At 61.2% G+C, this 115343-nt stretch carries 104 protein-coding genes and 2 pseudogenes (1 of these 106 only partly in view); 49 read left to right on the top strand and 57 right to left on the bottom strand.

Annotation, left to right across the window (positions count from 1 at the left end; translation table 11 throughout):
- On the bottom strand, positions 1–681 hold the 5' portion of the coding sequence (locus VCJ09_RS10655) for an alpha/beta fold hydrolase (protein ID WP_324734286.1). Its footprint begins 318 nt before the window's first position; 681 of the gene's 999 nt are visible here — the first part of the coding sequence; it begins with the start codon at positions 679–681; its stop codon lies beyond the left edge, outside the window.
- Positions 682–744: 63 nt separating this feature from the next.
- Entirely contained in the window at positions 745–3117 is a 2373-nt protein-coding gene (gene ppsA, locus VCJ09_RS10650; RefSeq protein WP_324734285.1) for a phosphoenolpyruvate synthase, read from the bottom strand.
- A gap of 177 nt (positions 3118–3294) precedes the next feature.
- Here ppsA and ppsR point away from each other — a divergent pair, with 177 nt between their 5' ends.
- Positions 3295–4113, top strand: a complete 819-nt coding sequence (gene ppsR / locus VCJ09_RS10645; protein ID WP_324734284.1) for a posphoenolpyruvate synthetase regulatory kinase/phosphorylase PpsR — start codon at positions 3295–3297, stop codon at positions 4111–4113.
- Between the two features lie 14 nt (positions 4114–4127).
- Here the strand turns inward: ppsR and prpD are convergent, their stop codons facing one another.
- The 6 genes from prpD to VCJ09_RS10615 form a co-directional block, all read right to left on the bottom strand.
- The gene (gene prpD, locus VCJ09_RS10640; protein WP_324734283.1) at positions 4128–5612 is read right to left on the bottom strand and encodes a 2-methylcitrate dehydratase; all 1485 of its coding nucleotides are present in this window, start codon (positions 5610–5612) and stop codon (positions 4128–4130) included.
- A gap of 269 nt (positions 5613–5881) precedes the next feature.
- Positions 5882–7069 carry a 2-methylaconitate cis-trans isomerase PrpF gene (prpF, locus tag VCJ09_RS10635; RefSeq protein ID WP_324734282.1) on the bottom strand — a complete coding sequence of 396 codons (1188 nt, stop codon included), beginning with the start codon at positions 7067–7069 and terminating at the stop codon, positions 5882–5884.
- Positions 7070–7118: 49 nt separating this feature from the next.
- Complete coding sequence (gene acnD, locus VCJ09_RS10630) at positions 7119–9728, bottom strand: Fe/S-dependent 2-methylisocitrate dehydratase AcnD (RefSeq protein ID WP_324734645.1); 2610 nt, start codon at positions 9726–9728, stop codon at positions 7119–7121.
- Between the two features lie 5 nt (positions 9729–9733).
- Positions 9734–10897: a bifunctional 2-methylcitrate synthase/citrate synthase gene (prpC, locus tag VCJ09_RS10625; RefSeq protein ID WP_324734281.1), complete on the bottom strand. Its 1164-nt coding sequence runs from the start codon at positions 10895–10897 to the stop codon at positions 9734–9736.
- 72 nt (positions 10898–10969) lie between these two features.
- Entirely contained in the window at positions 10970–11866 is an 897-nt protein-coding gene (gene prpB / locus VCJ09_RS10620; RefSeq protein ID WP_324734280.1) for a methylisocitrate lyase, read from the bottom strand.
- On the bottom strand, positions 11863–12600 hold the full coding sequence (locus VCJ09_RS10615) for a GntR family transcriptional regulator (RefSeq protein WP_324734279.1): 738 nt from the start codon (positions 12598–12600) through the stop codon (positions 11863–11865). The genes prpB and VCJ09_RS10615 overlap by 4 nt, the downstream gene beginning before the upstream one ends.
- 304 nt (positions 12601–12904) lie before the next feature.
- Here VCJ09_RS10615 and rloA point away from each other — a divergent pair, with 304 nt between their 5' ends.
- The 4 genes from rloA to pabB all read left to right on the top strand — a co-directional run bounded on the left by rloA (position 12905) and on the right by pabB (position 17554).
- Positions 12905–13456 carry a retropepsin-like aspartic peptidase RloA gene (gene rloA, locus VCJ09_RS10610; protein WP_079201780.1) on the top strand — a complete coding sequence of 184 codons (552 nt, stop codon included), beginning with the start codon at positions 12905–12907 and terminating at the stop codon, positions 13454–13456.
- A gap of 5 nt (positions 13457–13461) precedes the next feature.
- Complete coding sequence (gene rloB, locus VCJ09_RS10605) at positions 13462–14988, top strand: osmotic stress tolerance membrane protein RloB (RefSeq protein ID WP_079201779.1); 1527 nt, start codon at positions 13462–13464, stop codon at positions 14986–14988.
- Positions 14989–14991: 3 nt separating this feature from the next.
- Positions 14992–15978, top strand: coding sequence for an alpha-L-glutamate ligase-like protein (locus tag VCJ09_RS10600; RefSeq protein ID WP_079201778.1), 987 nt, complete (start codon positions 14992–14994; stop codon positions 15976–15978).
- Between the two features lie 232 nt (positions 15979–16210).
- Positions 16211–17554, top strand: coding sequence for an aminodeoxychorismate synthase component I (pabB, locus tag VCJ09_RS10595; RefSeq protein WP_324734278.1), 1344 nt, complete (start codon positions 16211–16213; stop codon positions 17552–17554).
- Positions 17555–17641: 87 nt separating this feature from the next.
- Here pabB and thrH read toward each other — a convergent pair whose 3' ends face one another.
- Positions 17642–18259 carry a bifunctional phosphoserine phosphatase/homoserine phosphotransferase ThrH gene (gene thrH, locus VCJ09_RS10590; RefSeq protein WP_324734277.1) on the bottom strand — a complete coding sequence of 206 codons (618 nt, stop codon included), beginning with the start codon at positions 18257–18259 and terminating at the stop codon, positions 17642–17644.
- A 232-nt stretch (positions 18260–18491) separates the two neighbouring features.
- On the opposite strand from thrH, the gene VCJ09_RS10585 reads away from it, so the two are divergent.
- Positions 18492–19226, top strand: a complete 735-nt coding sequence (locus VCJ09_RS10585) for a phosphoadenylyl-sulfate reductase (RefSeq protein ID WP_324734276.1) — start codon at positions 18492–18494, stop codon at positions 19224–19226.
- Positions 19227–19285: 59 nt separating this feature from the next.
- Here the strand turns inward: VCJ09_RS10585 and cysB are convergent, their stop codons facing one another.
- The 3 genes from cysB to VCJ09_RS10570 form a co-directional block, all read right to left on the bottom strand.
- The gene (cysB, locus tag VCJ09_RS10580) at positions 19286–20260 is read right to left on the bottom strand and encodes an HTH-type transcriptional regulator CysB (protein ID WP_324734275.1); all 975 of its coding nucleotides are present in this window, start codon (positions 20258–20260) and stop codon (positions 19286–19288) included.
- Positions 20261–20393: 133 nt separating this feature from the next.
- Positions 20394–20894: a universal stress protein gene (locus tag VCJ09_RS10575; protein WP_324734274.1), complete on the bottom strand. Its 501-nt coding sequence runs from the start codon at positions 20892–20894 to the stop codon at positions 20394–20396.
- 180 nt (positions 20895–21074) lie between these two features.
- A complete protein-coding gene (locus tag VCJ09_RS10570) occupies positions 21075–21980 on the bottom strand; it encodes a 5'-nucleotidase (RefSeq protein ID WP_324734644.1) in 906 nt (301 codons plus the stop codon).
- Positions 21981–22320: 340 nt separating this feature from the next.
- Here VCJ09_RS10570 and VCJ09_RS10565 point away from each other — a divergent pair, with 340 nt between their 5' ends.
- Positions 22321–22737, top strand: a complete 417-nt coding sequence (locus VCJ09_RS10565; RefSeq protein ID WP_079201770.1) for a PilZ domain-containing protein — start codon at positions 22321–22323, stop codon at positions 22735–22737.
- 166 nt (positions 22738–22903) lie between these two features.
- Positions 22904–23980 carry a 3-deoxy-7-phosphoheptulonate synthase gene (locus VCJ09_RS10560; protein ID WP_079201769.1) on the top strand — a complete coding sequence of 359 codons (1077 nt, stop codon included), beginning with the start codon at positions 22904–22906 and terminating at the stop codon, positions 23978–23980.
- Positions 23981–24036: 56 nt separating this feature from the next.
- Here VCJ09_RS10560 and VCJ09_RS10555 read toward each other — a convergent pair whose 3' ends face one another.
- Both VCJ09_RS10555 and VCJ09_RS10550 read right to left on the bottom strand, forming a co-directional pair.
- Positions 24037–24318 (bottom strand): GNAT family N-acetyltransferase, encoded by a 282-nt coding sequence (locus VCJ09_RS10555; RefSeq protein WP_324734273.1) that lies wholly within the window; start codon positions 24316–24318, stop codon positions 24037–24039.
- Positions 24319–24526: 208 nt separating this feature from the next.
- Positions 24527–25903 carry a GntP family permease gene (locus VCJ09_RS10550; RefSeq protein ID WP_324734272.1) on the bottom strand — a complete coding sequence of 459 codons (1377 nt, stop codon included), beginning with the start codon at positions 25901–25903 and terminating at the stop codon, positions 24527–24529.
- A gap of 420 nt (positions 25904–26323) precedes the next feature.
- Between VCJ09_RS10550 and oprI the strand changes: the two genes are divergently transcribed.
- Together oprI and VCJ09_RS10540 are read left to right on the top strand one after the other, a co-directional pair.
- Positions 26324–26575, top strand: a complete 252-nt coding sequence (oprI, locus tag VCJ09_RS10545; protein WP_090242095.1) for an outer membrane lipoprotei OprI — start codon at positions 26324–26326, stop codon at positions 26573–26575.
- Between the two features lie 329 nt (positions 26576–26904).
- Positions 26905–27933 carry an IS30 family transposase gene (locus VCJ09_RS10540; protein WP_324734271.1) on the top strand — a complete coding sequence of 343 codons (1029 nt, stop codon included), beginning with the start codon at positions 26905–26907 and terminating at the stop codon, positions 27931–27933.
- A 322-nt stretch (positions 27934–28255) separates the two neighbouring features.
- Here the strand turns inward: VCJ09_RS10540 and VCJ09_RS10535 are convergent, their stop codons facing one another.
- The 3 genes from VCJ09_RS10535 to VCJ09_RS10525 all read right to left on the bottom strand — a co-directional run bounded on the left by VCJ09_RS10535 (position 28256) and on the right by VCJ09_RS10525 (position 30869).
- A complete protein-coding gene (locus tag VCJ09_RS10535; protein ID WP_324734270.1) occupies positions 28256–28894 on the bottom strand; it encodes a DUF2238 domain-containing protein in 639 nt (212 codons plus the stop codon).
- Positions 28895–29027: 133 nt separating this feature from the next.
- Positions 29028–29630, bottom strand: a complete 603-nt coding sequence (locus VCJ09_RS10530) for a glutathione S-transferase family protein (RefSeq protein WP_324734269.1) — start codon at positions 29628–29630, stop codon at positions 29028–29030.
- Positions 29631–29702: 72 nt separating this feature from the next.
- Positions 29703–30869, bottom strand: coding sequence for an aminotransferase-like domain-containing protein (locus VCJ09_RS10525; protein WP_324734268.1), 1167 nt, complete (start codon positions 30867–30869; stop codon positions 29703–29705).
- A 94-nt stretch (positions 30870–30963) separates the two neighbouring features.
- Here VCJ09_RS10525 and VCJ09_RS10520 point away from each other — a divergent pair, with 94 nt between their 5' ends.
- From VCJ09_RS10520 to VCJ09_RS10510, 3 genes are all read left to right on the top strand, one after another.
- Positions 30964–31419 carry a MarR family winged helix-turn-helix transcriptional regulator gene (locus VCJ09_RS10520; protein ID WP_324734267.1) on the top strand — a complete coding sequence of 152 codons (456 nt, stop codon included), beginning with the start codon at positions 30964–30966 and terminating at the stop codon, positions 31417–31419.
- A 139-nt stretch (positions 31420–31558) separates the two neighbouring features.
- Positions 31559–32173 carry a LysE family translocator gene (locus tag VCJ09_RS10515; RefSeq protein ID WP_324734266.1) on the top strand — a complete coding sequence of 205 codons (615 nt, stop codon included), beginning with the start codon at positions 31559–31561 and terminating at the stop codon, positions 32171–32173.
- On the top strand, positions 32174–33364 hold the full coding sequence (locus VCJ09_RS10510; protein ID WP_324734265.1) for a benzoate/H(+) symporter BenE family transporter: 1191 nt from the start codon (positions 32174–32176) through the stop codon (positions 33362–33364). It abuts the gene before it with no gap.
- A gap of 246 nt (positions 33365–33610) precedes the next feature.
- Here the strand turns inward: VCJ09_RS10510 and VCJ09_RS10505 are convergent, their stop codons facing one another.
- Complete coding sequence (locus VCJ09_RS10505) at positions 33611–34372, bottom strand: SDR family oxidoreductase (RefSeq protein WP_324734264.1); 762 nt, start codon at positions 34370–34372, stop codon at positions 33611–33613.
- Positions 34373–34598: 226 nt separating this feature from the next.
- Here VCJ09_RS10505 and VCJ09_RS10500 point away from each other — a divergent pair, with 226 nt between their 5' ends.
- Complete coding sequence (locus VCJ09_RS10500; protein WP_324734263.1) at positions 34599–35606, top strand: NADP-dependent oxidoreductase; 1008 nt, start codon at positions 34599–34601, stop codon at positions 35604–35606.
- Between the two features lie 211 nt (positions 35607–35817).
- Here VCJ09_RS10500 and VCJ09_RS10495 read toward each other — a convergent pair whose 3' ends face one another.
- From VCJ09_RS10495 to VCJ09_RS10480, 4 genes are all read right to left on the bottom strand, one after another.
- Complete coding sequence (locus VCJ09_RS10495) at positions 35818–38883, bottom strand: efflux RND transporter permease subunit (RefSeq protein ID WP_324734262.1); 3066 nt, start codon at positions 38881–38883, stop codon at positions 35818–35820.
- Positions 38880–39911 carry an efflux RND transporter periplasmic adaptor subunit gene (locus VCJ09_RS10490; protein ID WP_324734261.1) on the bottom strand — a complete coding sequence of 344 codons (1032 nt, stop codon included), beginning with the start codon at positions 39909–39911 and terminating at the stop codon, positions 38880–38882. Before VCJ09_RS10490 ends, VCJ09_RS10495 begins: the two co-directional genes overlap by 4 nt.
- Before the next feature lie 99 nt (positions 39912–40010).
- Positions 40011–40805, bottom strand: a complete 795-nt coding sequence (locus VCJ09_RS10485) for an ABC transporter permease (RefSeq protein ID WP_407693024.1) — start codon at positions 40803–40805, stop codon at positions 40011–40013.
- Entirely contained in the window at positions 40802–41734 is a 933-nt protein-coding gene (locus VCJ09_RS10480) for an ABC transporter ATP-binding protein (RefSeq protein WP_079201756.1), read from the bottom strand. Before VCJ09_RS10480 ends, VCJ09_RS10485 begins: the two co-directional genes overlap by 4 nt.
- 274 nt (positions 41735–42008) lie before the next feature.
- On the opposite strand from VCJ09_RS10480, the gene VCJ09_RS10475 reads away from it, so the two are divergent.
- Together VCJ09_RS10475 and VCJ09_RS10470 are read left to right on the top strand one after the other, a co-directional pair.
- The gene (locus VCJ09_RS10475) at positions 42009–42899 is read left to right on the top strand and encodes a DNA-3-methyladenine glycosylase family protein (protein WP_324734260.1); all 891 of its coding nucleotides are present in this window, start codon (positions 42009–42011) and stop codon (positions 42897–42899) included.
- A 2-nt stretch (positions 42900–42901) separates the two neighbouring features.
- On the top strand, positions 42902–43399 hold the full coding sequence (locus VCJ09_RS10470; RefSeq protein ID WP_324734259.1) for a methylated-DNA--[protein]-cysteine S-methyltransferase: 498 nt from the start codon (positions 42902–42904) through the stop codon (positions 43397–43399).
- Between the two features lie 9 nt (positions 43400–43408).
- On the opposite strand, the pseudogene VCJ09_RS10465 reads toward VCJ09_RS10470, so the two are convergent.
- The 5 genes and pseudogenes from VCJ09_RS10465 to aroC all read right to left on the bottom strand — a co-directional run.
- A pseudogene (locus VCJ09_RS10465) lies at positions 43409–43543 on the bottom strand (histidine phosphatase family protein); the annotation flags it as partial.
- Positions 43544–43631: 88 nt separating this feature from the next.
- On the bottom strand, positions 43632–43823 hold the full coding sequence (locus VCJ09_RS10460; protein ID WP_324734258.1) for a PLD nuclease N-terminal domain-containing protein: 192 nt from the start codon (positions 43821–43823) through the stop codon (positions 43632–43634).
- Positions 43824–43943: 120 nt separating this feature from the next.
- Positions 43944–44489, bottom strand: a complete 546-nt coding sequence (locus VCJ09_RS10455; RefSeq protein WP_324734257.1) for a 1,2-dihydroxy-3-keto-5-methylthiopentene dioxygenase — start codon at positions 44487–44489, stop codon at positions 43944–43946.
- 82 nt (positions 44490–44571) lie between these two features.
- Entirely contained in the window at positions 44572–45720 is a 1149-nt protein-coding gene (locus VCJ09_RS10450; RefSeq protein WP_324734256.1) for an MFS transporter, read from the bottom strand.
- A 102-nt stretch (positions 45721–45822) separates the two neighbouring features.
- Complete coding sequence (gene aroC, locus VCJ09_RS10445; protein WP_324734255.1) at positions 45823–46914, bottom strand: chorismate synthase; 1092 nt, start codon at positions 46912–46914, stop codon at positions 45823–45825.
- Positions 46915–47253: 339 nt separating this feature from the next.
- Here aroC and VCJ09_RS10440 point away from each other — a divergent pair, with 339 nt between their 5' ends.
- Together VCJ09_RS10440 and VCJ09_RS10435 are read left to right on the top strand one after the other, a co-directional pair.
- Positions 47254–48243 carry an alpha/beta hydrolase gene (locus VCJ09_RS10440; protein WP_324734254.1) on the top strand — a complete coding sequence of 330 codons (990 nt, stop codon included), beginning with the start codon at positions 47254–47256 and terminating at the stop codon, positions 48241–48243.
- Positions 48244–48295: 52 nt separating this feature from the next.
- Entirely contained in the window at positions 48296–49093 is a 798-nt protein-coding gene (locus VCJ09_RS10435; protein WP_407693023.1) for a hypothetical protein, read from the top strand.
- Positions 49094–49241: 148 nt separating this feature from the next.
- Here VCJ09_RS10435 and VCJ09_RS10430 read toward each other — a convergent pair whose 3' ends face one another.
- Complete coding sequence (locus VCJ09_RS10430; protein WP_324733576.1) at positions 49242–50615, bottom strand: IS1182 family transposase; 1374 nt, start codon at positions 50613–50615, stop codon at positions 49242–49244.
- Positions 50616–51087: 472 nt separating this feature from the next.
- Between VCJ09_RS10430 and VCJ09_RS10425 the strand changes: the two genes are divergently transcribed.
- The 3 genes and pseudogenes from VCJ09_RS10425 to VCJ09_RS24765 all read left to right on the top strand — a co-directional run bounded on the left by VCJ09_RS10425 (position 51088) and on the right by VCJ09_RS24765 (position 54599).
- Positions 51088–52461 (top strand): IS1182 family transposase, encoded by a 1374-nt coding sequence (locus VCJ09_RS10425; RefSeq protein WP_324733199.1) that lies wholly within the window; start codon positions 51088–51090, stop codon positions 52459–52461.
- Positions 52462–52652: 191 nt separating this feature from the next.
- Positions 52653–53744 (top strand): annotated as a pseudogene (locus tag VCJ09_RS24770) (cache domain-containing protein); the annotation flags it as partial.
- A gap of 87 nt (positions 53745–53831) precedes the next feature.
- The gene (locus VCJ09_RS24765) at positions 53832–54599 is read left to right on the top strand and encodes a methyl-accepting chemotaxis protein (RefSeq protein WP_371915442.1); all 768 of its coding nucleotides are present in this window, start codon (positions 53832–53834) and stop codon (positions 54597–54599) included.
- A gap of 108 nt (positions 54600–54707) precedes the next feature.
- Here the strand turns inward: VCJ09_RS24765 and uraH are convergent, their stop codons facing one another.
- The gene (uraH, locus tag VCJ09_RS10415) at positions 54708–55061 is read right to left on the bottom strand and encodes a hydroxyisourate hydrolase (protein WP_079201746.1); all 354 of its coding nucleotides are present in this window, start codon (positions 55059–55061) and stop codon (positions 54708–54710) included.
- A gap of 422 nt (positions 55062–55483) precedes the next feature.
- Between uraH and puuE the strand changes: the two genes are divergently transcribed.
- The 9 genes from puuE to VCJ09_RS10370 all read left to right on the top strand — a co-directional run bounded on the left by puuE (position 55484) and on the right by VCJ09_RS10370 (position 64859).
- Complete coding sequence (gene puuE / locus VCJ09_RS10410) at positions 55484–56413, top strand: allantoinase PuuE (RefSeq protein WP_324734252.1); 930 nt, start codon at positions 55484–55486, stop codon at positions 56411–56413.
- Positions 56410–56925, top strand: a complete 516-nt coding sequence (gene uraD / locus VCJ09_RS10405) for a 2-oxo-4-hydroxy-4-carboxy-5-ureidoimidazoline decarboxylase (RefSeq protein ID WP_324734251.1) — start codon at positions 56410–56412, stop codon at positions 56923–56925. The genes puuE and uraD overlap by 4 nt, the downstream gene beginning before the upstream one ends.
- 39 nt (positions 56926–56964) lie before the next feature.
- Positions 56965–57960, top strand: coding sequence for an allantoicase (alc, locus tag VCJ09_RS10400; RefSeq protein WP_324734250.1), 996 nt, complete (start codon positions 56965–56967; stop codon positions 57958–57960).
- A 157-nt stretch (positions 57961–58117) separates the two neighbouring features.
- Positions 58118–58621 (top strand): ureidoglycolate lyase, encoded by a 504-nt coding sequence (locus VCJ09_RS10395; protein ID WP_324734249.1) that lies wholly within the window; start codon positions 58118–58120, stop codon positions 58619–58621.
- Positions 58622–58668: 47 nt separating this feature from the next.
- Positions 58669–59937, top strand: a complete 1269-nt coding sequence (locus VCJ09_RS10390; protein WP_324734248.1) for a urate hydroxylase PuuD — start codon at positions 58669–58671, stop codon at positions 59935–59937.
- 194 nt (positions 59938–60131) lie between these two features.
- Positions 60132–61682 carry a cation:proton antiporter domain-containing protein gene (locus tag VCJ09_RS10385; protein ID WP_324734247.1) on the top strand — a complete coding sequence of 517 codons (1551 nt, stop codon included), beginning with the start codon at positions 60132–60134 and terminating at the stop codon, positions 61680–61682.
- A gap of 429 nt (positions 61683–62111) precedes the next feature.
- On the top strand, positions 62112–63608 hold the full coding sequence (locus VCJ09_RS10380) for a uracil-xanthine permease family protein (RefSeq protein WP_324734246.1): 1497 nt from the start codon (positions 62112–62114) through the stop codon (positions 63606–63608).
- 81 nt (positions 63609–63689) lie between these two features.
- Positions 63690–64562, top strand: a complete 873-nt coding sequence (locus VCJ09_RS10375; protein WP_324734245.1) for an outer membrane protein OmpK — start codon at positions 63690–63692, stop codon at positions 64560–64562.
- Between the two features lie 96 nt (positions 64563–64658).
- Complete coding sequence (locus tag VCJ09_RS10370; protein ID WP_324734244.1) at positions 64659–64859, top strand: hypothetical protein; 201 nt, start codon at positions 64659–64661, stop codon at positions 64857–64859.
- Positions 64860–65007: 148 nt separating this feature from the next.
- On the opposite strand, the gene VCJ09_RS10365 is transcribed toward VCJ09_RS10370, so the two are convergent.
- Together VCJ09_RS10365 and moaA are read right to left on the bottom strand one after the other, a co-directional pair.
- A complete protein-coding gene (locus VCJ09_RS10365; protein WP_407693022.1) occupies positions 65008–65841 on the bottom strand; it encodes a substrate-binding periplasmic protein in 834 nt (277 codons plus the stop codon).
- A 73-nt stretch (positions 65842–65914) separates the two neighbouring features.
- Positions 65915–66943, bottom strand: a complete 1029-nt coding sequence (gene moaA / locus VCJ09_RS10360) for a GTP 3',8-cyclase MoaA (protein ID WP_407693021.1) — start codon at positions 66941–66943, stop codon at positions 65915–65917.
- 156 nt (positions 66944–67099) lie between these two features.
- Here moaA and VCJ09_RS10355 point away from each other — a divergent pair, with 156 nt between their 5' ends.
- On the top strand, positions 67100–67744 hold the full coding sequence (locus VCJ09_RS10355; protein WP_324734242.1) for a TetR/AcrR family transcriptional regulator: 645 nt from the start codon (positions 67100–67102) through the stop codon (positions 67742–67744).
- A 170-nt stretch (positions 67745–67914) separates the two neighbouring features.
- Here the strand turns inward: VCJ09_RS10355 and VCJ09_RS10350 are convergent, their stop codons facing one another.
- Both VCJ09_RS10350 and VCJ09_RS10345 read right to left on the bottom strand, forming a co-directional pair.
- On the bottom strand, positions 67915–68355 hold the full coding sequence (locus VCJ09_RS10350) for a GlcG/HbpS family heme-binding protein (protein ID WP_324734241.1): 441 nt from the start codon (positions 68353–68355) through the stop codon (positions 67915–67917).
- A gap of 160 nt (positions 68356–68515) precedes the next feature.
- Entirely contained in the window at positions 68516–69421 is a 906-nt protein-coding gene (locus tag VCJ09_RS10345; RefSeq protein ID WP_079201732.1) for a LysR family transcriptional regulator, read from the bottom strand.
- A gap of 115 nt (positions 69422–69536) precedes the next feature.
- Here VCJ09_RS10345 and gcl point away from each other — a divergent pair, with 115 nt between their 5' ends.
- The 7 genes from gcl to VCJ09_RS10310 all read left to right on the top strand — a co-directional run bounded on the left by gcl (position 69537) and on the right by VCJ09_RS10310 (position 78393).
- Positions 69537–71312, top strand: a complete 1776-nt coding sequence (gcl, locus tag VCJ09_RS10340) for a glyoxylate carboligase (RefSeq protein WP_324734240.1) — start codon at positions 69537–69539, stop codon at positions 71310–71312.
- Between the two features lie 112 nt (positions 71313–71424).
- Entirely contained in the window at positions 71425–72207 is a 783-nt protein-coding gene (hyi, locus tag VCJ09_RS10335; RefSeq protein WP_324734239.1) for a hydroxypyruvate isomerase, read from the top strand.
- 13 nt (positions 72208–72220) lie between these two features.
- Entirely contained in the window at positions 72221–73111 is an 891-nt protein-coding gene (locus VCJ09_RS10330; protein WP_324734238.1) for a 2-hydroxy-3-oxopropionate reductase, read from the top strand.
- 293 nt (positions 73112–73404) lie between these two features.
- The gene (locus VCJ09_RS10325; RefSeq protein ID WP_324734237.1) at positions 73405–74679 is read left to right on the top strand and encodes a glycerate kinase type-2 family protein; all 1275 of its coding nucleotides are present in this window, start codon (positions 73405–73407) and stop codon (positions 74677–74679) included.
- Positions 74676–76091, top strand: coding sequence for a pyruvate kinase (gene pyk, locus VCJ09_RS10320; protein ID WP_324734236.1), 1416 nt, complete (start codon positions 74676–74678; stop codon positions 76089–76091). Before VCJ09_RS10325 ends, pyk begins: the two co-directional genes overlap by 4 nt.
- A 281-nt stretch (positions 76092–76372) precedes the next feature.
- Positions 76373–77293, top strand: a complete 921-nt coding sequence (locus VCJ09_RS10315; RefSeq protein WP_324734235.1) for an urea transporter — start codon at positions 76373–76375, stop codon at positions 77291–77293.
- 263 nt (positions 77294–77556) lie between these two features.
- Entirely contained in the window at positions 77557–78393 is an 837-nt protein-coding gene (locus tag VCJ09_RS10310) for an ion transporter (RefSeq protein WP_324734233.1), read from the top strand.
- Positions 78394–78509: 116 nt separating this feature from the next.
- Here VCJ09_RS10310 and VCJ09_RS10305 read toward each other — a convergent pair whose 3' ends face one another.
- From VCJ09_RS10305 to VCJ09_RS10265, 9 genes are all read right to left on the bottom strand, one after another.
- A complete protein-coding gene (locus VCJ09_RS10305) occupies positions 78510–79490 on the bottom strand; it encodes a GlxA family transcriptional regulator (RefSeq protein WP_324734232.1) in 981 nt (326 codons plus the stop codon).
- A 42-nt stretch (positions 79491–79532) separates the two neighbouring features.
- Complete coding sequence (locus tag VCJ09_RS10300; RefSeq protein ID WP_079201723.1) at positions 79533–80297, bottom strand: ABC transporter ATP-binding protein; 765 nt, start codon at positions 80295–80297, stop codon at positions 79533–79535.
- A gap of 18 nt (positions 80298–80315) precedes the next feature.
- Positions 80316–81428 carry a succinylglutamate desuccinylase/aspartoacylase family protein gene (locus VCJ09_RS10295; RefSeq protein WP_324734231.1) on the bottom strand — a complete coding sequence of 371 codons (1113 nt, stop codon included), beginning with the start codon at positions 81426–81428 and terminating at the stop codon, positions 80316–80318.
- Positions 81429–81438: 10 nt separating this feature from the next.
- Positions 81439–82137, bottom strand: coding sequence for an ABC transporter permease (locus tag VCJ09_RS10290; RefSeq protein ID WP_324734230.1), 699 nt, complete (start codon positions 82135–82137; stop codon positions 81439–81441).
- A 16-nt stretch (positions 82138–82153) separates the two neighbouring features.
- The gene (locus VCJ09_RS10285) at positions 82154–82843 is read right to left on the bottom strand and encodes an ABC transporter permease (protein WP_324734229.1); all 690 of its coding nucleotides are present in this window, start codon (positions 82841–82843) and stop codon (positions 82154–82156) included.
- 116 nt (positions 82844–82959) lie between these two features.
- Entirely contained in the window at positions 82960–83739 is a 780-nt protein-coding gene (locus VCJ09_RS10280; protein WP_324734227.1) for an ABC transporter substrate-binding protein, read from the bottom strand.
- A 596-nt stretch (positions 83740–84335) separates the two neighbouring features.
- Complete coding sequence (gene acs / locus VCJ09_RS10275) at positions 84336–86291, bottom strand: acetate--CoA ligase (RefSeq protein ID WP_079201718.1); 1956 nt, start codon at positions 86289–86291, stop codon at positions 84336–84338.
- 420 nt (positions 86292–86711) lie between these two features.
- Positions 86712–87302: a hypothetical protein gene (locus VCJ09_RS10270; RefSeq protein ID WP_324734226.1), complete on the bottom strand. Its 591-nt coding sequence runs from the start codon at positions 87300–87302 to the stop codon at positions 86712–86714.
- A gap of 103 nt (positions 87303–87405) precedes the next feature.
- A complete protein-coding gene (locus VCJ09_RS10265; protein ID WP_324734225.1) occupies positions 87406–88959 on the bottom strand; it encodes a sigma-54-dependent transcriptional regulator in 1554 nt (517 codons plus the stop codon).
- A 253-nt stretch (positions 88960–89212) separates the two neighbouring features.
- Between VCJ09_RS10265 and phhA the strand changes: the two genes are divergently transcribed.
- The 6 genes from phhA (at position 89213) to ggpS (ending at position 97012) form a co-directional block, all read left to right on the top strand.
- Positions 89213–89998, top strand: a complete 786-nt coding sequence (phhA, locus tag VCJ09_RS10260) for a phenylalanine 4-monooxygenase (protein ID WP_324734224.1) — start codon at positions 89213–89215, stop codon at positions 89996–89998.
- 122 nt (positions 89999–90120) lie between these two features.
- Positions 90121–90474, top strand: a complete 354-nt coding sequence (locus tag VCJ09_RS10255; protein ID WP_324734222.1) for a 4a-hydroxytetrahydrobiopterin dehydratase — start codon at positions 90121–90123, stop codon at positions 90472–90474.
- Positions 90471–91670, top strand: coding sequence for an amino acid aminotransferase (locus tag VCJ09_RS10250; RefSeq protein WP_324734221.1), 1200 nt, complete (start codon positions 90471–90473; stop codon positions 91668–91670). Before VCJ09_RS10255 ends, VCJ09_RS10250 begins: the two co-directional genes overlap by 4 nt.
- Positions 91671–91875: 205 nt before the next feature.
- The gene (locus VCJ09_RS10245; RefSeq protein ID WP_324734220.1) at positions 91876–93213 is read left to right on the top strand and encodes a DUF2254 domain-containing protein; all 1338 of its coding nucleotides are present in this window, start codon (positions 91876–91878) and stop codon (positions 93211–93213) included.
- A gap of 164 nt (positions 93214–93377) precedes the next feature.
- A complete protein-coding gene (locus VCJ09_RS10240) occupies positions 93378–94652 on the top strand; it encodes an MFS transporter (RefSeq protein WP_324734219.1) in 1275 nt (424 codons plus the stop codon).
- A 98-nt stretch (positions 94653–94750) separates the two neighbouring features.
- Entirely contained in the window at positions 94751–97012 is a 2262-nt protein-coding gene (ggpS, locus tag VCJ09_RS10235) for a glucosylglycerol-phosphate synthase (RefSeq protein WP_324734218.1), read from the top strand.
- Between the two features lie 112 nt (positions 97013–97124).
- Here the strand turns inward: ggpS and VCJ09_RS10230 are convergent, their stop codons facing one another.
- The 7 genes from VCJ09_RS10230 to VCJ09_RS10200 all read right to left on the bottom strand — a co-directional run bounded on the left by VCJ09_RS10230 (position 97125) and on the right by VCJ09_RS10200 (position 102282).
- Complete coding sequence (locus VCJ09_RS10230; RefSeq protein WP_324734217.1) at positions 97125–97541, bottom strand: VOC family protein; 417 nt, start codon at positions 97539–97541, stop codon at positions 97125–97127.
- An 11-nt stretch (positions 97542–97552) separates the two neighbouring features.
- On the bottom strand, positions 97553–97978 hold the full coding sequence (locus tag VCJ09_RS10225; RefSeq protein WP_324734216.1) for a YciI family protein: 426 nt from the start codon (positions 97976–97978) through the stop codon (positions 97553–97555).
- A 135-nt stretch (positions 97979–98113) separates the two neighbouring features.
- The gene (gene fusA, locus VCJ09_RS10220) at positions 98114–100216 is read right to left on the bottom strand and encodes an elongation factor G (RefSeq protein WP_324734215.1); all 2103 of its coding nucleotides are present in this window, start codon (positions 100214–100216) and stop codon (positions 98114–98116) included.
- 176 nt (positions 100217–100392) lie between these two features.
- Positions 100393–100734 (bottom strand): hypothetical protein, encoded by a 342-nt coding sequence (locus VCJ09_RS10215; RefSeq protein WP_324734214.1) that lies wholly within the window; start codon positions 100732–100734, stop codon positions 100393–100395.
- Positions 100735–101160: 426 nt separating this feature from the next.
- Positions 101161–101346 (bottom strand): hypothetical protein, encoded by a 186-nt coding sequence (locus VCJ09_RS10210; RefSeq protein WP_324734213.1) that lies wholly within the window; start codon positions 101344–101346, stop codon positions 101161–101163.
- A gap of 95 nt (positions 101347–101441) precedes the next feature.
- On the bottom strand, positions 101442–101630 hold the full coding sequence (locus tag VCJ09_RS10205; RefSeq protein WP_324734212.1) for a hypothetical protein: 189 nt from the start codon (positions 101628–101630) through the stop codon (positions 101442–101444).
- Positions 101631–101919: 289 nt separating this feature from the next.
- Complete coding sequence (locus VCJ09_RS10200; protein WP_324734211.1) at positions 101920–102282, bottom strand: winged helix-turn-helix domain-containing protein; 363 nt, start codon at positions 102280–102282, stop codon at positions 101920–101922.
- 327 nt (positions 102283–102609) lie between these two features.
- Here VCJ09_RS10200 and VCJ09_RS10195 point away from each other — a divergent pair, with 327 nt between their 5' ends.
- The 4 genes from VCJ09_RS10195 (at position 102610) to arsJ (ending at position 105542) form a co-directional block, all read left to right on the top strand.
- Positions 102610–102966 carry a metalloregulator ArsR/SmtB family transcription factor gene (locus VCJ09_RS10195; RefSeq protein WP_324734210.1) on the top strand — a complete coding sequence of 119 codons (357 nt, stop codon included), beginning with the start codon at positions 102610–102612 and terminating at the stop codon, positions 102964–102966.
- A gap of 31 nt (positions 102967–102997) precedes the next feature.
- On the top strand, positions 102998–103135 hold the full coding sequence (locus tag VCJ09_RS10190) for a hypothetical protein (protein ID WP_324734209.1): 138 nt from the start codon (positions 102998–103000) through the stop codon (positions 103133–103135).
- A gap of 31 nt (positions 103136–103166) precedes the next feature.
- The gene (locus tag VCJ09_RS10185; RefSeq protein WP_324734208.1) at positions 103167–104171 is read left to right on the top strand and encodes an ArsJ-associated glyceraldehyde-3-phosphate dehydrogenase; all 1005 of its coding nucleotides are present in this window, start codon (positions 103167–103169) and stop codon (positions 104169–104171) included.
- A gap of 141 nt (positions 104172–104312) precedes the next feature.
- Complete coding sequence (gene arsJ / locus VCJ09_RS10180; RefSeq protein WP_324734207.1) at positions 104313–105542, top strand: organoarsenical effux MFS transporter ArsJ; 1230 nt, start codon at positions 104313–104315, stop codon at positions 105540–105542.
- Here arsJ and VCJ09_RS10175 read toward each other — a convergent pair whose 3' ends face one another.
- From VCJ09_RS10175 to VCJ09_RS10160, 4 genes are all read right to left on the bottom strand, one after another.
- On the bottom strand, positions 105543–106904 hold the full coding sequence (locus VCJ09_RS10175) for a hypothetical protein (protein WP_324734206.1): 1362 nt from the start codon (positions 106902–106904) through the stop codon (positions 105543–105545).
- A 131-nt stretch (positions 106905–107035) separates the two neighbouring features.
- Entirely contained in the window at positions 107036–107338 is a 303-nt protein-coding gene (locus tag VCJ09_RS10170; RefSeq protein WP_324734205.1) for a chaperone modulator CbpM, read from the bottom strand.
- Between the two features lie 3 nt (positions 107339–107341).
- The gene (locus VCJ09_RS10165; RefSeq protein WP_324734204.1) at positions 107342–108289 is read right to left on the bottom strand and encodes a DnaJ C-terminal domain-containing protein; all 948 of its coding nucleotides are present in this window, start codon (positions 108287–108289) and stop codon (positions 107342–107344) included.
- 66 nt (positions 108290–108355) lie between these two features.
- Positions 108356–108592, bottom strand: coding sequence for a thioredoxin family protein (locus tag VCJ09_RS10160; protein WP_324734203.1), 237 nt, complete (start codon positions 108590–108592; stop codon positions 108356–108358).
- A gap of 1122 nt (positions 108593–109714) precedes the next feature.
- Between VCJ09_RS10160 and VCJ09_RS10155 the strand changes: the two genes are divergently transcribed.
- Entirely contained in the window at positions 109715–109927 is a 213-nt protein-coding gene (locus VCJ09_RS10155; protein WP_069516724.1) for a cold-shock protein, read from the top strand.
- A 176-nt stretch (positions 109928–110103) separates the two neighbouring features.
- On the opposite strand, the gene VCJ09_RS10150 is transcribed toward VCJ09_RS10155, so the two are convergent.
- From VCJ09_RS10150 to dnaX, 4 genes are all read right to left on the bottom strand, one after another.
- Positions 110104–111252, bottom strand: coding sequence for an acyl-CoA dehydrogenase family protein (locus tag VCJ09_RS10150; RefSeq protein ID WP_324734202.1), 1149 nt, complete (start codon positions 111250–111252; stop codon positions 110104–110106).
- Positions 111253–111687: 435 nt separating this feature from the next.
- Positions 111688–112287, bottom strand: coding sequence for a recombination mediator RecR (gene recR / locus VCJ09_RS10145; RefSeq protein ID WP_324734201.1), 600 nt, complete (start codon positions 112285–112287; stop codon positions 111688–111690).
- Between the two features lie 188 nt (positions 112288–112475).
- A complete protein-coding gene (locus VCJ09_RS10140; RefSeq protein ID WP_079201701.1) occupies positions 112476–112802 on the bottom strand; it encodes a YbaB/EbfC family nucleoid-associated protein in 327 nt (108 codons plus the stop codon).
- Positions 112803–112806: 4 nt separating this feature from the next.
- Positions 112807–114873: a DNA polymerase III subunit gamma/tau gene (gene dnaX / locus VCJ09_RS10135; protein ID WP_324734200.1), complete on the bottom strand. Its 2067-nt coding sequence runs from the start codon at positions 114871–114873 to the stop codon at positions 112807–112809.
- Positions 114874–115343 lie beyond the last annotated feature (470 nt).

Genomic DNA, 115343 nt, shown 5'->3' with positions numbered 1-115343 from the left:
AAAGCGGCCAAACAGACCATGCCAGCGCAAACTCTCCAAAGCCAGGCCAATCGGCTCATCTTCCGGCCCGCGCTTGAGCCGGCTGCCGGACAATACGGAAAAACGCTTGAGCAGCAAGCGCCCGCCCCACTCCACCGGCGGTACTTTCAGCGGCCAGTAGGTGCGACTGATCTGACTGCCGAATAACGCCGCCGACGCCACTCGGTCCTGGTCAAGATGCTGCCCGCCCAGCGCACCGGCCAAGGTGATGCCGCCCAGCGAGTGGCCCAGCCAATGGGCCGGCTGTGGATTCTGCTCATGGACGAAGTCTGCAATCGCCGGCAAGTCGTAGCGCACGTAGTCGCTGACGCGGTTGTGCCTGTAGCCCTTGTTGCGCGGCGACAGCCCATGCCCGCGCATTTCGGCGATCCATACATCGAAGCCGGCACGCGCCAGGTGAGGACCGAGACCAAGCCCCTTGGGCGAATACCAGAAGCGTCGATTGGAAAAACTGCCAGGCAACAGGATCACCGGCACGCCGCGCTCGGTCGCGTGGCCGGCCACGCCCAAACGGGTGAGGGCCAGCTCGACGCTGGCGTCGGGGCTGTTGCCGGGCTTGAGGCGATAGACATCCTCACTCAAGTCGAAACGAAATTCCGCGCTGATCAAGGCGACGGGGAAAAGCTGACTGCTACTTTGCATCTTCGCTCTGGCACAAAAAAGGGCAGGATTAACCTGCCCTTGAATCAAAAGGTTAACGGTAAATCAGGATGGCTGGGCTTCCGCCAGGAAGAACCAGGTATCCAATACCGAGTCTGGGTTAAGCGACACACTTTCGATGCCCTGCTCCATCAGCCATTTGGCCAGATCCGGGTGATCGGATGGACCCTGACCACAGATGCCGACGTACTTGCCGGCCTTGTTGCAGGCCTGAATGGCATTGGACAGCAGCTTCTTGACCGCCGGATTACGCTCATCGAACAGGTGCGCAACGATGCCCGAATCGCGGTCCAGGCCCAGGGTCAGCTGGGTCAGGTCGTTGGAACCAATCGAGAAGCCGTCGAAGAACTCGAGGAACTCTTCAGCCAGAATCGCGTTGGACGGCAGTTCGCACATCATGATGATGCGCAGCCCGTTCTCGCCGCGCTTCAGGCCATTGCTGGCCAGCAGGTCGATCACCTGACTGGCTTCGCCCAGGGTGCGCACGAAAGGCACCATGATCTCGACGTTAGTCAGGCCCATCTCGTTGCGCACCTTCTTCATCGCCCGGCATTCCAGCTCGAAGCAATCGCGGAAGGACTCGCTGATATACCGCGAGGCGCCACGGAAACCGAGCATCGGATTTTCTTCTTCCGGCTCGTAGAGCTTGCCGCCGATCAGGTTGGCGTATTCGTTGGACTTGAAGTCGGACAGACGCACGATGACCTTCTTCGGCCAGAACGCAGCAGCCAGGGTGCTGATCCCTTCGACCAGCTTCTCGACATAGAAATTGACTGGATCGTCGTAACCGGCAATGCGCTTCTCGACGCTGTCCTTGATTTCCGGCGGCAGGCCGGCGAAGTTCAGCAGCGCTTTCGGGTGTACACCGATCATCCGGTTGATGATGAATTCCAGACGCGCCAGGCCCACGCCGGCGTTCGGCAGCTGGGCGAAATCGAAGGCGCGATCAGGGTTGCCGACGTTCATCATGATCTTGAACGGCAGGTCGGGCATGGCATCTACGGAGTTTGTGCGGATATCGAAGCCCAGCTCGCCCTCGAAGATGAATCCGGTGTCGCCCTCGGCGCAGGAAACCGTCACACCCATGCCGTCTTTCAGCACCTGGGTGGCATTGCCACAGCCAACCACCGCCGGAACACCCAGCTCACGGGCGATGATCGCCGCGTGGCAGGTACGCCCGCCACGGTTGGTGACGATGGCACTGGCACGCTTCATCACCGGTTCCCAATCCGGATCGGTCATGTCGGAAACCAGCACGTCGCCTGGCTGGACCTTGTCCATTTCGGAGATGTCATTGATTACCCGCACCTTGCCTGCGCCGATCTTCTGGCCGATCGCCCGGCCCTCGACCAACACGGTGCCGGTTTCCTTGAGCAGGTAGCGCTCCATCACATTGATATTGGTGCGGCTTCTCACCGTTTCCGGACGGGCCTGGACGACGTATAGCTTGCCGTCATCGCCGTCCTTGGCCCACTCGATGTCCATCGGCCGGCCGTAGTGCTTCTCGATGATCAAGGCTTGCTTGGCCAGCTCGCTGACCTCGGCATCGCTCAGACAGAACCGTGCACGATCAGCACAGTCGACATCGACCACCTTGACCGACTTGCCGGCCTTGGCTTCATCGCCGTAAATCATCTTGATCGCCTTGCTGCCCAGGTTGCGGCGCAGGATCGCCGGACGCCCGGCCTCAAGAGTCTGCTTGTGCACATAGAATTCGTCGGGATTGACCGCCCCCTGCACCACTGTCTCGCCGAGACCGTAAGCGCCGGTGATGAACACCACATCGCGAAAACCCGACTCGGTGTCGAGGGTGAACATGACCCCCGCGGTGCCGGTTTCCGAGCGCACCATGCGCTGCACGCCGGCAGACAGGGCCACCAGCTTGTGGTCGAAGCCCTGATGCACACGGTAGGAAATGGCGCGGTCATTGAACAGCGAAGCGAACACTTCCTTGGCCGCACGAATCACGTTGTCCACGCCGCGAATATTCAAGAAGGTCTCTTGCTGGCCGGCGAAGGAAGCATCCGGCAGGTCTTCCGCGGTGGCCGAAGAACGCACAGCTACGGCCATATGCTCGTTGCCTTCGGACATAGTGGCGAAGGCCTTGCGGATCTCAGAATTGAGCTTCTCCGGGAAGGGTGCATCCATCACCCACTGGCGAATTTGCGCACCGGTCTTGGCCAGAGCATTGACATCGTCAACATCCAAGGCATCCAGCGCCGCATGGATCTGCGCATTCAGGCCGCTCTGCTCGAGAAAGTCGCGGTAGGCCTGAGCGGTAGTAGCGAAACCACCGGGAACCGATACACCGGCGCCAGCAAGGTTGCTGATCATCTCGCCCAGGGAGGCGTTCTTGCCCCCTACGTGCTCAACATCGTGATTGCCGAGCTTATCGAGGGAAACTACGTACTCTACCAAGGTGATCTCTCCACTAATGGTGTTGGAAAAGCTCAAGGGGCTGGAAAATTCGGCGGAGCATGTCCGCACGATTGTGGCCGGGCCCTGGAAAATAAGTAACAATGCAGCCACTTTCGGCCTGCAAAAGCGGGCCTATGATAGCCAAGAATTGTCCTCAGCTTAAGGCCCACGGTGCAAATGAAACGAACCGCTTTCTTCATCTCCGACGGCACCGGCATTACGGCCGAAACCCTGGGTCAGAGCTTATTGGCGCAGTTCGAAACCATCACCTTCACCAAACTCACGCGACCGTACATTGATAGCGTGGAAAAAGCGCGCGCAATGGTACAACAAATCAATAGTGCTGCCGAGAATGACGATGCGCGACCAATCATCTTCGACACCATCGTCAACCAGGAAATCCGCGAGGTTCTAGCCGAATCCGAAGGCTTCATGATTGACATCTTCTCGAGCTTTCTTGCACCACTCGAGCAAGAATTGAGTTCGCACTCGTCCTACTCGGTCGGCAAGTCCCATTCCATCGGGCACAACTCCAATTACATGGAACGTATCGAGGCGGTGAACTTCGCCCTGGACAACGACGACGGCGCTCGTACGCACTATTACGACAAGGCTGACCTGATCCTGGTCGGCGTTTCCCGTTGCGGCAAAACGCCCACGTGCCTGTATATGGCAATGCAATACGGAATTCGTGCCGCAAATTACCCGCTAACCGAAGATGACATGGAACACCTGCAGCTTCCTGCCGTGCTGAAGAAGTACCGAGACAAGCTGTTCGGCCTGACCATCGACCCGGATCGATTGACCGCCATTCGCCATGAACGCAAGCCCAACAGTCGCTACGCCAGCTTCGCCCAGGCCGAGTTCGAGGTGCGCGAGGTGGAGAGCCTGTTCCGCCGCGAAAACATCAACTTCATCAATTCCACGTATTTTTCCGTGGAAGAGATTTCCGCCAAGATTCTGGTGGAAAAAGGCGTCGAGCGCCGCCTGAAGTAGAATAGATCGGGGATTTACACCACCCACATGTCCATGAACCGCTGCACTGGCGTGGCTTCAAGCGCTGCCTGATCCTGGCACAGGTGGAAAATCTGCGCGCTGCGCTGGGCACTGAAACGGGTTGCCAGATTGGCCTTGAACTTGTCCTCCAGCAACGCAATGCCCTCGGCGCGGCGGCGCCGGTGACCGACAGGGTACTCAACCGCGACTTGCGTGGTCGATGAGCCATCCTTGAAGAACACCTGAACCGCATTGGCAATCGAACGTTTGTCGGCTTCCAGGTACTCGCGGGTGTAGCGCGGGTCCTCGACTATCTCCATCTTCTCGCGCAACTCGTCGATGATCGGGTTGGCGGCATGAAAGTCATCTTCGTACTGCTCGGCCACCAGATTGCCAAAAGCCAGTGGTACGGCGGTCATGTACTGGATGCAGTGATCGCGATCGGCCGGATTGGCCAAGGTGCCAACCTTGGAGATGATGCGAATCGCCGATTCGTGGGTGGTGATGACGATTCTATCGATTTCGTGCAAACGATCCCTGACCTGCGGATGCAGGGTGACAGCCGCTTCACAGGCGGTCTGCGCGTGAAACTCGGCAGGGAAACTGACCTTGAACAGCACGTTTTCCATCACATAGCTGGCGAACCCCTGCGGGAAACTGAATTGGCGCGCCTCGCTTGGTTTCAGCGCCAGGTCGTTGTTGGTGTGACTGAACAGTACGTCGTAGAAACCCCACTGCGCTGCGCTTAGCGCGCCAGGAATGCCCATCTCGCCACGCATGGCGATATCGGCCAGGCGCACACCACGGCTGGTAGCATCGCCCGCCGCCCAGGATTTGCGCGACCCGGCGTTCGGCGCGTGGCGGTAGCTACGTAGCGCCTGGCCGTCGACGAAGACATGCGAGATAGCCGACAGCAGTTGCTCACGGTTGGCTCCCATCAGCCTGGCGCAGACGGCGGTAGAGGCCAGCTTGACCAGCAGCACATGGTCGAGACCGACCCGGTTGAAGGAGTTTTCCAGGGCGAACACGCCCTGGATCTCATGGGCCATGATCATCGCGTCCAGCACCACACGCATGCTCAGCGGCGTTTCGCCCCGGGATACGCGCAGTTGCGACAGGTGGTCGGCCACCGCGAGAATACCGCCGAGGTTGTCCGATGGATGGCCCCACTCGGCCGCCAGCCAGGTGTCGTTGTAGTCCAGCCAACGCACGATGCAGCCGATATCCCAGGCGGCCTTAAGCGGATCCAGACGGAAACTGGTGCCCGGCACGCGCGCACCGTTTGGCACCACGGTACCCTCGACGAACGGACCGAGGTGCTTGGTGCACTCGGGAAAGCGCAGCGCCAGCAAACCGCAGCCGAGGGTGTCCATCAGGCAGTTGCGCGCGGTATTCAGGGCCTCAGCGGACTCGATCTTGTAGGTCAGGACATAGTCGGCGACGTCCTGGATCACCTGGTCATAGTCGGGGCGGATATTCAGGTCGACATTGGCGCTCATGTGTTCACTCCTCCTTCGGCTTCTTGTGGACCGGCCCCTCGGGGAAACGCGAAACCACTGCGGGTATACGGCGTTGGCGCAATTTGTAGCCGTCTGACGTCATAGAGCAGGCGCCAACACAATCCCAGAACACTCCAAGGGTGCATGGCTTAACGCGGGGCTAGATCAGGGGCGATCCGAACCACCTACATGACTGCAGCCACGACATGCCAACCCAGAAGGCGAAAAACCCGCTTGTGCGGGCTCTTCTTCAGCTTAGGCCATACGCCTCAGAACGCATCGCCGGGTACGCGCACCCAGCCTTCCATCAGCACGCGGGCGCTGCGACTCATGATCGCCTTGACCACCGTCCACTCGCCGTCGACCTGGTTGGCTTCGGCGCCAACCCGCAGGGTGCCCGAGGGATGGCCGAAGCGCACGGCGCTACGCGCCCCGCCGCCCGCCGCCAGGCTCACCAAGGTGCCCGGAATCGCCGCGGCGGTGCCGATGGCCACCGCGCAAGTGCCCATCATGGCGTGGTGCAGCTTGCCCATGGACAGTGCGCGCACCAGCAGGTCGACATCACCAGCCTTGATGGTTTTGCCGCTGGAAGCCACATAGTCCGTCGCAGGTGCAACGAAGGCGATCTTCGGCGTGTGTTGGCGGGTGAGTGCCTCATCCGCCGTTTTGATCAGCCCCATACGCAATGCCCCGGCCACGCGGATTTTCTCGAAGCGCGCCAGTTGCGCGGGGTCACCGTTGATCTGCTCGCGCAGTTCGGTGCCGCTATAGCCGATGTCTTCGGCATTGACGAATATGGTCGGAATGCCGGCGGTGATCATGGTCGCCTTGAAAGTGCCAACGCCTGGTACTTCCAACTCATCGACCAGATTGCCGGTGGGGAACATCGAGCCACCCTCCTCGCCATCATCGGACGGATCGAGGAACTCCAGCACGATCTCCGCAGCGGGAAAGGTCACCCCGTCGAGTTCGAAGTCACCGGTTTCCTGCACCTGGCTATTAGTCACCGGCACGTGGGCGATGATGGTCTTGCTGATATTGGCCTGCCAGATGCGCACCACGCAGGTGCCGCTCTGCGGGATACGCGACGGATCGACCAAGCCAGCATGGATCGCAAAAGCGCCAGCAGCGGTCGACAGGTTGCCGCAGTTGCCGGACCAATCAACGAAGGCCTTGTCGATGGAAACCTGACCGTAGAGGTAGTCCACGTCATGATCGGGCTGGCTGCTTTTCGACAGGATCACGCACTTGCTGGTGCTGGAAGTGGCGCCGCCCATGCCGTCGATCTGGGCGGAATAGGGATCGGGGCTGCCGATCACGCGCATAAACAGCTGGTCGCGTGAAGCACCTGGCACCTGGCAGCTCTGCGGTAGGTCTTGCAGGCGGAAGAACACGCCTTTGCTGGTACCGCCACGAATATAGGTGGCGGGAACTTTGATCTGGGCTGCATGAGCCATGAAGCATTCTCCTAAAAGAACACCGGGGCGTTGCCGCCCCGGTGGTACATCAGCCCTTGGTGGACTCAAGGAAGTCCTGAGCAAAGCGCTGCAGCACGCCACCGGCTTCGTAGATCAGTACTTCTTCGTTGCTGTCCAAGCGGCAAGTCATCGGCACTTCAACACGCTCGCCGTTACGGCGATTGATCACCAGCGTCATTGTGGCGCGCGGTGTGCGCTCACCGATCACGTCATAGCTCTCGGTGCCGTCGATGCCCAGAGTCAGTCGAGTGGTGCCCGGCTTGAACTCCAGCGGCAGCACGCCCATGCCAACCAGGTTGGTACGGTGGATACGCTCGAAGCCTTCCGCAGCAATCACCTCGACACCGGCCAGGCGTGGGCCCTTGGCGGCCCAGTCACGTGAGCTGCCCTGACCGTAGTCGGCACCGGCAACGATGATCAACGGCTGCTTGCGCTGCATGTAGGTTTCAATCGCTTCCCACATGCGCATCACCTTGCCTTCCGGCTCGACGCGGGCCAGCGAACCCTTCTGCACCTTCCCATCAACCACGGCCATTTCGTTGACCAGTTGCGGGTTGGCGAAGGTGGCGCGCTGTGCGGTCAGGTGGTCACCGCGGTGGGTGGCGTATGAGTTGAAGTCCTCCTCCGGCAAGCCCATTTTGTGCAAGTACGCACCGGCGGCCGAATCCAGCAGGATGGCGTTGGACGGCGACAGGTGGTCGGTGGTGATGTTGTCCGGCAGCACCGCCAGCGGCAGCATGCCCTTGAGCGTACGCTCACCAGCCAATGCACCTTCCCAGTACGGCGGACGGCGAATGTAGGTGGATGTCGGGCGCCAGTCGTACAGCGGGCTCTCGGCTTCCGTCACGGTGCCCAGGTCGAACATCGGAATGTAGACCTGACGGAACTGCTCCGGCTTGACGCAGGAAGCGACAATGGCGTCGATTTCCTCATCAGACGGCCACAGGTCTTTCAGGGTTACCGGGTTGCCCTGCTGGTCATGACCCAGCACGTCCTGCTCGATATCGAAGCGCATGGTACCGGCGATGGCGTAAGCGACCACCAGCGGCGGCGAAGCGAGGAAGGCTTGCTTGGCGTACGGGTGAATACGCCCGTCGAAGTTGCGGTTGCCGGACAGTACGGCGGTGGAATACAGGTCACGGTCGATGATTTCTTGCTGAATCACCGGGTCCAGTGCGCCAGACATACCGTTGCAGGTGGTACAGGCGTAGCCGACGATACCGAAGCCGAGCTGCTCCAGTTCGGACAGCAGGCCCGCCTCCTCCAGATACAACTTGGCGACCTTGGAACCCGGCGCGAACGAGGTCTTCACCCAAGGTTTGCGCAGCAGGCCGAGTGCGTTGGCCTTCTTCGCCACCAGACCGGCAGCCACCACATTGCGCGGGTTGGAGGTGTTGGTGCAGCTGGTGATGGCAGCGATGATCACCGCGCCATCAGGCATCAGGCCTTCGGCCTCCTCAACCTTGCCGGCTGCCAGCTTGGCTTCGTCGGCAATGCTGCGCTCATTTAGCGCCGAAGTTGGCAGGCGGCGATGCGGGTTGCTCGGGCCGGCCATGTTACGCACCACGGTGGACAGGTCGAAGCTCAGTACGCGCTCGTATTCGGCGGTAACCAATGCATCAGCCCACAAACCGGTAGTCTTGGCGTAGTGCTCGACCAGCGCAACCTGCTCCGGCTCGCGGCCGGTCAGCTTGAGGTAGTCGATGGTTTGCTGGTCGATGTAGAACATCGAGGCCGTGGCGCCGTATTCCGGACACATGTTGGAAATGGTCGCGCGGTCGCCGATGGTCAGGCTGTTGGCGCCTGCACCGAAGAACTCAACCCAAGCCCCGACCACGCGTTCAGCACGCAGAAACTCGGTTATCGCCAGGACGATGTCAGTGGCGGTAATGCCAGGCTGGCGCTTGCCAGTCAGCTCGACGCCGACGATATCCGGCAGGCGCATCATCGAGGCGCGGCCGAGCATCACGGTTTCCGCTTCCAGGCCGCCGACGCCAATGGCGATCACGCCCAGAGCATCCACGTGCGGGGTGTGGCTGTCGGTGCCGACACAGGTGTCGGGGAAGGCCACGCCGCCGCGCGACTGAATCACCGGGCTCATTTTCTCCAGGTTGATCTGGTGCATGATGCCGTTGCCGGCCGGGATCACGTCGACGTTCTTGAACGCAGTCTTGGTCCATTCAATAAAGTGGAAGCGATCCTCGTTGCGGCGATCTTCAATAGCGCGGTTCTTATCGAACGCATCCGGATCGAAACCTGCTGCCTCGACGGCCAGCGAGTGGTCGACGATCAGCTGGGTCGGCACCACCGGATTAACCTTGGACGGGTCACCGCCTTGGTCGGCGATTGCATCGCGCAGACCGGCCAAGTCGACCAGTGCAGTCTGACCAAGAATGTCGTGACAGACCACGCGGGCTGGATACCAAGGGAAGTCCAGATCGCGCTTGCGCTCGATCAACTGCTTGAGCGCATCGGTCAACAGCGCCGGGTCGCAGCGACGTACCAACTGCTCGGCCAGCACGCGGGAGACGTAAGGCAGCGTGGCGTAGGCTCCGGGCGCGATGGCATCAATTGCCTCGCGGGTGTCGAAGTAATCCAGGGCAGTGCCGGGCAGACTCTTACGGTATTGAGCGTTCAGGCTGATCATGGGCGATCCTTGAGCGGCACGAACGTGAGGTCTTCGGGACCGACGTAGTTGGCGCTCGGGCGAATGATCTTGCCGTCGATACGTTGCTCGATGACGTGGCTGGACCAGCCCGAGGTGCGGGCAATCACGAACAGTGGGGTGAACATGGCGGTCGGCACACCCATCATGTGGTAGCTGACCGCGCTGAACCAATCGAGGTTGGGGAACATCTTCTTGATTTCCCACATGGTCGATTCCAGGCGCTCGGCGATGTCGTACATCTTAGTGCTGCCCTGCTCGGTGGAGAGCTCGCGGGCCACGTCCTTGATCACCTTGTTGCGCGGATCACTCACGGTATAGACCGGATGACCGAAACCGATGACCACTTCCTTCTTCTCGACCCGCGCGCGAATGTCGGCCTCGGCCTCGTCCGGGTTGTCGTAGCGCTTCTGAATCTCGAAGGCGACCTCGTTGGCACCACCATGCTTGGGGCCGCGCAGCGCGCCGATGCCACCGGCAATGGCGGAGAACATGTCCGAACCAGTGCCGGCGATCACCCGCGAGGCAAAGGTAGAGGCATTGAATTCGTGCTCGGCGTAGAGGATCAGCGAGCAGTGCATGGCACGCACCCAGGACTCGCGCGGCGTCTCGCCATGCAGCAGATGGAGGAAGTGACCACCGATGGAGTCGTCGTCGGTTTCCACCTCGATGCGCTTGCCGTTATGGCTGAAGTGGTACCAGTACAACAGCATGGAGCCTTGCGAGGCCATCAGCTTGTCGGCGATATCGCGGGCGCCGGGATGGTTGTGGTCGTCCTTCTCCGGCGCCAGGCAGCCGAGCACGGACACGCCGGTACGCATCACATCCATCGGATGAGCGGACGGAGGCAGCTGCTCCAGGGCGGCTTTCAGCGCCGCCGGCAGGCCACGCAGGGCCTTGAGCTTGGCCTTGTAACCCGCCAGCTCGGCGGCATTGGGCAGCTTGCCGTGTACCAGCAGGTGAGCAATTTCCTCGAACTCGCAGGTAGTGGCGACATCGAGGATGTCATAGCCACGGTAGTGCAGGTCGTTACCGCTGCGACCGACGGTACACAGCGCGGTGTTGCCGGCGGTGGTGCCGCTCAGGGCTACGGATTTCTTCGGCTTGAAGCCTGGGGTGGTGGTTTCTGGGGTCGAGCTCATCGCTTGTCTCTCCTCGTCCGATCCGGTCGGGTATTTCTTGTTATGCGCAGGCCGCGGCGGCTCGCGCGCCAGTTATTTCTTGGCGGCAAACAGCGCGTCGAGATGCGCTTCGAACGCGTGGTAGTTGATGCGCTCGTAGAGCTCCATGCGGGTCTGCATGGTGTCGATCACATTCTTCTGGGTGCCGTCACGGCGCAGCGCGGTGTAGACGTTCTCGGCCGCCTTGTTCATGGCGCGGAAGGCCGACAACGGATAGAGCACCAGGGACACGTCGACACTGGCCAGCTCGTCGGTGGTGTACAGCGGGGTGGCGCCAAACTCGGTGATGTTGGCCAGGATCGGTGCCTTGATGCGGTCGGCGAAGGTCTTGTACATCGCCAGCTCGGTGATCGCCTCGGGGAAGATCATGTCGGCGCCGGCCTCAATGCACGCCTCTGCGCGATCCAGCGCCGAGTTCAGGCCCTCGACGGCTAGCGCATCGGTGCGCGCCATGATCACGAAACTGTCGTCGGTGCGCGCATCCACGGCTGCCTTGATCCGGTCGATCATCTCCTGCAGGGTGACGATTTCCTTGTTCGGCCGATGACCGCAGCGCTTGGCGCCCACCTGGTCCTCGATGTGAATCGCCGCGGCGCCGAACTTGATCATCGACTTGACGGTACGCGCCACGTTGAACGCCGAGGAACCGAAGCCGGTGTCGACATCCACCAGCAGCGGCAGGTCGCAGACGTCAGTGATCCGCCGTACATCGGTCAACACATCATCCAGCCCGGTGATACCCAAATCCGGCAAGCCCAGTGAGCCGGCTGCCACGCCACCACCGGACAGGTAGATCGCCTTGAAACCGGCGCGTTTGGCCAACAGCGCATGGTTGGCATTGATCGCACCTACGACCTGCAGCGGATGTTCTGCGGCAACCGCATCGCGGAAACGCTGGCCGGGACTGCTCTGACTGGAAGGCTGACTCATGACTCACCTCGGGGTTTGGCTGTCTTGGTTGGCGCGCCCTGCCCCATGTTCATGGCGAAGTGGCGCTCGATATTGCGTTTGGACGCACCGATGTGACGGCGCATCAGCAACTCTGCGAGTTCGCCATCGCGTTCGGCGATGGCGTCGAGAATGCGGTGGTGTTCGGCGAACGCCTGACGCGGGCGGTTCGGTGTAGCGGAGAACTGCAGGCGGTACATGCGCACCAGCTGATACAGCTCACCGCAGAGCATCTGCACAAGGGTGCGGTTGCCGCTGCCTTGAATGATCCGGTAGTGGAAATCGAAATCGCCTTCCTGCTGGTAGTAGCCGACGCCCGCCTTGAAGGCCGCGTCCTGCTCATGCAGATCGAGCACCCGGCGCAGGTCATCGATCTCCGTCTGGCTCATCCGCTCGGCGGCCAGGCGGCAGGCCATGCCCTCCAGCGACTCGCGGATCTCATAGAGCTCGATTAGCTCGGCGTGATCGAGCGACACCACCCGTGCGCCCACATGGGGAATGCGCACTAACAGACGCTGACCTTCCAGGCGGTGAATCGCCTCACGCAGCGGCCCGCGACTGATGCCATAGGTGCGCGCAAGCTCCGGTTCGGAAATCTTGCTGCCTGGTGCAATCTCGCCTTTGACGATGGCAGCCTGAATCCGGCGAAAAACATGCTCGGACAGCGTTTCCGAGTCATCTTGAACGATACGGGGCAACTCAATGGCATCGGGCATATTGTCGACACTACTTGCTAGATTTGCCAAAAAATTACCCCATACAAGCATTGATGTCAAACATTCAACCTGGACTGTCGACAATAACTCGGATAACAAAAAGTTCTGACCCGCCCTATCTTCTTGCATAAACGCCTATAAGCGTCTGTCGCAGCAGCAAAACCCCCGTGATAGAATGCCACCCACTTGCGCCTGGCCTAGCGTTGTTGCCATGCCCGCTAGAGTTCAAACCAGGCGCAGCGGCTATGCCGTCTCGCCCGCTGGTCTTGTTATCCGATGACCGCGCTATACCTAAATAGGACTTATGAGACTCAAGCCCTTCGCCCTGCCGTTCTGCCTGTTATTACTGCCTGGCCTGGGTCTCGCCGCCGCAGAGAAGGCCGTATACGGCCTGAATGAACACGCAATGCTGTTCAACCTCGGTCTGCAAGTGCCGGCCAAGTTGGATACTGGCGCCAAGACAGCGTCCTTGAGCGCGCGGGATATCAAACGTTTCAAGCGTGAAGGCGAACCCTGGGTGCGCTTTTACCTGGCAATCGACGATGCCCATGCCCATCCTATCGAGCGCCCGCTGGCGCGGATCAGCAAAATCAAACGCCGCGCCGGCGACTATGATCCAGAGGAAGAAAAAACCTATACCGCACGCCCGGTCATCGAGCTGGATATCTGCATGGGCCAAGCCCTGCGCACTATCGAAGTGAACTTGACCGACCGTAGTGCATTCCAATACCCGTTATTGATCGGCTCCGATGCACTCAAGCGTTTCAGTGCACTGGTCGATCCAAGCCTTAAATACGCAGCAGGAAAACCTGGCTGTCCTCCTGACGCAAACATTGGCGCCACCCCTAATGAGTAATGCCTATGCGCTCTCTTAACCTGCATCTGAAAATCCTGATCACACTATTGGTGGGTCTGGGGATTCTGATTACGGCCTATCAAATTTTCATTCTCGGCATACCACTGACCGAAGATGAAACCGATGACCTGTGGAACATCGACGCCAGAGTCGAATTCCAGGCCAGCCCGCGTGAGCCAGTCAAGCTACAGATGTTCGTGCCGCCACTGAATCAGGATTACGTCAGCCTCAACGAGAGCTTCATCTCCAACAATTATGGCGTGAGCATCAATCGCGCCAACGGCAATCGCAAGGTCACCTGGTCTGCCCGGCGCGCCGGCGGCAAGCAAACCCTGTACTACCGCCTGGTATTGACCAAGCGCTACAGCGGCGAGCAAGCCAAGAGCGAAGGCCCGATCTTCCGCGACAGCATTCCCGTGGAAGGCGCCGAGAAGATTGCGGCCGAGGCCCTGCTCGCACCGATCCGACAGCACTCGGCAGACGTCGAAACCTTTATCAGCGAAACCATCAAACGGGTCAACAACGTCAACGACGACAACGTCAAACTGCTGCTGGGCGGCGATGCCTCGACCGCAAATAAAGCCGATGCCATCGAGCTGCTGCTGTCCATTGCCCATGTGCCTATGGAGCGCGTACACACCATTCGCCTGGCTGCCGAGATTCAGCAAAGCCCCGAGTTATGGTTGCGCAGCTTCAACGGCGAAAAATGGCTGTACTTCAACCCTGATACTGGCCAACAAGGTATGCCGAGCGACCGCCTGATCTGGTGGATCGGCGACGATAATCTGGTCAACCTCGAAGGCGGCAAGCAAGCGAACGTCAGCTTCACCCTGAGCAACAGCGAGATGAATGCCATCCGCCTGGCCAAGTTGACTGACGAAAACACTGACGCCGACTTCCTCGAATACTCGATGTACAGCCTGCCGCTTTCTACCCAGCAGACTTTCCAGATCATGATGGTGATCCCGGTCGGCGTGCTGGTGATTCTGATCCTGCGCAACCTCGGTGGCTTGCAGACCCTGGGCACCTTCACGCCGGTGCTGATCGCCTTGGCCTTCCGTGAAACCCAGCTGGGCTTCGGCATCATGCTGTTCACCGTCATTACGGCTTTGGGCCTGTCACTGCGCTCCTACCTCGAGCACCTGAAACTGCAGATGCTGCCCAGACTCTCGGTGGTCCTGACCTTCGTGGTGGTACTGATCGCGGCAATCAGCCTGTTCAGCCATAAACTTGGCCTCGAACGCGGCCTCTCGGTGGCGCTGTTCCCGATGGTGATTCTGACCATGACCATCGAGCGCCTGTCCATCACTTGGGAAGAACGTGGTGGCGGTCATGCCTTCAAGGTCGCCATCGGCACCCTGGTTGCCGCGACCCTGGCTCACTTGTTGATGAGCGTGCCGGAGCTGACCTACTTCGTCTTTACCTTCCCGGCTGTGCTGATGATCCTGGTGGGCTTCATGCTGGCGATGGGCCGCTACCGCGGCTACCGCCTGACCGAACTTTTCCGCTTCAAAGCCTTCCTGAAGGATTGAGCCATGCTAGGTCTCTGGAAAACATGGAAGGCCCTTGAAGCCAAAGGCATCATGGGCATCAACCGCCGTAATGCGGACTACGTACTGAAGTACAACAAGCGCAACCTGTATCCGATCGTCGATGACAAGATCATCACCAAGGAACGCGCCATCGCAGCCGGCATCGATGTGCCGGAAATGTATGGCGTGATCGAGACCGAAAAAGGCATCGACAAGCTGCGCGAGATCATTGGCGATCGCCCGGACTTCGTGGTCAAGCCAGCGCAAGGTGCTGGCGGCGATGGCATTCTGGTTATCGCTGACCGCTTCGAGGATCGCTATCGAACGGTTTCCGGCAAGATCATCAGCCATGAGGAAATCGAACATCAGATATCCAGCATCCTCACCGGCCTGTACTCGCTGGGCGGTCACCGTGACCGCGCACTGATCGAATACCGCGTCATTCCCGACCCCATCTTCAAGAGCATCAGCTACGAAGGTGTACCGGACATCCGCATCATCGTGCTGAAGGGCTACCCGGTGATGGCCATGGTGCGCTTGCCGACCCGCCAGTCTGGCGGCAAGGCCAACCTGCACCAAGGCGCGATCGGTGTGGGCGTGGATCTGGCAACCGGGGTGACCCTGCGCGGCACCTGGCTGAATACCAAGATCAGCAAGCACCCGGACACCACCAATTCGGTAGACGGCGTACAGCTACCCAACTGGAACGGTTTCATGACGCTGGCCGCCGGCTGCTATGAACTGTGTGGCCTTGGCTATATCGGCGTGGACATGGTCCTCGACCAGGAGAAAGGCCCGCTGATTCTCGAGCTCAACGCGCGCCCCGGCCTGAACATCCAGATCGCCAACGACTGCGGCCTCACTCACCGCGCCCATGCAGTGGAAGCACGCCTGGTCGAACTGGCGAAAAAAGGCATAACCGAGACGCCAGAGGAACGCATGCGCTTCGCCCAGGAGCTGTTTGGTCACGCAGCCAAAGCAGAGATCTGAACCAGGGTTTTCACGCTAAGGACGCTAAGCCAGGCAGGCTGCCCGTAACAAAAATCGGAAACGACCCAAAGTGCCGCTCACTCAAGCAAAGTGATCGGCACTTTTTGTGACCTGGATGCACGCCTGAAGATCGAGACCCAGCGCCCTTATCCGCACAGTACCCAGACAGAGCTCTAGGATGAATGTGGCAGGCGTTCTACAATCGTCTGCCGCGCGCCTCTGAAAGCCTCGCATGTCTACTTGCCTTGTACACGCCCTACCCTATCGTGCCGACCCGGCCACCTACTTCGACGTCGTCTGTCACGCGCCAGGGGCGGTGCTGTTGGATGCCGGCCGCCCGGCCGCCCAGCGTGGACGCTATGATCTGATCAGCGCCTGGCCAACGGCCGAGCTGATCCCAACGCCTGACGAACCGGCCACTGACTTCCTGCAACGCCTGCGCGCCAGCCTGGCAGCGCTGGGTGAGGCCAAAGCACCTGACGACTGCCCACTGCCCTTCGTCGGCGGCTTGATTGGCTACCTGGGCTACGACTTCGGCCGACGCCTGGAAACCATGCCCGAACAGGCAAGCGACGACCTGGGCTTGGCCGATGCGCAACTGGGCTTGTATGCCTGGGCCCTGATTACCGACCATCACCTGGGCACCAGCCAGCTGATGTTTCATCCAACGCTGACCACTGCACAACGGCAGCACTTGATCGAGCTGTTCGATGCGCCACAAGCGCAGGCGCAGGCGCCTTTTGCGCTGACCGGGGCATTCAAGGCAGATATTGATGCAAGCGAGTATCGCCATGCCATCGAACGCATCCAGGCCTATATTCAGTCCGGCGACTGTTACCAGGTGAACTTTGCCCAACGCTTTCGCAGCCACTATCAAGGCGATCCCTGGACGGCTTATCGCACCTTGCGCGCGGCCTGCCCGACGCCCTTCGCCGGCTACCTGGCCCTGGCGGATAACGGCGCGATCATCAGCCTGTCGCCTGAACGCTTCCTGCGCGTCAGCGAAGGTCACGTGGAAACCCGCCCGATCAAGGGCACCCGCCCACGCCACAGCGACCCCGAGCAGGATGCCGCACATGCCGAAACACTATTGGGCAGCCCCAAGGATCGCGCCGAAAACCTGATGATCGTCGATCTGCTGCGCAACGACCTGGGCCGCAACTGCACGATCGGTTCGGTACGTGTGCCGGAGCTGTTTGCCCTGGAGAGCTATCCCAACGTGCACCACTTGGTCAGCGCGGTGACGGGCGAACTGGCGCCAGGCAAAGACGCCCTGGACCTGCTCGCCGGCAGCTTCCCCGGCGGCTCGATCACCGGCGCGCCGAAAATCCGTGCCATGCAGATCATCGACGAACTGGAACCCACCCGCCGGGCACTCTATTGCGGCTCGTTGCTTTATCTGGACGTGCGTGGAGAGCTGGACAGCTCGATTGCCATCCGCAGCCTACTGGCCAAAGACGGGCAGATCAGTTGCTGGGGCGGCGGCGGGATAGTCGCCGACTCCGACTGGCAGGCGGAATACCAGGAGTCCATCACCAAGGTGAAGATCTTGCTGGAAACGCTGGAGGGGATGTAGCTGCAAGCTGCAAGCGAGGCTCGAAACGAAGTGACAACCGCCTAACGCCTTCGCCCTACTCTGCAAGCTTGCAACTTGCCGCTGCGGTTACACGCTCAGGTCGCGATTGGACGCCTTGATGAACTCGCGCTTGAGATCATCAAAGGTGTGCACCGCCGGGAACTGCGGAAACTCGCGAATCACGTTTTCCGGCGCATGAAACAGAATGCCCGCATGAGCCTCGCTGAGCATGGTGGTGTCGTTGTACGAGTCGCCTGCGGCGAGTACCCGGTAGTAGAGACTCTTGAGCGCGACCACCGACTGCCGCTTGGGATCCTTCTGGCGCAACTGGTAGCTCACCACGCGATCATTCTCGTCGGTGACCAGCTTGTGGCACAGCAGCGTCGGGAAACCCAGCTGGCGCATCAGCGGCTGGGAGAATTCATAGAAGGTGTCCGAGAGAATCACCACCTGAAAGCGCTCACGCAGCCAGTCGATGAACTCCACCGCGCCGTCCAGCGGCTTGAGGGTGGCGATGACTTGCTGGATGTCGTTCAGCTTCAGGCCATGCTCATCGAGAATGCGCAGGCGCTGCTGCATCAGCACGTCGTAATCCGGAATATCCCGGGTGGTCGCTTTCAGCGATTCGATGCCGGTTTTTTCCGCGAAGGCGATCCAGATCTCCGGGACCAAAACACCTTCCAGGTCGAGACAAGCGATTTCCACGGGACACTCCTAGATTGGGCTTGAAAGAAGGCGGCACTCTAGCGGCTCGCCGGAGGCTGCGCAACGCAAGGCTTATACCCAAACTAGACGGACACCCTCGAACTTGGTTATTTAGCGGTATAACGCCTTTTTGCTACCATCGGCGCACAGAGCGTCCCGAGGGCGCAAATACGCCAGGCGCAGTAGCCTGGTGGCTTCCTCTTAGCGCCACCCCAACCAGGAATCCAGCCCGATGAGCCACCCATTCGATGTAGCCGAACTGGCCGCAACCTACGCCAACAAGTCGCCCCAGGACATTCTCAAACTTGCCTTTGAGCACTTTGGCGATGAACTGTGGCTGTCCTTCAGCGGCGCCGAGGACGTGGTGCTGGTGGACATGGCCTGGAAGCTGAACAAAAACGTCAAGGTCTTCAGCCTCGACACCGGCCGCCTGCACCCGGAGACCTACCGCTTCATCGAGCAGGTGCGTGATCACTACGGCATCGCCATCGACGTACTTTCCCCCGACGCGACGGCACTAGAGGCACTGGTCAAGGAAAAAGGCTTATTCAGCTTCTACAAGGACGGCCACAGCGAATGCTGCGGTATTCGCAAGACCGCCCCGCTGCGGCGCAAGCTCGCCACGGCCAAGGCCTGGGCTACCGGCCAGCGCCGCGATCAGAGCCCCGGCACCCGCAGCGAGGTCGCGGTGGTGGAAATCGACACGGGCTTCTCCACCCCGGAAAACACCCTGTACAAGTTCAACCCGCTGGCGCAGATGAGCAGCGAAGACATCTGGGCCTATATTCGCATGCTGGAAATCCCCTACAACAGCCTGCATGAGCGCGGTTTCATCAGCATCGGCTGCGAGCCGTGCACCCGCCCTGTACTGCCCAATCAGCACGAGCGCGAAGGCCGTTGGTGGTGGGAGGAAGCCACGCAGAAGGAATGCGGCCTGCACGCCGGTAACCTGATCGCCAAGAACTGATGCACTGATTAGCAAGAAAAACCCGGCACTTGGCCGGGTTTTTCTTGCTCGAAAGCCACTCAGTAAGTCGGCAACTCGACATCGCGGAATAACTCTTCCAGCTCGGCCTTGTTATGACACTGCACCGCACTGGCCAGCACATCGCGGGTCAGGTGCGGGGCAAATTTCTCGATGAAATCGCACATGAATCCGCGCAGGAAGGTGCCGCGGCGAAAACCTATCTTGGTCACACTGGACTCGAACAGATCGCTGGCATCGAGCACCACCAGATCGGGATCGAGTGTGGCGTCCACCGCCATTTTGGCCACGATGCCCACGCCGAGCCCAAGCCGCACATAGGTTTTGATCACGTCGGCATCGGCAGCAGTAAAGACCACTTTGGGCGTCAGGCCGCGGTGACTGAAGGCCTCGTCCAGCTTGGAGCGGCCGGTGAAGCCGAATACATATGTGACGATAGAGTGCTCGGCGAGGGCTTCCAGGGTCAGCTTCGGCAGCTTGCTCAACGGATGCCCCTGAGGCACTACCACGCAGCGATTCCAGCGGTAGCACGGCATCATCACCAGATCATTGAACAGTTCCAGCCCCTCGGTGGCGATGGCGAAATCCACGGTGCCATCGGCGGCCATTTCGGCGATCTGCATCGGCGTGCCCTGGTGCATGTGCAGAGCGACATCCGGGTATTGCTTGATGAATGCGCTGATCACTGCAGGCAAGGCATAGCGCGCCTGGGTATGGGTCGTGGCGATGGACAAGGTGCCTTTCTTCTCGTTGGAGAATTCCTGGGCGATCTGCTTGATGCTTTCGACCTTGCGCAGGATTTCTCCGGCAGTGGTGATGATCCGCTCGCCCGCCGGGGTAACCCGGGTCAGGTGCTTGCCGCTGCGCGCGAAGACCTCCACGCCCAATTCGTCTTCGAGTAAACGGATCTGCTTACTGATGCCCGGCTGCGAGGTATAGAGGCTTTGCGCTGTGGCCGACACATTGAGGTCGTGATGCGCGACTTCCCAGATGTAGCGCAGTTGCTGAAGCTTCATAAAAATCCCTCAAAGCAGAATAAGCAGCCGTTCAGTGACCGGCGGCGTCATATAACCATATATATGGTTTAACTATTAAATCTAGATGATTTTATTTGGTTTTGCCGATTATTCTTTGAAATATAAAACGACCTCAAGCCTCCCCCCGGGCTCGGTGCTGCAGCATCGGCACCAGATACACAGGAACTTCAGACAATTGCACCAGCCGCGCAGCGGTTCGCCCCAAGGGGATATCCAGACCGGCACCATGACTGTGACTGCCTACGACCAGCAAATCCACCCCACGTTTCTGCGCCTCCTCGAGAATCACCTGAGGCGGATCGCCCTGCACCACCTGCACCGCACGGATCACTTCGAGCTCATGCTGGGACTCGCCGAGCTCGTCACGAAAGCCTTCCAATACCCTCTGTTCGATACTCGCCATGACCGTACTCAGGCCATTAGAGCGCAGCTCCTTGATCTGCTCTTCATCCAGGAAGGTTTGCAGCACCGATTCGGCAAACAACCCCATTGGCTCCACTGCATGCACGACATATAGGTTGGCATTGAACGCGCGAGTCAGCGCCAAGGCATGCTGCAAGACATAGGGGGCATAAAGACCAAGATCGGTAGCATAGAGAATCGAGCGAATCATGCGGCCTCCTAGACTGCCTACGTCTGGCAGGCCTCACTTGAGCTTAGCAGTGCCATCCGCATGTCAACAAAACTACAGTTATTCAGGACGAATGGTTATATGCACAAGGCCTGAGTGCCGCTGGGTGCGGCATCCGTATTCAGGCTGGTACAGTAGAACTACGCGAGAACCGACAGGCTGCTAGCGCTGCGGCTCGTTACTCACGCCATGCGGTACATGCCCGGTAGCAACGACTTCACGGGCTTTCTCGCAGTGCCCCGCCTGGTCGTCGAAGAATACGTCGGCACCGAAGGTCTCGAGGATCGCAGCCTTCTCCAGCCCGCCCAGAAAGAACGACTCATCCAGGCGAATATTCCACTCGCGCAACGTGCGAATGACTCGTTCGTGTGCCGGTGCCGAGCGAGCCGTGACCAAGGCCGTGCGGATCGGACAGGCCTCCTCGGGAAACTCCTGCTGCAGGAGGTGCAGCGCCGCCAGGAAGGGCTTGAAGGGTCCCCCACCGAGCAACTCGCGGGCCGACTCGCGCTCGTGGCTCTGGAAGGCTTCCAGGCCGCCCTGCTGATAGACCCGCTCGGACTCGTCGGAAAACAGCACGGCATCGCCGTCGAAAGCGATGCGCAGCTCATTGCTCGCGGCCCGCCGCGCCCCCCCAGAAAGAATGGTGGCCGCGCCAAAACCCGAGCGCAGCGCGCTACGCACATCCTCGGCGTGAGTCGAGAGAAACAGATGGCAGCCGAACGCCGCCAAATAGGGGTCAGGGCTACGACCACCGACAAAAGCCGCACGCGAGATGCCAAGGCCGTAGTGCTGGATCGAGTTAAACGCGCGCAACCCAGTATCGGCACTGTTGCGCGACACCAGAATCACTTCCACCCGCGCCTGACCCAACGTCGTGTTTAATCCCAGCAGCTTCTCGACCAAGGGAAACGCGTCGCCAGGCATGAGAATTTCGTCCTCATGCTCGATCTGGTAGCGACGATAGGCTTCGACCCCTTCGCCCTCATACACGCGATGACTCTCGCGCAGGTCGAACAGCGCCCGTGAGGAAATCGCCAGCACCAGCTTGTCACTCATCCCCTTGCTCATACTTACCTCGGTGTCTGTGAAAAACTCGGCCACCGTCGCGAGGCCACTATCCGTGGGGCTGGAGGCAGCGGCAACCGGCGGATGGAACACCTCATAGCGTGCGACCAGGCCAGCATTATCGGCCGCGTCGATCCAGGCCAGGCGCGTGATCGGCAGCAGCAATGTCGGCAGCTCTCGGTGCGCACAATGACAATTGCTACAGCCTGTGCCGGTGAAAATCAGCAGAGAAGTGCCGGGTAGATCCAGCAAGCGGCGATCCGCATCAAAGTCGGTCAGTTGCAATTCAGACACTATACTATTTAGAACGATGTCAAATTGATGGCATAGGGAGTCGGTTGCCATGCGACGGTTTCTGCGTCACCCCAGCGATATGCCCGTGGAGTTGGTGCTCCGCAAATCAACCTTTATACCCAAACAACGGCTGAACAATATCAGCCTCGGCGGAGTGGCGTGCAATTCCAGATGCGGTTTTCGCCCTGGTACTGCGATAGAGCTACGCATCCCACTGCTTGGCGAGCAAGCACGCTACCCCGGGGTGGTGGCCTGGTGCCGCAAACAGCCCGACGATTACCTGGTTGGCATAGCCTTTATCGACGAGGACACGTTATTTCGTGCACGCATGATCGAACAGATCTGTCAGATCGAACATTACCGCCAGCAACGCGAACAAGAGCTGGGCGAACACCTAGCCATTGAGAGTATCGCCGAGGAGTGGGTTGCACAGCACGCGGCTGAATTCGCCAGCGCCAACCTGTAATCCTGGTTTCGTTCCGCTTAACGACCTTAGACCCATTGTCTAGCCAACCTGTAACGCGCTAAGGTTCTGCATCCCCGCTGTGCTCATAAATGCTGCGCTCCGCCACACGGGGAGCGCTGGCGGCCGGCACCCGTGACCTGACGACCCTGACCTGATGAAAAGCACGATGGCTGATTTACCAATCAATGACCTTAACGTTGCCTCCAACGAAACCCTGATCACACCCGATCAGCTAAAGCGCGAAATTCCGCTGACCGATACCGCGCTGCACACTGTCGCCACTGGTCGCCAGGTGATTCGCGACATCCTCGATGGTAAAGACCATCGCTTGTTTGTCGTAGTTGGTCCCTGCTCGATTCACGACATCAAAGCGGCCCACGAATACGCCGAACGCCTCAAGGCGCTTGCGGCGGAAGTGTCGGACAGCCTGTACCTGGTGATGCGCGTGTACTTTGAAAAGCCGCGCACCACGGTGGGTTGGAAAGGCTTGATCAACGACCCCTATATGGACGACTCGTTCAAGATTCAGGACGGTTTGCACATCGGTCGCCAGTTGCTGCTCGACTTGGCTGAAATGGGCCTGCCTACTGCTACCGAGGCGCTCGACCCGATCTCCCCGCAGTATTTGCAGGATTTGATCAGCTGGTCGGCCATCGGCGCACGCACCACCGAGTCGCAAACCCACCGCGAAATGGCCTCTGGCTTGTCCTCAGCGGTTGGCTTCAAGAACGGCACCGACGGCGGCCTGACCGTAGCGATCAACGCGCTGCAATCGGTTTCCAGCCCGCATCGCTTCCTCGGCATCAACCAGGAAGGTGGAGTGTCCATCGTCACCACCAAGGGTAATGCCTACGGTCATGTGGTGTTGCGCGGCGGTAACGGCAAGCCGAACTACGACTCGGTCAGCGTGGCCGTTTGCGAGCAGGAACTGACCAAGGCCGGTATTCGCCCGAATGTCATGGTCGATTGCAGCCATGCCAACTCGAACAAGGATCCGGCGCTGCAACCGTTGGTGATGGACAACGTTGCCAACCAGATCCTCGAAGGCAATCAATCGATCATTGGTCTGATGGTCGAGAGTCATCTGGGCTGGGGTAGTCAATCGATACCGAAAGACCTCAACCAGCTGAAATACGGCGTGTCCGTCACCGATGCCTGCATCGACTGGGATAGCACCGAAAAAACGCTGCGCAGCATGCACGCCAAACTCAAGGATGTACTGCCCCAGCGTCATCGCGGCTAAACGCCGCAGTTACAAAAACGCCGGGCTAAGCCCGGCGTTTTTGTTAAGCGTCTTCGTCAGCCTTTGACACTATGCCGCTGGCGGCGCTCCATATAACGTTCGACGTAGGAACACGAAGGAATCACCGTGTAATCCATGCGCTCGGCGTACTGCAAGGCATGCTCGGTCAATGCGGCGGCAATGCCACGACCACGCAGCGAATTCGGAACGAAGGTGCGGTAAATATCCAAGGTCTGCTTGCCCAGATCCATATAGGCCAGGTACGCACGATTACCATCCACTGTGGTCTCGAACTGGTGACCCTTAAGGTCATGGTGAATGGACAACGCCTCGCTCATCCCAACTCCTCTGAAAATAACCTGCAAACCATACCCGCACCTTAGCGATATTTTCCGGGCGAAGCGACCTTGGCATTCCACCAGCATCGAACTTACATTCGCAATCGCCCGCATTCATCAGCGCTGCCGCCCCGAATTGTATATTCAGGCAAAGGCGCAGACGTACACAGGCATACCAACAACCTAGGCAATCTTCGCCTCGGCTTGCCTAGAACACACTCAAGTAAGCGATGCTGCACAGCACCGCAATCACCGGAATCAATACCGTCACGACGAAAATGTCCTTGTAAGCCTGCTTGTGGGTCAAGCCCATGATCATCAGCATGGCAATCACTGCTCCGCAGTGTGGCAACGAGTCAAACCCGCCGGAGGCAATGTTGGCTATACGGTGAAGGACTTCGGGCTCGACACCCATTTCCAGATATTTTGGCGCCAGGGTCTGCATGAATATCTGCAAGCCGCCCGAGGAGGAGCCGACGATCCCGGAAACCACGCTGACCGAGACAAAAATCGACAACAGCGGCGGCAAATCAACCGTCAGAATCCACTGGGAAAACTGGGCAAAGCCAGGCGTCTGGGTGACCACGCCACCAAAGCCAATCACCGCAGCGGTGTTCAGCAACGGCATGATCGCATCGTCAGCGCCCTGCCCGAGCAACGCTAGCGTATTGCGCCGCAAGCCAGCGAACAGCATGACCGCAACCCCAGTGGCGATCACCAGAGCCAGGCTCGGCCAAAGAATAGGCTGCTGTTGACTGAAGCCCACCAACGGGCCCAACAAGCCTTGCCCCGGGACGATCGCGTCACTCATCAGCAGCACGCGCGGCAGCATGATGATGCCCAACACCACCAGGATAGGCACCACAGCCAAGCTCCAATGCGGACCCGAACCCGGCGCGCCGGCCAATTGCTCCATGCGCAAATCCTGCGCATTGGCCTCAAAACCCTCGCCGCGCTCGCGCGCCAAGCGCCATTCACGCTGAACATAAGCCATGCCCATCGCAACCATCATCACGCTCACGGCCACACCAATCCAGGCCCCGGCAAACAGATCGGTGCCCAAGGCGCTGGCGGCGATGACATTATGAATCGAGGGCGTGCCCGGCATCGCAGTCATGGTGAAGGTACCGGCGCCCAAGGCGGTGGCAGCACAGAATAGGCGCTTGGGCAGGTTGGCCTCACGCATCAAGGTGATGCCCAGTGGGTACATGGTAAAAATAACCACGAACACCACCACCCCGCCATAGGTCAGCAATGCACAGACCAGCATGGTGACCCACAGGGTCCGGCTAATGCCGAGACTGCGCGTAATGGCCTGAGCGATACTGCTGGCCGCCTGGCTTGCGGCCATGACCTTGCCAAATATGGCGCCGCAAAGGAACAGCAGAAAGAACTTGCCGGCAAAGCTGAAGGCGCCCAAGGGGCCGAAAGGGAAATACTCGAGTAGTGCCTTTGGAGCCGGCAAGCCATTGCTCAGCGCCACTACCAGGGCGCAGAGCAAGGCCGCAATGAATATATTCACCCCGCGCAGTGCCATAAAAATCAATAAGGCCAAGCCAACCAACAACCCTGCATTCCCGAGCATATGTAATTCTCCGTGATTTTCGTACTTGTCAGACCACCTTCAAAAACCGCAACGCATGCCTGGGTCTGCCGAGATACCGCTCACTTAAGCCCAGCGAGCGGCATTGTGTAGCCCAATAAAACCCAGGGAATCCAGCGTCGACAGACCTCGCGCAGATTGTATCCAGAACCCTGCATGCGACAAACGAAGCAACAGAGTCCCTTAACCGGAGGCGCGACGCAGCATAAACAACGAGAACTGTATGTTTTTCATACAAAGCAGCACAACTTGCCGCTGCGTCCTTAGCCTGCATGAAAAAAACATGCCGCACTTGCACGGCCTACATTTACTTACTAAAAGTTATGGGTAGTATGTACGCCGGCTAATTTCCTATTATTTGGAAATTGCTTTTATGGAAAATTCCACCTCAAGGGGAACACGATGAACAACGTTCTGAAATTCTCTGCTCTGGCTTTGGCCGCAGTTCTGGCTACCGGTTGCAGCAGCATGTCCAAAGAAACTGAAGCACGTCTGACCGCTACCGAAGACGCTGCTGCTCGCGCTCAAGCCCGTGCCGATGAAGCCTATCGCAAGGCTGATGACGCTATGGCAGCTGCTCAGAAGGCTCAGCAAACTGCTGACGAAGCCAATGAGCGCGCTCTGCGTATGCTGGAAAAAGCCAGCCGCAAGTAATAGTCCTTCAAGGCTAATTAAAGCCGACCCCTCTAAGGGTCGGCTTTTTTATGCGTGCACCAAGCGCGGTAATCCCTCCAGAAGAAACTCACCTATCGGCTTTCGCAACACCACTACAACTTCCACCAGTGCCTTATCCCCACAGCGTCGCTAGCGTCGCGCAGTGCGCGTCTTTTCAGCACACGCCTGTTAGCGCTTGGAGTTGGTGTCCCGGTAATCCCCCAAGCAAGCCAGGGCTTGGCTAGACAATTGCAGCCGGGGTTTTATTACCGTGGGCGGCGGCAAAAACTGAGTGCAACACCTGACCTTTCCGGTACGGTGTTGCCCCTATGTCTTATTCCGAACTCAGCGTTGAAGAGCGCGCCACCATTCAAATCGGTCGTGCCCAAGGCTTCAGCCTGCGCAAGATTGCCTGCTTGATCACCCGATCCCCTTCGACCATCAGCCGTGAGCTGCGCCGCAATCGAGATGCCTGTGGCGGCTACTCGGCCCGCTTGGCCCAGCAGCAGATGCAGGACCGCCGTCAGGTTTGTCGACCGATGCGAAAACTGTTGCCGGGTAGCGAGCGCTTCGAGTTGGTGGCCCATATGCTGCGTGGGCGTTTGTCTCCAGAGCAGATTGCCGGCAAGCTGCGCAGCATGAACATTCCCAGCCTCAGAGATGCCTACGTCTGTCGCGAGACGATCTATAACGCGTTCTATGCCTTGCCGGTCGGCGAGCTGCGTAAGGAGCTGATCATCTGCCTGCGCCAAAGCAAGACGACGCGCAGACCGCGTTCTGGCGGCGTGGATCGGCGCGGACAGATCCCCGAGATGGTCAGCATTCATGTGCGCCCGCCGGAGATCGAAGACCGGCTGATGCCGGGGCATTGGGAAGGCGACCTGATCAAGGGTAAGGCCAACGCCTCGTCTGTAGGCACGTTGGTGGAGCGCACCAGTGGCTACCTGATGCTGGTGAAGATGAATGACGCGACGGCAACCTCGGCGATGGAGGGCTTCAGTGCAGCGCTCAATGGCATGCCGTTGGCGATGCGCAAGAGCATGACCTACGACCAGGGTCGAGAAATGGCGCGGCATGCTGAAATCACCCAGCAGACCGGGGTGGCAATTTACTTCTGCGACCCACACAGTCCCTGGCAGCGCGGCAGCAACGAGAACATCAACGGCCTGATCCGGCAGTACCTGCCCAAAGGAACGGACTTGTCGGTGCATAGCCAGGAAACGTTGGATGCCATTGCCTTGCAAATGAATATGCGTCCCCGTAAACGCTTCGACTTTAAATGCCCGATCGAAGTTATTGGGGAAGTAATGCAAAAGGCCATGACAATGCAGCATGATGCTCCAGCCTCAATTCAATAACCGTGTTGCACTCAGCTCCTGCAACCGCCGTGTTTCTGCCAATTGACCGGGAGTGCAAACGCTGCTGACGCCGATTGCTGTCGCGCAGCGTAAGCGATCCCGAACTGTCCGACTGCCTGCTGCAAACTCCGAAACGCCTGCTACTCGAGCAGGTCGAAGGAACACCGACGCGCTGACACCTGAGCCCCGCTGGCTCGGCGACATCAGCCAATACGCTGGATTGCCACAGGTTACGTAGGCAGCCGTGCATGCCGGTAATGGTTGGCCAGCCGCCACACAGGTCGAGGGTCTGCGCTGGAGGCTCTATGTGACCACTTCGGTTTCACTGCCCGACCAGGCTTCGGCGCCGATTGCCGGCGCCAAATCGCGACCCCGCCGCCACTATCAGCAATACGCTCAAGGCCCCCAGCATCGCTAGTCCAGAATCTTTTTGAGCGTCCCATTCGTCGCCCTGGGTGCCCAGGAACGCTGAACCCAACTCTGGGCTGACCAGCACGGCCGCGAGCATTTCCACCTGTTCGTAGAATGCGCTCAAGGCCATCACCACGGCGAGGCTGAGGATAGCCAGCCACAGGCCAGTGAGCCTCGCCGAACGATGCAGTAACTCGCGCAGGGGATAGACCAACAGTAAGCCAAAGGAGAAATGCACCAGCCGGTCGTAGTGGTTGCGGTCAAGCGCAAAAGTTTCCTGATACCAGAAGCCCAGCGGCGTTTCGGCATAGGTGTAATGGGAGCCGTACAGATGCATGCCGAGGAACAAGGCGAACAGCCAATACGCCGTCAGGGAAAATGCAAAGCGTCGATAGGTCGCCAGCAACAGGCCGGCGAAAAAGAACACCAGCAGGTTTTCCAACAACCAGTCCTCGCGGCTCAAGGGGTTGATCGCGGCCCACAGCCAGATCAGCAGGAGCATGACCACGATCAGCGCCAACTGGATTTTGCGGCTGGGGACTTCGATCATGCGCAGGTTCACTCCAGACGGTTGCCGCCAGGGCGGCTGGCATAGGGTCAAAACAGCCGACTGATCGACCTGCTTCGAACTGTAGCAGCCCGGCGCAACATGCTGCGTGCATCGAGCAGAGCGAGATGCCTTATTAACCCAGCATGCTCACATGCTTCGGGTGACTGGCGACGCGATCGAGCCAGGCGCGAATGGACGGATAGGGGCCAAGATCGAAACCGCCCTCATCGGCCACATGGGTGTAGGCGTAGAGCGCGATATCGGCAATCGAATACTGTTCGCCAACCAGGTAGGAGGTGCGCTGCAGCTGCCGCTCCATCACCTTGAGCGCCTTGTGGCCGCGCGCATGGCAGTCTTCATATTCCTTACGGCGCGCCTCAGGCAGGCCCTGGTAGAGCTGGATAAAGCGCGCCACGGCGATGTAGGGCTCGTGGCTGTATTGTTCGAAGAACTGCCACTGCAGCACCTGGGTGCGCAGGCGCGACTCGCTCGGCAGAAACTCCGTGCCGTCGGCGAGGAAGTTGAGAATCGCATTGGACTCCCACAGGCAGGTGCCGTCTTCCAGTTCCAGCACCGGGATCTTGCCGTTGGGATTCTTCGCCAGGAACGTCTCGCTCTGGGTTTCGCCCCTGAGGATGTCCACGGGCACCCACTGATGGGCAATACCCAGCAGGTTGAGCATCAACTTGACCTTGTAACAGTTGCCCGAACGGGTGTCGCCGTAGACCTTGTACATCGCCTTGCTCTCCCTCTACTCGTCTGTCATAGGCGGCGGGCTGCCGCTGCGCGGCGAGGCCGCCCTACTCGATCAAGCCGCCAGATTGGCCTGCGCTTCGCGGATCACCCCGGCCAGGCGCTTGAGGCCTTCGTCCAGGCGCGCCGGGGCAATATGGCTGAAGTTAAGCCGCATATGCCCCGGATGCTGATCCGGATCGATGAAAAACGGCTCGCCCGGCATGAAGGCAACGTTCTGCGCCAGCGCCGGCGTGAGCAAGGTACGCGTATCCAGCGGCTGTTTGAGGGTCAGCCAGAAGAACAAGCCGCCCTGAGGAATCTGCCAATCGGCCAGATCGCTGAAGTGCTCCTGCAACACCGCTTGCATGGCATCCCGGCGGATGCGGTAGAAGTCGCGCAACTCGGCCAGATGCTCGCGGTAGTGACGGGTGCCCAACCATTGCAGGGCCTGCCACTGGCCGACGCGGTTGGTGTGCAAATCCGCCGACTGCTTGAGACGCAGCAGGTAGGGGAACAGGTCCGGGGTCGCAATCAGGTAACCGACGCGCAGGCCTGGCAGCAGGGTCTTGGACACGGTGCCGGTATAGATCCAGCTGGCTTTTTGCAGGCGGCTGACGATCGGCGTGGCGCTGCCCTCGTCGAACACCAGCTCGCGGTAGGGTTCGTCTTCGATCAGGGTCACGCCGAACTCGTCGAGCAAGGCCGCCACCGCGTCGCGCTTGGCTTCGCTGTAGCGCACCGCCGAGGGGTTCTGGAAGGTCGGGATCAGGTAGGCAAAAGCCGGCTTGTGCTGTTCCAGGCGCTGACGCAGCGCGTCGATCTGCGGGCCATCGGCCTCCTGCGGCACGCCGATGCAGTCGGCGCCAAACAACTGGAAGGCCTGCAAGGCGGCCAGATAGGTCGGCGCTTCGAGCAAAACTTCGGTGCCCGGATCGATAAACAGTTTGCTGGCCAGGTCCAGGGTCTGCTGCGAACCACTGACGATCAGCACCTGGCTGGCATCGCAGGGTACGCCAAGGGCGCGGGCTTCATCGGCGATGGCCTCGCGCAATGCCGGTTCGCCTTCGCTCATGCCGTACTGGCCCATGCTCGCCGGCATATCCGCCCATTCGACCTTGGGCAGCATCGGCTCGGCCGGCAGGCCACCGGCAAAGGACATTACTTCCGGGCGCTGCGCCGCGGCGAGAATTTCACGGATCAAGGAGCTTTTCAGGCGGGCAACGCGTTCGGAGAAGGCCATGGAGACACCGGTAGCAAAGGCGAATAAAAATAGGTCAAACTGTTTGACCGAAATTACGACACCCCGACCCAATACGTCAACAGGCTTGACCTTAATGCCTGACCTCAAAAACGTCACCACCCAACAAGCCGCCATGGAAGCCTTCTTCTTCGGTTACCAGGCGTTCACCGCCAAGGCCGACGAAATGCTGGCGCGTCGCGGCCTGTCGCGCGTGCACCACCGCATTCTGTTTTTTATCGCCAAGTACCCGGGGCTGAGCATGAAGGAACTGCTGGCCTACCTGGGCGTGAGCAAACAGGCACTCAATACGCCGCTGCGCCAGTTACTGGAAATGGGCCTGGTGGAAAGCCTGACGGCCGCAGATGACAAGCGTAAGCGCCTACTCGGGTTTACCCCTGAAGGGGCCAAGCTGGAACTGGCTCTGCGCCGCGAACAGGCCAAGCTGTTGCAACGGGCCTTCGGCGAAGTTGGTGAGGACGCCATAAAGGGCTGGCTAGAGGTCAATCAGGCCCTGGGTAACAGCCATCAGGGCGGATTGACGAAAGGTTAAAACGCCTTGTGCGGTGCAACTGTACCGCCCACTTCAGCGCACACTTGCAAACTGTTCCACCCAATGCCTGCCCCGCTGTACCGCGACGCGCCGCACAACTGCCCTTAGGCTGAGCAGCACTGACCCCGAGTGCCCGGCCATGACCACTGAACTGCTGATCGCCTTTATCGCCTTTGCCTTCGTTACCTCGGTGACGCCAGGGCCGAACAACACCATGTTGCTCGCCTCCGGCGCCAACTTCGGCCTGCGCCGCAGCCTGCCGCATATGCTCGGCATCAGCCTGGGCCTGATGCTATTGGTCCTGGCGGTTGGTTTGGGCCTCGGCCAACTGTTCGAGCAGGTGCCATTGCTCTACAGCCTGCTGCGCTACGTCGGCGCCGCCTACCTGCTCTACCTGGCCTGGAAAATCGCCAACGCCGGCGCGCCAGACAGCACCGTCGGTGCGCACGGCAAACCGTTCAGCTTCCTTCAGGCCGCAGCCTTCCAGTGGGTCAACCCCAAGGCCTGGATCATGGCCATCGGCGCCATTACCACCTATACCCCTCAGGACGACTTCGTGGTCAATGTGCTGTGCATCGCCGCCCTGTTCGCCTTGGTCAACTGCCCGACCATGAGCGTCTGGACCATGGCCGGCAGCCTGCTGCGCAACTGGCTGGGTAATCCGCGGATATTGCGCGGTTTCAATATCACTATGGCGCTACTCTTGGTCGTCTCGCTGTACCCGATTCTTACGGACGTCAAAGGAGTCCTGTAGATGCCCGAAGCGGTTCAGACACGCCTGCGCCCACTGGCCGACACCTCAACCTCGGCGGTGGTCGCCGGCTTTATCGCCATGCTCACCGGCTACACCAGTTCACTGGTGCTGATATTCCAGGCTGGCCAGGCGGCGGGACTGAGCAGCGGACAAGTTTCTTCATGGATCTGGGCGTTGTCGATCGGCATGGCCATTGGCTGTATCGGCCTATCGCTGCGTTACCGCGCGCCGGTGATGATCGCCTGGTCGACCCCGGGCGCTGCGCTGTTGATCAGCAGCCTGCCGGGGGTGCCCTACAGCGAGGCGATTGGCGCCTATATCCTCGCCTCGGGATTGATCGTGTTGATCGGCCTGACCGGCAGCTTCGACCGCCTTATGCGCCGAATCCCAGGTTCCATCGCCGCCGCCCTGCTCGCTGGCGTGCTGTTCAAGATCGGCCTGGAGATCTGCGTGGCCGCCGAGCAGCAGCCAGTGCTGGTGGTGGCGATGCTGCTCGCCTACCTGCTGGGCAAACGTCTGCTGCCGCGCTATGCGGTGCTCGCCGCGCTGCTGGTCGGCACCCTGCTGGCCGGCATCTTCGGCCTGCTTAATTTCGAGCACTTCGAGCTACAACTGGCCACGCCCGAATGGACCACGCCGAGCTTCTCCCTGGCGGCGGCCATCAGCATCGGCATTCCGCTGTTCATCGTCGCCATGACCTCGCAGAACCTGCCCGGCATGGCCGTATTGCGTGCCAACGGTTACAACGTGCCGGCCTCGCCACTGCTCACCGTCACCGGCCTGACCTCAATCGTGCTGGCCCCCTTTGGCAGCCATGGCATTCATATGGCGGCGATCAGCGCCGCGATCTGCGCCGGCCCGGAAGCCCATGAAGACCCGAGCAAACGCTATACGGCCGCAGTCTGGTGCGGGGTGTTCTACGGCATTGCCGGGATCTTCGGCGCCACCCTGGCCGCCCTGTTCACCGCCCTGCCCAAGGCGTTGATCCTGTCGATCGCGGCGCTGGCGCTGTTCGCCTCGATCATCGGCGGCCTGACCCAGGCCATGAGCGAACCCAAGGAGCGCGAGGCGGCGCTGATCACCTTCCTGGTCACCGCCTCGGGCATGACCCTGTTCGCGGTTGGCTCGGCCTTCTGGGGCATAGTCGCCGGCTTGCTGACCCTGGCAATTTTGAACTGGGGTAAGGATTGATGGGATCCACGGACAAGCGCTGTTGGGCTTAGCAGGCTTAGCGCCAACTTACGGGCATTGAAGACTGCGTAACGGGATCGGATGAGGTCCGGGAAAAATGCCACCCACTCAGGACGTAGGACGGGTGCATCTCGCCAAGCCTTGGATTTGCCTCGTCCTGGCGGGTTCACCCGCCCTACTACCTACTAGCTGGGCTTCGCTGCGCTCCGCGCCAACCCTCCTGTTCTTACTGCTAGCGAAGCGCGCTCAGATCGCGGTCACCCCACCATCCACCGCCAGGGCATGGCCGGTGGTGAAGGCGGCGCCGTCGCAGCACAGGTAGAGCACCGCGGTGGCGATTTCCTCGACCTTGCCGATGCGCCCGACCGGGTGCATGGCGGCGGCGTACTCGGCCTTCCTCGGGTCGGACTCGTAGGCGCGGCGGAACATGTCGGTGTCGATCACCGCCGGGCACACCGCGTTGACGCGGATTTTCTTCTTCGCGTATTCCACCGCTGCCGACTTGGTCAGGCCGATGACCGCGTGCTTGGAGGCGCTGTAGATGCTCATCTTCGGCGCGGCGCCGAGGCCGGCGACCGAGGCGGTGTTGACGATGGCGCCGCCACCCTGGGCCAGCAGCAGCGGGATCTGGTGCTTCATGCACAGCCACACACCCTTGACGTTGACACCCATAATGGCGTCGAACTCGGCTTCGTTGCCGTCTGCCAGCTTGCCCTGCTCGATCTCGATACCGGCGTTGTTGAAGGCGTAGTCCAGGCGGCCGTAGGCGGCTACCGTGGCGTCCATCAACGCCTTGACCTCGGCATCGCGGGTCACGTCGCAGCGCACGAAGGTGGCTTGGCCACCGGCTGCACGGATCAGCTCGACAGTACCTTCGCCGCCGGCCACGTCGACATCGGAAACCACCACCTTGAGGCCTTCGTTGGCGAAAGCCAGGGCCGTCGCCCGACCAATACCGGCAGCGCCGCCGGTGACCAGGGCAACCTGGCCGGAAAAGCTCAAACTCATCTGTGTGTCCTCACGAGAATTGAAAGTCTGCGCAGAGTCTAGTCAGAGCAGCGCCCGGCGCGGCAGCACTATTTGAACAACAGTTTTGCCTTCATGCAAAATAATGATTAAGCACCCCAGACTCTCATCACTCTAATGGATTAACCCGTATTCGGCTGGCTGGCTTACCTTGCCCAGCACCCGGCGAAGGGCTATCACCGTGGTTTCCGCTCAGTGAGAACCGACCATGACTGCCCTGCTCAACCGCCAATTCCTCCTCGCCCAACGTCCGGTCGGCTTGCCCAGCCGCGACACCTTCAGTTATGAGGAAAAGCCGGTCGGCGAACCCGGCCCCGGACAGATCCTGGTGAAGAACGCTTACCTGTCCCTCGACCCGGCCATGCGCGGCTGGATGAACGACGCCAAGTCCTACATCCCGCCGGTCGGTCTCGGCGAGGTGATGCGCGCCCTCGGCGTCGGTGAAGTAATCGCCTCGCAGCACCCGGACTTCGCTGTCGGCGAGCACGTCAACGGCGCCCTCGGCGTGCAGGACTATTTCCTCGGTGAGCCAAAAGGCTTCTACAAGGTCGACCCCAAACGCGCCCCCTTGCCGCTGTACCTATCGGCACTGGGCATGACCGGGATGACCGCCTACTTCGCCCTGCTCGACGTAGGTGCGCCCAAGTCCGGTGAAACCGTGGTGATCTCCGGGGCCGCCGGTGCGGTCGGCAGCGTCGCCGGGCAGATCGCCAAGCTCAAGGGCTGCCGCGTGGTCGGCATCGCCGGCGGCGCCGACAAGTGCAAATTCCTGGTCGATGAGCTGGGCTTCGACGGCGCCATCGATTACAAGAACGAAGACCTGCATGCCGGCCTCAAGCGCGAGTGCCCGAAAGGCGTGGACGTGTATTTCGACAACGTCGGCGGCGACATCCTCGATACCGTGCTGACGCGCCTCAGGTTCAAGGCGCGGGTGGTGATCTGCGGCGCCATCAGCCAGTACAACAACAAGGAGGCGATCAAGGGCCCGGCCAACTACCTGCAGTTGCTGGTCAACAGCGCACGCATGGAAGGCATGGTGGTGATGACCTACGCCCCGCGCTTCGCCGAGGCAGCCCAGGAAATGGGCGGCTGGCTGGCCAGTGGTCAGCTGAAGTCCAAAGAAGACATCGTGGTCGGCCTGAAAACCTTCCCGGAAACCTTGCTCAAGCTGTTCAGCGGCGAGAACTTCGGCAAGCTGGTGCTCAAGGTCGAGTAACAAGTCACTTGTAGGAGCGGGCGAGGCCCGCGATGTTTTGCAGGCCATACCTTATCGCGGGCATGGCCCGCTCCTACGGGTATCAGCTTTAGCCGCCAGCAGCGCAGCATGGACTCACGCCGTAGGGCGTACTCGCGAAGCAGTACGCCACTGCTGCCGGCAATGGTGGACTGTTCGCTGCGCTCCTGAGCGGCCGGCGCTCCGGTCCATCCTACGTCGCGACCATTTCCTCTTCCTGTACCAGCGGCTGCCAACGGCGCAGCAGCATGTACAGGGTTGGAATCACAAATAGGGTGAAGAAGGTGCCCACCAGCAGACCGCCGACTATCACCAGGCCGATCTGCTGACGGCTTTCGGCGCCAGCACCCGTGGCGATTGCCAGTGGCAACGAACCCAGGACCATGGCCCCGGTGGTCATCAGAATCGGCCGCAGGCGCTGGACCGAGGCATCGATAACCGCACTGCGCAGTTCCTGCCCCTGACGCAGCAGCACGTTGGCGAATTCGACGATGAGAATCCCGTGTTTGGTAATCAAGCCAATCAGCGTCACCAGACCAATCTGCGAGTAGATATTCAAGGTGCCGCCGAACAGGGTCAGCGCCAGCAAGGCGCCGGCCATCGACAGCGGTACGCTGAACAGGATGATCAGCGGATCAGTGAAACTCTCGAATTGCGCCGCCAGCACCAGGAAGATAAAGGCCAGGGCCAGGGCGAAGATCAGCGCGATACCCGAGCCGGATTCCTTGAAGTCACGCGACGTACCGGTGTAGTCGTATTGGGTGTCAGGTGGGAATACACCGCGGGCAGTGTTTTCCAGATAAGCCAAAGCCTCGCCCAGGGTATAGCCGGAACCGACGTTGGCACTCACCGTGACCGCACGCAGTTGGTTGAAGTGATTGAGCTCGCGCGGCGCCACCGTCTCGCGCACCTCGATCAGGTTGGACAGTTGCACCATGCTCTCGTCGCGCCCACGCACGTAAACACGGTCGAGATCCTGCGGGTTGCTGCGATCAACGTCCTGCAATTGCACCATCACGTCGTACTGCTCGCCGTTCTGCTTGAAGCGCGTCACCTGGCGGCTGCCGAACAGGCTTTCCAGGCTACGGCCGATGGTCGCCACATCGGTGCCAACCGCCACCGCCTGCTCGCGATTGACCGCCACCTTGAGCTGCGGCGCGTTCAACTTCAAATCGCTGTCCAGGCTTTCCAGGCCGGGGTAATCACGCAGGCTATGCAACAGCTCATCGACATAGGCTTGCAGCTCGGCGTACTCCAGCGAGGAGCGGATCACGAAGTTGACCGGCTGATTGCGCGCGCTCTGTCCGAGCGGCGGCCGATTGACCGGAAAGGCCCGAAACCCGGCGATGTCCTGGAACTTGGTCAGTAATTCATTGCGGATCTCGAACTGGCTGCGCGAGCGTTCACCCCAGTCCTCCAGTTTCATAAAGGAAATACCCTGGGCCACGGTGGGGAAACCGGCGATCACCATGTAGCGATTGGTTTCTGGGACGCTCGCGTAAGCCGCCTCAATCTCCCGCGCATAACGCCCGGTGTAGTCGATGGTGGCGCCGTCCGGGCCGTTGAACACGCCGATGATGGTGCTGGTGTCTTCGGTCGGCGCCAGCTCGGCCTTCAACCCGGAGAACAGCAGCAGGCAGGCCAGTAGGGCCAGCACCAGCACCCCAACCACCAGCCACCAGGCCGCCAGGGCGCGGGCCAGCAGGCGCTTATAGCCATGAGTCAAGCTATTGAGAAAGTCCTCGATCAGGTTGTACAGGCGGTTGTGCCGTTCGCCCGCCTGATGTGGTTTGAGCAGCAGCGCGCACATCATCGGGGTCAGGGTCAGGGCGACGAAACCCGAGACCAGCACCGCGCCAGCCAGGGTCCAGGCGAACTCGGTGAACAGTTTGCCGGTGGTGCCCTGCATAAAGCCGATGGGGGCGAACACCGCAGCCAGGGTCAGGGTCATGGCGATCACCGCGAAGGCGATCTCGCGGCTGCCCTTGAGCGCCGCCTGCATCGGTTGCATGCCTTGTTCGATATGCCGGTGGATGTTCTCCAGCATGACGATGGCGTCGTCCACCACCAGGCCGATGGCCAAGACCATGGCCAGCAGTGTCAGGGTATTGATGGTGAAACCCATCAGGCTCATCAGGGCGAAGGCGCCGATCAGCGACACCGGAATGGTCACCAGCGGAATGATGGTGGCGCGTAGCGAGCGCAGGAAAATGAAGATGATCAGGATGACCAGCGCCACCGCTTCCCAGATGGTGATAAAGACGTTGTCGATCGACTCGCGGATAAACAGCGAATTGTCGTGGGCGATGGCCATTTCCATGCCTTCAGGCAGCAACGCCCGCACTTCCGGCAGGGCGGCGTTCAAGCCATCGGAGATGTCCAGGGGATTGGCCGTGGCCTGTTTGATCACGCCCATAGACACTGCCGGGCGGCCTTTGTAGCGCACGATGCTGCGCTCGTTCTGCGCGCCTATCTCGGCATGCCCGACATCGGCCAGGCGCAGCAGATAGCCCTGTGAATCATCGAGAATCAGTTGGTTGAATTGCTCGGGCGTATTCAGATCAGTTTCCGAAAGCACGGTGAACTCGCGCTCGCGTGACTCGATACGTCCGGCGGGGATCTCCACGTTTTGCCGGCGCAGGGCGTCTTCCACGTCCTGCACGGTGAGGTTGTGCGCCGCGAGCTTCTCCGGATCGAGCCAGATGCGCATGGCCAGGGTGCGGCCGCCGCGGACCTGCACCTCGGAGACACCGGCAATGGTCTGCAGACGATCCTTGATCACCCGTTCCAGCACGTCGGTGATCTCCAGGGCGCTGTAGCGTTCGCTGTAGAAGGCAAGCCACACCACCGGCTGGGCATCGGCCTCGACCTTCTGCACGATGGGTTCGGCGATTTCATCCGGCAGCAGGCCGCGCACCCGCCCGAGGCGGTCGCGCACATCGTTGGCGGCTTCATCGGAATTGCTGCCGAGGCGGAACTGCGCGGTGATCTGGGTATTTTCCGAGCGGCTGATAGAACTGACGAAATCCAACCCCTCGATCCCCGAGAGCACATCCTCGATCGGCTGAGCGACCTGGGACTCCATGATTTCCGGGCTGGCGCCGGGATAAGTGACGTTGACCGTAACGATGGGCACGTCGACGTTAGGATATTCGCGCACGCTCAGGCGGTCATAGGCCATCAGGCCGAGCAGGACCAGGATCAGCGACAGTACGCTGGCGAACACCGGCCGGCGGATGCAGATGTCCGACAGCGTCATGGCGTGCGCTCCACCACCTTGGTGCGCACCGTCATGCCCTCGTGCACTTTCTGCCAACCGGCGCTGATCAGCACCTCTCCGCCGCCCAGGCCCTCGCGCACCTCAACCTTGCCGCCCAGGCGCTTACCCAGCGTGACCTCACGCTGCTCGACCTTGCCGTCCACCACCAGATTGACCAGCAGCTGCTCGCCGACCGGCATCACCGCCTCCTCGGGGATTACCAAGGCCGCGGCACGCTCGGCAACAATCACCGCCACCCTGACGAACTGCCCGGGGCTCAGACGCCGATCGGTGTTAGCGATATGGGCACGAACCGCCTGACTGCGCCCGGCTTCATCCAGGCGTGGATTGATCGCGTAGATCTCGCCACTGAAACGCTCCCCCGGATAGGCGTCCAGGCTGATCTCGATCAGTTGGCCCAGACGAATCTGGCTGACGGCTTTTTGCGGAATGCGAAAATCGACCTTGAGCGGATCAAGCACCTCCAGGTTGACGACATCCTGGCCGGCACTCAGGTAGTCGCCCGGGCTGACATGGCGCAAGCCCAAGACCCCGTCGTAGGGTGCATGAATCCGGGTTTTGTCCAGGCGCGCCTGGGCCAACGCCAAGCTGGCGCGGGCAACTTGCTGCTGAGCATTGGCTTCATCCAGCGCCTGGGCATTGCTGGCGCCGCGCGTGAACAACAGTTGCGCACGCTGATGGTTTTTTTCCGCCAGATAGAGATTGGCCTGCGCCTGGGCCAGCTCGGCACGAGTAATCGCATCGTCCAGGCTGACCAGCAAGGTTCCGGCCGTGACAGCCTGGCCTTCGCGAAAATGCAGGGAGGCCAGACGCCCTTCGATTTCCGGGCGGATCATCACCGACTCATCGGAACGCAGCGAGCCGAAGGTAATCAGCTCGTCGCGCACCAGGGCTTTTTCCACTTGCACGACTTCGACCAAGGGGCCTTCAGCCGCATGCGCCAATGGCCAAACGGCCGCAAGCAGCAACAGCGACAGCACAAATAGAACGCGCGGACGGGCAGCCATATACAACCCCAGTTATTCCATAGAGGCTGAGTCTAACGGCCTCGCCGTGCGCTTCAGCCGTTCGAGATGTTTCCCGATATTATTTGCAAAAAAACCTCGTCACTGACGCATGCCACGTCCGCTGATCAGCAAGCGAATGCACACGCCATACAGCACGGCAGTGGCGATCAGCATGAAGCCGATGGCGACACCGATGCGAATGTCCGACACACCGAGGATGCCGTAGCGAAACGCATTGACCATATGCAGCACCGGGTTGACCAGCGACACCGTCTGCCAGAACGGCGGCAGCAGGCTGATCGAATAGAACACCCCGCCCAGGTAGGTCAGCGGAGTGAGGACAAAGGTCGGGATGATCGAAATATCGTCGAAGTTGCGCGCAAATACCGCATTGATGAAGCCGCCCATGGCGAAAATGGTCGCGGTCAGCAACACCACCAACACGGTCACGCCGAGGTGATGCACCTGCAAATCGGTGAAGAACAGCGACAGCAGGGTGACGATCAAGCCTACCGCCAGCCCGCGCAACACCCCGCCGGCCACATAGCCGATGAGGATGATGTGCGGCGACACCGGCGACACCATCAGCTCCTCGATCGAGCGCTGGAATTTGCTGCCGAAAAAGCTCGACACCACGTTGCCGTAGGAATTGGTGATCACCGACATCATGATCAGCCCCGGCACGATGTACTCCATATAGGTGAAGCCACCCATGTCGCCGATCTGCCGACCGATCAGGTTGCCGAAGATCACGAAGTACAGAACCATGGTGATCGCCGGCGGCAGCAGGGTCTGCGGCCAGATGCGGGTGAAGCGGCGGATCTCGCGGTAGACGATGGTCCGCAATGCCACCATGTTGGCGGCGAACTCGGTATTCACATAGGCCGTGCTCATACTGCCACCTTCACCAGGTTCTTCTCGACCAGGGAGACGAACAATTCCTCCAGGCGATTGGTTTTATTGCGCAAGCTGAGCACCTCGATGTTCTGCAAGGCCAACTGGCGAAACAGTTCGGTAATGCCCTGACTCTTGTCGATTTGCACTTCCAGGGTGTGATGGTCGAGCATTTGCGCCGGGTAACCGATCAAATGCGGCGGCACCAGTAACGACTCTTTCAGGTCGAGCAAGAAGGTCTCCACATGCAGCTTTTTCAGCAATTCGCGCATGCTGGTGTTCTCGACGATGCGCCCGTGATCGATGATGCCGATGTTGCGGCACAACTGCTCGGCCTCCTCCAGATAATGGGTGGTGAGGATGATGGTGATGCCTTGCTGGTTCAGCTCGGTGAGAAAACTCCACATCGAGCGACGCAATTCGATGTCGACGCCTGCGGTCGGCTCATCGAGGATCAGCAAGCGTGGCTGATGAACCAGGGCGCGAGCGATCATCAAACGCCGCTTCATGCCACCGGACAGTTCGCGCGAGGGCACATCGCGCTTGTCCCACAGTCCCAACTGGTTGAGGTACTGCTCGGCACGCTCCTTGGCGATGCGCGCGGGAATGCCGTAGTAACCCGCCTGGGTCACGACAATGTCGAAGACCTTCTCGAACTGGTTGAAATTGAACTCCTGCGGTACCACGCCGAGACAGCGCTTGAGCGCCGACGGTTGCTTGTCCAGATCATGGCCAAACACATTGACCGTGCCGCTGGACTTGGTCACCAGGGTCGAGAGAATGCCGATGGTGGTGGATTTGCCGGCGCCATTGGGGCCGAGCAACGCGAAGAAATCGCCTTCGGCTACATCCAGATCGATGCCATGCAGAGCCTGGAAGCCATTGCCGTAGGTTTTGGTCAACTGCCGGATGGACAGAGCAGTACTCATAAAAAATGCACGCACCTGTAAAAAAGAAGAAATCTAAAGATGGGGGCGGCGCCGCTCACTACAAGGGCAACGCGCAGCAAGTCTAGCGCCATGGCGCCACCAATCGCAGTGTTATCGAGAGAAATTCTGGGGTGCCGGCAAAACTGCCACGCACAAAAGCCCATCGGCAGGTCATGCCCCCAACAAACTCGATTCACCACAGCTCACGAGTACAGCGCGGTTTGAAAGTCAGTTTGGCGCAGACAAGTGCGCGGCCCGGGGTTATCGTCCGGGCATGAATAACGCCCCGCAAGCAACGCTGTTGTTGCCCTACAACGCACCCTGGGATTGGCAGCAGTTCCACGACCACTTCGCCCTGCGCGCCCTGGCGGGCGTCGAACAGCTGAGCCGCGAACGCTATTGCCGCAGCTTCCGGCTGGCAAACGTCAGCGGTTGGTTCAGCGTAAGCCCGCAGCCCGGGCATAACGCCCTGGCCTTGAGCTACAGCGCCTCGGCCATCCCTTGCCTGGCCGAATTGCAGCAGCGGGTGCGGCGCATGTTCGACCTGGATGCCGAACCGCAGCGCATCGGCAGACATTTCGCCAATGACCCCTACCTGGCCACGCTGGTCGCGCGCAATCCGGGGCTGCGCCTGCCGACGGCCTTCGACCCGTTCGAGCAGGCGGTGCGGGCCATCGTCGGTCAGCAGGTCACCGTAAAAGCCGCGGTGACCATCAGCGGGCGCCTGGTCACCCGCCTGGGCGAGTCGTTACCGGTGACCGACGGCGACGGCATCGACCGCCTGTTCCCCAGCGCCGAGGCAATCGCCGGCGCTAACCTGGATGGCATCGGCATGCCGGGTAAACGCGTGCAGACGTTGCAGCACTTCGCCGGGCTAGTCGCCAGCGGCGCGTTGCACCTGGATCTGCGGCATGGCAGCGAAGCCCTGATCGAACGGCTCTGCGCCCTGCCCGGCATCGGCCCCTGGACCGCCGAGTACATTGCCCTGCGCGCCTTCGGCGTAGCCGATGCCTTTCCCGCCAGCGACCTGGGCCTGCTCAAGGCGCCACTGTGGGGCGCAGACGGCATCGACGCCAGGCAACTCAAGGCCCGCGCCGAAGCCTGGCGGCCGTGGCGCGCCTACGCCGCCGCCCACCTGTGGCACAACTATTCGCAGAGGGAATAGCCATGTTCTACCGCTATCACCACAGCCCCATCGGCCGCCTGCTACTAGCCGGCGATGAAACGGGCCTGCAGCAATTGTTGATGGAAATAGACGACAAACCCTGGCGGATCGCCGAGCACTGGCAGACCGCGGCTGACGAACTGGATGAGGTGTGCCGGCAACTCGACGATTATTTTGCCGGCCGCCGGCAACGCTTCGAGCTGCGCCTAGCGCCGCACGGCACGGCCTTTCAGCAAGCGGTGTGGCAGGCGCTACAGCGTATTCCCTTCGGCCAGACCAGCAGTTACAGCGCCCTGGCCGAAGGGATCGCCAGGCCCAAGGCGGTGCGGGCGGTCGGCGCGGCCAATGGCGCCAACCCTATCGCGGTGATCATCCCCTGCCACCGGGTGATCGGCCGCGACGGCAGCCTGACCGGCTATGCCGGTGGCCTGGCGCGCAAGGCGCTGTTGTTGCAGCTGGAAGGCATGCAGGTACCGGAGCAGGCAACACTGGCGCTTTGAGGCAGGCAGTTAGGGCGCTGGAATGCGTGCCAACACCTGGGCAGGAACGCCAAGCGGCACGACCAGGATCAGGCCTTCGCCGGAGGCGGGATTAATGCCGGTCAAGGCGCTGATATTGACTTGATGAGACACCAGCACGCTGGGCACCTCACGCTTGGGAATCGCTGGCGTAGCTGGAGCCGGGCAGACTCAGCCAGGCCAACCACCCCAGACGACCAAGCGAGCCATGCGTTTAGAAACGCACGTTGCCACGCGGCCCCAGCAGCGCCCAGATGATCAGACCGATCACCGGCAGAAATAGGATCAACAACACCCAGAGGACTTTCTTACCGACCTCGGTGTTGCTTTTGACGATATTGATAATGGCCCAGATACTCAGAGCCAGAATAATCAGGCCGACAAGGCCATTCATTGTAGAACCCATGAGGACACTCCTGTGCGAAGGGTTGCCCATCTAGGATAGCCATCGATACCCGGAGTTCCACTAGCGCTATGTTGCCCAGGCTCTGCGACGAGGAACCGCAGCCATCGAGCACGCGGCATATCAGTCATCCAGCCGCGGAAAACGGCTGGCAATATCATCGCCGGTGAACTCGCCGACCCAGCCGTCAGTGTTACTGAACAGGCGGATCATCACGAAGTGCGGATGCTCGCCCATGTCGAACCAGTGCCGCGTGCCGGCCGGCACCGAGATCAGGTCACCCTTCTCGCACAACACGGCGTAGACGTAATCGTCGATATGCAGGTTGAACAGGCCGCTGCCCACCACGAAGAAACGCACTTCGTCCTCGGCATGCCGATGCTCGTCGATAAATTTGGCGCGCAGCTCGGCTTTGTCCGGGTGATCATCACTCAAGCTGAGCACATCAACCGCGACATAGCCGCGCTCGCTCATCAGTTGCTCGATCTGCGGGCGGTAGGCGGCGATCACCTGATCCTGGCTGCAGCCGGGAACCAGCGGCGCGGAAGCTTGCCAGCGCTCGAAATGCACACCGACGGCGGCCAGGGTGCTGGCGATATCTTCCAGATGGGTCAGTACCTTGTTCGGCAGATCGGCAGAAGATTCGTGATAGACGCTCAGGCTGCTCATGGTCAGAACTCTCGTTGGTTATCCGTAGGCTGAGTAAAGGCACGCTGCGAGCCAAGACCCAATGAGGTCATGCACGCCCGGCTCATGGCCGCGGCTCGTGCATGCGCGTGGCAGTGATGGCCGCGACCAGGGCTACCAGGCTGGCGATGGCGAACGTCCAAGCCGGGCCGAGGCTGTTCCAGCTATAACCGGAATAGAGCGCGCCCAGGGCACCACCGACCCCGGTCAGTGCGGCATACAATGCCTGCCCCTGGCCCTGCTGACGGTCGGCGAAACTGCGCTGCACGAAGTGGATGGCCGCCGCATGAAAACTGCCAAAAGTCGCGGCATGCATCAACTGAGCGAACAACAATACCAGCAGGTTATCGGCCAGGTTGCCCAGCAGCAACCAGCGCACGGCGGTGATCAGAAAGCTGGCCAACAGCACGCTGCGCAGCGAATAACGCGCCAGCAGCTTGGCCATGACCATGAACAGCACGATCTCTGCCAACACCCCGAGGGCCCAGAGCTGGCCGATCAGGCCGCGCGAATAGCCAAGCGACTCCAGGTGCAAGCTCAGAAAGGTGTAGTACGGGCCGTTGCTCAGCTGCATCAGCCCCGCACTGAGGTAAAACGCGAGAATACCGGGGCGGCGCAACTGCTGGATAAAGCCGCCCTCGCCCACCACATTGGGGCGCATGCGCGGCTCTGCGTTGGGCACCCACCAACTGCTCAGTACGATGCCGGCCATGATCAGGATCAGCGCCCAGGGATAGGCATCCAGGCTGAGCAGCTCGAACAACTTGCCCAGGCCGACCACCGCGACGATAAAGCCGATGCTGCCCCACAAGCGAATCTTGCTGTAGCGCGCCGCCTGCTCCTTTAGATGGGCGAAGGTGATGACTTCGAATTGCGGCAGAACGGCATGCCAGAAGAACGCGTGCAGCGCCATGATCAGGGCCAGCCAGGCATAAGTCTGGCTGATGAAGATGCCGGCAAAGCACAGCAGCGTGCAGATCGCGCCAAAGCGCACGATAGCCAGGCGCTGGCCGCTGTAATCGCCCAGCCAGCCCCAGATATTGGGCGCGATGCAACGCATCAGCATCGGAATGGCGATCAGCTCGCCGATGCGGGCGGAGGAAAAGCCCAGGTGATCGAAGTACAACGCCAGAAACGGCGCCGTGGCGCCGAGCAACGCGAAATAGAAGAAATAGAAACCGGACAGCCGCCAATAGGGCAATGCACTAGTCATGGTTTAACCAACACAGGTTGGGTTGGGTTGAGGAGCCCAACGGCGCAACCCAACACTGCGAGCCGCGCTCAGCCTGCGCGGCCCGGCCCAACCTACCCTTGCTCAAAGCTGCGGCAACACCGGTGTGGTCACCCGTACATCGGCGTTCTGCGCACGGTGGCGCAGCAGGTGATCCATCAGCACGAGGGCCATCATCGCCTCGGCGATCGGCGTGGCGCGGATGCCGACGCAGGGGTCGTGGCGGCCCTTGGTGATCACCTCCACCGCATTGCCATCGACGTCGATCGAGCGGCCCGGCGTGGTGATGCTGGAGGTCGGCTTGAGCGCCAGGTGGGCGACGATTGGCTGACCGCTGGAAATGCCGCCGAGAATGCCGCCGGCGTTATTCGACAAAAAGCCCGCAGGCGTCAGCTCGTCGCGATGCTCGGTGCCGCGCTGGGCGACACTGGCGAAACCGGCACCGATCTCCACGCCCTTGACCGCATTGATGCTCATCAGCGCATGGGCCAGCTCGGCGTCCAGACGGTCGAAGATCGGCTCGCCCAGCCCCGGCATCACCCCTTCGGCAACCACGGTGATCTTCGCTCCGACCGAATCCTGGTCGCGACGCAGTTGGTCCATATAGGCTTCCAGTTCCGCCACCTTATCCGGGTCAGGGCAGAAGAAGGCGTTCTGCTCGACGCTGTCCCAGCTCTTGAACGGAATCTCAATTGGACCGAGCTGGCTCATATAGCCGCGAATCACGATGCCCTGGGTTGCCAGGTATTTCTTGGCAATGGCGCCGGCAGCCACGCGCATGGCGGTCTCGCGGGCCGAGCTACGGCCACCGCCACGGTAGTCGCGGATGCCGTACTTGTGCTGATAGGTGTAATCGGCGTGGGCTGGGCGGAAGACATCTTTGATCGCCGAGTAATCCTTGGACTTCTGATCGGTATTACGAATCAGCAGGCCGATGGCGCAACCGGTGGTCTTGCCCTCGAATACCCCGGCGAGGATTTCCACCACATCGTCTTCCTGACGCTGGGTGGTGTGGCGGCTGGTGCCCGGCTTGCGCCGGTCGAGGTCGCGCTGCATGTCGTCCAGCGATAATTCCAGGCCCGGTGGACAACCATCGACGATGGCGACCAGCGCCGGGCCATGGCTCTCGCCTGCGCTGGTGACGGTGAACAACTTGCCGTAGGTATTGCCGGACATTTGCAGGATACTCCGCGGGAATCAGCACCGGGCCCGGCGCAACGCTTGCCCGCGCGCGCCAAACCCCTACTCGATAAAGGCCGCGAGTATACCCGCGGCGCCAGCCCAGTTCACCCTAGTAGCCTGTCGGACTTGCCCCTTCGTGGTGAGGCAAAGTCCGGCCTGGGGCAGTCTGATTGCCCGTTTGAAGCGAATAGCAGGCCATTTAACGAGAAAATGCAGAAAAAATGCGGCCTTCACGCTAAAGACAGTGACACCTGCGCAGCAGGACTGAGAGGCCGCTAGAACCTTATGTCGGTGCTGACGTCCAAACCACTTCCGTTGCCATAGTACCTACCCATGCTGCGAGTTCTCCTCTTGAGCCTTACCTTGCTTGCCGGCCTGACCCAGGCCGCGCCCCATCCCATCGAGCAACGACCGATTCGCCTGGCAACCGATCAGGGCACCCTGCATGGCACTTTATTACGACCGTTAAGCGGCAAGCCGGTCCCAGTCGCGCTGCTGGTCGCCGGTTCCGGGCCGACCGACCGCGATGGCAACAACCCCGCTGGCGGGCACAGCGACAGCCTCAAGCGCCTGGCCCAGGCGCTGGCCAAGCATGGCATCGCCAGTGTGCGCTACGACAAGCGCGGGATCGCCGCCAGCCGCACGGCCACCCCGGACGAGCGCGATTTGACTGTCGAGCAGTATGTCGCCGACGTGGCCGCCTGGGGTCAGCTGCTCAAGGCCGATAGGAATTTCAGTCGCCTGATCCTGATCGGCCACAGCGAAGGCGCCTTGATCGCCAGCCTGGCGGCCCCCGCGGCCGGCGCCGATGCGCTGATCTCGCTTGCCGGCAGCTCACGCCCCATCGACCAGGTACTGCGCGAACAACTGCACTATCGCCTGCCGCCAAAACTGCTCACGCACAGCCATCGGCTGCTTGACTCGCTACTGGCCGGCCAGCCGACCGATGCAGTGCCCGATGAGCTGCAAGTGCTGTTTCGTCCCAGCGTGCAGCCCTATCTGATCTCACTGTTCCGCTACAACCCCAGCGAGGTTTTTGCCCGCCTGCAGATCCCTGCACTGATCGTCCAGGGCAGTCACGACATCCAGGTCGGCGTCGCCGATGCCGAGGCCTTGCAAGCCGTCAAGACGGATGCGCAACTGGTGATAGTCGAGGGCATGAACCACGTCCTGCGCATCGTCCCGCTGGACGTCAAGGCGCAACTGGCGTCCTACGACAACCCGCGCCTGCCCCTGGCGCGCCTGCTGACCGAGCAGATCGCCAGCTTCATCGACGACACCGGCACAGCGCCAGCCTCCAGCACCGCGCAAACCGGCCGATAAAGGTTGGGCCAGCCCGATGCCCTATGCTGGTATCGCGCACAGGACTGCCTTTATGACCGACGCTAATTCGCCACAATCTGCGCCTGACAGCGCCGCCCAAGCCCATGCCATGGCCGAGAAAGCCCATCCCTGGGCGGATCTCGCACCCGAGCACTTTCGCCTATTGCGTCTGGCCCCTCTGCCGGTCGACCGTCACACCGGCGCACGGCCTTTGCGCTTCGTGCAACTGGGCCGGGTGGAACGGCACGCCAAGGGCCAGAGCCTGCTGCGCCTGACCCTGCACCTGCCCGGCGTGCGGGAGCGCAAGGAACTGAACCTGCTGGAAGTATGGATCGACCACCGCAGCCAGGAAATGCGCCTCGGCCCGGAAAAGGGCTTGCTGGTAGAGCCGGTCAATCGCGGTCTGGGACGTTTTATGCTGGCCCAGGGCATCGCCTGGGCCCAGCAACACTGCGCACATTACCGGGTAGAAGGCGCAACCCTAGCGGCCAAGGATGCCCTCAGCGAAGACTCCCGCCTACGCCGCGACCACTGCCTGCAAGCCCAGGGCTTTGTCATCGAATACCTCGACCCCCTGCAACTCAAAGCGCGTTACAGCACAGAGCGGGTCAGCAGCCTGCACAGCGATTGGTCTAGCGAAAAGGTGCAGATGGTCGACCTGCTCGATGCTGCTGCCATGTTGCAACAAGCCGATCTGAGCCTGCGCGAACAGGACGCCAAGCTGCGCAAGTTGGAATCGCGCATCGAATTGTTCCGCCGCGAAGACAGCAGCCTGCGCTTCACCATCGCCTGCCTGGTGGCGTTTTGCATGTTCCAGGCGGGCTTGCTGATCTGGATGGCCACGCGTTAAAGCAGCAGCCAACACCCTAGCAGCCTGTCGGACTTGAGTTCATGAACGGGGATATCAATAGTGAGGCGAAGCGATTCGCCCCACTATTGAGGTATTTTCAGGCTTTTTTGCCCCGAATTTCCTGAGAACGAGCGGGTTTAGTTCATTTCTACCCACACTGGACGGATTTGTGGCGCAAAACGGCCATGCGTTTCAAATTCCAGGCCAGACATACCAGGCGCCATTCGCCGCTCACCTTGTCCTTGCCTCGCAGCAGAAACTGGCGAAAACCCATGACCGACTTGATGATGCCGAACACCGGTTCCACCGTCTGTTTGCGCAGCGCATAGAGGCGGCGCCCCGGCTGGCTCTTGAGTTTGTGCGCCATGCGTTGTTGCACTGTGGCATCAGCGTCGAGCGCTGCCAGCTCCTCGAAGCGCGCCTTCCAGTGCGGGTGATGATCTTCGCGTGCCACCGCCAGGTAGGGCTCGATTCCCGCCGCCTCGCAGGCGGCGATGTTGCTTTCGCTGTTGTAGCCACAGTCCCCGAGCACCACGTTCACCTGACCCAATGACTCCGGTAGCGCCTTGAGCTCGGCCAGCATGGGGACGACTTGTTGCTTGTCGTTGCCCGCCTGAGTGAGGCCTGGCGCCACCACCAACAGGGTGTCGGTATCCACTGCGGCCTGGGCGTTGTAGCACTGTTCGAAGCCGCCGCCAGCCACCCGCATGATGCGCGAGTCTTCGTCGGTGAGGTTGATTTGGTCGTGCTCAGCCGGCCCTTCCACCGGGGCTTTGGGCGGCTTGCCGCCCGGCTTTTTGCCGGTTTCTGCTGCGCGTGCCGCGCGCTTGGCGAGCTTCTCCTTATAGGCGCTCTGTTCCTGCTCAAACCGCACGCGGGCACGCGCCTCGATCGTGGCCTTCGCCGCGTCCATGGCGAGCAAGCGATCTTGCCGGCGTTTGATCTCGTCCGGCAGATCGATGCCGACGGGGAGCTCTGCCTGGTCGGCCCGTTCAGCCAGCGCCAGGAGCTCCTGCACTTCGGCCTTGAGCTGGCGTTCGAGTGTCTGGATATGGCCATAGGACAGTGCACTGTGGCGTGAGGCGTTGGCATGCAGCTTGGTGCCGTCGAGGCTGATGGTGCCGAGCTTGAGCAGCTTCATCTCGCCCGCCAGCTCCAGCACCTGAAGGAAGATGCCGACCAACTCGTCGAGGAAGCGGCGGCGGAAGCTGGCCAGGGTGTCGTGATCGGGGTGACTGCCTGAGGCCAGGTAGCGAAAGGCGAGCGAGTCGTAAGTGGCGCGTTCGATCATACGGCTGGAAAAGGTGCCGGTGGCATAGCCATAGACCAGCAGACTAAGCAGCACCTCGGGGTGATAGGCGGCGCTGCCGCGTCCGCCATAACGCCGGGTGAGCGCACTCAAGTCGAGCCGTTCGATGGCTTCGAGAATGAAACGGGCCAGGTGGGCTTCTGGCAGCCAGTCATCCATCGATGGCGGGAGCAGGTAGTCAGTCTTGCGGTCGATCGGACGAAAGCGGCTCATGCGGAGGCATCGGCTGGGCGGTGTCGGGATTATCCTGGAATCCAGTGATTAAGTCCGACAGGCTGCTAGGGCGCTACTCGCCGTAGGCGATACGCCGTGGATAGTCCGAACGGATCGCCGCCCGGCCGTCCTGCGCTCTGATGCCCGCCAGCAAACAAAAAAGCCCGCAGTGGGCGCGGGCCAGGGGCTCTACTCATGAGTCAGAGGGTCACAAGCATTCGCTATCAGCTACCGCGATAGATCGAGCCGCTGCAGGGAAGATCAGCAAGGGCACCAGACCTACACGGCCGCCTTCGACCCAGCATGCGAGCATATCGCAGCGCAAAACTGCCTCTCTAGCGGTCCACAAGGCGACAGTTGGCGCGAATAGACAACTGGCGAGCGCACTGGGTAAAGCTCTCAGCTAGCAGCCTGTCGGACTTAATCACTGGATTCCAGGATAATCCCGACACCGCCCAGCCGATGCCTCCGCATGAGCCGCTTTCGTCCGATCGACCGCAAGACTGACTACCTGCTCCCGCCATCGATGGATGACTGGCTGCCAGAAGCCCACCTGGCCCGTTTCATTCTCGAAGCCATCGAACGGCTCGACTTGAGTGCGCTCACCCGGCGTTATGGCGGACGCGGCAGCGCCGCCTATCACCCCGAGGTGCTGCTTAGTCTGCTGGTCTATGGCTATGCCACCGGCACCTTTTCCAGCCGTATGATCGAACGCGCCACTTACGACTCGCTCGCCTTTCGCTACCTGGCCTCAGGCAGTCACCCCGATCACGACACCCTGGCCAGCTTCCGCCGCCGCTTCCTCGACGAGTTGGCCGGCATCTTCCTTCAGGTGCTGGAGCTGGCGGGCGAGATGAAGCTGCTCAAGCTCGGCACCATCAGCCTCGACGGCACCAAGCTGCATGCCAGCGCCTCACGCCACAGTGCACTGTCCTATGGCCATATCCAGACACTCGAACGCCAGCTCAAGGCCGAAGTGCAGGAGCTCCTGGCGCTGGCTGAACGGGCCGACCAGGCAGAGCTCCCCGTCGGCATCGATCTGCCGGACGAGATCAAACGCCGGCAAGATCGCTTGCTCGCCATGGACGCGGCGAAGGCCAAGATCGAGGTGCGCGCCCGTGCGCGTTTCGAGCAGGATCAGGCCGCCTACCAAGAGAAGCTTGCCAAGCGTGCGGCGCGCACGGCAGAAACGGGCAAGAAGCCCGGCGGCAAGCCGCCCAAAGCCCCAGTGGAAGGGCCTACCGAACACGACCAAATCAACCTCACCGACGAAGACTCGCGCATCATGCGGGTGGCTGGCGGCGGCTTCGAACAGTGCTACAACGCCCAGGCCGCAGTGGATACCGACACCCTGTTGGTGGTGGCGCCAGGCCTCACTCAGGCGGGCAACGACAAGCAACAAGTCGTCCCCATGCTGGCCGAGCTTAAGGCGCTACCGGAGTCATTGGGTCAGGTGAACGTGGTGCTCGGGGACTGTGGCTACAACAGCGAAAGCAACATCGCCGCCTGCGAGGCGGCGGGAATCGAGCCCTACCTGGCGGTGGCACGCGAAGATCATCACCCGCACTGGAAGGCGCGCTTCGAGGAGCTGGCAGCGCTCGACGCTGATGCCACAGTGCAACAACGCATGGCGCACAAACTCAAGAGCCAGCCGGGGCGCCGCCTCTATGCGCTGCGCAAACAGACGGTGGAACCGGTGTTCGGCATCATCAAGTCGGTCATGGGTTTTCGCCAGTTTCTGCTGCGAGGCAAGGACAAGGTGAGCGGCGAATGGCGCCTGGTATGTCTGGCCTGGAATTTGAAACGCATGGCCGTTTTGCGCCACAAATCCGTCCAGTGTGGGTAGAAATGAACTAAACCCGCTCGTTCTCAGGAAATTCGGGGCAAAAAAGCCTGGAAATACCTCAATAGTGGGGCGAATCGCTTCGCCTCACTATTGATATCCCCGTTCATGAATTCAAGTCCGACAGGCTGCTAGGCAGCCGACACTATAAGAGCCCCAAAATTCCCGCACAGCGTCGTGCGCAAGGACCCCTGATGAACATAAAACAAAAACTGACCTGGGCCTTCGCAATCATCGCCTGCGTCCCCATCATGCTGGTCGCCGTTCTGGTCATCGTCAATCTGCGTAGCGATGCCAGAACTGAGTTCGTCGACACCAGCGCCCGCGAGATCCGCCAGGTAGAGAACGCCATGCGGTTATTTTTCGATGGCATCAACCAAAACGTCGAATACCTGGCCAAGCACCCGCTCGTTGCTCAATCCGACGACAGCCTCAAGCAATATATTGATGCCAACGCTGCAAGCATCCCAACCGGCGAGCAAGACAAGCAAATCCTCGGCCTGTTTGCTGGCCTGGGGACCAGCCACCCTGCCTATTCCTATGTATCGATGGGAAATATCCAAGGCGGCTATGTGAGCTGGCCAGAAGACTCCAAAGTGAGCAATTACGACCCGCGCAAACGCCCCTGGTATCAAAAAGCCATGGACAATCAGGGCAAGACCGTGCGCACCGACGCCTACTACTGGGCCCCCGACGATGCCGTACTGTTAGCCAGCGCTCGCAGCATTGCCAACACCCTCGGCAACCCGGGTGGGGTGATCAGCATCGACGTCTCACTCAAGCAGCTGACCGACATCGTCAAGCAGATCAAACTGGGCGAAAGTGGTTACCTGATGCTGATGGAGGATAACGGCACCATTCTGGTCGACCCCCAAAACCCTAATAACAACTTCAAGAAAATAAGTGACTTGAAGAACGGATACAACACGCTGAGCAATGCACAAAAAGGCCTGGTCGAAGTAAAGCTGAACGGGGCACGTTATATGGCCAACGTCTGGCCTTCCGAACAACTGGGCTGGCGCTTTGTCGGCCTGATCAGTGAACAAGAAGCGATGGCCGGGGTCACCCGCCTGACTTGGATCATCGTGGGGTTGGCAATCGTGCTCGCCGCCGTGTTTGCCCTGGTGGGAGCCAGCTTTGCCGGGCTTATCGTCAGACCGATTCGCGCGGTAGCCAGTGGCCTGGAAGGCATTGCCCAAGGTGAAGGCGATCTGACTCAGGCCCTTACCGTGCGTGGCCAGGATGAAACCGCGCAACTGGCCAATTGGTTCAATCAGTTCCTCACGGCCATTCGTCAATTGATCCTCAACATTGGCCAAGCTGCCCAGCATATCCAGCAGACCTCAACCACCTCCTCCAAGGTTTCTGGCGACATGACCGAAGCTGCAGGACGGCAGCGTGAATCGATCGACATGGTCTCCACCGCCTTTCACGAGATGGTCGCCACCGCCAACGAAGTGGCTCGCTCCTGCTCTCAGGCCGCGGAGTCGGCGGACAATGGACAAAAACAGGCACGTGACGGGCAACTGCAAATCGATGCCGCAGTCAGCAACGTCGAGAAGCTGAGCCGAGAAATATCCCAGTCCGCAGCGGCGATGCAGCAGCTCGAGCAGGACAACAATAATATCCAGTCGATTCTCGGCACCATTCGCTCGATAGCCGAACAAACCAACTTGCTTGCCCTCAATGCTGCGATTGAAGCGGCACGTGCCGGCGAACAGGGTCGGGGCTTTGCCGTTGTGGCTGACGAGGTCCGCGCGCTGGCCAAGCGCACCGCGGACTCCACCGCTGAAATTGACGGACTGCTGAGCAGTCTGGCCCAGCGCACCCGGGAGATGGGCAAGCAAATGCATGCCAGCCTGGAGGTATCGCAGAGTACGGTTAGCAGCATTACCGACGCCCGCTCAAGCTTCGGCTTGATCCGCGAGTCGGTCGATGTAATACGCGATATGAATGCGCAAATCGCCACTGCCGCCGAAGAACAGCACCAGGTCGCCGAAGACATCAACCGTCACATCAGCATGATCCATGGCGATGCGCAGCTGGTCGCAGGCCTGGCAGAGTCGGCGCGCAGTGACTCGCACAACCTCTCCAGCCTCTCCACTCAGCTCAATGAACTGGTTAATCGCTTCAAAACTTGATGGCGCCATTCACTGCGCAGAAACAGTGATGGCAGGCACTCGAGTGCCTGCCATCAGGTTCCACACAACGGGCCTGCCGGCTCACCCAGCGCAGCCCCGCCTGAGCAATCAACTACCGCGATAAGTGGAGTAGCTGTACGGGGAGATCAGCAGCGGCACATGGTAGTGATCCTGGCCGGCATCGATACCGAAGCGCAGCACCACCACATCGAGAAACGCCGGATCGGGCAACTGCACGCCACGGGCCCGGTAATAATCGCCCGCATGGAAGTGCAGCTGGTAGACACCACTGCGGTAATCGTCGCCCTGCAGAATAGGCGCATCGCAACGGCCGTCATGGTTGGTCACCACGCGGGTAACCAGCTCCATCTGCGCGCCTTCGACCCGATACAACTCAACAGTGATGGCGCTGCCGGGGCAGCCGTGCGCGGCATCTAGAACATGTGTGGTCAATCGTCCCATAGCTATCAGGCATCCACGCCGGCCAATTGCCACGCAGACACCGCACCTCCTCTACTGTTATTGAATATTGAATTCGGCAGATGACTCAGGCTCCAGCAGCCTTGAGTTGGGCGGAGCATAGCATGCCGCCGAATCATTCAAGACATTTTTTTGATTTATTGTACACAATTATATTTACAATAATTCCGTCAAAACCGCCGTTTCAGGTACAGCCATGATGGTAAACCTCGTGGATAAGGACAGGCGCCAGGCGCACGGCCTGGGCACCCACACAGATTCAATGGCGAGAATTGATTTAGCAATAAAGCTGATTTTTTATTTACAAAGCGTTATTCATTTTGTATACAATTAGCCCATCACGGTCGCGTCCCTCGTCACCTGGGCTACGCAGTGACCGCAACACGCCAAGAAGGAAGACTGCAGTGAGCGCTGACTACCCACGCGACCTGATCGGTTACGCCAACAACCCGCCGCATCCACACTGGCCTGGCGATGCCCGCATTGCCCTGTCGTTCGTCCTCAACTATGAGGAAGGTGGCGAGCGCAACGTACTGCACGGTGACCAGGAGTCCGAGTCCTTCCTCTCCGAGATGGTTTCCGCCCAGCCGCTGCAGGGCGAACGCAACATGAGCATGGAATCGCTCTATGAATACGGCAGCCGCGCCGGCGCGTGGCGCCTGCTCAAACTGTTCGACCAGCACGCTATCCCGCTGACCGTGTTCGCCGTCGCCATGGCCGCCCAGCGTAACCCCGACATGATCAAGGCCATGGTCGCGGCCGGCCATGAAATCTGCAGCCACGGATATCGCTGGATCGACTACCAGTACATGGACGAGGCGCAAGAGCGTGAGCATATGCTCGAAGCCATCCGTATCCTCACCGACATCACGGGCGAGCGCCCGCTGGGCTGGTACACCGGCCGCACCGGGCCGAACACCCGGCGCCTGGTCATGCAGGAAGGTGGCTTCCTCTACGATTCCGACACCTATGACGACGACCTGCCCTACTGGGATCCAGCCAGCAGCGCGGCCAAGCCGCACCTGGTGATCCCTTACACCCTGGACACCAACGACATGCGCTTCACCCAGGCGCAGGGTTTCAACACCGGCGACGACTTCTACCAGTATTTGAAAGACGCCTTCGATGTGCTCTACGCCGAAGGCGTGGCTGGCGCGCCGAAAATGCTGTCGATCGGCATGCACTGCCGCCTGCTCGGCCGCCCCGCGCGGATCGCCGCCCTGGCGCGCTTTATCGAGTACGTCAAAAGCCACGAAAAAGTCTGGTGCGCCCGCCGCGTCGATATCGCCCGCCACTGGCACGCCACCCACCCTTTTGTCGAGACCCGCACATGAGCCGCTTTCAGACCCTGACCCCGTCGCGCCTGAGCTGCGAAGACTTCGTCAACGTCTTCGCCGATATCTACGAGCACTCGCCCTGGGTGGCCGAGAAGGCGTTCGAGCTGGGCCTGGACGACAGCGTTAATCAAGTCAATGGCCTGCACCAGCGCATGGCCGACATCCTGCTCAGCGCCAGCCATGCCGAGCAACTGGCCCTGATCAACGCTCACCCGGACTTAGCCGGCAAGGCGGCAGTGCGTGGCGAGCTGACCGCCTCCAGCACCACCGAACAGGCCGGCGCCGGCATCAGCGCATGCACGGCCGACGAGTTCTCCCGCTTTACCGAACTGAATGACGCCTATAAGGCCAAGTTCGGCTTCCCCTTCATCATGGCGGTGAAAGGCAGCAACCGGCACCAGATTCTGGCGGCATTCGAGGAGCGTATCCACAACCCCCCGGAGCAGGAATTCGCCTGCGCCCTGGCCGAGATCAACAAGATCGCCCTGTTTCGCTTGCAGCAGCTCTAGCCCGCCACTCCCCGCCCTCACTGTTAAGGCAGACACGACATGAAAGCTTACGCCGTACCCTTCGAGAAATACGTCAACCTGGCCGACGCGCGCCTCGGCACCCAGGCCATCTCGGTAACCGATGACTGGTTCGCCGACGTCAACCGCTTGTTCCAACCGACCCCGGCGGTGTGGAAGGAAGGCGTGTTCGATGACAACGGCAAGTGGATGGATGGCTGGGAATCGCGGCGCAAGCGTTTCGAAGGCTACGACAGCGCCGTGATTCGCCTCGGCGTGGCCGGTTCGATCAAAGGTGTTGATATCGACACCAGCTTCTTCACCGGCAACTTCCCGCCGTCCGCCTCGCTGGAGGGCTGCTTCGTCGCCGCAGGCGACCCGACTGATAGCACCGAGTGGACTGAAGTGCTGGGCGCGGTTGAGCTGCAAGGCAACAATCACCACTACCACGCAATCAACAATGCCCAGGCCTTTACCCACCTGCGCTTCAACATCTACCCGGACGGCGGCGTCGCCCGCCTGCGCGTTTACGGCGTGCCGTTCCGCGACTGGAGCAACGTCGGCGACAACGAGCAGGTCGACCTGGCCGCCGCGCTGAATGGCGGTCGCGCCCTGGCCTGTTCCGACGAGCACTTCGGCCGCATGAGCAACATCCTCAACCCGGGCCGTGGCATCAACATGGGTGACGGCTGGGAAACCGCACGCCGGCGCACCCCGGGCAACGACTGGGTGATCGTCGCCCTTGGCGCACCGGGAGAAATCGAACGCATTGTCGTCGATACCCTGCACTTCAAAGGCAACTACCCGGATAGCTGCTCGATCCAGGGCGCGTTCGTCAAAGGCGGCACCGACAGCCAGATCGAAACCCAGAGCCTGTTCTGGCGTGACCTGCTGCCAAGCCAGAAGCTCGAGATGCACGCCGAGCACGAGTTCGCCGAACAGATCAAGGCGCTCGGCCCGATCACTCACGTACGGGTAAACGTATTCCCGGACGGTGGTATCAGCCGCCTGCGCCTGTTCGGTAAAGTCGCCAAGTAGAACGCGCAGAGGTCTCTGTGGGAGGGGCTGGGCGGCATTCCGCTTTAGCCGCGAGCCTTTTTAGCATGTCGCGGCTAAGCCCCTCCCACAAACAGACTGACATCAGCCCCCCCTTCCTTATCAGCGAGGGGCACTACAACGAACAAGTAGGCCAACCATGCGCACACTGATCATCGAGCCACTGAGCAAAGAAGCCTTCGCCCCCTTTGGCGATGTCATCGAGACTGAAGGCAGCGAGTTCTTCATGATCAACAACGGTTCCACTCGCCGCTATCACAAAGTGGCCACCGTGGAGACCGCCCAGCCTGAGGATCAGGCGATCATCAGTATTTTCAGTGCCCAAGCCCTGGAGATGCCGTTGACCGTGCGTATGCTGGAGCGTCACCCGCTGGGCAGCCAGGCGTTCATACCGCTGCTCGGCCAGCCCTTTCTGATCGTGGTCGCGCCACTTGGCGATGCACCTGAATCAGCGTTAGTCCGCGCCTTCCGCAGCAACGGCAGGCAGGGCGTCAATTACCATCGCGGCGTCTGGCACCATCCGGTGCTGACGATCGAAAAGCGGGATGACTTCCTGGTGGTTGATCGCAGTGGTTCCGGCAACAACTGCGATGAGCATTTCTTTGATGAGCATGAGCAACTGCTGCTCGCTCCCCACCAATAAGAGAAGCCTGGCGCCGGCCTGCCGGCATCGGGAAAGAGGTACTGACTGTGGAAGCACATTTGACTGAGTGGCTGAATCTGGGCGTGCGCTGGATTCACATGATTACCGGTATCGCCTGGATTGGCGCATCCTTCTATTTCGTCTGGCTGGAAAACAACCTCAATCGGGTCAACCCGAAAGACGGTTTGGCCGGTGACCTTTGGGCGATCCACGGTGGCGGCATCTATCACCTGGAGAAGTACAAGCTGGCGCCGCCGAAAATGCCGGAGAACCTCCATTGGTTCAAGTGGGAAGCCTACTGGACCTGGATGTCCGGCGTTGCCCTGCTGATGGTGGTGTACTACCTCAACCCGTCGCTTTACCTGATTGCGCCCGGTAGCGACATGGCACCCACCGTCGCCATCGCCATCGGCCTCGGTTCACTGGTTGCAGGCTACGTGGCCTACCACTTCCTCTGTGACTCGGCGCTGGGCAAGCAACCGGCCCTGCTCGGCGCGGTGCTGTTTATCCTCCTGATCGCGGCTGCCTACGGCTTCAGCACTATCTTCAGTGGTCGCGCAGCCTACCTACATGTCGGCGCCATCATCGGCACCATCATGGTCGGCAACGTGTTCTTCACCATCATGCCGGCACAACGCGCACTGGTTAAGGCCATCGAAGACAACACCACGCCTGATCCGGCCCTGCCGGCCAAAGGCCTGCTGCGCTCGCGTCACAACAACTACTTCACCCTGCCGGTGCTGTTCATCATGATCAGCAACCACTTCCCGAGCACCTATGGCAGCAGCTACAACTGGCTAATTCTGGCGGGCATCGCCATCTTTGCAGTACTGGTTCGCCACTACTTCAACACCCGCCACAACAGCAACAAATACGCCTGGACCCTGCCAGTGGCAGCACTGGGCATGATCTGCCTGGCGTATGTCACCGCCCCGCTGCGCCCGGCCGCAAACGCCATCCCGGTGGCCACTTCAGCCAGCCAGCCAGCCGTCAGCGTCGCCAAGGTAGAAGAAGTGCTCGAGCCCTCGCCTGACGCGGCCCCAGGCGGAGCAGGCACTGCCTTTGCCGAGGTCAACCAGGTGATCCAGGAACGTTGCAGCGTATGCCACTCGGCCACGCCGAGCAGCCCGATGTTCAGCGCCGCGCCACTGGGTTTCATGCTCGACACCCCGCAGCAGATCAAGGCCCAGACCGCGAAGATCCAGGCCCAGGCCATCGCCTCGCAGGTCATGCCGCTGGGCAACATCACCCAGATGACCCAGGACGAGCGCGACCTGATCGGCGCATGGATCGCCCAGGGCGCGCAGATCGACTAAACAACGCCTCTGGACAGGCACGGCCTGTCCTTCACTCATTGAGCCCGCCTATGTGCGGGCTTTTTGTTAGCTGAGAAAACACGCCTGCTCGACTGTATTTGCACCGAAGCGGCCCCGCGCTAGACATGGCCTTCTGCTGGCCCGTTACAATGCACCGTCTCTAGCCCGATGCTTCACGCCAATAAGGACAGCCCATGATCGAAGCCACCTGGATCGCCTTCGCCTTCGTCTTGGGCCTGGCAGCTCGCGCCCTGGGTCTGCCGCCGCTGATCGGCTACCTGGCGGCCGGCTTCGCCCTGGCGGCTATTGGCGAACCCCTCGGCGTAGGCCCGGGCGACAGTGCTTCGCTGGAACATATTGCCCACCTCGGTGTGCTCCTGCTGCTATTCACCGTCGGCCTCAAGCTCAAGCCGAGCAACCTGATCAGGCGCGAGGTGATTGGCGGGGGGCTGCTGCACTTCGTCATCTCGAGCCTGATCTTCCTGCCGGCCATCCTGCTGATCCTCGACCTGCCCTGGCAGGAGGGCCTACTGCTGGCCATCGCCCTGTCCTTTTCCAGTACCGTGCTGGCGGCGAAGGTGCTGGAGAGCAGGCGCGAGCTGCGCGCCTTTCACGGCCGGGTAGCAATCGGTGTACTGATCATCCAGGACCTGCTCGCCCTGCTGGTGATGAGCCTGGCCAATGGCGACGCCCCTTCGCCCTGGGCGCTGCTGGTATTCGCCCTGCCCCTGCTGCGCCCGCTGCTGTACCGTCTGCTCGATGCCAGCGGTCACGATGAACTGATGGTGCTGCTCGGCCTGCTGCTGGCGCTGGTGGTCGGCGGCTATGGCTTCGAGTCGCTGGGCCTCAGTTCCGAACTCGGCGCCTTGGCGTTTGGCGCCCTGCTGGCCAAACACAAGCGAGCCGTCGAGCTGTCCAACTCGCTGTGGGGCATCAAGGAAGTATTCCTGGTTGGCTTCTTCCTGCAGATCGGCATCGGTGGCCTGCCGGATACCAGTGCCATGATCTTCGCCGTGGTCATGTCACTACTGCTACCGCTCAAGGGCATGCTGTTCTTCGGCCTGTTCCTGATGTTCCGGCTACGCGCGCGCAGCGCCTTTCTCAGCAGCGTCAGCCTGACCAACTACAGCGAGTTCGGCCTGATCGTGGCCAGTGTGGTGTTGCCACAATGGCTCACCCCCCTGGCCATCAGCGTGGCCCTATCCTTCGTCATTTCCGCGCAACTGAACCGCTTCGTCCACCCGCTCTACGAGCGCCTGGCCAGACGCCTGATCCCGCTTGAGCGCGACATCCGCCATCCCGACGAACAGCCGATCTCGCTGGGCGATGCGCAGATCCTGATCATCGGCATGGGCCGCACAGGCCGCGCCGCCTACGATCACCTCAAGGACAAGGGCTTCCAGCTGTCCAGCCTGGACTCCGACCCAGGGATGATCGAATTGAGCGCCAGGGCCGGGCGCCGGGTGCAATTCGCCGACGCCGAAGATCAGATGTTCTGGCAGAGCCTGGAGATGCCGGCGGTCGAAGCGGTGATCCTGGCCATGAACGACCAGGAAGCCAAGATCATCTCCACCCATAAGCTGCGCGAACGCGGCTTCGAGGGGCTGATCGTCGCCCACGCGATGTATGAAGACATGGCCCAGCGCATCCAGGAAGCCGGTGCCGACCGCACCTATCTGACCATGAGCGAGGCCGGCACCGGCCTGGCAGAACACGTCGCCCGCAGCCTGCAAACGGGCGACTGAGCGCTGGTATAAAAGCGCTCACCCAGGTTCTGCAACAATTCGCGAACCCTAGGCTGACACTCGCCGCAGGCAGTGCACCGTGGGTGATGGCCGCGGCACACGGCATGGCTGGCTGTCGCTGCGCGCCGAGCGGAGCGCGCCCGGGCCACCTATGACCTGTGCAACATCGCGAAAACGACTCCATTCGCGGGGGCGTACTCGCGCAACAGTCCAGCATTCACAACGGCAACAGACTGCCAGCCACGGCACTCGCTCGCGCCGCTATAAACTTGTACACAATATTAAAATAAATTGTTTTTAACCTTGTGAGCAAGTTGCTATAGTCGGCCCATTCTGACCGACCAGACAGCTTTAGTGGCGATCAGACAGAGGCACCGTGAAGCCTCGTGCAAGCCCATGACCATATAAAAACAATTGGCAGGCTCTGACATGACCACGACCAGCACTACGCAAGCCCCTGCTCCGTCTGCGGGCAACAACGACTTGATCTACCAACTCGATGACCGCCCGGCCTTTGTCCCGGCGATCTTCGCCGCCCTGCAACACGTGCTAGCCGCCTTCGTCGGCATCATCACTCCGACGCTGATCATCGGCAACGTGCTTGGCCTAGGCGCCCATGTGCCCTATCTGGTGAGCATGGCGCTGTTCGTCTCCGGCCTCGGCACCTTCGTCCAGGCCAAGCGCTTCGGTCCCATAGGTTCCGGCCTGCTGTGCCTGCAGGGCACCAGCTTCGGCTTCCTCAGTGTGATCCTCAGCGCCGGCTTCATGGTCAAGGGCCGTGGCGGCAGCGAGGAAGAAATCCTCTCGACCATCTTCGGCGTGTGCTTCTGCGCCGCCTTCGTCGAGATCGCCTTCAGCCAGTTCATCAACAAGCTGCGCCGGGTCATCACCCCGGTGGTCACCGGCACCATCATCTGCCTGATGGGCCTGTCACTGATCAAGGTCGCCATGACCGACATCGCCGGCGGCTTCGGCGCAGCGGACCTCGGCGCGCTGCACCACCTGGCCCTCGGCGGCCTGGTGTTGGCCACCATCGTCGTGTTCAATCGCTTCCAGTCCCAGTCGGTACGCCTCAGCGCGGTGATCGCCGGCCTGGCCCTGGGCTTCGGCGTGGCCTGGTACACCGGCCAGGTGGATTTCGCGCAAATGGCCGAAGTCCCCCTGGTCAGCGTACCGGTACCGTTCAAGTACGGTTTCAGCTTCGACTGGGTGGCCTTCGTACCGATTGCCGTGATCTTCCTGATCACCCCGCTGGAAACTGCCGGTGACCTGACCGCCAACTCGATCATTTCCGGGCAACCGGTCAGCGGCCCGCTGTACCTGCGCCGGATCAAGTCCGGGGTACTCGCCGACGGCTGCAACTCGGCGCTCGCGGCCATGTTCAACAGCCTGCCGATGACCACCTTCAGCCAGAACAACGGGGTCATTCAACTGACCGGCGTAGCCAGCCGCTACGTGGGCTTCTACATCGCCGGCATCCTGGTCCTGCTCGGCCTGTTCCCGGCGGTCGGTGCGGTACTGCAACTGATGCCCAAGCCGGTCCTTGGCGGCGCCACCCTGATCATGTTCGGCACCGTCGCCGTGGCCGGAATCAAGATCCTCACCGAGGCCGGCCTGCATCGCCGCAACGTGCTGATCGTAGCCATTTCGCTGGGCCTGGGCCTCGGCGTGGCCGGCGTGCCGGAAGCCCTGTCGCAGATGCCCGACGCGCTGAAAAACATCTTCGGTTCGCCAATTACCATCGGCGCCTTCAGCGCCATCCTGCTGAACTTCTTCCTGCCGGAAGAACATCAACCTCTGGCAGAGAACGACTACGACCCCGAAGCCCATCTGCACAGCGTGCTGCAAAACCCGCAGGACGCCGAGCATGACCAACCGTCAAATGCTCTCAAAGATGGCTTCAGCCCGGCCAACCAGGCCAGTTGAACCATCCGTGTTGCGCCAATACCACCCGCGGCTCGCCGCAGGGTCGAGATCCCTGTAAGTCCAAACAATAAGGAAAACCCGATGAAACTGAAGCATCTGCCTCACTGCATTGCGCTTTCTGCCGGCCTATTGGCCGGCCAACAGGCCCTCGCCGGCGACATGCTGTTCTGGCAAGACAACAGCCTGAGCTACCTCAACGGCAGCAATTTCCAGCGCCTCAACTTCAACGGCGAGGAACAGCGTTCGCAGACCACCTATACCTTCGAGCATGCCAGTGGCTGGGTCTGGGGCGATGCGTTCTTCTTCCTCGACTACATCGATGCAGACAACTTGCAGTACCGCGGGAGCAACTTCGGCAACCTCGAAGTCAAGGACAAGAGCGACTTCTACTACATGGAGTTCTCGCCTCGGGTCAGCCTCAGTTGGCTGAGCGGCCAGGACCTGTCTGCCGGCCCGCTGAAGGACGTCAAGGCCGCCTTCACCTACGAGAAAGGCAACGGCGGTCCCGGTACCGAGAACTACCTGTATGGCCTCGGCTTCGACTGGGACGTGCCCGGCTTCGCCTTCCTGCAGACCAACCTGTACCGGGTCAAGATCAACAACCACATCTTCTTCGACCATGACTTCAAGGCCAGCGACGCGGGCAATGGCTACGCCACCCAATTGACCGTGGCCGGTGCCTACCCCTTCGCCATCGGCGAGCAGGACTTCGTGGTCGACGGCTACATCGACTGGCGCTCTCCATCCAAGGATGCCGGCACCCAGACCTCGGTCGGTTCTTCAATTCAGGTCAAATGGGATGCGGGCAAGGCGCTGTTCGGCAAGGAGCGCAAACTCTATGTCGGCACCGAACTGAACATGTGGCACAACAAATACGGGATCAAGCCCATCGACGGCTCCACCGACGGTTTCGACCAGACCGCCGTACAGGCGCTGGTCAAATACCACTTCTGATGGCAACGAACTGAACCACCGCCGGGTAGGCGGCAGCGGGAAGGTAGAGGGGCGGCATGCTGGTCATGCTGCCCCTTTTTTTATCCGACGCATCTGGTGCGCAGACAGCATCTGACTCTGCAGCACCTGTTCTCGGCCGAAGCCGGTACGTCCTACCATTACGATGACGGCTGGAACCGCAAAGCCATGATCGCCTTCACCATCGCCGCACTGTTTTCCGTCGCCTCGGCCTGGCCCCCGGCCTCAGCAACTTGTCCGGGCACTCCTGGATCTTCGCTGCCACGCTCGGCGCACTGATTCATACCCTGCTGATACGCAAGAGCTGCGCCACAAAGAGCGCAGCAGGGACACTGCGTTCGCGCAACTAACAGTCGAGAGGCGCCTGCCGAGGCAGGGTCCGCGGCGCACCGGCGCCGCGCGGCGGCCTCAACCATGGCTCAAGCCATCACTCAGAAAGGCCATCAGCCCCCTCGGCTTTGGCCTTCTGCCGCTTGAGAAAGTCGACCTTCCACTGCTCCATGCCAATGAACTCGGAGTCCAGGTTGGCCTCGACCCGGTACCGCTCCTTGAGCGCCGCTACCTCAGCCTGCTGCTCGATAAGAAAACGATCGAAACGCTGAATCAACTGAGGATGCTTGAGGGTGGAGAGGTGAAAGCTGCCGCGGGTATTCGGCAACGTCGGATCGAAAACCAAGGCGCCGGGACGAGCCCGGATGTTGTCGAGGTAATGGGTCGCCACCACCACATTGAAGTAGGCGCCGTCGGCATCCTTCTTCAGCACCTGATGGATCATCTTGCGCAAATCCTCGCTATAGGTCAGCTGGATCTGCTCGGCGTCGATACGCGTCTGATAACCCCAGGGCGTCCAGCCCTTAACCATGCCCAGGCGTTTGAGCTGCTCCACTGGCTGGCCCTGGCGTTTTGGCGCGACCAGCACGCCGTCGACATAGCCGACTACCGCCTGGCTGTAATGCAGGTCCTTACCGGTCTTTTGGGCCTGCGCCCAGCTGCTGCTGTCGGGGTATTTGAAATCCACTTCGCCCTGCACCAGAGCCGATAACAAGCGCTTCACCGGCAACGGCTTGTAGCTCAACTGCACCCCACTGCGCAGGGCGAACAGGTCGAACAGCTCGCGGGCAAAGCCCTGATACTGACCCTGGCTGTCGATGCTGTAATGCGGCGCAAAGGCCATGTCCTCGACGCCGATGACGTAACTTTCGGCATGAGTAGCAGTGCAGAACAGCACGGCGAACAAACTGCAGACGCGAATAGGCTTCACAGCAACCCTCCAGGTTATTGTTGATTGGGTCTAACAGGTTCTATGGGGAAGCGGGCGGCGGCTATCCAGCAACTCAACCGCCGGTCATGCTCATGAAACGCACCACCTGCACCTGCGCATCGGCCTCAAAGTGATGACGTTCGGGCTTGAGTTGCAGGGCCTCCAGCAAAGCCTCGCGCAGACGCGGGCTGTCGCCTGGGTGACAGCGAATCAAGGCCTTGAGATCAAGCGCATTGTCGTGGCCAAGGCACAGCACCAGCTTGCCTTCGGCCGTGACCCGCACCCGGTTGCAGTCGCCGCAGAAGTTGTGGCTGTGTGGCGAAATGAAGCCAACCTGGGTATCGCTGCCGACGACATGCCAGTAGCGCGATGGCCCGCCGGTCTGTTTGCTGCTGCGCATCAGCGGGTAGCGCTGTTCAATGCGCGCACGTACCTCGTCACTGGAACAGAAGGTGTCCTGGCGCTGGTGACTGGAGACGCTGCCCAGCGGCATCTCCTCGATAAAGCTGATGTCCAGGGCACGCGCCATGGCGTACTCAACCAGGTCGAGTACCTCGTCGTCGTTGCGGCCCTTCTGCACCACGCAGTTCAATTTGATCTTGCGAAAACCCGCCGCCCGCGCCACTTCGATGCCAGCCAGTACCTGATCGAGCTTGTCACGCCGGGTGAAGGCAGCGAAGCGCTCGCGGCTCAAGGAGTCGAGACTGATGTTTAACCGCTTGACTCCGGCAGCGCGCAGTTGCGGCGCCAACTCGGCCAGTTGCGAGCCGTTACTGGTGATCGACAGGTCTTCCAGTTCCGGGCGCTGGCCCAGGCGACTCAGCAGGCTGAGCAGGTTCTTGCGCACCAGCGGCTCGCCACCGGTGATGCGGATGCGCTTGACCCCCAGACCGATAAAAGCATCGGCCACGGCATACAGCTCTTCCAGACTGAGAATCTGCGCACGCGGGGCGAAGACCATGTCCTCGCTCATGCAATAGGTGCAACGGAAGTCACAGCGGTCGGTAACCGACAATCGCAGGTAGGTGATGCGCCGCCCGAAAGGGTCGACCAGTTGCGCGTGATCCACGGCGAGTCTCCTGTACGCAAGGAGTCGAGACATTATTGTTATGAAATTCAGCAAGCAAATAGAAACAGAAATGCATTTTTTTGTACACAACAATCTGACCGCAGGGTCAGCTTGAGCCACGTACAACGCCGGTGCTACCATGCCCGACCGCCGCCCAGCGCCGGGCGGCACATGGAAGCACAGGGGCTTATGACCAGTATTCGCGAGCGCAACAGAGAGCTGATTTTGCGCGCAGCCAGTGAAGAGTTCGCCGACCAGGGTTTTGCCGCCAGCAAGACCAGCGATATCGCCGCCAAGGCCGGTGTGCCCAAGCCCAACGTCTATTACTACTTCAAGTCGAAAGAGAACCTCTACCGCGAGGTGCTGGAAAGCATTATCGAACCGCTGCTGGAGGCTTCGGCGCCATTCAATCAGCCCGGTAACCCGGCTGAAGTGCTGACGGCCTATATCCGCTCGAAGATCCGCATCTCCCGCGAGCTGCCCTCCGCCTCCAAGGTATTCGCCAGCGAGATCATGCATGGCGCGCCGCATCTGTCTGCCGAACAGGCCGAACAGCTCAACGCCCAGGCCCAGCACAACATCTCCTGCATCCAGCGCTGGATCGACCAGGGCCTGATGGCCAAGGTCGACCCACATCACCTGATGTTCAGCATCTGGGCCGCGACCCAGACCTACGCCGACTTCGACTGGCAGATCGCTACTGTTACCGGCAAAGCCAGCTTGGACGACGCCGACTACGAAGCCGCCGCGCAGACCATCATCCGCCTGGTGATCAAGGGCTGCGAGATCGACGAAAACCAACCCAGCGCCTCCGAGCAGGTCACCCGCGCCTGAGCCTGGTTGCGCGCCCTACCCTTGGCTAAGGGCGACCATAAAAAACGGTGAATGTCTGCACAGCATTCACCGTTTTTTATGGTCGCCCGCACTGCCCGCGGGCGCAGTGGGAGACGCTTTAGCGGCGAACTGTTAGAACTCTCGTCGCGGCTAAAGCCCCTCCCTCTGGATCAGGCCGCGCCCCCGGCATCGGCGGTCAGCCCCACCGACTCCACCGCGCCAATCGCGCACTGCTCGTCGATGTCCGAGGTATCGCCGGTGATACCGATGGCGCCGATCACTTCGCCCTGCTCGTCACGGATCAATACACCACCCGGCGCCGGCACCAGCTTGCCGTCGGCCAGGTTATTCAGCGCACCGATAAAGGCCGGCCGCTGCTGCGCGTCTGCCGCGATGGCACGCGAACCCTTGCCCAGCGCCACCGCGCCCCAAGCCTTGCCGATGGCTATCTGCGGGCGCAGCAGGCTCGCGCCATCCTCACGCTGCAGGCTGATCAGGTGGCCGCCGGCATCCAGCACGGCAACAGTCAACGGTGCCGCGGACAGCTCCCGGCCAAGCGCCAAAGCTTGGTTGCTGATGGTGGTCGCGGTGTGCAGGTTCATAGCGCTCATATCTAGAGCCCTCCTCGGAAAATGGATGGGAACAGGGCCTGCACGCTCGACGTCATCGCCCGGAGCGACAGGCGGGACAAGCCCAACGCACAAATCGTACACAATCAACAATATTTTTAGTACATATAAAAATATTATTTGTATACAATTCAGCCATCATTCATCCTTCCCAATACCCCGGGCTGCTGTAGATCGTTTTCAGGTAGTCGATGAAAAAACGCACCTTGGCGGGCAAATAACGCTGCTGCGGATAGACCGCCTGAATGTCGTAGGCCGGCACGGCGAACTCGTCGAGCACCGTAACCAACTGCCCGCGCTTGAGTTCAGCCTGGATCTCCCAGGTCGAGCGCCAGCCGATGCCCAGGCCCTGTTTGACCCAGTCGTAGAGGAGTTCGCCGTCATTGCAATCGAGATTGCCGGAAACCTTGACCGCCACCTGTTTGCCATCGCGCAGGAAGGTCCAGCCGCGCTGCTGGCCACCCTGCAGGTTGAACGCCAGGCAGTTGTGCTCGGCCAGGTCCTCGAGGGCCTGGGGTGCGGGATGGCGCTGAAAATAGCCCGGCGAACCGCAGACCACCCGACGATTGGGGAACAGCTTGACCGCCACGTAGTTGGGGTCGGTCACCTCGCCGATGCGGATGCCCATGTCGTAGCCCTGACGCACCAGGTCGACCACGCTATCGGTCAGGTTGAACGACAGGTTCAGCTCCGGATAACGCGCCTGGAACGCCGGCGCATGCGGCGCGATATGCCGACGGCCGAACGCTGCAGGCGCCGACACCACCAGGTGCCCGCTCACCGAATGGCTGCCGTGGGTGATGCTGGCGTCGGCCTCGGCGAAATCGCGCAGCAAACCGCGGGCCCGCTCCAGGTATTGCTCGCCCAGATCGGTCAGCGACAGGCCACGGGTCGAGCGATGCATCAGCTTGACCCCCAGGTGCCGTTCGAGCATGTCGAGTCGCCGGCCCATCACCACCGGGGTCACCCCTTCAACCAGGGAGGCAGCGGCGAAGCTGCCCTGATCGGCCACCAGAACAAAACTGTGCAAAGCCGTATAACGGTCCATTCGATACTCCTGATACCGACAGAAATGCAGATTCCTGCAATTTACTCCATTACACCCTACCTTCATGCTCTAGGCATGTAGAAATAATATCGACTAAAGCCTGGAGGAATTTTTCATGGCGCGTATGAGAGCAATCGAAGCTGCAGTACTGGTGATGCGCCGCGAGGGCGTTGACACGGCGTTCGGGATTCCCGGCGCGGCGATCAACCCGCTGTACGCGGCCCTGCAAAAAATCGGCGGCATCGACCACGTCCTGGCGCGCCACGTCGAAGGCGCCTCGCACATGGCCGAGGGTTACACCCGCACCAATGCAGGCAACATCGGCGTGTGCATCGGCACCTCGGGCCCGGCCGGCACCGACATGGTCACCGGCCTGTACTCGGCCAGTGCCGACTCCATCCCGATCCTGTGCATCACCGGCCAGGCGCCGCGTGCACGCATGCACAAGGAAGACTTCCAGGCGGTCGACATCACCAGCATCGTCAAGCCGGTGACCAAGTGGGCGACCACCGTAATGGAGCCGGGTCAGGTGCCGCGCGCCTTCCAGAAAGCCTTCTTCGAAATGCGCAGCGGCCGTCCAGGCCCCGTGCTGATCGACCTGCCGTTCGACGTGCAGATGGCTGAAATCGAATTCGACATCGACGCCTACGAACCACTGCCACTGGCCAAGCCTGCGGCCAACCGGGTGCAGGCCGAGAAGGCCCTGGCCATGCTGAATGACGCCGAGCGTCCATTGCTGGTCGCCGGTGGCGGTATCTTCAACGCCGACGCGGCCGACAAGCTGGTCGAGTTCGCCGAACTGACTGGCGTGCCGGTTATCCCGACCCTGATGGGCTGGGGCGCGATTCCGGACGACCACAAGCTGATGGTCGGCATGGTCGGCCTGCAGACCTCGCACCGTTACGGCAACGCCACCCTGCTGGCTTCCGACCTGGTATTCGGTATCGGTAACCGCTGGGCCAACCGCCACACCGGTAGCGTTGAGGTGTACACCGAAGGCCGTAAGTTCATCCACGTCGACATCGAACCGACCCAGATCGGCCGGGTATTCAACCCGGACCTGGGCATCGTTTCCGACGCTGGCGCCGCGCTGGATGTTTTCCTTGAGGTGGCCCGCGAGTGGCAAGCCGCTGGCAAGCTGAAAAACCGCAGCGCCTGGGTGGAATCCTGCCAGGAGCGCAAGCGCACCCTGCAGCGCAAGACCCACTTCGAAAACGTGCCGGTCAAGCCGCAGCGTGTTTACGAAGAGATGAACGAGTTCTTCGGCAAGGACACCTGCTACGTCACCACCATCGGCCTGTCGCAGATCGCTGGCGCGCAGTTCCTCCACGTCTACAAGCCGCGTCACTGGATCAACTGTGGTCAAGCTGGTCCGTTGGGCTGGACCATCCCGGCAGCACTGGGTGTGGTCAAGGCCGACCCGACCCGCAACGTAGTGGCGCTGTCCGGCGACTACGACTTCCAGTTCATGATCGAAGAACTGGCTGTGGGCGCGCAGTTCAACCTGCCGTACATCCACGTGGTAGTGAACAACTCCTACCTGGGTCTGATCCGTCAGGCGCAGCGCGGCTTCGAGATGGACTACTGCGTGCAGCTGGCCTTCGAGAACATCAACGCGCCGGAAATCAACGGCTATGGCGTCGACCACGTTGCCGTGGCTGAAGGCTTGGGTTGTAAGGCTATCCGCGTATTCGAACCGAACGACATCCAGGGTGCACTGGCCAAGGCCAAGGCGCTGATGGAAGAGTTCCGCGTACCGGTGGTCGTTGAAGTGATCCTGGAGCGGGTGACCAACATCTCCATGGGTGTCGAAATCAACGCCATCAACGAGTTCGAAGAGCTGGCCGAACGCGGTGCCGACGCGCCGAGCGCGATTTCGTTGTTGGATTGATGCAACCGTACGGTGGATGTCACGAAGCACATCCACCGTTTCAAGATGGAAAACGCTATGCGTTTTCCACGGGGTGGCCATCCACCCTACGCACCGAATGAAGGAGCCAACCATGCCCCGTTTTGCTGCCAACCTGTCCATGCTGTTCACCGAAGTGGACTTTCTGGACCGTTTCGACGCTGCCGCAGCTGCCGGCTTCAGCGGTGTCGAGTACCTGTTTCCCTACGATTTCCCGGCCGAGGCGATCAAGGCCCGTCTGGATGCCAATGGCCTGACCCAGGTGCTGTTCAACCTGCCGGCCGGCGACTGGGCCAAGGGCGAGCGTGGTATCGCCTGCCACCCGGATCGGGTCGAGGAATTCCGTACCGGCGTCGACCAGGCCATCGCCTACGCCCAGGTGCTGGGCAACAGCCAGATCAACTGCCTGGCCGGCATCCGCCCGCAGGGTCTGGATTGCGCCACCGTCGAGCAGTGCTTCGTCGACAACCTCAAGTTTGCAGCGGAAAAACTCCAGGCTGCCGGCATCAAGCTGGTTATGGAGATGATCAACACCCGCGACATTCCGGGTTTCTACCTGAACACCACCAAGCAGGCGCTGGCCATTCGCGAGAAGGTCGCCAGCAGCAACCTCTACCTGCAATACGACATCTACCACATGCAAATCATGGAAGGTGACCTGGCGCGTACCGTCGAGGCCAACCTGGCTGTGATCAACCATGTGCAGTTGGCCGACAACCCGGGCCGCAACGAGCCGGGCACTGGCGAGATCAACTACCGCTTCCTCTTCGAGCACCTGGACCGCATCGGCTACCAGGGCTGGATCGGCTGTGAATACAAGCCAGCCACCACCACCGCTGCCGGCCTTGGCTGGATGAAAGCGCACAACGCAATCTGAGGAGAGATTACTCATGGCTAAAATCGGATTTATCGGCACCGGCATCATGGGCAAGCCCATGGCTGAAAACCTGCAGAAAGCAGGGCACCAACTGTTCCTCTCGACTCACCACGACCCAGCACCTGCTGACTTGATAGCGGCAGGCGCAATCGCGCTGGCCAACCCGAAAGAAGTCGCTCAGGAAGCCGAGTTCATCATCGTCATGGTGCCGGACACCCCACACGTTGAAGACGTGCTGTTCCGCAGTGCAGGCATCGCCGAAGGCGTCGGCCCGAACAAGGTCGTGATCGACATGAGCTCGATCTCGCCGAGCGCGACCAAAATCTTCGCTGACAAGATCAAAGCCACTGGCGCTGCCTACCTCGACGCACCGGTTTCCGGCGGTGAAGTCGGCGCTAAAGCGGCCACGCTGAGCATCATGATCGGCGGTTGTGAAAAAGCCTTCGAACGCGCCCTGCCACTGTTCCAGGCGATGGGTAAGAACATCACCCGCGTAGGCGGCAATGGCGACGGCCAGACCGCCAAGGTGGCCAACCAGATCATCGTCGCCTTGAACATCCAGGCCGTTGCCGAGGCCCTGCTGTTCGCCGCCAAGAACGGCGCCGACCCGGCCAAGGTGCGTGAAGCGCTGATGGGCGGCTTCGCCGGCTCGAAGATTCTCGAAGTGCACGGCGAGCGTATGATCAAGGGCACCTTCGACCCGGGCTTCCGCATCAGCCTGCACCAGAAGGATCTCAACCTGGCCCTGGCCGGTGCCCGCGAGCTGGGCCTCAACCTGCCCAACACCGCCAATGCCCAGCAGGTGTTCAGCACCTGCGCCGCCATCGGCGGCAGCAATTGGGATCACTCGGCGCTGATCAAGGGGCTGGAGCACATGGCCAACTTTTCGATCCGCAAGGAGTAAGGTTTTACGTCAGGCGATCTACCCGTAGGTTGGGTTGAGCCTGCGATACCCAACAATCGGTTCGTAGAGCCGGCCAACGAATTGTTGTGCAGGAGCGCTTCGCGCACCATGTTGGGTATCGCTTCGCTCAACACCAACCTACCAATGGAATTACCTGGCAACCCTTTCGATCTGCCCGGCAGGCGGTGTCACGGCCTGACTGCCGGGTGGGTCGATTCTAGTGCGCAGCGCCTGCCGGGCGGACGCTGCGCACTAGAATCACCGTTGATCCAGCGATCACAAGAGAATCCGTCATGCCTATCGATCCGCAAAGCCTGCTGCGCGAGCTGTTCGCCAGCGCCATCGACGCCGCCCACCCGCGCCAGGTTCTGGCCGATTACCTGCCCGATGATCGCAGTGGCCGGGTCATCGTCATCGGTGCCGGCAAGGCCGCCGCGGCCATGGCCGAGGTGATCGAGCGCGAATGGCAGGGTGAAGTCTCCGGCCTGGTGGTGACCCGCTACGAGCACGGCGCCAACTGCAGCCGAATCGAGGTGGTGGAAGCCGCTCACCCGGTGCCGGACGACGCCGGCGAACGGGTCGCCCGCCGCGTGCTAGAACTGGTCAGCAACCTGACGGAAAGTGATCGGGTGATCTTCCTGCTCTCCGGCGGCGGTTCTTCCCTGCTCGCCCTGCCTGCCGCTGGCATCACCCTCAAGGACAAGCAGGCGATCAACAAGGCGCTGCTCAAGTCCGGCGCCTCGATCGGCGAGATGAACTGCGTGCGCAAACACCTCTCGGCGATCAAGGGCGGGCGCCTGGCCAAGGCCTGCTGGCCGGCCAGCGTGTACACCTATGCGATTTCCGACGTACCGGGCGATGAGGCCACGGTGATCGCCTCCGGCCCGACCGTGGCCGACCCCACCACCTCGGCCCAGGCCCTGGCGATCCTCGCCCGCTACGCCATCGAGATCCCGGCCAGCGTGCGCGCCTGGCTGCAGAGTCCGGCATCGGAGACGGTCAAACCGGGCGACCCGTGCCTCGCGCGCAGCCACTTCCAGCTGATCGCCACGCCGCAGCAATCGCTCGACGCCGCTGCCGCCAGGGCCGAGGCCGCCGGTTTTGCCACGTTGATCCTCGGCGACCTGGAAGGCGAATCGCGCGAGGTGGCCAAGGTGCATGCCGGCATCGCCAAGCAGGTGTTGCTGCACGGCCAGCCGATCCAGGCGCCCTGCGTGATCCTCTCCGGCGGCGAGACCACCGTGACGGTGCGTGGCAACGGCCGCGGTGGACGCAACGCCGAGTTCCTCCTGAGCCTGACCGACAGCCTCAAGGGCCTGCCCGGAGTCTACGCCCTGGCTGGCGACACCGACGGCATCGACGGCTCGGAAGACAACGCCGGCGCCATCATGACCCCCGAGAGCTACGCCCGCGCCGCGGCGCTGGGCTTGAGCAGCAGCGACGAGCTGGACAACAACAACGGCTATGGCTACTTCGCCGCCCTCGACGCGCTGATCGTCACCGGGCCGACCCGCACCAACGTCAACGATTTCCGCGCCATTCTGATTCTCGAGAGCAAGCAAAAATGACCCCGAATAAAAAAGTAAAAATTCTCGCCACGCTCGGCCCTGCGATCAAAACCATCGATGACATTCGCCAGTTGGTGGAAGCCGGGGTCAACCTGTTCCGTCTTAACTTCAGCCACGGCGAACACGCCGACCACGCCCAACGCTACGACTGGGTGCGTGAAGTGGAACAGCAGCTGAACACCCCGATCGGCATCCTCATGGACCTGCAAGGACCGAAGCTGCGCGTCGGCCGCTTCAAAGAGGGCAAGGTCAACCTGCAACGCGGGCAGACCTTGCGCCTGGACCTGGACAGCACCCCGGGCGACGCCCAGCGGGTCAACCTGCCGCACCCGGAAATCATCGAGGCCCTGCAACCGGGCATGAACCTGCTGCTCGACGACGGGCGCCTGCGCCTGCAAGTAACCAGCAAGCAAAGCGACGCGGTGATCACCGAAGTCATCGCCGGCGGCGAGCTGTCCGACCGCAAGGGCGTCAATGTGCCGGAAGCGGTGCTGCAACTGAGCCCGCTGACCGACAAAGACCGCCGCGACCTGGCCTTCGGCCTGCAGTTAGGTGTCGACTGGGTAGCCCTCTCCTTCGTCCAGCGCCCGGAAGACATCATCGAAGCGCGCGAACTGATTGGCGACAAAGCCTTCCTGATGGCCAAGATCGAGAAACCCTCGGCCGTCATCCACCTGGAAGAAATCGCTCGTCTGTGCGATGCGATCATGGTCGCCCGTGGCGACCTGGGCGTGGAAGTACCGGCGGAAAACGTGCCGCGCATCCAGAAGGACATCATCCGCACCTGCCGCCAGCTCGGCAAACCGGTGGTGGTGGCCACCCAGATGCTCGAATCCATGCGTTTCTCGCCGGCACCGACCCGTGCCGAAGTCACCGACGTGGCCAATGCCGTGGCCGAAGGCGCCGATGCGGTGATGCTCTCGGCGGAAACCGCCTCGGGCGACTACCCGCTGGAAGCCGTGCAGATGATGAGCAAGATCATCCGTCAGGTGGAAAACGGCCCAGACTTCCAGGCCCAGCTCGACGTCGGCCGGCCGCAGGCCGAAGCCACCACCTCCGATGCAATCAGCTGCGCGATCCGTAGGATCAGTACGATTCTGCCGGTGGCCGCGCTGGTCAATTACACCGAATCCGGTGCCTCTAGCCTGCGTGCCTCGCGCGAACGCCCGACCGCGGCGATCCTCAGCCTGACGCCAAGCCTGAATACCGCACGGCGCCTGACGGTGGCCTGGGGCATCTATTCGGTGGTCAACGAACGCCTGCACAAGGTCGAGGAAGTCACCAGCACCGCCCTGGAAATCGCCCAGGCGCAAGGCATGGCCCAGCGCGGCGACACCCTGGTAATCACCGCCGGCGAACCCTTCGGCCAGCCCGGCAGCACCAATAGCCTGAGGATCGAAACCCTGCATTGAGCCATCGCCGTATAGCACCCGGCAGGAGCATGGGTTTGCGTAGGGAGGGTTAGCGGCGCGCAACAGCGCCTCCCGAGTCGACGACGACAGCGGAGCGCCGCGTAACCCACCGGCAGACGGATCGCCTTGGTGGGTTACGGCGCCGCGCAATCGCCGTCAACACTCGGCAATGTGCCGCGCGCCTACCCCCCCTACGTCATAACGACATACATCCCACGCTGGCCTGGCCAGCGATTCCAGGCGCCTTGATCGGCGCCGCTTTTTATTCAGGCCGACCGAGCATGCATCAGCTGTCTCTGCCTCCTCACGCGCGACGGGGCTTGCGTGCGCTGCTCAATGGCTTCAGCCAGATCTTCCTGCTCAGCCACGCCGGCTGCGGCCTGCTGGTGGTGCTGGCGATCCTGCTCGGTGCGCCGCACCTGCTCGGCGGCGCCTTGCTCGGCGGCGGCTGCAGCATGCTCACGGCGCAGCGCCGCGGTTACCCGCAGGCCGACATCGCCGCCGGGTTATACGGCTACAACGGCATCCTCCTGGGGATGTTGATCAGCGCGCAGTTCAGCTGGTCGCCACTGTTGCCGCTGCTGATCATCCTCGGCGCAGGCCTGTCCAGCCTGATTCTCGCACCCTGGATGCGCTGCATGCGCGAACGTCAGTGGCTGCCGGCCTTCACCTTGCCCTTCGTCGTCCTGAGCTGGCTGCTGTTGTGGCTGGCGCAGCCACTACAGCTGCAGTTGCACAGCGACCCTGTCACGGCGGCGCATAGCCTGGATTGGCTCGCCAGCCTGCAGGCACTGCTGCGCGGCCTGGGCCAGGTGATCTTCCTCGACCAGCCGCTAGCCGGGCTGTGCCTGTGGCTCGGCCTGCTGCTGGCCGACCGCCGCGCCGCCCTCTGGGCCCTGCTCGGCTCCGCCGCGGGCTTGAGCCTGGCGCTGTATCAGGGCTGGGAGCAGCACAGCGCCCTCGCCGGCCTCTATGGTTACAACGCGGCGTTGGCGGCCATCGCCTTGAGCCAGGTGCATCGCCAGCCGTGGGCGCCGTTGCTGGGAATCTGCCTCGCCCTGCTCCTGCAGCCGGGCTTCGCCGCCCTTGGCCTGCCGCCACTGACCATGCCCTTCATCCTCGCCTGCTGGCTGATCCAGGCCAGCCGGCGAGTGCTGCGCCCGGCCGCCACCGTCGACTGCACGCCAGCGCGCCCCGACTGAGAGGCAGTGAAAAAACTCCCGCCTGCTGCGGCCGCCTCGAAACGCCCGCCGCGGTGTTGCGCTACGTGAAAAGCAGGGTCATTTAGCTCACTTAACCCCCCAGCTTTTCACGCAGCGCGCCTTGCCGCGCACGCCTGCAGTTGCTCTCGCGACGGCGCTCGCTATTTTCACAACCTCTGAGAGCTTGCTTTGCAGCGGTAGAACTCCCTAGGCTGCGTGCATAGTCGTTGCCAGCCGAGTCGCAAGGGAAAACACAATCCACCATGAGTAGCTCAGACAACTGGCGCCAGCGCCTGTACATCATCATCTTCCACACCGACACCCCCGCCGGGCAGCGCTTCGACAACTGGCTGCTGCTGACCATCCTGGCCAGCCTGGTAGTGGTTATGTTCGACAGCGTGAGTAGCGATCACGATCAATATGGCGCCTGGCTGAAAACCTTGGAATGGGGCTTTACCGTCTTGTTCGCCATCGAGTACGTCGTGCGCCTGTACTGCTCGCCCAAGCCGCTGCGCTATGCCTTCAGCTTTTTCGGGCTAATCGACCTGCTGGCGATTCTGCCGGCGATTCTCGCCCTGCTGTTCGCCGACGCCCAGTACCTGCTGATCATCCGGGTGATCCGCATGCTGCGGGTGTTCCGCGTACTCAAGCTGAGTCCCTACCTGCGCCAGGCCAATTTTCTACTCACCGCGCTACGCGGTAGCCGGCAGAAGATCATCGTGTTCTTCGCCACCATCGCCACCTTGGTAACCGTGTTCGGCACCCTGATGTACGTGGTCGAAGGACCGGCAAATGGCTTCACCAGCATCCCCAAAGGCATCTACTGGGCGGTGGCCACTCTGACCACCGTGGGCTTCGGCGACATAGTCCCGCATACGTCGCTGGGCCAGGCGCTGGCAACCCTGATCATGATCATCGGTTACTCAATCATCGCCGTACCCACCGGCATATTCACCGCCGAACTGGCCAACGCCATGCGCGGCGGCGGCCAGCGCGAACACAACTGCCCCAGCTGTGCGAAGGATTTTCACGAGCAGGGCGCGGCGTTCTGCAGCCGCTGCGGCAATCCGTTGTTTCCACGTCAAACCGATCAAGACTGAGGCGCGATACCGCCGTCACAAACGCGATAGAACCCCCTGCGCAACGCTAGGGGGCTGTGGCCCAAGCAGAAAAAACCCCGCAGTTGCATGCGGGTTTTCTTTTCAGGACGAAGGGCTCAGCCGCGCTCGACCGGCGCCGAGGTCAGTTCGAAGGGGCTGTTGCTGCGCCGCAGGTTGCGGTCTTCACGCGGGGTGGCACCGAAGAAGTTGCGGTAGGCACTGGAGAAATGTGGACCGGAGGAGAAGCCGCAGGACAGGCCAATCTGGATGATCGACTTGCTGGTCTGCATCAGTAACTGACGCGCCTTGTTCAGGCGCAGTTCCAGGTAGTACTGGCTGGGCACCCGGTTCAGGTACTGCTTGAAAATGCGTTCCAGCTGGCGGCGCGAGACGCAGACATGCTGGGCGATTTCGTCGGTGGTCAGCGGTTCTTCGATGTTCGCCTCCATCAGCAGCACCGCCTGGGTCAGCTTGGGATGGCTGGAACCCAAACGGTTCTGCAGCGGAATGCGCTGACGCTCGCTGCCCTCGCGAATCCGCTCGACCACCAGCTCTTCAGATACCGCGCCAGCCAGCTCGGCACCGTGATCGCGGGCCAGCAAAGCCAGCAGCAGATCGAGCACCGCCAGACCGCCGCAGGCGCTGAGGCGATCACGGTCCCAGTCGAACAGATGGCTGGTGGCGATGACTTTAGGGAAACGTTCGCTGAAATCGTCCTGCCAGCGCCAGTGCACCGAGGCGCGGTAACCATCGAGCAGGCCCAGTTGCGCCAGTGGATAGACCCCGGCGGATATCCCGCCGATCACGCAACCGCCACGCACCAGTTGCTTGAGCGCGCTGGACAAGGCCAGGGGCATGGGCCCGGGCGGCTCGTCGGCGAGCAGGAAGAGCTTTTGCAAACCGTCCAGCTTGCCCACCCAGGGTTCTCCTGGGAGACGCCAGGCACCTTCGGCCGGGGTTTCGGCCTGAATGAACGTCAGTTCGTAGACCACGTCCGGGTGGACACGCTGGGCAACGCGCAAGGCCTCCTCGGCCAAAGCCAAGGTCAGGGGTTTGCAGTTGGGCCAAAGCAGGAAACCGATTCGATGGGCAGTCATGGGGGGCAGTTTAGGCTCTCTTGGCGGACAAGGGCATGCCGCTCACTTAAGGCTACCAGAGAGGAACTGCTGAAGGCGTTCCGATTGTGGATTGACCAATACTTCGCGCGGATCGCCACGCTCCTCGACCACACCCTTATGCAGGAATACCAACTGGTTGGACACCTCGCGAGCGAAGCCCATTTCGTGAGTCACCACCACCATGGTGCGGCCTTCCTGAGCCAGATCCTGCATGACCTTGAGTACCTCGCCGACCAGTTCGGGGTCGAGCGCCGAGGTCGGCTCGTCGAACAGCATTACTTCCGGCTCCATGGCCAGGGCACGGGCAATCGCCACGCGCTGCTGCTCGCCACCGGACATGTGCGCCGGGTAGGCATCCTTGCGATGGGCCACGCCGACCTTGTTCAGGTAGTGCTCGGCCTTTTCCAGGGCTTCCTTCTTGCTCATGCCGAGCACATGCACCGGCGCTTCCATGACGTTTTCCAGGGCGCTCATGTGCGACCACAGGTTGAAGTGCTGGAACACCATGGCCAGCCGCGAGCGCATACGCTGCAACTGCTTGGGATCGGCGGCTTTGAGCGCGCCTTCCTTGTTGGCCACCAGCTTCAGCTCTTCGCCGTTGAGCAGGATCTTGCCGCCATGGGGTTGTTCGAGCAGGTTGATGCAGCGCAGGAAAGTACTCTTGCCCGAGCCGCTGGAGCCGATGATGCTGATCACGTCACCGGCCTTGGCCGCCAGGGACACACCCTTGAGCACTTCGTGGCTACCATAGCGCTTGTGCAGATCCTGAACTTCGAGTTTGTACATGGTTTCCACTCTCTTGAATCAGTCGCTGAGCAAGCGACCCTGGCGAATAGGGGTACAACCGGCGACCTTGGCCAACCACAAACCGGGCTGGGCAAAACGCATCCGTTCACGAACGTAAAGCACACCATCGGTCGAGGCGCAGACAGTGCTGTGGCGATCGCTCAGCGGATCGATCACCTCGAACAGCGGATCACCGGCCTTGACCCGCGCACCCACCGGCTGCAGAAAACTCACCACCCCGGCATGCGGCGCGCAGGCATATTCGGCGCCCTCGAAAGGCGTGGCCTCGCAGCAGTCCACGGGCGCTGGCGGCCAATCGCCGGCGATCAAGCCCTGCTCGGCGAGAAACGCCAGAATACTCTCGGCACTGGCTGCGGCCTGCTCCTTGCCGGTATCGGCCATGCCACCCAACTCGACCGTGGCCGCCAGGCAAGCCAGCGGAATGGTCGCCGCGGGGAACTGCCGGGCCAGGCGCAACCAGGGCAGCGAGCAGGATTCGTCGAAGGAACTGCCGCCGCCATCCTCGGTCACCAGCACCGCCCCGGCCTGCAGGCGGGCGGCCAACGGGCGCAATTGCGCCCATTGCTGCGGCAGCGTGTACAGATGCACCACCGCCTCGAAGTCGCAGTGCAGATCCAGCACCACATCGGCATCGCAGGCGTGTTTGAGCAACAAGCGCTGCAAGGCCTGCAATTCGGAAGTTGGCGCAGGCAGGGCATCCAGGGCGGCCTGCATCGCCGCACGGATCAAGCGCACATTGGCCGGGCCATCGTCGCCCAGGAAGCCGTCGAGTGCCGGGGCTATGGCCTCGGCCAAGGCGAAGAAGTCCCGGTTGAAATTCTTACCGCTGGCAAACTCGAAACGCCCCTGCTGGGTCGCCTGAAACACCTGACCCAGGCCGATTGGATTGGCCACCGGCACCAACTCGATGACTCCGGTCAAGCGGCCCTGGGCTTCGAGTTCGCGCAAGCGCCGCTTGAGTTCCACGGCGACCCGCATGCCCGGCATCTCATCGGCATGCAGCGCGGCCTGGATATAGGCCTTGCACGGGCCGCTGCCAAAGCGCAACACGCTTAAACGCCGCTCCGTGCCGGGGCAGTTCCAGGGCAACACATGATCGATTCGTTGCATGTTCAGCTCCTCAGGCCTTGCGTGGCGCCAGATGGGCCAGCCAGCGGCGCTCGGCATGTTTGAACAGGCGCACCAGGACGAAGGTCAGGCACAGGTAGAACAGCCCGGCGGTGATGAACGCCTCGAACGGCAGGTAATGCTGCGAACTGACGGTGCGTGCCGCACCGGTGATGTCGACCAGGGTGACGATCGACGCCAGGCTGGTGGTGTGCAACATCATGATTACTTCGTTGCTGTACTGCGGCAGTGCCCGGCGCAGTGCCGACGGCAGGAGAATCCGCCGGTACAGCTTGCCCCGCGACATGCCCATGGCCTTGGCCGCTTCGATTTCGCCAGGCGGGGTCGATTTCAGACTGCCGGCGAGAATCTCCGCGCTGTAGGCACTGGTGTTAATGCCAAAGGCCAGGCAGGCACAGAAGGTCGCACTGGAAAAATACGGCCAGAGGAAACTCTCCCGCACCGCCTCGAACTGGGCCAGACCGTAGTAGATCAGAAACAACTGCACCAGCATCGGCGTGCCGCGGATCACATAGGTATAGAGCCAGGCCGGAAAGTTCAGCAGCGCTGACTTGGACACTCGCATCAACCCCAGCGGAATCGCCAGCGCCAAGCCGAACGCCAGGGAAATCAGGAGAAGCTGCAGGGTCACCAGGACGCCACCGAAGTACAGCGGCAGGTTTTCCCAGATCACGTTGTAGTCGAAGATCATGCGTTCGCTCCCATGCTCACAGATCGGCGGCTTTGGTGCCGACCGAGTAGCGCTTTTCCACATAGCGCAGCACCAGCAGGGACACGCTGGTCAGCACCAGGTAGAGGGCACCGACCGCCAGGTAAAAGGTGAACGGCTCACGCGTGGCATCGGCCGCGCTTTTCGCCTTGAACATCATGTCCTGCAACCCCACCACCGAAATCAACGCGGTGGCCTTGGTCAGCACCAGCCAGTTGTTGGTGAAGCCCGGAATGGCGAAACGGATCATCTGCGGCACCAGGATGCGGAAGAACACCTTGATCCCGCTCATGCCGTAGGCGGCACCCGCCTCGCTCTGGCCTTTGGGAATCGCCATGAAGGCGCCGCGAAAGGTCTCCGACAGGTAGGCACCGAAGATGAAGCCCATGGTGAATACACCGGCGACAAACGGATTAATATCGATGTATTCGTTGAAACCCAGTAGCGGTGCCACCCGATTCACCAGATCCTGGCCGCCATAGAAAATCAGCAGGATCAGCACCAGGTCGGGAATGCCACGAATCACGGTGGCGTAGGTTTCACCCAGAATCGCCAACCACCTGATCGGCGACAGACGGAACGCCGCACCGAGCAAGCCGAGGAAGATGGCAACCGTAATGGATGACAGAGCCAACAGCAGGGTGAGCCAGGCGCCTTCGAGAATGGTCGAGCCGTAGCCGTCAAGCATGCTCTAGTACCTCATACAGGCGCCGGGCGGCGCCGAGGAGCACAACGGAAAAGTGGCACAAGCACGCTATCGCCTGTTTGCGCCACTCTCACTGATAAGCGACTTGATTGCGGGAATCAGTCGCCGTAGACGTCAAAGTCGAAATACTTGTCCTGCACTTCCTTGTATTTGCCATTGGCACGGATACCGGCAATGGCTGCCGTGAATTTGTCGGCCAGGGCCGTGTCGCCTTTACGCACGGCAATGCCCTGCCCTTCACCGAAGTACTTCACGTCGGTAAAGTCAGGCCCAGCGAAGGCGAAGCCCTTGCCGGCGTCGGTCTTGAGGAAGCCGTCGTCGATGTTCACCGAGTCAGCGAGGGTGGCGTCAAGGCGACCGGTCTGCAGGTCGAGGAAGATCTCGTTCTGCGAGCTGTAGCGCACGATCTCGGCACCAGCCGAGGCGAACACGTCGGAGGCATAGCGGTCATAGACCGAAGAACGCTGTACACCAATCTTCTTACCCTTCAGGTCAACCAGCGGATCATTGATCTCGCTGCCAGCCTTCATCGCCAACTTGGCTGGAGTGGCGTAATACTTACCCGTGAAGTCGACCGACTTCTTGCGGTCCTCGGTGATTGACATGGACGACAGCACGGCGTCGAACTTGCGGACTTTCAGCGCTGGGATCAGGCCGTCGAACTCCTGCTCGATCCACTTGCACTCGACTTTCATCTCTTCGCACAGGGCGTTGCCGATGTCGTAGTCAAAACCGGTGATATTGCCATCGGGAGTCTTGTAGGCGAACGGTGGGTATGCCGCTTCGATACCGATGCGCAGGGGTTTGGCGTCTTCAGCCATGGCCAGCGGCGACAGCACGGATAGCGCCAGTGCGCCGAGAAGTGCAATCTTCTTCATCTTGTGACTCCTTCGAATGGGAATGGATGCGACTGGCAGTATCTCTGTGAGCGCATATGCACCCAGCCCTGGATAAATGGTAGAGAACTCGCCGTGTTTGTTGGGTAACTCGCAGCGACAAGCAGTTCCGGCTGGGTGAGCGGCATTCTAGCGACAGGTCGAAAGTCGATATTTCTTCAATGCGACAAGTAATTACAAAAGACCCGGACGGGCACTGCGGACGTATTGACAGTCTCCGGCAAACATGCGGAGACAGATAGAAAGGGCAACCAATATAAAAAGCAATTATCGCGCCCGTTTTAACAAAACCCTTTGTTTACGGACCTTACAGAGCATATTAATTTTTTCGCGCCTGGTTTTCCCGTATCAAGCCAGCACGATATGTTTCCATGCCGCCCACATAAGTGCGCGGTGTTACCGGCCTACGGCCTCCGCGCACCTCGGTAGCGCGCAAGCTTAGCGCCGATGGATCAACCGGAAACGTTAAAGGGCGCGCTTGCGCAGCAGTGCCGCCACGGCAGCAGAGGGTACTAACAGAAAGCAAAACGCCCCGCTTCGGCTTGTGGCCGAGGCGGGGCGTAGATTGCCGGTGCCGATTAGGCGACCTGCATGTCGCGATGAGTATCGATGAGGTGTTGCACCACGCCAGGATCGGCCAGCGTGGAGATATCGCCGAGTGCATCGTATTCGCCGGTCGCGATCTTGCGCAGGATGCGGCGCATGATCTTGCCCGAGCGAGTCTTCGGCAAACCGGGAGCCCACTGGATCACATCCGGCGAGGCGATCGGACCGATCTCCTTGCGCACCCAGTTCTTCAATTCCTGACGCAGTTGCTCGGAAGGCTCCTGGCCACCGTTAAGGGTGACGTAGACGTAGATGCCCTGCCCCTTGATGTCGTGCGGCACACCGACCACTGCGGCTTCAGCCACTTTCGGGTGAGCAACCACGGCGCTTTCAATTTCGGCGGTACCCATGCGGTGACCGGAGACATTGAGCACGTCATCCACCCGACCGGTAATCCAGTAGTAACCGTCTTCGTCACGGCGAGCACCGTCACCGGTGAAATACATGCCTTTGAAGGTCTTGAAGTAGGTATCGACGAAACGGTCGTGGTCGCCGTACAGGGTACGCGCCTGACCCGGCCAGGAGTCGATGATCACCAGGTTGCCCTCGGCGACACCCTCCAACAGGTTACCCATATTATCTACCAGGCCCGGCTGCACGCCGAAGAACGGCCGTGCCGCCGAGCCGGGTTTGAGGTCATGAGCCCCGGGCAACGGGGTCATCAAGGTGGCGCCGGTTTCAGTCTGCCACCAGGTGTCGACGATCGGGCAGCGACTCTGGCCGACGGTCTCGTAGTACCAATGCCAGGCTTCCGGGTTGATCGGCTCGCCCACCGAACCGAGCAGGCGCAGGCTGGAACCGTCGAAGCCCTCCACCGCCGCCTGACCCTGGGCCATCATGGCGCGGATCGCGGTCGGTGCGGTGTAGAGGATATTGACCTGGTGCTTGTCGATGATCTTGGCGACGCGGCTAATGTCCGGGTAGTTCGGCACACCCTCGAACAGCACGATAGTGGCGGCGTTGGCCAGCGGCCCGTAGACGTTGTAGCTGTGACCGGTAACCCAGCCGATGTCGGCAGTGCACCAGAACACCTCACCCGGCTTGTAGTCGAACACCCGCTCATGGGTCATCGCGGCATACAACAGGTAACCCCCGGTGGTGTGCAGCACGCCCTTGGGCTTGCCGGTGGAACCGGAGGTATAAAGGATGAACAGCGCCTCCTCGGCGCCCATTTCCTTAGGTGCACAGACACTGCCGGCGACCTGCATCAGGTCTTCGTACCAGATGTCGCGGTGCTGGTTCCACTTGATCTCGCCACCGGTGCGCCGGCAGACGATAACCTTCTGCACGCTGGCGGTTTCCGGATTGGTCAAGGCGTCGTCGACATTCTCCTTCAGCGGAATGCTCTTGCCGCCGCGCAGGCCTTCGTCGGCGGTGATCACCACCTTGGACTTGCAGTCGATGATCCGCCCAGCCAGCGCCTCGGGAGAGAAGCCGCCGAACACCACCGAGTGGATGGCGCCAATACGTGCACAAGCAAGCATGGCCACCACTGCTTCCGGGATCATCGGCATGTAGATGGTCACCACGTCGCCACGGTGCACGTCCTGGCCGCGCAGGGCGTTAGCAAGCTTGCACACCTGCTCATGCAACTCGCGGTAAGTGATGTGCTTGTGCTCGGAAGGATCATCGCCCTCCCAGATGATTGCCACCCGATCGCCATGCTCTTCCAGGTGACGGTCCAGGCAGTTGTAGGAAACGTTGAGAGTGCCGTCGGCGAACCACTTGATATCGACGTGATGGTCATCGAAGGAGGTCTGCTTGACCTTGGTGAACGGCTTGATCCAGTCCAGCCGCTGGGCCTGCTCACGCCAGAAGCCGTCGGGGTTGATCACCGACTGCTGATACATGGCTTTGTAGGTGGCTTCGTCGGTAAACGACTGAGCCGCCACCTCTGGGCGTACGGGATAGAGGGACGCAGCACTCATTGGATAGACCTCGGTGAGTAGTTGTTTTTCTATGGGGCATTTTGTAACCAGATACCCCTACTTGGGCCATTCGACCATGGTATTACCGCTCTACAACCATGGTCTTGCTCCACTGACAGCCCGCAAAGGCGCTGCAAGCATGTCCCTGCGCGGTGAAAATTTAGGCCGTCAGCCGCGCACGTCTGGTGGCGGCCACAGTAGGCGAGCGCCCTAAAGTAAAGCCGCTGCACGAGCAGCCACCAGGCGCCGCAGCAACTGCAACAGAGCCGCCAAACGCTCGACAGGATAGATTGCAGATGAAAAAAAGGCGACCCAGAGGCCGCCTACCCAAACACTCCGCAAGCGGAATGGAGAACAACTTACATCCAGATCACGCAGGATTCGGACAGCTACAGTCTCCCCCAGCCACTTGTATGCAGGCTATTGCGCCAAGGTCTTGCAAGACTCGGCCCCAGCCTCAGCGCGCCCGGCCTCGCTCACTGCCCGCACCACGACCAGCGCCACGCCAGCGGCCAGCAACAACAGCGCGGCGAAGCCCGCCATGATATGTAGATAAGGCATGCCATGGTTCCACGGCCGCGCCACCCCGAGGAAGGCAGCGAACAGCCAGCCACTCATCGACAGCGCCCCCAACAGACCGAGGCGCAAGCGGGCCGGACCGGGCAAGGCGACGAAGGGAGCCTGGTGCAACAGCGGAAAACCGTTGCGGTGCAATAGCAGGCCGTTGAGACTCAACAGCACCACCACCGTGCCCTTGGCCCAAAGTTTCTGATTGAGTAGATAGGCCATGCCTTCAGAGAAATAACCTTGCGCCACCAGCGCCAGCCCGGTTAGCCACAGGGCCAGCAGCGCCAGACCAACCACCTGTTGAACCTCGGCCAACTGGGCGCGCTTGCTCGCATCCAACCAATCCCGGCGCCAGCGCCAGAGCTTGTGGTCGGCCGTCAACAGGGTACCGAGGGCGACGCAGGTGGCGAGTAGATGGCTGTAGACGAGCAGCGTTTTGAGCATGATTTACCTTCTTGTTGTTCGGCCAGGCGCTCCCTGCGGCAAAATATTGAAGGCGAATGATGCAAGTTATCATTTGTATCCGCAAGAAACATTATGGAACGCACTACTCCTTGCCCAACCCGTGCTGACGCAGTTTGTTGGCGATGGTGGTGTGCGATACGCCGAGGCGCTTGCCCAGTTGCCGGCTGCTCGGATGTTCATGATACAGCCGCTCCAACACGGCCTTCTCGAAGCGCCCAAGGATGTCATCCAGGCCGCCTTCCAGCGAGAACGCGCCCAACGGCTGCGGTGCGCCGTAGTCCGGCAGGCGGATATGGTCGAGCTTGACCGTACCGCCCTCGCACAGCGACACCGCCTGGAATAGTACGTTTTCCAACTGGCGCACATTGCCTGGCCAATGATAGTGGCCGAGCTTGTCCAGCACCTGCGGGGCCAGCTTGGGCAACGGGCAACCGATCTGCCGGCTGGCCGAATCGAGGAAGTGCTCGACCAGCGGTGCCAACCCGTCCAGGCATTCGCGCAGCGGCGGGATATGCAGGCTGAGCACGTTGAGCCGATGGTAGAGGTCCTGGCGGAATTCGCCCTTGGCGCACAGCTCGGACAGATCGACCTGGGTGGCGCAGACCACCCGCACGTCCAGGTACACCTCCTCGTCGCTGCCGACCCGGCGGAAGCCGCCGTCCTGCAAGAAACGCAGCAACTTGGCCTGCAGGCGCGGGCTCATCTCGCCGACGCCATCGAGGAACAGCGTGCCGCCGGCCGTCAATTCCAGCAGGCCGAGCTTGCCCTCCGGCCGCGCGCCCTCGAAGGCGCCGGGGCCATAGCCGAACAGCTCGGTCTCGGCCATGGATTCCGGCAGTCCTGCACAATTCAACGCCATGAACGGCGACTGTCCGCGCGGGCTGGCCAGGTGGCAGGCGCGCGCCAGCAGTTCCTTGCCGGTGCCGGTCTCGCCCTCGATCAGCAGCGGCGCATCCAGCGGCGCCATGCGCCGCGCCTCGCGCACCACCGCAGCCATCACCCTGGAACTCTGGAAGATGCTGTCGAAGCCGCGCAGTTCCTGCTTGCGCACATGGTAGATGCGCTCGCCGACCCGATCCGCCCGGTGCAGGGTGAGCACCGCACCGGCCAGGGCATCGCTCTCGTCGTGTTCGGTCTGCAAGGGCGCGATGTCGGCGAGGAACACATCGCCCTTGACCTTGACCCGCAGGCCATTGATCCGCGACTTGTTGGCCCGCACCAACTCAGGCAGGTCGAAATCTTCGGCGTAACGCGACAGCGCAATCCCCGGCACCTCATCCACGCGCACGCCAAGCAACTGCGCGGCCGCGCGGTTGGCCGCCACTATCGAACCGCCCATGTCGATCGACAGCACCGGAAACTCCAGGGCGCCGAGCAAGGCGTTCAATTCCAGATGACGGCGCTCGCTGGGCATCAGGCCGACGCGCTTGACCCCGAAGACCCCGGGGATCGCCTCCAGCTTCGGCCGCAGGGCCTGGAACTGCAGGTTGATCAGATTCGGGCAGAGCATATAGATGGCGTTGCCCTGCTCACCGCCGACCTCGCCACGGGCGACGTTGATGCCGTACTCAACCAGCAGGTTGAGGATGTCGCGCAGAATACCGATCCGGTTTTGACAGTGAATCTTGATACGCATGGCAGGCCCTGAGCACATTTTCTGATAGCAGAGCGTCGGAAATCGACTAACTCGCCTTATTATTCGTCAAGAATATGTGACAGATTAGTCCAGCAGCAACACGATAATTGGCTGAGCCGCCAGCAACGTAACCTTTTCTTTACGAAATTCCCGCCTTAGCCCTTCCCCGCCGCCGCATTCACTGCTGCGCAACCTCACAACCTGGGGTATCCATTGTCCAATATAACAACGACAGATCCAGCAGGAGGCAGTGATGAAGAGCACGCAGTATGTGGCTCGGCAACCGGATGAAAGCGGTTTTATCCACTACGGCGAAGCCGAGCATCAGGTGTGGAACACCCTGATCACCCGGCAACTCAAGGTGATCGAAGGCCGTGCTTGTCAGGAGTATCTGGACGGCATCGAGCAACTCGGCCTGCCCCATGAGCGTATCCCACAGCTCGATGAAGTGAATCGGGTGTTGCAAGCCGCCACCGGCTGGCGCGTCGCCCGGGTGCCGGCGCTGATTCCGTTCCAGACCTTCTTCGAACTGTTGGCCAGCCAGCAATTCCCGGTCGCCACCTTTATCCGCAGCCCCAAGGAACTGGACTACCTGCAGGAGCCTGACATCTTTCACGAGATCTTCGGCCACTGCCCGTTGCTGACCAACCCCTGGTTCGCCGAGTTCACCCACACCTACGGCAAGCTCGGCCTCAAGGCCACAAAAGAACAGCGCGTCTACCTCGCTCGCTTGTACTGGCTGACCATCGAGTTCGGCCTGGTCGACACCAGCCAGGGTCGCCGGATCTATGGCGGCGGCATCCTCTCCTCGCCGAAAGAAGCCGTCTACAGCCTGTCCGGGGAACCCGAGCACCTGCCATTCGATCCGATCGAGGCCATGCGCACGCCTTACCGCATCGACATCCTGCAACCGCTGTACTACGTCTTGCCGGAACTCAAGCATCTGTTCGAACTGGCTCACCAGGACATCATGGGCATGGTCCAGCAGGCCATGCAGATGGGCCTGCACGCGCCGAAATTTCCGCCGAAAGCGGCGTAGGCTGGAGACGCCGCTTGCGGCTTATTCACCATTACCCCGAGGGGCGGAAAACGCTTCACGGCTTTCCACGGGGTGGCCATCCACCCTACGCTTTGCCCACCCTTTGCCCTGGAGAATCCCCTATGAGCCTTGCCCAAGCCCAATGCGAAGCCTGCCGCGCCGACGCCCCGAAAGTCTCGGACGAGGAGCTGGCCGAGCTGATCCGCGAGATCCCCGACTGGAACATCGAAGTCCGTGACGACCACATGGAGCTGGAGCGGGTGTTTCTGTTCAAGAACTTCCGCCATGCCCTGGCATTCACCAACGCGGTCGGCGCCATCGCCGAGGAAGTCGGCCACCACCCAGCCCTGCTCACCGAGTGGGGCAAGGTCACCGTGACCTGGTGGAGCCACGAAATGCGCGGCCTGCACCGCAACGACTTCATCATGGCCGCGCGCACCGATGTGCTCGCCGGCAACGCCGAGGGCCGCAAGTGAGCCATTTCGCCCAGATTGCACGGGTGCCTGGCGACCCGATTCTCGGCCTGATGGAGGCGTATCGCGCCGACCGCAACCCGGCCAAGCTCGACCTCGGCGTGGGCGTGTACAAGGACGCCCAGGGCCTGACGCCGGTTCCGCGAGCGGTAAAGCTGGCCGAGCAGCGCCTGGTCGACAGCGAAACCAGCAAGAGCTATATCGGTGGCCACGGCGATGCCTTGTTTTGCAGCCACCTGACCAAGCTGGTGCTCGGCGCCGACAGCCACCTGCTGGAACATCAGCGCGCGGCGGCCAGCCAGACACCCGGCGGCACCGGTGCCCTGCGCCTGGCTGCAGACTTTCTCCGCCACTGCCTGCCGGGTCGCGGTATCTGGCTGAGCGATCCGACCTGGCCGATCCATGAAACCATCTTTGCCGAGGCAGGGCTGCGCGTCGGACACTATCCTTATGTCGGCGCCGACAACCGGCTCAACGTCGAGGCGATGATCGCCGCGCTCAGCCACTTGCCTCAAGGCGATGTGGTGCTGCTGCACGCCTGTTGCCATAACCCGACCGGTTTCGACCTCGGCCAGGATGACTGGCGCCGCGTGCTGGAGGTGGTCAAGGCGCGCGAGCTGCTGCCGCTGATCGACTTCGCCTACCAGGGCTTCGGCGACGGCCTGGAGCAGGACGCCTGGGCCGTGCGCCGGTTCGCTGCCGAGCTGCCCGAGTTGCTGATCACCAGTTCCTGCTCGAAGAACTTCGGCCTCTACCGCGAGCGCACCGGCGCCCTGCTGGTTTGTAGCGCCGACGCGGAAAAACTGTTGGATGTGCGCAGCCAACTGGCCTCCATCGCCCGCAACCTGTGGTCGACGCCACCGGCCCACGGCGCGGCCGTGGTCGCCACCATCCTCGCTGATGTCGAGCTCAAGGCCCTGTGGAGCAACGAGTTGGAAAGCATGCGCCAACGGGTGGTCAGCCTGCGTCATGGTCTGATCGAGGCCTTGCAGCCCTATGGCCTGGCCGAGCGCTTCGCCCATATTGCCGTGCAACGCGGGATGTTCTCCTACACCGGCTTGTCGCCCCAGCAGGTGCAGCGCCTGCGTGCGGAGTACAGCGTGTATCTGGTCGGCAGCGGCAGGGCCAACGTCGCCGGTTTGGATAGCGAACGCCTGGATGCCTTGGCCCAGGCAATCGCCCGAGTGTGCTCAAGCTAATTGCTCGATGCCGCCAGCCGGCATGATGGCGAAGCGGTTACCCAGCGGTAGCCGCTGCGCTGCGAGGATCGTTACGCTCCAGAGCAATTCCGCTGTCTTGCTACCCGGGTCGGCGGAGGCGTCACACGAGCTGAGCTGGGGCCACGGAACTCGTGATTATAGTTGTATAGTTTGACCAACCCCCTTGGTCAGCACGAGACAACCAGTGGTCCACCCAGCCAACCTGTTCTTTCGCACCTACCACCGCGTCACTCACAGCCTGGCGTTCTTCCCCACGCTGATAGCCGTGGGGTTCTTACTGCTGTGCATATTGAACATGGCCATTGAATACCAGCCCTGGCTGATGGCGCTCAAACAGCGGTTCGACTTCGGCCTGGTGCGCAACCCCGACAATGCCCGGTTGATTCTCGGCACCCTGGTCGGCGGCATCCTGACATTGATGGTGTTCAGCTTTTCGATGGTCATGGTGGTGCTCAATAATGCCTCTGCATCCCTATCGCCACGGGTAATCCCAGGCCTGATCAGCAGCAAGAGTCACCAGAAGACTCTGGGCTTTTACCTCGGCACCATCCTCTACGCCCTGCTGTTGATCACCACCATCGAGCAGACCGAGCAATATCAGGCCCCCAGCCTAGGCGTGCTGATTACGCTGGGGCTGGCTATCGCCTGCCTGGGTCTGTTCGTGCACTTCATCCGCTCCATCTCGCAATCGATCCAAGTCGAATACATCCTCAACAACCTCTACGCCACCACCCTGGAGAAGCTCACCAGCCGCGTGGACAAACTGCTCGACACCGGCGTGCTGCCTGCCTGGCCGGCAGACCAAGGGTGGGTGGTGGTCAATGCGCAACGCAGCGGTTATTTCAAGACGCTCAATATCCACACCCTCAACCGGCTGCTGGTAGACAATGACCTGCGCATGACCGTGCTGATCCATCGCGGCTTTTTCGTCATGCCCGGCCACCCGCTGCTCAAACTCGAGCGCAAAGTTGACGACGAACTGTGCCAGCAACTGCTCGATTGCTTCGACTTCTTCGTCGAGCAATACGCCAGCACGCATTACGTATTTGGCTGCCAGCAAATTTCCGAAATTGCCGTGAAAGCCCTGAGTCCCGGCATCAACGATCCATGCACCGCCATTACCGCTATCGACATGCTCAGCGTGCTGTTCTGCAAGCGCCTGCAGTTGCCCGACCTGGACTGCGCGCCGCTGACGGACGAAGCCCCCCGTGTATTTTTCTTCGAACTATCGCTGGACCAACTGCTCCAGCAGATTTTCGGCCCGATACGCACCTATGGCAGCAGCGACCCCCAGGTACTGACCAACCTGCTAGAGGCGTTCAAGAACCTGATGTTTCAAAACCCTCGCGCCCACCACCAAGCCGAGCTGATCACGCACGCACGCAGTGTCGTGGAAACAGCCGACCGGCATATTGCCATTCGACGCGACCGTGAGGAGTTGAATGACATGATCGAACGCTTCAACAAGGTCGCCGGGCTCTCACCGCCAGCGCTAGCGCCGCTGCAGCTCGAGCAACGCTGAGCAGAACGCGCACCGGAATGGTGCGGATTCTGCCAATAGAAAAGCCAGCAACCGCCTGTCAGACTATTTTTTATATATAAATCAACAGATTAGCAGCACGCCCTAAAAACCATGGCGCGCTTCCTGCTTGCTATCAAAGCCATAGTCCCCTAGGGTAGATCGCCATGTGGTCCCTGATTGCCCCTATCAGCTCATTGCTCGGTGGGGTTGCTTTACTCCTCCTCGGCAATGGCCTGCTCAACACCCTACTGACCCTGCGTGGCGTCGCCGAAGGCTACTCCACCGGGATGCTCGGACTGATCATGTCCGGGTACTTCGTCGGTTTTCTCCTTGGCACCTGGCTAGCGATTCCGCTGGTTCGTCGCGTTGGGCATATTCGTGTGTTTGCCTTTTGTGCCGCGCTGGCGGCCATCACCGCGCTACTCCATGTCCTGATCATCAACCCCTGGGTCTGGCTGGGTTTGCGCGTGCTCTATGGCCTGGCGCTGGTCGGCCTGTACATGGTGATCGAGAGCTGGCTCAACGCTCAGGTGCCCGACGGCAAGCGCGGCCAGGTGTTCGCCCTGTATATGGTGGTGAATCTCGGCGCGCTGGCGGCGGCGCAGCAACTGCTCAACCTGGCCGACCCCAGCGAATTCACACTCTTCGTGCTCGCCGCCATTTTGATCAGCATGGCGCTGATGCCAATCACCCTGACCCGCCAGATTCAGCCCAGCGTCCCTGAAACCCTGCACACCAACCTGCGCCAGATCGTCAGTATCGCACCTGTGGCAATTGCAGCCGCGGGGCTATCTGGCCTGGCCTTGAGCGCGTTCTGGGCCATGGCCCCGGTGTATGCCAGCCTCAACGGCTTCGATGCCACCGGCGTTGGCCTGTTGATGAGCACTGCGATTCTCGGCGGCGCCTTACTGCAATGGCCGATCGGTATTTATTCCGACAAGCATGACCGCCGCCTGGTGCTTTTCTGGGTAGTGGCGCTATCGGTAGCCGTGGCCCTGCTGATGAGCGTATTGCCGGCCGGACGCCTGTTGCTTGGACTGATCTTCGTCTGGGGCGGCCTGGCCTTCGCCATTTACCCGATCGCTGTGGCGCAGCTGATCGACCAGTTGCACCCCGATGAAATTCTCGCCGGATCCAGCAGTCTACTGATGGTTAATGGTATTGGTTCTGTCTGTGGGCCACTACTGGCCGGCTTGCTCATGCAGCACCTGGGTGCCCAGGCGCTGCCACTGTACTTCGCCGCCACCCTCGGCGTGCTCGCGGCTTATACCTTCTACCGCTTGCGCCACGTCACTGACTTGGTCAGCGAGCCGCATGCGCACTTCATGCCGATGCTGCGCACCAGCCATACCGTGCTGGAACTGATGCCCGACGCACCGCCGTCGCACGACGTCAGCGAGGAGCCCACCACCGAATCAGAGCAGGAGCAGACCAACTAGCTTCTGCCCAACAAAAGAGGTGACCGCCGTGAGGCGAGTCCACCCAACACTTTGCACGTCGGCCCATGTCGGCGCGTCAACTGCATAGGAGACTGCGCATGTTACTTGCCACCGATCTCGATGGAACCTTTCTCGCCGGTGACCCCGAGGATCGTTTAAGCCTTTATCAAATCATCGCCGCCCACCCGGAAATCCAACTGGCCTACGTCACCGGCCGCAGCCTGGAGTCGGTACTGCCCCTGCTGGCCGACCCAACCCTGCCACAGCCGGACTTCATCATCTCCGATGTCGGCGCCAGCTTTACTCACGGCGACACCCTGCAGCCAATCCAGCCGCTGCAAAGCATGGTCGATGCGCTCTGGCCCGGCGAGAGCCAGGTTGCCAGTGCCATCGAAGGCTTCGCTCTGGAGCGCCAGGACGTGCCGCAGATGCGCCGTTGTTCCTACTTCTGCACGCCGGAAGAGGCCGCCAATCCGGCCCTGCTTGCCGCCGCCCAATCGCTCGGCTGCGACCTGCTCTATTCGGCCGAACGCTTTCTCGACTTCCTGCCTCAGGGCGTCAACAAAGGCAGCAGCCTGCAAGCCCTGGTTGACTGGCTGGAGCTGGACAATGATCAGGTGCTGGCCGCTGGCGACAGCTTCAACGACCTGAGCATGCTCAACGGTGACTTCAACAGTGTCTGCGTCGGCGATTCGGAAGCCGATCTGCTGCAAGCTACCGAGACGCACTCGCGCACGCTGCACGCCAGCCGCTCCGGTTGCGGCGGAATTCTCCAGGCGTTCGCCCACTTCGGTTACCTCGGCGAGCACGGTATCGCCGCCGAACGGCGTATCGCCGCCGCACCCGGCAAGTCGGAGTTGGTGATGGTCTACCACCGCCTGCCCTATGAAGAACACCGCGTCGACGGCAAACTGCAACGCCGCCGCCCGACCTCGCCGAACGGCATCATCCCCACCCTGCTGAGTTTTTTCGGCGACGGTCGCCCTGGCTCCTGGGTCGCCTGGGCCGTGCATGAGGAAGGTGATGAAACCTTCGACATCCACACCACCGTAGACGCCGAGCGCTACCCCAAGCTCAAGGCCGCCAGGGTCAAACTGAGCAAGGAAGAGGTCGACATCTTCTACAAGCGCTTCTCCAAGGAAGCCTTCTGGCCGACCCTGCACACCTTCTGGGAACGCGCCACCTTCAACGAAGACGACTGGCAGGTGTTCCTCAAGGTCAACCGCGCCTTCGCCGAGCGCACTGCACTGGAAGCCGCCGAAGGGGCCATCGTCTGGCTACATGACTACAACCTGTGGATGGTGCCCGGCTATCTGCGCGAGTTGCGCCCGGATCTGCGCATCGCCTTCTTCCACCACACCTATTTCCCCTCGGCGGACGTGTTCAACGTACTACCGTGGCGCAAGCAGATCATCGGCAGCCTGCTGCAATGCGATTACATCGGCTTTCACATCCCGCGTCAGGTGGAGAACTTCGTCGACGTGGCACGCGGCGTGACTCCGCTGCAAACCGTTAGCCGGCAGAATTGCGCCCCGCGCTTCATCACCTATGGCTGCGCCGTGGGCCTGGAGCGCATGACCACCGCCGTCGACACCGGCAGTCGCATCGTCAAACTAGGCGCACACCCGGTCGGCCTGGATATGGGGCGGATCAGCAGCGCCCTGGCGCAACCGAAGATTCAGGAGCAGATGGCCAACCTGCGCAAAGAACTCAGCGGCCTGAAACTGATCCTATCGGTGGAACGCCTCGACTACACCAAGGGCATCCTGGAAAAACTCAAGGCCTTCGAGCGCCTGCTGGAGGACAACCCGGAGCTGCTGGGTAAGGTCACCCTGGTCAGCATCTGCGTACCGGCTGCCAGTGAAATGACCATTTATGACGAACTGCAAGCGCAGATCGAGCAAGCCGTAGGCCGCATCAACGGACGCTTCGCCCACATCGGCTGGACCCCAGTACAGTTCTTCTTCCGCAGTTTCCCGTTCGATCAAGTGGTGGCCTGGTACGCCATGGCCGACGTAATGTGGATCACCCCACTGCGCGACGGCCTCAACCTGGTGGCCAAGGAGTTCGTCGCCACCCAGGGCCTGCTCGAAGGCCATGGTGTGCTGGCACTCTCGGAGTTCGCTGGCGCCGCCGCCGAGCTCAAGGGCGCGCTGCTGACCAATCCGCACGACACCGCGGATCTGGCGCAAGTCTGCTACCTGGCGCTGAACATGCCCAAGACCGAAGCTCAGGCGCGCCTGCGCGAACTGTTCGATATCGTCAACTACAACGACATCCGTCGCTGGGGCGATGAATTCCTCGCCGGCGTAGCCGAACCGGCTGAACAGCCACAAGCAGTGCTGACGCTGACCGGCTAAGGCATGCGCAGCAAAGCGTTTGCTTGCACCAGCTCCGGGTCATCCCCGGGGCGCACGGCGCATCCTGCGGATCGCAATATCCCGTCGGGTGCGCACCCATGTGCCCGGAAACTCAGTCCATCTGGCTCACCGTGCAATTGATCATCCAGGACACGCCGAAGCGGTCGGTGAGCATGGCGAAGCGCGTGGCCCAGAAGGTCTGCTGCAGCTCCATCTGCACCGAACCCTGAGCAGACAGCGCGGCATACAGACGCTCGGCTTCGGGCACATTGTCCACCTGCAGCGAAATCGAACAGCCCTTGATGCCTTCGTACGGGCATTGCGGGGTGCTGTCGGAGGCCATCAGCAGCTGGTCGCCCACCGTCAGGCAGACATGCATGATGCGCTGGTGGAACTCCGCCGGAATGTCGCCGACGTCCGGGCTTTGCGCGTAGCGCATCATTTCCAGGGTGCCACCCAGGCACTCGGCGTAGAAGTTGAAAGCGGCCTCGCATTGGCCGTCGAACGTCAGGTAGGCATTGATTTTCATAAAAACTCTCCTCAGTCGTGAAGGTCGATACGCGCGCGTATACGGGCTTCCTGCTCGCGCAACTCGGGGGTGAATTCGGCGCCAAAATCTTCGGCGTCGAATAGCTGACGAATCTCGATTTCCGACTCGCCGGGCATGAGGTTAGGACAGCGCTGCACCCACTTAATGCATTCTTGCAATGAAGCTACCTGGAAGATCCAGAAACCGGCGATCAGTTCCTTGGTTTCCATGAAGGGACCGTCGGTCACGCTGAGCTGGCTGCCGGAAAACTTCACCCGCGCGCCCTTGGCACTGGGTTGCAAGCCCTCGCCGGCGAGCATCACGCCCGCCTCGAGCAGTTCCTCGTTGTAGCGCCCCATGGCCGCCAGCAACTCTTCGCTGGGCATCACCCCGGCTTCAGAGTCTGCGGTTGCCTTGACTATCACCATAAAACGCATCGTCGTCCCTCCATTCAGGCACACAGCCACGCGGCAAGTGGCGTGGTGTCTGCCCAGTAGTCGAACGCCTATTGCGCGAATCGACAGACTGCAGCGATTTGTTTTGCCCCGCCACTTAGGTTACCGGGCACTCCTTCAGCCGGACTTCTTGAGGATAGCCGCCACGATATGCGCCGGCGCCTCGGCGTAGCGGGCGAACTCCATGGAGAAGCTGGCGCGCCCCTGGGACATCGAACGCATGTCGGTGGCATAGCCGAACATCTCGCCCAGCGGCACCTCGGCGCGCACGATGCGGCCCGAAACGGCTTCCTCGGTGCCATGGATCAGGCCACGGCGTCGATTGAGGTCGCCCATGATGTCGCCCATATACTCCTCGGGCGTGACCACCTCGAGGCGCATCAGCGGCTCCAGCAGCACCGCCCCGCCCCTCTGCGCCAGCTGCTTGGTGGCCATCGAGGCGGCGATCTTGTAGGCCAGTTCGCTGGAATCGACATCATGGGAGGAACCATCGAATACCGCGGCCTTGAGCCCAAGCAGCGGGTAACCGGCAAGCACGCCGTTTTTCATCTGCTCCTCGATGCCTTTCTGGATAGCCTGAATGTATTCGCGCGGGATCGCCCCGCCAACGATCTCATTGCTGAACTGCAGCCCCTCCTGGCCCTCATCGGCCGGCACGAAACGAATCCAGCAGTGGCCATATTGACCGTGCCCGCCCGTCTGGCGAACGAACTTGCCCTCGATCTCGCACGTATTGCGAATGGTCTCCCGATAGGCCACCTGTGGCTTGCCGGTGTTGGCCTCAACGCCAAACTCGCGGCGCAGGCGGTCGACAATGATGTCCAGGTGCAACTCGCCCATGCCGGAAATGATGGTCTGCGCGGTTTCCTCATCGGTGCGCACCCGGAACGAGGGATCTTCCTGGGCCAGCCGGCCCAGGGCGACGCCCATCTTCTCCTGATCGGCCTTGGTCTTCGGCTCCACGGCGATGGCGATCACCGGCTCGGGAAAGTCCATGCGTTCGAGCACGATCGGTTTGTTCAGGTCGCACAGGGTGTCGCCGGTGGTGACGTCCTTGATGCCGATCAGCGCGGCGATGTCGCCGGCGCGCACCTCCTTGATCTCGGCGCGGTGATTGGCGTGCATCTGCACCATGCGCCCGACCCGCTCCTTCTTGCCCTTGACCGAGTTGAGCACCGCATCGCCGGAGTTGAGTACCCCGGAATACACGCGAATGAAGGTCAGGGTGCCGACGAAAGGATCGCTGGCAATCTTGAACGCCAGTGCCGCGAACGGCTCCTCGTCAACTGCGTGGCGCTCGTCTTCCCGCTCTGGGTCGTCCGGGTGGCTGCCACGGATCGAGGGAACCTCGGTGGGCGCCGGCAGCAGTTCGACCACCGCATCCAGCACCAGCGGCACGCCCATGTTCTTGAACGAAGAGCCACAGACCGCCGGCACCACCTCACAGGACAGGGTGCGCAGGCGCAGGCCGGTCTTGATCTCGTCCTCCGACAGCTCGCCACCGTCCAGGTATTTGTTGAGCAGCTCCTCGTTGCCCTCGGCGGCGACCTCAAGCAGGTTAGCGCGCCAGTGTTGCGCCTGTTCCAGCAGCTCGGCCGGAATCGCCTCCTCCCGCCCGCTCAGGCCCTGGTCCTCGGCGTTCCAGTAGATGGCCTTCATGCGGATCAGATCGATGTGCCCGCGGAACTCCTCCTCCTGGCCGATCGGCAACTGGATCGGCACCGGCGTATGGCCCAGGCGCTGCTTGATCTGCGCGACCACCCGGAGGAAATCGGCGCCCGCCCGATCCATCTTGTTGACGTAGGCGATGCGCGGCACCTGGTATTTGTCGGCCTGACGCCAGACCGTCTCCGATTGCGGCTCGACCCCGTCGGCGCCGCTGAACACCACCACCGCACCGTCCAGCACGCGCAAGGAGCGCTCCACCTCGATGGTGAAGTCGACGTGGCCGGGAGTGTCGATGATGTTGATCCGGTACTTGTCCAGCTGCTTGCGCGAGCCGGTCCAGAACGCCGTGGTCGCCGCCGAGGTGATGGTGATGCCGCGCTCCTGCTCCTGGACCATCCAGTCCATGGTCGCGGCGCCATCATGCACCTCGCCCATCTTGTAGTTGACCCCGGTGTAGAACAGGATCCGCTCGGTGGTGGTGGTCTTGCCGGCATCCACGTGCGCCACTATGCCGATATTGCGGTAATGGTTGATGGCTGTAGTGCGGGGCATGACGATCACCTCCATGACTGGCTGAGCGATGCGCAGGAAGTATGCCTGGCAGGGTCGGCGCAACAACCGACGCCCGCATGTGAACGCTAGCACCCCTGCAAACCTCTGCAGACGCGATGCACCGCCGCCTATCGGGAGAGCGGCCAAAGGCCGTCAGCAAACACGCTCAGCGCCCGCTAATAGCCCCCGCCGCCACCATAGGAACGCCGCTGTTTGCCGTACTTTTTGCCCAGCCCAGGTGGCAAACGCTTGTTTCCCCGGCTCCAGCCGCCATCGTAGCGGTCGGACCAGTACCAGCCATCATGATCGTGCCAGCGGTAATAGAACCGATCCCGGTAATACAGGTGCGGCCAGCCGAGCACCACAAAGACATCGAGATCTGGATCCCAGCGCCACTCAACCTGGGCCGGCGGTGAGTAGTGCGGAGGCGGCGCGTACCCGCGCCCCCCATCGACGTGCAGAGTGCAGGCGGCCAGCGGCAACAGCAAACCGAGAGACAACAGATAGCGCAGCTTCATCGCGTAGGCCCTCTTGCAGGCTATACCTGTCAGGTTAGACCCAAGCGGCCGTGGACGGTTTCCTGGCGACAGGCGCAGGCAACGCGCCTCGCAGACCGTCGTGCAACCGCACCGGCCTTGATCATCATCTGCGCCTGGTCTACCTGCCTGCAGGACAGGCAGGCCGCATGACGAGGCATCTCGCCCAGCGTTGAACCGGTAGTCATGACGGGTGACAGGGCGCTAAAAAAGAAGAACCACGGCCGCATTCACGACCCTGTTCGAGCGCCGGCAGCGCGGATTGTGGCGGATTGACAGTCAGCCTGTCTGGCGGCCAGAGGTCGATGGGCTGGGCATGGAAGTCGCCGGGCGACCGGCTGCCCCCCCTGAAATGCAACAGCCCGGCCAAGGGCCGGGCTGTTGCAAAGGTCTGGCCGCGCTCTGGGTTTACTCGACCTCGACCTCGGCCTCTGCGTCAACGTGGCCCTCAATTGCCGACTCATCGGCAAGGTCCCTGGCGGCCTGCTTGTCGGCCGCGCTCTGCAGGCCCAGGGCCGCCGCCAGCGCCGCTGGCGTGCTGGCGACCACTGCCATGGCTTTGGCCAGGCCGGTGGTTTCATCGGACTTGGCCACAGCCGAGGTGGTGGCTCCACGATTGTCGCTGCGACTGGCTTCGGCCTTGCCATTGGCCGCCCCAAACCCGGCCGCCGAATGGTCTCGACCGAGACCTAAACCGCCAGAACCATCTGTACCGCCGCCATTGGCGCCAGCATGGCCGCCCGCGCCACCGCCATTTCCACCAGCGCCGCCACCTCCTGCGCCACCCCCGCCTGCACCGCCACCGCCGCCTCCACCTCCTCCGCCACCGTCACCGCCACCGCCACCGCCACCGCCACCTTGAGCATAAGCGGAGCCAACGAACGGATTGAATTCAGGTGCAACCAGCCCCGACAGCATCAACGTGCAGGCGGATACCGCGAATAACTTGGTAATGTTCCGCATGATCGATATCTCCAGAAGATAACCGCGCCCGGCGGTACTGACCGCGCAACGTGGGCTTAACCAGTCTCCAGCCGCCTGGACAGGCCGGTGAAAGACGAATGAGCGAGCAAGACTCGATGCTTGCCAGCACTCTATCCGACCGAATACAACTGAAAATAGTTCAGCGGCAAAGCCTGGCGCCAGTAGGCGACTGCCGGGCTCTGGCTAGCGGGTCGCAGCCGTGGGATCCGCCAGCAAGGTGCCAAGATCATCCAGGCCATCCTGCACGGCGGCCAATGCCTGTGCACAGAGTTCACGGTAGCGCTGCAGCACCCGCACGCCCATTTCGGTCAACTGGGTGCCGCCGCCATGGCGTCCGCCCGCCAGCGTGGTCACCAGGGGCTCCTGAAAACAGCGATTCATGGTTTCCACCAGCAGCCAGGCGCGGCGGTAAGACATGCCCAAACTGCGCGCGGCCGCACTGATCGAACCGGTTTGCCGGATGGCGTCGAGCAAGTCGGCCTTGCCCGGGCCGATGGCGATATCGGCGCCACAGTGCAGGCGAATTTTCAGGTCGAGTCGGTGCATAGGGGGGCTTGAGCAAAATTGGAGGAGGACAACTGTTCACTGCTCGCACTATACCTGCCACGTGCGCTGGCGAACCGTAAAATGGCGAACACCTGGAAGCCTGCCGGGCTTTACGGCACATGCGGCTATACGTATATTCGCCAAACCGCATATCGTGAGTCGCGTGATGACCAACCGAGTTCATGCGCTGTTATCCTGCGCGACCAGGCCACAAATTGGTCGACGAAATACACGTCGTTGAGCGCGAGCGCCTCATCAACCGGTGCGCTAAATCTGCCACGGCTGGTGATGAGTGCATCAAGGTGGAAGCAAACGTTGAGACCCGCAATGGCAGCACACCTGACCCCGACCAGCGTCTTCAAGTGCCTGGCCGATGAAACCCGCATACGCCTGATGCTGCTGATCACGGCTGAGCAGGAACTCTGCGTCTGCGAGCTGACTTACGCGCTTGACGAAAGCCAGCCCAAGGTCTCCCGTCACCTGGCGCAATTGCGCAGCTGCGGGTTGCTGGCGGATCGCCGGCAAGGTCAATGGGTGTACTACCGCCTGCACCCCAACCTGCCGGGCTGGGTGATCGCCGTACTGGACGCCACCCTGGGTGCCAACCAGCACTGGCTCAGCCCTGACGCCAAGCGCCTCGACGGCATGGGCGAGCGACCCGAGCGCCTCGTCGCCTGCTGCTGAAACCGTGTCGCTACGCGACTGGAGTGAATTGATGGATGACGACCACCTGCCCAACCTGGATGAGCAATTGGTCGAACTGCCGATGCTGGAGAGACTCGACGGCAAGCTGACGCTTAGTTACCAGCCACGCATATGTGGCGATGGCGATCATCATGTTTGCGCCGCATAGCGCCTAATCACTGCTACAAGGACATCGACACATGACCATCAAAGTAGGCATCAACGGTTTCGGTCGCATCGGCCGCCTGGCATTGCGCGCAGCCTGGGACTGGCCAGAGTTCGAATTCGTGCAGATCAACGACCCGGCCGGCGACCCGGCGACCCATGCGCACCTGCTGAATTTCGACTCGGTACACGGCCGCTGGCAGCATGAGGCGAGCAGCGCGGGCGACTGCATCCTGATCGGCGGCAAGCAGGTCAAGATCAGCGCCAACAGGGCCATCGCCGACACCGACTGGTCGGGCTGCGATCTGGTGATCGAGGCCAGCGGTAGGATGAAAACGGTCGCGGTGCTTTCGGGCTACCTGGACCAGGGGGTCAAGCGCGTGGTGGTCAGCGCACCGGTTAAGGAAGCTGGCGCCCTGAATATCGTCATGGGCGTCAATCAGGACCTGTTCGACCCGGCCCGGCACCGCATCGTCACTGCCGCATCCTGCACCACCAACTGCCTGGCGCCGGTGGTCAAAGTGATCCACGAGCACCTGGGCATCCGCCACGGCTCGATCACCACCATCCACGACCTGACCAATACCCAGAGCATCCTCGACCAGCCGCACAAGGACCTGCGCCGCGCCCGCGCCTGCGGCATGAGCCTGATTCCCACCAGCACCGGTTCGGCCTCGGCCATCGCGGAAATCTTCCCCGAACTGCGCGGCAAGCTGAACGGCCATGCCGTGCGCGTCCCCCTGGCCAACGCCTCGCTGACCGACTGCGTGTTCGAAGTCGAGCGCGCCACCACGGTGGATGAGGTCAATGCCCTGTTCAAGACGGCGGCGGCCGGTTCCTTGAAGGACATCCTCGGTTACGAGGAGCGCCCACTGGTGTCCATCGACTACCGCACCGATCCGCGTTCCTCGATCATCGATGCGCTCTCGACCATGGTGATCAACGGCACCCAGGTGAAGCTGTACGCCTGGTACGACAACGAGTGGGCCTACGCCAACCGCACCGTGGAATTGGCGCGGCTGGTCGGTTTGGCTGGCTGACTGAGTACTCACTTGCGGGAGGGGCTGGGCGGCATTCCGCTTTAACCGCGACTGGCATCGCACTGATCGCGGCTAAAGCCCCTCCCACTAATCGCAGAGGCATATCCGCCCTGCACATTCATGTTCCTTTGCAGAATCAATATGCACGCTTTGTCCCGCCTCGCTCCAGAAGTCCGCCAATACCTGCTGGTGACCGGTAACTACTGGGCCTTCACCCTCACCGACGGCGCGTTGCGCATGCTGGTGGTGCTGCATTTCCACAGCCTCGGCTATACGCCGCTGCAGATCGCCGCACTGTTTCTGTTCTATGAAATTTTCGGCGTGATCACCAACCTGGTCGGCGGTTATCTGGGCGCGCGCCTGGGCCTGAACCGCACCATGAATATCGGCCTGGGCTTGCAGGTGGCCGCCCTGCTGATGCTCACGGTACCGCCCCCCTGGCTGACCATCCCCTGGGTGATGGGTGCTCAGGCCATGTCGGGTATCGCCAAAGACCTGAATAAGATGAGCGCCAAGAGCTCGATCAAACTGCTGGTACCGGACAGCCAGCAAAGCACCTTGTACAAATGGGTGGCGCTGCTCACCGGCTCGAAGAATGCGCTCAAGGGCGTCGGCTTTTTCCTCGGTGGCGCCCTGCTCGCCCTGCTCGATTTTCGCGGTGCGCTAGTAGTGATGGCCGCGTTGCTGGCGCTGATCTGGCTGGCCAGTTTGCTGCTGCTGAAAAAGGACCTGGGCAAGGCCAAGGCTAAACCCAGGTTCCGCGACATCCTCTCGAAAAGCCGGGCGATCAATATCCTGTCGGCCGCACGGCTGTTTTTGTTCGGCGCGCGCGATGTCTGGTTCGTGGTGGCGCTGCCGGTGTACCTGTCCAGTGTTTTGGGTTGGAATTTCTGGATGGTCGGCGGTTTTCTCGCGGTCTGGGTGATCGGCTACGGCATCGTTCAGTCCTGCGCTCCAGCCATAACCGGCAAGGCCCGCGGCCAGGTACCGGATGGGCGCGCCGCATTTGTCTGGGCCGCCTCGCTGGCAGGCCTGCCGGCCGCCATTGCCCTGGGCTTGCACAGCGACTTGTCGGTGCAGTGGGTGCTGCTCGGCGGCCTGCTGGTGTTCGGTGCGGTGTTCGCGGTGAACTCCTCGCTGCACAGCTACCTGATCGTCAGTTACGCCAAGGAAGACGGCGTGTCGCTGGACGTGGGCTTCTATTACATGTCCAACGCCTTGGGCCGCCTGCTCGGCACCCTGCTGTCAGGCTGGGTCTATCAGGCTTATGGCCTGCAAGCCTGCCTGTGGATTTCCTCGGCCTTCGTCCTGCTCGCCGCGCTGATTTCCTTGGGGCTGCCCAGGCATGCCGATCCATCCCCTGCCGGCTGACTAGTTACAGCCCGGCGCACAACCTGACTGCGGCCCCGGATAGACCGGCGCAAAGCCGCCGCCCGGAGTGCGGAAGTTGGTGGTCTGGCCCTGGTACAAGCGCGCCGCCACCCACTGCACCGCGCCGTCGTAGGCGTAATCGCGCAGATCGAACTTCAACGCCGGGGTATCGCTGGCCATCACCCGCTGCCCCGGCAGCACTAGGGCTTGGGCCACGTAGTCGCCAGCGATAATCTCCTGCCAGACGCGCTGGGTCAGCTTGTCGCCACGGTAGGCGGCGCGGCTACCGTAACCGGCGCAGGGTTTGAAAAATAGCTGCTTGCGTTGGCGCCACAGGCGCTCGGCATTGGCCGGGTCCACTACCTCGGTATGCGGAATGGCCGCCAGCAGCAGCTCCTGAGTGGCCAGGGGCACATCCAGTGCCTGCAATTGCTCGGCATCGCAGAGCAGCGCCAGGTTGCGCTTGTCGGCATACAGGGCATGGGCTTGCGGGTGCGGCGTCAGCACGCTGGCGTACTCAAGATAGGCCTGACGCAACGTCGCATTGGCTGGGGCGTCGAGGGCGAAATCGGTCAGGCGGTTGTAGACCAGATCGATGGCCAGTTCGCCATGCCAGAGCACGCCATCCTTCAAGCTCAACTCGGCCGGGTCGGCGATCACCGCCTGCAAGCCATGGCGCTGGAACAACTGCTGGAACAGTAGAAACTCGGGATAGAGGTACTGCTGGTCAGGCGCTTCGTCGACGATGGCAATACTGCGCAGCGGCCGTGCATGACCAGCCAAGGCCCATTCCTGCTGGAACATGGTCATTATCCCGGCCTCCAGCGTCTCGGCACGCAACGCTGGCGGCAGCATGTGCTCGATAGCCGGACAGCAGGCATGTTGCGCCCGCGCCAGCACGGCGTTGAGCATCGCTCCGCCGGCATTGCTGTTGATCTCGATCAGACCGAAGCCAGCCTCGGTGACATGAAAGTCGTAGCCGAAGAACACCCCCTTGGCGCCGCCCGGATCATGCGCCGCAATGGCCGGCGAGCGGGCCAAAACCAGCTCGCGATAAGCCGGCAGGGCCACCACCGACTCGATGGCGCGGATCACCTCGGCCATGCGCTGCAAGTGGGCCGGGGCGATAAACACCGGATGGGCGGCGAACAGATAAGGGCAGCGCTGCTGCACCAGCTCGAACAGGCCGGGCTGGCCCAGCGTCGACTCCAGAGCACGGCGCAACGCCTCGGGGTCCAGGCTGATGCAGAAGCAGCGGCTGTTCAGCGCCTCGATCGAAACCCCGGCCAAGGCTGCCGCAGCGGCAGCCTTCGAAAGGAAGGCAGTATCCGTATCTAACAGCGGCATGGTTTGCTTGGACATGTCAGGTTCCACATGGGGTTGGGGGGGCTGAAGGAAAAACTCGAAACCTGGCGGCCGCATATACCTTGGCCACTCAGACAGAGCGGCAGGATGCCAGGCCTACAGCCATGCGCGGGCCTCAGACCCGCACGCTACGCATCGATGCCCGCCGCCCTGAGTCGGCCCTTGAGTCGCCCTACTTCCTCGATCAAATCCACCACCAGGGCAGCCAGTTCGGGGTTGGCGTCGAAATCCCGCTCGATCGCCAGCATGTGTCGGGCGCGGAGCAACTCGGCACTGCTGAAGCGCTGCGGCTGGGCTACTTCGCAGAGCAACCCAGCCTCGACTCGCTCGACGATCCACTGTGCATCGACCGAACAGGCCTGGGCCAGTTCATCGAGGTCGAGGGCGACCTCGTCCAGCACAACGCCGGTGACAATTTCAGTGTGTGGCATGGTTCAGACTCCCATGGCCAGGCGCGGATTGAAGGCCATCTCCTGCGCCATCATTTCATAGAGCTGACGCGCCTTTTCAGTGTCGGCAGGCGGCAGCACGATTTCCAGCAGCAGATACAGATCACCCGCCGGTTCGCCGGGTATGCCGCGGCCCTTGAGGCGCAACTTGCGGCCAGCTTGCGAATTGGCGGGTATTTTCACCTGCACCTTGCCGGAAGGCGTAGGCGCCTCGATGCTGGCGCCCAAGGCCGCCTCCCACGGCGTTACCGGCAGGGTCTCGTAGACATCGCGACCATCCACGCGGTAGTGCGGATCCTCCTTGAAATGCACCTCCAGAAACAAATCCCCCGCCGCGCTGCCGCCAATACCCGGGCTGCCCTGACCGGCCAGGCGGATGTGCTGACCCTCCTTGACGCCCTTGGGTATCTGCACGTTGAGGCTATGCTCCCGCATGCTCACGCGACCCTGGGCATCGGCCCGTGCGCCACGCAGGGTGATGGTGCGTGGCGCCCCCTGATAGGCATCACGCAGGTCGATGACGATCTTGGCGTGGTGATCCTCGCCGCGCCGTGGCCGTGGCCCGCCCCGTCCACCCCGTCCACCGCGCCCGGGCTGACCAAACAGGTTGGCAAAAAAATCGCTGTATTCGCCCATATCGGCGCCGGAGAAGTCCGCACCGGAAAACTCGAAGCCGGCGTCCCAGTTCGGTGGTGGCTGGAATTCCTGACCATCCCGGTAGCGACTGCCAAGCTGATCGTAGGCCGCGCGCTTTTCCAGATCACCCAGTACCGCATAGGCCTCGTTGACTTCCTTCATGCGCAATTCGGCATCCGCCTCCTTGCTCACATCCGGATGGTATTTACGCGCCAGCTTGCGGTAGGACTTCTTGATTTCATCCTCGCTGGCGCTCTTCTCCAGACTGAGAACCTGGTAGTAATCCTTGAATTCCAATTGCTCACGCTCCCCTGCTGGTTGATGGCTAGCCCGTGTTGAATGCGAGCTACCTGGCAGTCTGCATCAGCGGGCTTGCAGAAAGGCAGCTATCTCACCGGCCGTCAGCACCTTGCCGACCGACACCACCTCGTCGTCGATCGCCAGAGCGGGCGTCGACATGACCCCGTAGGCGGCGATTTCGGCGAAGTCGGTAACCTTGAGCACCTCGGCCGGAAGGCCAAGACTGCTCAATGCCTGGCGAGCGCTCTCACTCAGGCTGACGCACTTTTTACAACCGCTACCGAACATCTTGATAATCATATCGATGCACCTTGCAGGCTAGATGAACAGATAGGCCAAGCTATTGAACAGATAGCCGATCAGCACATACAAGCAAACGCGGCTGAACACATCGCACAGCTGCTCGCAGGAGAACTGCAGGCGGTTACCCATGTCAGCTACGTCGGCGGCAGGTCGAGGATCTTGCGGTGCAGCACGAAACATTCTACATAACGCCCCAGCCCAGCCCTACCTGATCAGACTGCATCGAGAGACGCTGGGTTTGCGCGGGATAACTTCGTTTGATTCACATCTATAAATTTGTCGTCGTTACACGGCAGACAGTGCTGCAAAACCTCGGCAATTTCTGCGGTGGTAGGCCGTGTGGTACGCGTGACGCCAATCAAGGTGGCGGCGACCGCGCCGGTCCATTCGCCATGCCGACCAGCCAGAGCCGGGGCGGCTTGAGCGAACGAGTGCCCTCGACATCCACCGTACCTTGCTCACTCAGCACCTCCAAGGCGACCAGGCGACCAGGCGACCCAGCGGCGGACGAGAACCACTGCACCAGATCACTACATCTATCTGCGGCTCAGTACCGTCGGCCCACGCCACGCCAGTAGATGTGAAATGGGTAAATGGCCGCGCCACCGTGAGCACACCGCGCTCGCGCGCTTCGATCTCCGGCGGGTTACAAAAATGCAACTCACTTAACTTAAGTGAACGGCAAGCAATTGAAAGCAGAAGATAGTCTGACGAGCTGTGGCCGATATTGGCTAACGCTTACCCAGCCTTGCACGAACCATTGACTGGCCTGAGAGCCCAGGATGAGCAGCACATATAGATCAAGAAACCGCCCCGGCCTCATCGGATAATGCAGCTAGGAGCTACTCCTGGGTTTAGGAGTACCGCCACTCGGTGCCTTGGCACGACCGAGACGGAATGACCGACCACGCGACAGACAACTTCGCCGATATACAGGCAAAAAACCGGAAAACAGCGTTAAAAATAACAAACATCACCGACTTAAGCTGAAATTTACAGCACAATCGGAGAGAATTAATTTCCACTCAAAGCCACTGAATACCGAAAAATCATTGCGTTCATCACCCTCCTGCGGTATTTCTAGTACTGCAATCCGCATCGATTCATAAGAGATACATCATGGCAAACCGCGAAACTGGCACCGTCAAATGGTTCAACGATGAGAAGGGCTTCGGCTTCATTACCCCGACTAACGGCGGCGATGATCTGTTCGTTCATTTCAAAGCTATCCAAAGCGACGGTTTCAAGAGCCTGAAAGAAGGCCAAACCGTTACCTATGTGGCCGCTCGCGGTCAGAAAGGTATGCAAGCTGAAGAGGTTCAGGTAGCTTAAGCTCCCTGTCCTATTCAAGACGAGCCCCGCACAAGCGGGGCTCGTTTTTTTATGCTTGCTGAACGGCAACAACCCCGACCTTGATAACCTCCACGCACCTGCGCGAAAGGACACTTGAGGACGATACGCGAAAAGCGCCGTGAGGCTTTCGCGTCACTGTAGCGCTAAATCCCGCCCTACAAACCCATCTGCTTGCTGATGATCTCGTTCATGATCTCCCGCGAGCCGCCGCCAATCGACAGAATCCGATTATCGCGGTACAGGCGCTCTACCAGGCCGCCCCTCATATACCCCATCCCACCCATTATCTGCACCGCATCGTAGGTCAGCCGGTCGGCAATGTCGGTGGCGAAGTTCTTCGCCATGGAGATTTCCTTTATCACACTCTTGCCCGCTGCCATCTTCGCCGCCTGGCGGTAGGTGAACTCACGGGAAACCTCTAACTGGGTAGCCATCTCCGCCAGACGGTGCTTGAGCACCTGAAACTTGCCGATTGGCTTGCCGAACGCCTCACGCTGCTTCGCCCACTCCATCGCTTCCTCGAAGGCCAGCTGCGCCGTCATATTGGCCATGATCGCCAGCGACAATCGTTCGCTCTGGAAGTTGGCCATGATGCAGGCAAAGCCCGTGTTCTCGGCACCAATCAGGTTCGACACTGGCACCTGGCAATCGTCGAAGAACAACTCGGCGGTATCCGATGCCCACCAACCCATCTTCTTCAACTTGCGACCGACAGTGAAACCGGGCGTGCCCTTCTCGATCAGCAACAGGCTGATACCACCGAAACCGTCTCCACCAGTCCGTACCGCCACGGTGTAGTAGTCGGCACGAATGCCACTGGTGATAAAGGTCTTGCTGCCAGTCACCCGATAGCAATCACCGTCACGTAGCGCGCGAGTCTTCAGATTGGCCACGTCAGAGCCACCGGAGGGCTCGGTGACCGCCAAAGCCATAATCTTCTCTCCTGCGAGCACCTGCGGCACTATGCGTTCACGCAGCGCCGGCGCGCCCCACTTGACCACCGGCGGCAGACCGATATCCAGCGAACCAAGACCAGCGACCAGACCACCGGAACCAGAGCGCATCAACTCTTCACTGGCGGCGACCTTGGCGAAGATATCACCCTCGTGGCTGCCACCAAACTGCTCCGGATATCCGATACCAAGAATCCCGGCGGCACCAGCCTTCAGGTACAGCTCACGCGGAAACTCTTCGGCCTCCTCCCACTCATCGACATGCGGAAGGATTTCCCGCTCGACAAAGCGCCGCACTGAGTCGCGCACCAGTTGCTGGGATGCATCAAAGTAATCCTGAAAGACAGACATGGCGCAGCTCCGCAGAGGTTTCCGCGACCATACCGAGCGCTTGCTTGGTTTACAAGATGTGAATTACGCCATCTGCAAGGACGATAACGCCGCGCCCAGCACAACGCAGAGATTGTCACAGTGGAGATGGGCTCCACCCACCACATGCAGTCTCGGCGGACTGAAGCCCACCCCACGAGACTTGAAGGGCGCACAAGGGTCAAAACCCTGCCGCAATTACCCGCAGGACCTTGCCCGAAGCGCGCCGCGCAGCAAACTGTGTGGAACGTCGGGGATACCCAGTCATTCAGCCGCGAGCACTTCGATACACAGCAAAAGCTTCGCGACTGAAGCCGCTCCTTGCATGTTGACTCTGATTCCAAAGAGAGAGGTTACGCTCAAGGATTCATACAACAGCAAGTGCGTTGCTGGGGAAGGCTAACCGTAGATACAGCCTTACAACTGAATCGGTCGCCGCCCGGCAATCGAATGAGCCAAGGTTCCGCCATCGACCAACTCCAACTCACCACCGAGTGGCATGCCATGGGCGATACGCGAGGCAATCAGCCCCTTGTTAGCCAACAACTGGGCAATGTAATGCGCCGTCGCTTCGCCTTCTACGGTAGGGTTCGTAGCGAGGATGACTTCGGCAAAACCGCCCTGGGCAATACGTGCCAGCAGATCAGGAATTCCAATGGCCTCTGGCCCCAGGCCGTCGAGCGGGGAAAGATGCCCCTTGAGCACGAAGTAACGCCCACGAAAGCCGGTCTGCTCCACTGCGTAGACATCCATCGGCCCTTCCACCACGCACAGCAAGCTGTCGTCGCGACGCGGGTCAAGGCACAACTGGCAAACCTCATCCTCGCTCAGGCTGCGACACTGCGTGCAGTGACCAACACCCTCCATCGCCCGGGTCAGCGCCTGAGCCAAGCGCATTGCGCCAGGGCGATCGTGCTCGAGCATCTGTAAGGCCATGCGCTGGGCAGTCTTCTGCCCCACCCCTGGCAGGATGCGCAAGGAATCGATCAATTGGCGAATCAGCGGGCTGAAGCTCATGGGGGTACTCAATGACGGCAGAATTCGAGATAGCCGTTAAGTTCGGGAGCACCGCAACCGCAGGGCGGTCAGACGGCGCGCAGAACAAAGCGCCGGCGGACGAGGAAGCGCAGTATGCTCATGCACGCGAGGACTCCAAGCCCGCCGACAACGCCGCCCAGCGCGTCGACTGGACGGCACGGGATCAATCAGAAAGGCATTTTGAAGCCGGGGGGCAGTTGCATCCCGTCGGTCATACCAGACATCTTACCCTGACTGTTCTGCTCGACCTTGCGCACTGCATCGTTCACTGCCGCCGCGATCAGATCCTCGAGGATTTCCTTGTCTTCCTGCATCAGGCTGTCGTCCAGGCTCACGCGCTTGACATCATGCCGACCAGTCATCACCACGCTGACCAGGCCGGCACCGGACTGACCGGTCACTTCGGCGTTAGCCAATTCTTCCTGCATCTTCTGCATTTTTTCTTGCATCTGCTGGGCCTGCTTCATCAGGCCGGCCATTCCACCTTTCATCATGGTGCTAGTCCTCGGTAATCAGGGAGTTAACTTGAACATCTACGGGTTCGATACTGTCCACGCGGATAACTGCGGCGAACTGCTGAATCATTTGTTGCACCAGTGGATCACTATGGATCGACTCTTCTGCCTCGCGCTGGCGATTGGCGCGCTTGCGTGCCGCTGCCTGCGCCGGAGTTTCCTGCTCGGGCGCGCACAACTCGATCTGCAGGTTTAACTCGCGCCCATGATACTGATTCAGAGCATCATTCAAACGACGCTGCTGGGTCGCGTTGAACAGCGCACTGTGTCCAGGATCGAGATGCAACAACCAACTATCACCCTCAACCGCCATCAGCGTGCAGTTGGCGCCGATACTGCCGGTCATCCCAGACAGGCCAAGCTTGGGAAACAGCTCCAACCAGTCGGCAGCCAGGCCGGTCGCCGGCTTCGTCGCGAGTTGCGGCTCCGGCTCGACGGACGCAACGGAATCAACCGCATCGAAATCGTAGTCGAATGACTGCGCATCCATCTCCACATAATCATAATCGCCCAGCGGCGGCTCATCATCGCTGTCACTATCGGCCTCGACCGGCGGCGCAATGCTGACGGGCAGTACTTCCGGCGCCTCGGTTGGCGGCGGCGCAGATATCGGCTCAGCCACTGGCGCGCAGCCCTCAACCGCAGCGGCCTGCTCTTCCCAGGGTAAATTTGTCACTCCAGCAATCACCGCTGGCGGCGCAGCAGGCGGCGGCGCGGCGACAATTGGGGACGCTGCAAGCGCAGGACCCGGCTCGACCGGCGCCGATGCCTGAAACTCGACCTGCGCAGACGACGGCTCAGGCACAACAGCCGCAACCACCACTGACTCAGCTTCAGCCTCGACAACGGCAGCGGTCACAGCCGACACAACCACAGCCGTGCCGGCCACTGGGTTGGGACGGGGATCAGCTGTGGCCTGGCTAATCCCTAGCGGCTTTAGTGCCACCCTCGGCCCTTCGCCGGTATCGGCGGGCCGAAACGCCAACATGCGCAACAGCACCATCTCGAAGCCGCTGCGCGGATCCGGTGCCAACGGCAGGTCGCGCCGACCGATCAGGCCCATCTGGTAATAAAACTGCACATCTTCGGCTGGCAATACTTCGGCCAATGCCAGCACTCGATCACGGTCACCCTGGCCGTTGTCGACCGCATCCGGCAGCGCCTGAGCGATCGCCACGCGATGCAGGACATTGAGAATCTCCGCCAGCACCCCACTCCAGTCAGGGCCCTGCTCGGCTAAATGGCGCACGGCATCGATCAGACCCCGCGCATCACCCTCGAGCAAAGCATGCAGCACGCCATACACCTGACCATGATCGAGAGTGCCGAGCATCGCGCGCACGTCTGCCGCCAGCACCTTACCTTCACCGAAGGCAATCGCCTGGTCAGTCAGGCTCATCGCGTCGCGCATCGAACCATCGGCCGCTCGGCCGAGCAGCCAGAGTGCATCATCTTCAAACGGAATATTTTCCGCACCCAATACATGGGTCAGGTGCTCCACCACCCGCTCCGGCGGCATGTTCTTCAGAGAGAACTGCAAGCAGCGCGACAAAATGGTCATCGGCAGTTTCTGCGGGTCAGTGGTTGCCAGCAGGAATTTGACGTGCGGCGGCGGCTCTTCCAGGGTCTTGAGCAAGGCGTTGAACGAGTGCGAAGACAGCATGTGCACTTCGTCGATCAGGTAGACCTTGAAACGCCCACGGCTCGGCGAATACTGCACGTTATCCAGCAGCTCGCGAGTGTCTTCGACCTTGGTACGACTGGCAGCATCGACCTCGATCAGGTCGATGAAACGCCCTTCGTCGATCTCCTTGCAGATAGAGCAGACACCGCAAGGCGTTGAACTGATCCCGGTTTCGCAGTTCAGGCACTTGGCGATAATCCGCGCAATTGTGGTCTTGCCCACGCCACGGGTACCTGTAAACAGGTAGGCGTGATGCAGGCGTTGACTGTCGAGGGCGTTGATCAGCGCCTTGAGCACATGGGCCTGGCCGACCATTTCGCGAAACGAGCGCGGACGCCACTTTCGTGCAAGAACCTGATAACTCATCTAAAACCGTCGCGAGATGAAAGCAAAAGTGGGCTAATCGTAACGGAGCATGGACTAAATTGCATCCGATGTGCAGCTCGGCCCTGCCGGCAATACTCACTGCATCGACTGAACCCATGTATTGGGCGACTGCTAGCGAATCACAGGAATGCCCGACCCCAGCCTGCGGGCTCCTACCTAGCATTATCCGCGCCCTGTACAAATTAAACTGGCTAAAACTTAATCAAACAGTTACTCTCCGGCCCGTTAGTACCACGCTGTAAGTCATACAGGCCTTTTGGCCCCCTCGCTGGATTCCAGGTAAAGAACGCATACGCTCTATCAAGCTATGCCGCACAGTTCCTTACCAGACCCAACCTGCTGACTGATCAGGCCGTCTTGCGCAAGCACTGACTCAGCCTGCCTCCGAAGTGCCGACCCACATAAGAACCAGGCTAATACTGAACTTATGTGCGCAGTCCCGCTCCGAT

This window comes from Pseudomonas paeninsulae (assembly GCF_035621475.1).
Taxonomy (GTDB): Bacteria; Pseudomonadota; Gammaproteobacteria; order Pseudomonadales; family Pseudomonadaceae; genus Aquipseudomonas; species Aquipseudomonas paeninsulae.
Note: the sequence above shows the minus strand (reverse complement) of the source record. Positions and strands in the feature narration are given on the sequence as shown.

Coding starts and splice junctions, on each gene's coding strand:
- ppsR (WP_324734284.1), top strand. CDS start 3,295: ATGAAACGAACCGCTTTCTTCATCTCCGACGGCACCGGCATTACGGCC.
- prpD (WP_324734283.1), bottom strand. CDS start 5,612: ATGAGCGCCAATGTCGACCTGAATATCCGCCCCGACTATGACCAGGTG.
- prpF (WP_324734282.1), bottom strand. CDS start 7,069: ATGGCTCATGCAGCCCAGATCAAAGTTCCCGCCACCTATATTCGTGGC.
- prpC (WP_324734281.1), bottom strand. CDS start 10,897: ATGAGCTCGACCCCAGAAACCACCACCCCAGGCTTCAAGCCGAAGAAA.
- prpB (WP_324734280.1), bottom strand. CDS start 11,866: ATGAGTCAGCCTTCCAGTCAGAGCAGTCCCGGCCAGCGTTTCCGCGAT.
- VCJ09_RS10615 (WP_324734279.1), bottom strand. CDS start 12,600: ATGCCCGATGCCATTGAGTTGCCCCGTATCGTTCAAGATGACTCGGAA.
- rloA (WP_079201780.1), top strand. CDS start 12,905: ATGAGACTCAAGCCCTTCGCCCTGCCGTTCTGCCTGTTATTACTGCCT.
- rloB (WP_079201779.1), top strand. CDS start 13,462: ATGCGCTCTCTTAACCTGCATCTGAAAATCCTGATCACACTATTGGTG.
- VCJ09_RS10600 (WP_079201778.1), top strand. CDS start 14,992: ATGCTAGGTCTCTGGAAAACATGGAAGGCCCTTGAAGCCAAAGGCATC.
- pabB (WP_324734278.1), top strand. CDS start 16,211: ATGTCTACTTGCCTTGTACACGCCCTACCCTATCGTGCCGACCCGGCC.
- VCJ09_RS10585 (WP_324734276.1), top strand. CDS start 18,492: ATGAGCCACCCATTCGATGTAGCCGAACTGGCCGCAACCTACGCCAAC.
- cysB (WP_324734275.1), bottom strand. CDS start 20,260: ATGAAGCTTCAGCAACTGCGCTACATCTGGGAAGTCGCGCATCACGAC.
- VCJ09_RS10575 (WP_324734274.1), bottom strand. CDS start 20,894: ATGATTCGCTCGATTCTCTATGCTACCGATCTTGGTCTTTATGCCCCC.
- VCJ09_RS10570 (WP_324734644.1), bottom strand. CDS start 21,980: ATGAGCAAGGGGATGAGTGACAAGCTGGTGCTGGCGATTTCCTCACGG.
- VCJ09_RS10565 (WP_079201770.1), top strand. CDS start 22,321: ATGCGACGGTTTCTGCGTCACCCCAGCGATATGCCCGTGGAGTTGGTG.
- VCJ09_RS10560 (WP_079201769.1), top strand. CDS start 22,904: ATGGCTGATTTACCAATCAATGACCTTAACGTTGCCTCCAACGAAACC.
- VCJ09_RS10555 (WP_324734273.1), bottom strand. CDS start 24,318: ATGAGCGAGGCGTTGTCCATTCACCATGACCTTAAGGGTCACCAGTTC.
- VCJ09_RS10550 (WP_324734272.1), bottom strand. CDS start 25,903: ATGCTCGGGAATGCAGGGTTGTTGGTTGGCTTGGCCTTATTGATTTTT.
- oprI (WP_090242095.1), top strand. CDS start 26,324: ATGAACAACGTTCTGAAATTCTCTGCTCTGGCTTTGGCCGCAGTTCTG.
- VCJ09_RS10540 (WP_324734271.1), top strand. CDS start 26,905: ATGTCTTATTCCGAACTCAGCGTTGAAGAGCGCGCCACCATTCAAATC.
- VCJ09_RS10535 (WP_324734270.1), bottom strand. CDS start 28,894: ATGATCGAAGTCCCCAGCCGCAAAATCCAGTTGGCGCTGATCGTGGTC.
- VCJ09_RS10530 (WP_324734269.1), bottom strand. CDS start 29,630: ATGTACAAGGTCTACGGCGACACCCGTTCGGGCAACTGTTACAAGGTC.
- VCJ09_RS10525 (WP_324734268.1), bottom strand. CDS start 30,869: ATGGCCTTCTCCGAACGCGTTGCCCGCCTGAAAAGCTCCTTGATCCGT.
- VCJ09_RS10520 (WP_324734267.1), top strand. CDS start 30,964: ATGCCTGACCTCAAAAACGTCACCACCCAACAAGCCGCCATGGAAGCC.
- VCJ09_RS10515 (WP_324734266.1), top strand. CDS start 31,559: ATGACCACTGAACTGCTGATCGCCTTTATCGCCTTTGCCTTCGTTACC.
- VCJ09_RS10510 (WP_324734265.1), top strand. CDS start 32,174: ATGCCCGAAGCGGTTCAGACACGCCTGCGCCCACTGGCCGACACCTCA.
- VCJ09_RS10505 (WP_324734264.1), bottom strand. CDS start 34,372: ATGAGTTTGAGCTTTTCCGGCCAGGTTGCCCTGGTCACCGGCGGCGCT.
- VCJ09_RS10500 (WP_324734263.1), top strand. CDS start 34,599: ATGACTGCCCTGCTCAACCGCCAATTCCTCCTCGCCCAACGTCCGGTC.
- VCJ09_RS10495 (WP_324734262.1), bottom strand. CDS start 38,883: ATGACGCTGTCGGACATCTGCATCCGCCGGCCGGTGTTCGCCAGCGTA.
- VCJ09_RS10490 (WP_324734261.1), bottom strand. CDS start 39,911: ATGGCTGCCCGTCCGCGCGTTCTATTTGTGCTGTCGCTGTTGCTGCTT.
- VCJ09_RS10485 (WP_407693024.1), bottom strand. CDS start 40,805: ATGAGCACGGCCTATGTGAATACCGAGTTCGCCGCCAACATGGTGGCA.
- VCJ09_RS10480 (WP_079201756.1), bottom strand. CDS start 41,734: ATGAGTACTGCTCTGTCCATCCGGCAGTTGACCAAAACCTACGGCAAT.
- VCJ09_RS10475 (WP_324734260.1), top strand. CDS start 42,009: ATGAATAACGCCCCGCAAGCAACGCTGTTGTTGCCCTACAACGCACCC.
- VCJ09_RS10470 (WP_324734259.1), top strand. CDS start 42,902: ATGTTCTACCGCTATCACCACAGCCCCATCGGCCGCCTGCTACTAGCC.
- VCJ09_RS10460 (WP_324734258.1), bottom strand. CDS start 43,823: ATGGGTTCTACAATGAATGGCCTTGTCGGCCTGATTATTCTGGCTCTG.
- VCJ09_RS10455 (WP_324734257.1), bottom strand. CDS start 44,489: ATGAGCAGCCTGAGCGTCTATCACGAATCTTCTGCCGATCTGCCGAAC.
- VCJ09_RS10450 (WP_324734256.1), bottom strand. CDS start 45,720: ATGACTAGTGCATTGCCCTATTGGCGGCTGTCCGGTTTCTATTTCTTC.
- aroC (WP_324734255.1), bottom strand. CDS start 46,914: ATGTCCGGCAATACCTACGGCAAGTTGTTCACCGTCACCAGCGCAGGC.
- VCJ09_RS10440 (WP_324734254.1), top strand. CDS start 47,254: ATGCTGCGAGTTCTCCTCTTGAGCCTTACCTTGCTTGCCGGCCTGACC.
- VCJ09_RS10435 (WP_407693023.1), top strand. CDS start 48,296: ATGACCGACGCTAATTCGCCACAATCTGCGCCTGACAGCGCCGCCCAA.
- VCJ09_RS10430 (WP_324733576.1), bottom strand. CDS start 50,615: ATGAGCCGCTTTCGTCCGATCGACCGCAAGACTGACTACCTGCTCCCG.
- VCJ09_RS10425 (WP_324733199.1), top strand. CDS start 51,088: ATGAGCCGCTTTCGTCCGATCGACCGCAAGACTGACTACCTGCTCCCG.
- VCJ09_RS24765 (WP_371915442.1), top strand. CDS start 53,832: ATGACCGAAGCTGCAGGACGGCAGCGTGAATCGATCGACATGGTCTCC.
- uraH (WP_079201746.1), bottom strand. CDS start 55,061: ATGGGACGATTGACCACACATGTTCTAGATGCCGCGCACGGCTGCCCC.
- uraD (WP_324734251.1), top strand. CDS start 56,410: ATGAGCCGCTTTCAGACCCTGACCCCGTCGCGCCTGAGCTGCGAAGAC.
- alc (WP_324734250.1), top strand. CDS start 56,965: ATGAAAGCTTACGCCGTACCCTTCGAGAAATACGTCAACCTGGCCGAC.
- VCJ09_RS10395 (WP_324734249.1), top strand. CDS start 58,118: ATGCGCACACTGATCATCGAGCCACTGAGCAAAGAAGCCTTCGCCCCC.
- VCJ09_RS10385 (WP_324734247.1), top strand. CDS start 60,132: ATGATCGAAGCCACCTGGATCGCCTTCGCCTTCGTCTTGGGCCTGGCA.
- VCJ09_RS10380 (WP_324734246.1), top strand. CDS start 62,112: ATGACCACGACCAGCACTACGCAAGCCCCTGCTCCGTCTGCGGGCAAC.
- VCJ09_RS10375 (WP_324734245.1), top strand. CDS start 63,690: ATGAAACTGAAGCATCTGCCTCACTGCATTGCGCTTTCTGCCGGCCTA.
- moaA (WP_407693021.1), bottom strand. CDS start 66,943: ATGTCTCGACTCCTTGCGTACAGGAGACTCGCCGTGGATCACGCGCAA.
- VCJ09_RS10355 (WP_324734242.1), top strand. CDS start 67,100: ATGACCAGTATTCGCGAGCGCAACAGAGAGCTGATTTTGCGCGCAGCC.
- VCJ09_RS10350 (WP_324734241.1), bottom strand. CDS start 68,355: ATGAGCGCTATGAACCTGCACACCGCGACCACCATCAGCAACCAAGCT.
- VCJ09_RS10345 (WP_079201732.1), bottom strand. CDS start 69,421: ATGGACCGTTATACGGCTTTGCACAGTTTTGTTCTGGTGGCCGATCAG.
- gcl (WP_324734240.1), top strand. CDS start 69,537: ATGGCGCGTATGAGAGCAATCGAAGCTGCAGTACTGGTGATGCGCCGC.
- hyi (WP_324734239.1), top strand. CDS start 71,425: ATGCCCCGTTTTGCTGCCAACCTGTCCATGCTGTTCACCGAAGTGGAC.
- VCJ09_RS10330 (WP_324734238.1), top strand. CDS start 72,221: ATGGCTAAAATCGGATTTATCGGCACCGGCATCATGGGCAAGCCCATG.
- VCJ09_RS10325 (WP_324734237.1), top strand. CDS start 73,405: ATGCCTATCGATCCGCAAAGCCTGCTGCGCGAGCTGTTCGCCAGCGCC.
- pyk (WP_324734236.1), top strand. CDS start 74,676: ATGACCCCGAATAAAAAAGTAAAAATTCTCGCCACGCTCGGCCCTGCG.
- VCJ09_RS10315 (WP_324734235.1), top strand. CDS start 76,373: ATGCATCAGCTGTCTCTGCCTCCTCACGCGCGACGGGGCTTGCGTGCG.
- VCJ09_RS10310 (WP_324734233.1), top strand. CDS start 77,557: ATGAGTAGCTCAGACAACTGGCGCCAGCGCCTGTACATCATCATCTTC.
- VCJ09_RS10305 (WP_324734232.1), bottom strand. CDS start 79,490: ATGACTGCCCATCGAATCGGTTTCCTGCTTTGGCCCAACTGCAAACCC.
- VCJ09_RS10300 (WP_079201723.1), bottom strand. CDS start 80,297: ATGTACAAACTCGAAGTTCAGGATCTGCACAAGCGCTATGGTAGCCAC.
- VCJ09_RS10295 (WP_324734231.1), bottom strand. CDS start 81,428: ATGCAACGAATCGATCATGTGTTGCCCTGGAACTGCCCCGGCACGGAG.
- VCJ09_RS10290 (WP_324734230.1), bottom strand. CDS start 82,137: ATGATCTTCGACTACAACGTGATCTGGGAAAACCTGCCGCTGTACTTC.
- VCJ09_RS10285 (WP_324734229.1), bottom strand. CDS start 82,843: ATGCTTGACGGCTACGGCTCGACCATTCTCGAAGGCGCCTGGCTCACC.
- VCJ09_RS10280 (WP_324734227.1), bottom strand. CDS start 83,739: ATGAAGAAGATTGCACTTCTCGGCGCACTGGCGCTATCCGTGCTGTCG.
- acs (WP_079201718.1), bottom strand. CDS start 86,291: ATGAGTGCTGCGTCCCTCTATCCCGTACGCCCAGAGGTGGCGGCTCAG.
- VCJ09_RS10270 (WP_324734226.1), bottom strand. CDS start 87,302: ATGCTCAAAACGCTGCTCGTCTACAGCCATCTACTCGCCACCTGCGTC.
- VCJ09_RS10265 (WP_324734225.1), bottom strand. CDS start 88,959: ATGCGTATCAAGATTCACTGTCAAAACCGGATCGGTATTCTGCGCGAC.
- phhA (WP_324734224.1), top strand. CDS start 89,213: ATGAAGAGCACGCAGTATGTGGCTCGGCAACCGGATGAAAGCGGTTTT.
- VCJ09_RS10255 (WP_324734222.1), top strand. CDS start 90,121: ATGAGCCTTGCCCAAGCCCAATGCGAAGCCTGCCGCGCCGACGCCCCG.
- VCJ09_RS10240 (WP_324734219.1), top strand. CDS start 93,378: ATGTGGTCCCTGATTGCCCCTATCAGCTCATTGCTCGGTGGGGTTGCT.
- ggpS (WP_324734218.1), top strand. CDS start 94,751: ATGTTACTTGCCACCGATCTCGATGGAACCTTTCTCGCCGGTGACCCC.
- VCJ09_RS10230 (WP_324734217.1), bottom strand. CDS start 97,541: ATGAAAATCAATGCCTACCTGACGTTCGACGGCCAATGCGAGGCCGCT.
- VCJ09_RS10225 (WP_324734216.1), bottom strand. CDS start 97,978: ATGCGTTTTATGGTGATAGTCAAGGCAACCGCAGACTCTGAAGCCGGG.
- fusA (WP_324734215.1), bottom strand. CDS start 100,216: ATGCCCCGCACTACAGCCATCAACCATTACCGCAATATCGGCATAGTG.
- VCJ09_RS10215 (WP_324734214.1), bottom strand. CDS start 100,734: ATGAAGCTGCGCTATCTGTTGTCTCTCGGTTTGCTGTTGCCGCTGGCC.
- VCJ09_RS10200 (WP_324734211.1), bottom strand. CDS start 102,282: ATGCACCGACTCGACCTGAAAATTCGCCTGCACTGTGGCGCCGATATC.
- VCJ09_RS10195 (WP_324734210.1), top strand. CDS start 102,610: ATGGCAGCACACCTGACCCCGACCAGCGTCTTCAAGTGCCTGGCCGAT.
- VCJ09_RS10190 (WP_324734209.1), top strand. CDS start 102,998: ATGGATGACGACCACCTGCCCAACCTGGATGAGCAATTGGTCGAACTG.
- VCJ09_RS10185 (WP_324734208.1), top strand. CDS start 103,167: ATGACCATCAAAGTAGGCATCAACGGTTTCGGTCGCATCGGCCGCCTG.
- arsJ (WP_324734207.1), top strand. CDS start 104,313: ATGCACGCTTTGTCCCGCCTCGCTCCAGAAGTCCGCCAATACCTGCTG.
- VCJ09_RS10175 (WP_324734206.1), bottom strand. CDS start 106,904: ATGTCCAAGCAAACCATGCCGCTGTTAGATACGGATACTGCCTTCCTT.
- VCJ09_RS10170 (WP_324734205.1), bottom strand. CDS start 107,338: ATGCCACACACTGAAATTGTCACCGGCGTTGTGCTGGACGAGGTCGCC.
- VCJ09_RS10160 (WP_324734203.1), bottom strand. CDS start 108,592: ATGATTATCAAGATGTTCGGTAGCGGTTGTAAAAAGTGCGTCAGCCTG.
- VCJ09_RS10155 (WP_069516724.1), top strand. CDS start 109,715: ATGGCAAACCGCGAAACTGGCACCGTCAAATGGTTCAACGATGAGAAG.
- VCJ09_RS10150 (WP_324734202.1), bottom strand. CDS start 111,252: ATGTCTGTCTTTCAGGATTACTTTGATGCATCCCAGCAACTGGTGCGC.
- recR (WP_324734201.1), bottom strand. CDS start 112,287: ATGAGCTTCAGCCCGCTGATTCGCCAATTGATCGATTCCTTGCGCATC.
- VCJ09_RS10140 (WP_079201701.1), bottom strand. CDS start 112,802: ATGATGAAAGGTGGAATGGCCGGCCTGATGAAGCAGGCCCAGCAGATG.
- dnaX (WP_324734200.1), bottom strand. CDS start 114,873: ATGAGTTATCAGGTTCTTGCACGAAAGTGGCGTCCGCGCTCGTTTCGC.